The sequence below is a fragment of the Streptomyces sp. NBC_01476 genome, assembly GCF_036227265.1.
Lineage (GTDB): Bacteria > Actinomycetota > Actinomycetes > Streptomycetales > Streptomycetaceae > Actinacidiphila.
The window spans coordinates 2,533,145-2,648,487 of sequence record NZ_CP109446.1 but is presented as its reverse complement, the minus strand read 5'-3'; the positions used below and the strand labels follow the sequence as shown (position 1 = coordinate 2,648,487).

The window sequence follows — 115,343 nt, the reverse complement described above, 5'->3', positions numbered from 1 at the left end:
CGTCCTCGGCGGCGCCGCCCTCACCGGCCTCGCCGCCCAGCTCTCCGTCCCGGTCCCCGGCTCCCCGGTCCCGGTCACCGGCCAGACCTTCGCCGCCCTGCTGGCCGGCGCCGCGCTCGGCCCCCGCCGCGCCTTCGCCGCCCTCGGCCTCTACGCCGCGGCCGGCGCGGCGGGCCTGCCCTGGTTCGCCGGCGCCACCTCCGGCTTCACCATGCCCACCTTCGGCTACATCCTCGGCATGCTGCTGGCCGCCCCGGTCGTCGGCGCCCTCGCCCGCCGCGGCGCCGACCGCACCCCGGCGCGCACAGCCGCCGCCATGGTGCTCGGCTCGCTGCTCATCTACGCCCTCGGCGTCCCCTACCTCGCCGTCTCGGCCCACCTCCCGGCCGGCCAGGCCCTGGCCCTGGGCCTCAAGCCCTACCTCCTCGGCGACGCCCTCAAGGCCGCCCTGGCGATGACCGCCCTGCCGGCCACCTGGCGCCTGGTGAGCCGCGGCTGAGGTCCCCGGGGCCGCTGCCGCCGGTACGGCGGCGCCCGTGCCAAAATCGACCCATGCGCGTCTACCTCGGTTCCGACCACGCCGGCTTCGAAGTCAAGAACCACCTCGTGGAGTGGCTCACCGCCAACGGCCACACCCCCGTGGACTGCGGGCCGCACCTCTACGACGCGGGTGACGACTACCCGCCGTACTGCCTGCGCGCGGCGACCCGCACGGTCGAGGACCCCGGCAGCCTCGGCATCGTGATCGGCGGGTCCGGCAACGGCGAGCAGATCGCCGCCAACAAGGTCACCGGCGTCCGCGCCGCGCTCGCCTGGAGCGAGCAGACCGCCACCCTGGCCCGGGAGCACAACGACGCCAATGTGCTGAGCATCGGCGCCCGGATGCACTCGCAGGAGGACGTGGTGAAGTTCGTCGAGATCTTCGTCACCACCCCCTACTCGCACGAGGAGCGCCACCAGCGCCGTATCGACATGCTCGCCGCGTACGAGGCCACCGGCGAGCTGCCCCCGCTCCCGGCCGGCCGGCCGGCGCAGGACTGACGCCTGACATGCCCGAGGGCCACACGATCCACCGGCTCGCGCAGGACTGCCGGGAGCGGTTCGCCGGCTGGGACGTGCGGGTCAGCAGCCCGCAGGGCAAGTTCTCCGACAGCGCGGCGCTGCTGGACGGCGCCGTGCTGGACGCGGTGGACGCGCACGGCAAGCACCTCTTCCTCGGCTTCGGCGACCTTGGCTGGGTGCACATCCACCTCGGCCTGATCGGGAAGGTCGCCTTCGACGAGCGCGGGACGCCCGGCACGGTCCGGCTGCGGATCGCCGGCGGCAGCCGCGGCGAGCACATGCTCAATCTGCGCGGCCCGGCCGCCTGCGAACTCCTCACAGGACCGGAGAAACAGGCCATTCACGCCCGCCTGGGCCCCGACCCGCTGCGCCCGGACGACGACCCGGACCGGGTCTGGGCCCGGATCTCGCGCTCCCGGCTGCCGACCGCCGCCCTGCTGATGGACCAGAAGATCATCGCCGGGGTGGGCAACGTGTACCGCGCCGAGGTGCTCTTCCGGCAGGGCGTGGACCCGTACCTGCCCGGCCGCGACCTGCCCCGCCCGGTGTGGGACGCGATATGGGCCGACCTGGTGGCCTTGATGCGCGAGGGCGTGCGCACCAACCGGATCGACACCGTGCGGCCCGAGCACGAGCCCGAGGCGATGGGCCGGCCACCGCGCAGGGACGACCACGGCGGCGAGGTGTACGTCTACCGCCGGGCCGCCCTGCCGTGCCTGGTCTGCGGCACCGAGGTGCGCACCGAACCCCTCGCGGCGCGAAACCTCTTCTGGTGCCCCGCCTGCCAGCCCGCGCGCGGCTGACCCCACCGTCCGGCGCCGGTCAGAAGCCGTGCGGCAGCCACGGCTCGCTCCCGCCGCGGAAGGCCGCCGACGCCTCGGCGAGCGCGCCCGGCCGCAGCTCCCGCACCAGCCCCGCCCCGGCGAGCCCGGACAGCGTGAACCCGCCCAGATAAGCGGTGCCCAACTCGCGCACGTCCAGCGCGAGTTCGGCCGAGTCCCCGGTCCGCTCGCAGACCGCTCCCTTCGCGTCGCCGGTCAGCCGCCAATTCCCGCTGTTCCAGGGGCAGAAGGCGTCCTCGACCGCGAACACCACGTCGACCGGGGTGGTGTACGTACGCTGCGCCAGCGCCGCGCCGACATCCACCAGCCGCAGATGCAGACCGTCGCGGTAACCGAGGTTGCAGCGGCGGATGTCGGAGGCCAGGTGCTGCAGCGGATCGTCGCAGGGCCGGCTCAGGAAGCGGATCCGCGAGGTGAGGTCGATCGAGCCGAGGAAGCCCCACAACGCCGCGTAGGTCACCGGATCGAGTGCTTCCACATCCCGCAGCCTGACCGTCTCGTCCGCGCCGGACATGCCCCACTCGGCGGTCGTCGCATACCGCGTGTACCCCCGTACCTCACCGTCCACTTCGGCCAGCACGCACAGCAGCGGCCCCGCACCGTCCCGTTCGCCCGGCGGATCCAGCGTCGCGCGCCTCTCCCAGCCGGGCTGCCGGGCGAGCATCCCGGCCCGGCGCGGCACAAGCCGCGCGTACACCGCCTCACAGGCGTCAAGTCCCCCGGCGGGGGAGACGAACCGGAACCGTACGTTCTCCACTCCGGCGGGCCGGGCGAAGGTGGTGCGGGTGGTGTCGATGACCCCGTGCAGCTGCCTGGTCGCCATCCCGTAGCCGAAGCGGCCGTAGATCGCCGGCTCCGAGGCGGTCAGCGCGGCCAGCGCCTCTCCCCGCTCCCGGAAGTCGTCCAGCTGCCGGCGCATGAGCGAGGTGAGCACCCCGCGCCTGCGGTGGGTGGCCGCGACACTGACCATCGTCACCCCGGGCATCGGCAGCAGGGCACCGCCGGGCACCGTCATCCGGAACGAGAAGGCGCCCGCGGTGCCGATCATCTCCGCGCCGTCCCAGACGGCCAGCGTCCGGTCGTACTCGGTGACCTTGCGCCACTGCGCGCGGTTCTCCGGCGCGTCCGCCGGGCCGCCGAAGGCACGCTCCAGCCGGTCGTACAAGGTGTCCCACTGCTCCGGTGCCAGTACCCGCAGGTCGAAAGTCATCCCCTCTGCCTACCAGTCGCGCCCCCCGGCGGCGAACGTATTTCCGTACCCCTTTTCGCACTTCGCGGCTCATCTCACAGGTCACCCGCCCTGCACGGCGGGCCCGCCGGTCGGTAGGGTCGCCGCAACATGGCAAAGCGTTCGGCAAAGGAAGATCTGCGGTTCCGGTGGAGCAGAGGCCTGCACCGGGCCCGGCTCGCGGTGCGCAAGTCCGCGGTGGACTACTTCCGGGGCGACGCCTCGGACTGGGCGGGCCTGGCCGTGCTCGCGCTCGCCATCCCGCTGCTCGCGTACGCCACCGTCTGCACCCCGGTGTGGTGCCCGCCCAGCGCCCTGGTGCTGCCGATCCTCACCGGCGGCCTGCTGCTGCGCCCCTCCAGCCTGCTGCTGCTCTACGCCGCCTCCGCACTGGCCCTCGTCGTCGAGTCCGCGGTGCTCGGCCCGTACCGGGAAGGCCCGGCCCGGGTCACCCCGGGCACCGTGCTGGTGGTCACCGCGGTGGCGCTGGCCGGGCTGATCATCGCCCAGTTCAGAGCCCGCGTCGGGGTGCCCTGGCGGCGCGGCCACACCATGCTCTTCGACCTGCGCGAGCGCATCCGGGTGCAGAGCAGGCTCCCGCGGCTGCCCGGCGGCTGGCACGCCGAGATGGCGCTGCGGCCGGCCGGCGGCCAGTCCTTCTCCGGTGACTTCGTGGTGGCCACCCGCAGTTCGGGCGGCCGGATCCTGGAGGCGGTGCTCACCGACGTCTCCGGCAAGGGCATGGACGCCGCCTCCCGCTCCCTGCTGCTGTCCGGCGCGTTCGGCGGCCTGCTCGGCTCGCTGCCGCCGCACGCCTTCCTCACCGCCGCCAACGGCTACCTGCTGCGGCAGAACTGGGAGGAAGGATTCGCCACGTCGGTCCATCTGGTACTCGACCTGGAGAGCGGCGACTACGAACTGCTCTCCGCGGGACACCTGCCCGGGGTCCAGCTCCACGCGGGTACCGGCCGCTGGGAGGAGAAGGCCGCCGAGGGCCCGCTGCTCGGCGTCTACGCCGGCGCCGAATTCCACGGCGTGAAGGGGACGTTGCGGGCCGGCGATGTTCTTCTGCTGTTCACCGACGGCCTGGTGGAGGCCGCCGACCGGGACATCACCGAGGGCGTGGACCGGCTGATCGGCGAGGCCGACCGCTATGTGGCGACCGGATTCCGCGGCTCCGCCTGGCGGTTGATCGAAGCGGTCGCCAAAGACGTCAACGACGACAGGGCGTTGCTCGTGGTGTGCCGGGACTAGCCCCAGGGAATGGGACTATGAGCCAGACAGGTCTTGGATGTCGGTGGCTGATGGCACCATGGGAACGGGCGAGGCGGGGGGCAGCAGATGCGGCACGGTTCCCCGGACCGGCACGTCCGGCACGTCCGGCGAGGAATTACCGAAAGAGGAAGTGATCCGCTGTGGTTATCTCCCTGTCCGCGGTGCTGCTGCTGGCGATCGTGCTGGTTGTGATGATCCGGAGCAAGTCCATCAAGGTCGGACCGGCCATCGTGGCGGCCCTCTTCGGATTCTTCATCGCCTCCACCAACATGGCGCCGTCCGTCAACCGGTTCCTGACGTCACTTGCCGACACCATCAACCAGATAAAGCTCTGACGCGGGCAGCGCCTGGGAGTTCGTCTCCAGGATGCGGCGCAGTGTCTCTCTGGGCGTCCGTCCGGGCGTCCGTCCGGCCCCCGGGTGTCCGCCGGTGAGCAGGGCGGCCAGAACCGCGATCCGGGTCTGCCCGGCGCCCAGGGTGCCCGCCAGCAGTGCGCCGCCGGCCACCAGGTCCACCGCACCGCCGCCGGTGTAGAGCGGGGCGACCGCGCCCGCGGCCACCCGGGTGCTGACCGCGACCAGCACGCCGTCGGCGGTCGCCTTGGCGACCGCCTCGGCCACCTGCGGGTTGGCGTTGCCCGCGCCGGTGCCGACCACGACCAGCCCGCGGGCGCCCGCGTTCAGCGCGGCCTCCAGCAGGACGGCGTCACCGTCGCTGTGGTGCATCAGAATGTCCACCCGGGGAGCCGGCGTCCCGGGCGCGGGCAGCGGCAGCGCCTCGGCGCGCGGCCGGCGGCGCCCCCAGGTGACCCGCCCGAACTCGACCCGGCCCAGCGGGAGTCCGTCCGGGTCGCCGAAGGCGCGCGCGTCCACTGTGTGCTTCTTCACGGTGCCGCGGGCCGCGAAGACCTGGCCGGCGAAGACGATCACCGCGCCGATGTCCCGGCCGGTCGCCGCGGTCAGCAGCGCGTCGTAGAGATTCCCCGCCGCGTCGCCGTCCTCGGCGTCCAGCGGCTTCTGGGCGCCGGTGAAGACCACCGGGCGCCGGTCGCCGTGGAAGAGGTCGAGGAAGAACGCGGACTCCTCCAGGGTGTCGGTGCCGTGGGTGACCACCACACCGTCCACGGCGGGGTCGGCGAGCGCGTCGTGCACCGCGTGGAGCAGCCGCAGCTGGTGGTCGGTGGTGAGCCGGGAGCTGTTCACCGTGAAGAGGTCCACCACGGTGACGTCCACGCCCTCGGGCACCGCGCCGGCGGCGAGCACCTCCTGCCCCGCGGCCTCGGCCGCGTACCCGTCGCCCTGCCACCGGCTGGCAATGGTGCCTCCGGTGCTGATGACCACGACGTGTCGCACGATGCCTTCGCCTCCAAGGGTGATGGTGGGCAGTCCCCGCCGACACAATGATATGCGCGTAGACCTGCCATATGATTGCGAATATCCACCACCATCGCGCCATAGAGTGCTAGAAGATGCTGTCATGGACGCCATCGACAGAAGTATCTTGCGCGAACTCCAGGCAGACGGCCGGCTGAGCAACCAGGAGCTGGCCCAGCGCGTCGGTCTCACCCCGTCCCCGTGCCTGCGGCGGGTGCGCCAGCTGGAGGACGACGGGGTGATCCAGACCTACCGCGCGGTGGTCGATCCGGCCGCCGTCGCCCGCGGCTTCGAGGTCTTCGCCTCCGTCGAGGTCCGCCGGGACCGCTCCTCGGTCGCGGCCTTCGAGGAGCGCCTGCAGTCCATCCCCGACGTGGTCGAGGCCTACCGCCTCTACGGCGCCCCCGGCAGCCTGCTGCGCATCGCGGTGGCCGACTCCGACGCCTACGAGCGTTTCTGGACCGAGAAGCTCATCGCCCTCCCGGGCGTCACCGACGTCAACTCCCAGATGATCATGAAGCGCATCAAGTCCCCCCAGGGCATCCCCGTCGACTGACAACGTGCTCGGGCCCCCGCCGCCGGCCGCCCGGGCCCGGACGCAGCGACGGCCCGGGCCACGGAAGGTGATCCCGGGGCCTGGGCCGTGGAGGTCGTACGGATGTCCTACGGATGTCCTACGCATGCCGCACGGACACCGTGCGGAACTGGAGCGGGCGACGGGAATCGAACCCGCGTAGCTAGTTTGGAAGACTAGGGCTCTACCATTGAGCTACGCCCGCAGCGCCATGATTCTGGCACACCGCATAGTAGCCGGTCGAACCGGCGCGGCTGCGGGTGAATACCGGCTGCCCAGGGGTACGGAGGCATGTACTCTACGTGTCGCACCAGCGGGGTGTGGCGCAGCTTGGTAGCGCGTCCGCTTTGGGAGCGGAAGGCCGTCGGTTCGAATCCGGCCACCCCGACCAGTCAGTTCCGCGGCGGGCCCGGCGGCATGTCCGCCCGTACGGCCCGGCCCAGGGAGGCTGCGGTACGACCCCCTCCGGGAGGTTTGTGGTACCGGTAGGATGGGCCGCTGGCGACCGGACGCGCGCACTTCCCGCGCACAAGCGAATCGCCCCAACCAACGTAAAGCCCCCAAGGAGACCCAACCGTGAAGAGCGCCGTCGAGACTCTGAACCCGACCCGGGTTCGACTCACTGTCGAGGTGCCCTTCGAGGAGCTCAAGCCCAGCCTCGACGCGGCGTACAAGAAGATCAACGAACAGGTCACGGTGCCGGGCTTCCGCAAGGGCAAGATCCCTGCGCGCGTCATCGACCAGCGGTTCGGCCGTGGCGCGGTCCTCGAAGAGGCCATCAACGACGCGCTGCCCAAGTTCTACACGGATGCGGTCAACGAGGGTGAGCTGAACGTTCTCGGCCAGCCCGACGTCGACATCACCGAGTTCAACGACGGCGACGAGCTCAAGTTCACCGCCGAGGTCGACATCCGTCCCACCATCGAGATCCCGGACTTCTCCGGTATCGAGGTCGTCGTGGACGCGGTCGAGGTCTCGGACGAGGACGTCGAGAAGTCGCTGGAGCAGCTGCGTGACCGCTTCGCCTCGACCACCCCGGTCGAGCGCCCCGCCGCCGACGGCGACGTCGTGGTGGTCGACCTCGAAGCGAGCGTCGACGGCAAGGTGCTGGACGACGGTGTCGCCAGCGGCGTCAGCTACACCATCGGCTCCGGCCAGCTCCTCGACGGGATCGACGAAGCCGTGATCGGCCTGGAGAAGGGCGGCTCCGCCACCTTCACCTCCGAGCTGAAGGGCGGCACCGCCGAAGGCCAGCAGGCCACCGTCAAGGTCGACGTCACCGACGTCCAGGAGCGCGAACTGCCCGCCTTGGATGACGAGTTTGCCCAGCTGGCGTCGGAGTTCGACACGCTTGAGGAGCTCCGCGAGGACAGTCGCACCCGCCTGGAGCGGATGAAGTCCTACGACCAGGCCACGCAGGCCCAGGAGAAGGTGCTCGACGCGCTCATCGAGCTGATCGAGGTCCCGATCCCGGAGAAGCTGCTGCAGGACGAGATCGGCACCCGGGTGCACAACCTGGAGCACCACCAGTTCCCGCAGATGGGCCTCACCTGGGACTCCTACCTGGAGGCCGAGGGCAAGACCCGCGAGGAGTACGACGCGGACCTGGAGCAGCAGGCGGTCAAGGGCATCAAGACCCAGTTCATCCTTGACGAGCTCGTCAACAAGGAGAAGCTCTCGGTCAACCAGGAGGAGCTCACCGAGCACCTCATGCGGCGCGCCGCCACGTCGGGCATGACCCCGGACCAGTTCGCCCAGGCCGTGGTCGAGGGCGGCCAGGTGCCGATCCTGGTCGGCGAGGTCGCCCGCGGCAAGGCGCTGGCCGTGGTGGTCGAGGCGGCGAAGGTCACCGACACGAATGGCGAGGTCGTCGACCTCGCGGACGAGGACGAGGACGAGGACGCCTCGGGCGGCGAGACCGTGGAGCCTGCGGCGGCTGACGCGGTCGCTGACGGCGAGCCCGAGGCCACCGAGAAGGCCTGACCCCGGGCTCCCTGCCGCGTGGCCGCGGCTGCGCCACCTGTGCGGCTGCCGCCGCGCGGCATGGTTGCGTCCGACGGTGCCTTACAGGGGCGCTGGGGGTACCCCCGGACGAAGTCTGGGGGAGGAACTGCGCGACCAGCCGTCGACGGGCTGAACGTCGTCACCGGCCCGAAGGGGCAGTCGCTGTCGTGTCCGGGCCACCGGCCGGTGGTGGGTTGCTCGCGCCGTTCCCCGCGCCCCTTCGGGGCACGGTGTCCCCCGCCCCGCGGGGGAAGGTCACCGCCCGCTACGGGGCACACCGGCCCCCGCCCCGCGGGGGAAGGGCGGCGCCCGCTACGGGGTACGGCGTCCGCCCGGCCCATCCGGAAAGGCCGCGCAGCGACCTGCGCTCACAGCGAACAGTTCCGCGTAGGGGATTGCCGGGCCCCACCTGCGCGTTAGGGTCCGTTAGTAGGAGGGCAGGGGTGCAGCACCGGCAACGCCGGGACAGCGGCCCCCGGCCCTGACGAAGACCCTGTGGCGGCGCCCTCGCCGTCCGACAAACGAGCAGGTGGATACGTGACGACTCCGATGCCTTCCGCCGCCGGCGAGCCGACTTTCGGTGGCCTCGGCGACCAGGTCTACAACCGACTGCTCGGCGAGCGAATCATCTTCCTCGGCCAGGCGGTCGACGACGACATCGCCAACAAGATCACCGCGCAGCTGCTCCTCCTTGCCGCCGAGCCGGACAAGGACATCTACCTCTACATCAACAGCCCCGGCGGCTCCGTGACCGCCGGCATGGCCATCTACGACACGATGCAGTTCATCAAGAACGACGTCGTCACGATCGCCATGGGCATGGCCGCCTCGATGGGCCAGTTCCTGCTCACCGCGGGCACCCCCGGCAAGCGGTTCGCGCTGCCGAACACCCGCATCCTGATGCACCAGCCCTCCGCCGGCCTCGGCGGCTCGGCCACCGACATCAAGATCCAGGCCGAGCAGCTGCTGCACACCAAGCGCCGGATGGCCGAGCTGATCGCCCAGCACTCCGGCCAGACCTTCGAGCAGATCACCAAGGACTCCGACCGCGACCGCTGGTTCTCCGCCGAGGAGGCCCAGGAGTACGGCCTGCTGGACGGCGTGATGCTCTCCGCCGCACACGTGCCGGGCGGCGGCGGCACCGGCGCCGGCGGCCCGGCGGCCTGAGCCGCAACCCCCGGCCACCGGAAGCCACCGGCAAGCCCAGCGGCCCGCAGATCACTCGAAGACTTTCATCACCAGGACGGTGGACGTGAACCCCATGAACTTCCCCGGCAGCGGCCTGTACGAGCGCACCGAGGCCGAACGGCCCGGTGTGTTCGGCGCCGAGGCCCGCTACATCATCCCGCGCTTCGTCGAGCGCACCTCGCAGGGCGTACGCGAGTACGACCCGTACGCGAAGCTCTTCGAGGAGCGCGTGATCTTCCTCGGGGTGCAGATCGACGACACCTCCGCCAACGACATCATGGCCCAGCTGCTGTGCCTGGAGTCGATGGACCCCGACCGGGACATCTCGGTCTACATCAACAGCCCCGGCGGCTCCTTCACCGCGCTGACCGCCATCTACGACACCATGCAGTTCGTGAAGCCCGACATCCAGACGGTCTGCATGGGCCAGGCGGCGTCGGCGGCGGCGGTCCTGCTGGCGGCCGGCAGCCCCGGCAAGCGGATGGCGCTGCCCAATGCCCGGGTGCTCATCCACCAGCCGTACAGTGAGACCGGCCGCGGTCAGGTGTCCGACCTGGAGATCGCCGCGAACGAGATCATCCGGATGCGGCAGCAGCTGGAGGAGATGCTGGCCAAGCACTCCACCACGCCGATCGAGCAGATCCGCGACGACATCGAGCGGGACAAGATCCTCACCGCCGAGGAGTCGCTCGCGTACGGTCTGGTCGACCAGATCGTGTCCACCCGCAAGACCTCCGTGAACGTCTGACGGATCGGTGCGGGTCCGCCGCCCACCGGTGGACCCTCCTTGGGACTCGCAGACGAGTACGTCCAAGGGGGGCCCACACGGGGGCCGCGGCAAGGTACCGTCGATGAGAGAAGCACCAGGCTCCGTTGAAGGCCGGCGGATCCCAGGCGAAGGGGAAACACCTCGTGGCACGCATCGGTGACGGTGGAGACCTGCTGAAGTGCTCGTTCTGCGGAAAGAGCCAGAAGCAGGTGAAGAAGCTCATCGCAGGCCCGGGTGTGTACATCTGCGACGAGTGCATCGACCTCTGCAACGAGATCATCGAGGAGGAGCTCGCCGAGTCCTCCGAGGTGCGCTGGGAGGACCTGCCCAAGCCGCGGGAGATCTACGAGTTCCTGGAGAGCTACGTCGTCGGCCAGGAGCCGGCGAAGAAGGCCCTCTCGGTCGCGGTCTACAACCACTACAAGCGGGTCCAGGCGGGGGAGAGCGGGCGTCCCGGCCACGACGACGCCATCGAGCTGGCGAAGTCCAACATCCTGCTGCTCGGCCCCACCGGCTCCGGCAAGACCCTGCTGGCGCAGACGCTGGCCCGGATGCTGAACGTGCCGTTCGCCATCGCCGACGCCACCGCGCTGACCGAGGCGGGCTATGTCGGTGAGGACGTCGAGAACATCCTGCTGAAGCTGATCCAGGCGGCGGACTACGACGTCAAGAAGGCCGAGACCGGCATCATCTACATCGACGAGATCGACAAGGTCGCCCGCAAGAGCGAGAACCCGTCGATCACCCGCGATGTCTCCGGCGAGGGCGTCCAGCAGGCGCTGCTGAAGATCCTGGAGGGCACCACCGCGTCGGTGCCGCCGCAGGGCGGGCGGAAGCACCCGCACCAGGAGTTCATCCAGATCGACACCACCAACGTGCTCTTCATCGTGGGCGGCGCCTTCGCCGGCCTGGAGAAGATCATCGAGGCCCGGGCGGGCGCCAAGGGCATCGGCTTCGGCGCGACCATCCGCTCCAAGCGCGAGCTGAACATGGCGAACCAGTTCTCCGAGATCATGCCGGAGGACCTGGTGAAGTTCGGGATGATCCCGGAGTTCATCGGCCGCCTCCCGGTCATCACCAATGTGCACAACCTCGACCGCGAGGCACTGCTGCAGATCCTGGTCGAGCCGCGCAACGCGCTGGTGAAGCAGTATCAGAAGCTCTTCGAACTCGACGGCGTGGAGCTGGAGTTCGAGCGCGAGGCGCTGGAGGCCATCGCCGACCAGGCGATCTTGCGGCAGACCGGCGCCCGTGGCCTGCGCGCCATCATGGAAGAGGTACTGCAGTCGGTGATGTACGAGGTGCCGTCCCGCAAGGACGTGGCCCGTGTCGTCATCACCGCGGACGTGGTGCACTCCAACGTCAACCCGACGCTCGTACCGCGTGAGCCGCGGATCGTCGGCAAGGGCGAGCAGAAGAGCGCCTGACCCCAGGCCCGTCCGGCCCCGGGCCCACAGCCGGTGTACGGAGAAGGGGCGTCCGGTCCATCGCGGACCGGGCGCCCCTTCGCTGTGCCGTGCGGCGGTTACTTGATCTCCACCCGGGTGTCCTTGCGGACCTTCGCGAGCAGGTCCGCGGTGTCCTGGGCGGACAGGCCGGGGGTGCCGCCGATGGCGGCCGAGAGGTCGAGCGGCGTCACGGTGCCGACCGTGCTGTAGTCCGCCCACAGGCAGATGGTCACCTCGAACGCCTTCGGCGACTCGGAGTCGGTGACCTTCGCGGTCTGGCACTCCACCACCGCGTCGTCCGCCCCGGCCGGGTGCAACGTCTGGATGCCGCCGACCAGTTCGGTCTTGGAGCCGTCGCTGTCGTCCTTGGTGGCGCCGGCCCGGGCCTGCGCCATCATCCCGTCGGCGACCTTCTTCGGGTCCTTGATGGTGCCCCAGGCCCCGCTGAACGACAGCAGCTTTCCTGTCGTCTCCGACCCCTGCATGTAGCCGGCCTGCACCCGCTGCGGGTCGGACATGCCGAGCTTGGTGAGCAGCGCGACGTCATCGTCGTCGAAGCCGTCGTCGGACGCGTCCGCGTCACTGCTCTTCTTGTAGTCGGTCGCCACGGTCTCCGGCGTGGTCAGCTTGTACTTCTTGCCGTCGTTGGCGAGGCCGCCGCTGCCGCCGTCACCGCCGGTGGCGATCACCACGCCCACGACGACCGCGACCACCACGACGACGGCGCCCACGATGATCCCGATCCGCTTGCCCTTGCCGCCCTGCTGCTGCGGCGGCACCGGCGGCTGGCCGTAGCCGTAGCCGGGCTGCTGCCCGTACGCCGGCTGCTGCGGGGGTACCTGCCCGTACGGGCCCGGGGCCGGCGCCTGCGGTTGCGGGTAGCCGTAACCGGGCTGCGGCTGCGGCTGGCCCTGCGGCGGCTGCGGCTGACCGTAGCCGCCGGGCGCGCCGTAGCCGGGCTGCTGCGGCTGGCCGTAGCCGTCCCCCTGCGGCTGCTGCCCGTACGGGTTGGGCGGCGGCTGGTTGAAACTCATGGGTACGTCCCCTCCGTTAACGTGTGGGGACATCCTTGCCGATGACTTACCCCGTCTTTACGCCGGGGGAGCAACTGGTTCGTAACAGCCCGGTCCGCCCCCGTAGAATCGGTGTCGTGACCGACAACACTCAGCGCCCCGACCGCGGGCCGAACAGCACCCCCGACCTGCCGACGCAGTACGCACCGGCCGAGGTAGAGGGGCCGCTGTACGAGCGCTGGGTGGAGCGCGGGTACTTCGAGGCCGACGCCAAGAGCGAGAAGCCGCCGTACACCATCGTCATCCCGCCGCCGAACGTCACCGGCACGCTGCACCTCGGGCACGCCTTCCAGCACACGCTGATGGACGCGCTGACCCGCCGCAAGCGCATGCAGGGTTACGAGTCGCTCTGGCTGCCCGGCATGGACCACGCCGGCATCGCCACCCAGAACAAGGTCGAGCAGCAGCTCGGCGCCGAGGGCAAGTCCCGCCAGGACATCGGCCGGGAGGCGTTCGTCGAGCGGGTGTGGCAGTGGAAGGAAGAGTACGGCGGCCGGATCCTCGGCCAGATGCGCCGGCTCGGCGACGGCGTCGACTGGTCCAAGGAACGCTTCACGATGGACGAGGGCCTGTCCCGGGCCGTCATGACCATCTTCAAGAAGCTCTACGAGGACGGCCTGATCTACCGGGCCGAGCGGATCATCAACTGGTGTCCGCGCTGTCTGACCGCCATCTCCGACATCGAGGTGGAGTACCAGGACGACGACGGCGAACTGGTCTCGATCCGGTACGGCGACGGCGACGACTCGGTCGTCGTGGCGACCACCCGCGCCGAGACGATGCTCGGTGACACCGCGGTCGCCGTCCATCCGGACGACGAGCGCTACCGGCACCTGGTCGGCAGGCAGATCGCACTGCCGCTCACCGACCGCACCATCCCGGTGGTCGCGGACGCCCATGTGGACCCGGAGTTCGGCACCGGCGCGGTCAAGGTCACCCCGGCCCACGACCCCAACGACTTCGCGATCGGGCAGCGGCACGGCCTGGAGTCCATCACGGTGATGGACGAGCGCGCGGTCATCACCGTGCACGGGCCGTTCCAGGGCCTGGACCGCTTCGAGGCGCGCTCGGCGATTGTCGGGGCGCTGCGCGAAGAGGGCCGGATCGTCGCCGAGAAGCGCCCGTACGTCCACTCGGTCGGCCACTGCTCGCGCTGCCACACCACCGTCGAACCGCGGCTGTCGCTGCAGTGGTGGGTCAAGGTCGCGCCGCTGGCGAAGGCCGCGGGCGACGCGGTGCGCGACGGCCGGGTGACGATCCACCCGCCGGAGATGGCCAAGCGGTACTTCGACTGGGTCGACAACATGCACGACTGGACGATCTCGCGCCAGTTGTGGTGGGGCCACCGCATCCCGGTCTGGTACGGGCCGAACGGCGAGGAGCTCTGCCTCGGCCCGGACGACCCGGCTCCCACGGGCGAGGGCTGGACCCAGGAGTCCGACGTCCTGGACACCTGGTTCTCCTCGGCGCTGTGGCCCTTCTCCACCCTCGGCTGGCCGGACCGGACACCCGAACTGGAGAAGTTCTACCCGACCGATGTGCTGCTCACCGGCCACGACATCATCTTCTTCTGGGTCGCCCGGATGATGATGTTCGGCCTGTACGCGATGGACGACGTGCCGCCGTTCCACACCATCGCGCTCACCGGCCTGGTCCGGGACGAGCACGGCAAGAAGATGTCCAAGTCCAACCCCAACTCGGTCGACCCGCTGGACTGGATGGACGCCTACGGCTCCGACGCCGTCCGCTTCACCCTGGCCTCCGGCGCCAACCCGGGCGCGGACGTGCCGATCGGCGAGGACTGGGTCAAGGCGTCCCGCAACTTCGCCAACAAGATCTGGAACGCCACCCGGTTCGCGCTGATGAACGGTGCCAGCGTTCAAGGGCCGCTGCCGGCCGCGGCCGAACTCGCCCCGGCCGACCGGTGGATCCTGTCCCGGCTGAACACCGTGGTCGCCGAAGTCGACGCGTACTACGACGACTTCCAGTTCGCGAAGCTCAGCGACGCGCTCTACCACTTCGCGTGGGACGAGGTCTTCGACTGGTACGTCGAGCTCTCCAAGACCACCTTCATCAAGGGCGGACCGGCAGCGCGGGTCTCCGGCCGGGTGCTCGGCGAGGTGCTCGACGTGATGCTGCGGCTGCTGCACCCGGTGGTGCCCTTCGTCACCGAGACGCTGTGGACCACCCTCACCGGCGGGGAGACCCTGGTGCTCGCCGACTGGCCGAAGGACAGCGGCTTCCGTGATGCCGCGGCCGAGGCGGAGATCGCCGAGGTGCAGCGGGTGGTCACCGAGGTCCGCCGGTTCCGCTCCGACCAGGGCCTCCAGCCGGGCCAGCGGGTCCCGGCCCTGCTGACGCTGGACGGCAGCCTGCTGGCGCCGCACGAGGACGCCATCCGGCAGCTGCTGCGGCTCCAGCCGGCCGCCGAGGGTTTCCACGCCACCGCGACGCTGCCGGTGGCCGGGGTGACGGTGGCGCTCGACCTGTCCGGCACCATCGACGTGGCGGCCGAGCGCAAGCGGCTCAGCAAGGACCTCGGCCTGGCCGAGAAGGAGAAGGAGCAGGCGGAGCGGAAGCTCGGCAACGAAGGGTTCCTGGCCAAGGCGCCGGAGCCGGTCGTGGCGGGGATCCGCACCCGGCTGGCGGCGGCCGAGGCGGACATCGCCAGGATCGGCGCGCAGCTGGCGGCGCTGCCCGAGGCGTGAGCCGCTCCTGAGGGCCCCCTGGGCCCGGGCCCTGGGCCCGGGCCCGCATCCGTAGACTGGACGACGTGAGCAACCCCCCCAGCGACGATCGTTACGACGACGACTTCCCGGACGACACCTTCGGCGGCGATCCCGCCGACCGTGCCTCCGAGGAGATCGACTACGACGCCGCCCACCAGGCCGGTCACGACGACGGTACCGACGGGTACGACGGTGCCGACGACGACGGTGCCGACGGTACCGACGGGACGGTCCGCGAGGCGGACATGGCCGTCATCGAGGCCGGCAGCCGTACGCTGCGGGCCACCGTCGCCCCGCCGGCGCCCGAGGACGACGTGCCGGGCCGGCCCACCGACCCCGAGGTCGACCGGGAACTGCGGGCCGTCGAGGAGGAGCTCTTCGGCCGCTGGCCCGAGACGAAGATGGAGCCCTCACTCGTCCGGATCAGCGCGCTGATGGACCTGCTGGGCGACCCGCAGCGCGCGTACCCGGCGATCCACATCACCGGCACCAACGGCAAGACCAGCACCGCCCGGATGATCGAGCGGCTGCTGCTCGCCTTCGAACTGCGCACCGGCCGCTACACCAGCCCGCATGTCCAGTCGGTCACCGAGCGGATCAGCCTGGACGGCACCCCGATCAGCGCCGAGCGCTTCATCGAGACCTACCGCGACCTCCAGCCGTACATCGGTCTGGTGGACGACGGCCAACCGCACCGGCTCTCCTTCTTCGAGGTGATCACGGCGATGGCCTACGCGGCCTTCGCGGACGCCCCGGTGGACGTCGCCGTCGTCGAGGTCGGGCTCGGCGGCTCCTGGGACGCCACCAATGTGGTGGACGGCCAGGTCGCCGTGGTCACCCCGATCTCGCTCGACCACACCGACCGGCTCGGCGGCACCACCGCCGAGATCGCGGCCGAGAAGGCCGGCATCGTCAAGAAGGACGCCACCGCGGTCTTCGCCCAGCAGCCCGCCGACGCGGCGAAGGTCCTGCTGGAGCGGTCCGCCCAGGTGGGCGCCACGGTGGCCCGCGAGGGCATGGAGTTCGGCGTGGTGCGGCGCGAGGTCGCGGTCGGCGGCCAGATGCTGACCCTGCGCGGGCTCGGCGGCGTGTACGAGCAGGTGTTCCTGCCGCTGCACGGTGAGCACCAGGCGCACAACGCGGTCCTCGCGCTGGCCGCCGTCGAGGCGTTCTTCGGCATCGGCCGTGAGCACGAGCGCACCCTCGACGTGGACACCGTCCGCGCCGCCTTCGCCAGTGTCACCTCACCGGGCCGGCTCGAAGTGGTCCGCCGCAGCCCCACCGTGGTGCTGGACGCCGCCCACAACCCGGGCGGCGCGCAGGCCACCGCGGCCGCCATCGGCGAGGTCTTCGGCTTCACCCATCTGGTGGGCGTGGTCGGCCCCAGCGGTGACAAGGACGTACGCGGCCTGCTGGAGGCGTTCGAACCGGTCCTCGCCGAGGTCGTCGTCACCAGCAACTCCACCCCCCGTTCGATGGACGTGGACACGCTGGCCGCCCTGGCCGTCGAGGTCTTCGGCACCGACCGGGTGCAGGTCGAACCGCGGCTCGACGACGCGCTGGAGGCGGCCATCACGCTCGCCGAGGACGAGGGCGAGTACGCCGGGGCCGGGGTACTGGTCACCGGCTCCGTGGTCACCGTCGGAGAGGCCCGGCTGCTGCTGGGCCGGCGAAGGAGCGGCAAGTGAAGGAGGGCGGACCATGCGGACGCTGTGTTCGAGCACGCTGATCGGGGAGTTCTTCGTCATCGGGTTCGCCGGGCTGGTCGCGATGAAGCACCCCGACCTGTCCCAGGGCACGGTCTGGACGGTCTGCGGCATCGCGATGGCGCTGTGCGTCCTGCTGTGCGGGGCGGTCACCCGGCCGGGTGCGCTGGCCGTCGGCTGGGCGCTGCAGATCGGCCTGATCGCCAGCGGCTTCGTGGTCGGTACGATGTTCATCCTCGGTGTCATCTTCGCCGCGCTGTGGTGGGCGTCCATCCACTACGGCCGCAAGATCGACGAGATCAGGGCCCGCCATACGGCGACAGCGGCCTGACGGTTAGGCTCGCCCCACACCCGCATCCGCACTCGCACATCCGCACGTGTCTTACGCCATCAGGAGCCGTATCGTGTCCCAGCGCACCCTCGTCCTTCTCAAGCCGGACGCCGTTCGCCGCGGTCTGATCGGTGAACTGGTCAGCCGTATCGAGCGGAAGGCCGGCTGGACGATCAGCGCGCTGGAACTGCGGGTCCTGGACCGCCCGCTGCTGGAACAGCACTACGCCGAGCACGTGGGCCGCCCGTTCTACGAGCCGCTGGTGGAGTTCATGGCGTCAGGGCCGGCGGTGGCGCTGGTCGTCGAGGGCGAGCGGGTGGTCGAGGGGGTACGCGCGCTGGCCGGCCCGACCGATCCGATCGTCGCCGCGCCCGGCTCGATCCGGGGCGACTTCGGGACCATCGTGCGGGAGAATCTGGTGCACGCCTCCGACTCCGCGGAATCCGCGGAACGGGAGATCAAGCTGTTCTTCCCCGGTCTGGCGTAACGGAACCAAACACACCGACACAGCGTCACCCTTACTGAGGTCCGCTGTGTGTTCTGATGACAATGGCGTCGGAACCCCGACACCGCGCTGCGCACAGCGCGACTACGATGGAACCTCCGCCCCACGCTCGGGAAGGCCAGACGTATCCACATGGCGAACAACATGTCGTTCATCGGCCGTGATATGGCTGTCGACCTCGGGACCGCCAACACGCTGGTGTACGTCAGGGGCCGCGGGATCGTTCTGAACGAGCCGTCCGTCGTGGCGGTCAACACCAACACCGGCGGCATCCTGGCGGTCGGCTCCGAGGCCAAGAAGATGATCGGCCGCACCCCCGGCAACATCGTGGCGGTACGGCCCCTGAAGGACGGCGTGATCGCCGACTTCGAGATCACCGAGCGCATGCTGCGCTACTTCATCCTCAAGATCCACCGCCGCCGCTACATGGTCCGCCCGCGGGTCGTGGTCTGCGTGCCCTCGGGCATCACCGGTGTGGAGCGCCGTGCCGTCATCGAGGCCGCCACCCAGGCCGGCGCCCGTACCGTGCACATCATCGAGGAGCCGATGGCGGCCGCGATCGGCGCCGGGCTCCCGGTGCACGAGGCCACCGGCAACATGGTGGTCGACATCGGCGGCGGCACCACCGAGGTCGCGGTCATCAGCCTCGGCGGCATCGTCACCGCCCAGTCCATCCGGGTGGCCGGCGACGAGCTGGACAACGCGATCATCCAGCACATCAAGAAGGAGTACAGCCTGCTGCTCGGCGAACGTACCGCCGAACAGATCAAGCTGACCATCGGCTCCGCCTTCGACTCCAGGCCGGAGCAGGAGGAGCACACCGAGATCCGTGGCCGCGACCTGGTCAGCGGCCTGCCCAAGACCGTGGTCATCTCGGCGGGCGAGGTCCGCAAGGCCATCGAGGAACCCGTCAACGCGATCGTGGACGCGGTGAAGACCACCCTGGACAAGTGCCCGCCGGAGCTCTCCGGCGACATCATGGACCGCGGCATCGTGCTGGCCGGCGGCGGCGCGCTGCTGCGCGGCCTGGACGAGCGGCTGCGCCATGAGACGGGCATGCCGATCCACATCGCAGAATCACCGTTGGACTGCGTGGCGCTCGGCGCCGGCAAGTGCGTTGAAGAGTTCGAGGCGCTCCAGCAGGTCCTCGACGCCGCGCCCCGCAGATGAACCGGCCGGGCCGGCCGCCGCGCGCACCCCACCGCCACGCCCGCCGGCCGTACCCCGCACACTAGTTCCGACCGGCCGCGGCCCCCAGCGGCGGCGGGTCCGATGAGGAAGGCACGGACTGGCGCCCGTGAGGGACACAAAGGAGAGCCGGCTGCTGCTGGTACTGCTGGTGGTGGTGGCGTTCGCGCTGATCACCATGGACATCCGGGGCGGTGAGAACTCGCCCCTGGACCGGCCCCGGCAGGCGGCGCAGTCCGTCTTCGGGCCGGTGGAGAAGAGTGTGGCCGGCGCGGTGGACCCGGTGGGCAACGCCATAGACGCGGTACGCGACTCCGGCGACCGCAGTGGCACCATCAGCCGGCTGGAACGCGAGAACGAGACCCTCAAGCAGCAGCTCGGCAGCAAGGACATCACCCGGAACCGGGCCGCGGAACTCGACAAGATGCTCAAGACGGCCGGCGCGGGCCAGTACACCATCAAGGGCGCGCAGATCATCGCCATAGGGGCGGCCCAGGGCTTCTCCTGGACCGTCACCATCGACGCCGGCAGCAACGACGGCATCGCCCGCGACATGACCGTCATCAACGGCGACGGACTCGTCGGCCGGGTCACCACCGTGGGCCCGTCCACCGCCACCGTGCTGCTCGCCAACGACCCGGACTTCACCGTCGGCACCCGGCTGGAGAAGTCGATGGAGCTGGGCTTCGCCACCGGCCAGGGCAACCGGCCGATGCGGGTGCAACTGCTCAACGGCAAGGCCAATGTGCACGACGGCGACCGGCTGGTCACCTTCGGCTCGGAGGCCGGCAAGCCGTTCGTGGCGGGCGTACCGGTCGGCAGGATCATCAGCGTCGACCCGTCCGGCGGCAACCTCACCAAGACCGTGCAGGTCCAGCCGTTCGTCAGCTTCACCAAGCTGGACATCGTCGGCGTCGTGGTGGTGGGCCCGCGCACCGACCCGCGCGACAGCGTGCTGCCGCCGCGGCCGGCCACGTCGGCCAAGGCCAAACCCAAGCCCAGGACCACCCCCTCGGGCACCCCCTCCGGTGGCGCCACCCCGAGTGACACCCCGTCCGGCGGTGCCACCCCGGACGACAGCGTGCAGAACTACAACGTGACACTCGGCGACGAACCCACCCCGACCACCACCAGCGGGGGCTGACCCATGCGCCTCAAACGGATCGTGCTCTCCACCGTCCTGGTGGTCATCGCCATGGTCGCCCAGGTCAGCGTGCTGGCCCGGCTGCACCTGCCGGGCGCGGTGCCCGACCTGCTGCTGCTGACCGTGCTCGGCCTCGCCCTCGCCTACGGCCATGTGGGCGGCTGCCTGGTCGGGTTCTTCGCCGGCCTGCTCGCCGACATCGCACCCCCCGCGGACCACGCGGTCGGCCGCTACGCCCTGGTGCTGTGCGTGATCGGCTACCTGGCCGGCCTCGCCAAACCGGACCACGGCCAACTGCGCAGCGCCGCCGGGCCGATGATGGTGGTCATCTGCGCCGCCATCGGCACCACCCTGCTCTACGCCGGTGTCGGCGGCCTGGTCGGCGACCAGGCGGGCGCCCATGTCGGTCTGGTGAAGCTGGTCTTCACCGCCGCCCTGTACGACCTGCTGCTCGCCCCCTTCGTCGTCCCCCTGGTGCTGGCGCTGGCCCGCCGCTTCGACAACGACCCGCTCGCCGAGGACCCGGCCGGTTTCGGCGGCCTGGGCGGCGGCATGGGCGGCCTCGGCCGCGGCCGGAACCGTATGAAGACCGCCAAGAGCGGACTCGCCCCACAGCGCGGCCTGTTCGGACGCGCCGGGAAGATGGTCAAGTTCACCTCACCGGCCAGGGGAGCGCGGCGCTAGATGAGCAACATCCCGGACACCGGCAGGAACACCCGGGTCACCATCCGCCTGGTCATCCTGCAGATCCTCGCGGTCTCCCTGCTGCTGACCCTCGGCGGCCGGCTGTGGTACCTGCAGATCCGCAACGGCCAGGAGTACGACCAGAAGGCCGCGAGCAACCACATCCAGCAGGTCGTCACCCCCGCCGTCCGCGGCGCCATCCTCGACGACCGCGGTGTGCCGCTCGCCGACAACGAGACCCGCCTGGTGGTCTCGGCCAGCCGTACCGACCTGCTCAAGCAGGCCGACGACGGCAAGGCCGTCCTCACCCGGCTGGCCGGCGTGCTCGGCATGGACACCCAGGAAGTGCTCGACAAGGTACGGCTCTGCGACGCCCGCACACCGAAGCCGTGCTGGAACGGTTCGCCGTACCAGCCGATCCCGATCACCGACGATGCCACCACCCAGCAGGCGCTGCAGATCATGGAGCGGCGCGAGGACTTCCCCGGCATCACCGCGGAACCCACCGCCGTACGCCGCTACCCGGCACCGGACAAGGCCAACACCGCGCAGGTGCTCGGCTACCTCTCGCCGGTCACCGACGCCGAGCTGACCGCGTCGGAGAAGACCTCCACCCCGCTGCTGCGCTCCGACCAGATCGGCCGCTCCGGCCTGGAGAGCACCTACGACGCGCAGCTGCGCGGCAAGGCCGGCGTCACCAACTACGAGGTGGACAACCTCGGCCGGGTCATCGGCAAGGCGGGCGACACCCCGGCGACCCCCGGCGACACGCTGGTCACCAGCATCGACGCCAAGGTGCAGGCGGTCACCGAGAAGCAGCTCGACAACGCGATGAAGGAAGCCCGCAAGACCTTCGACACCATCACCGGCGAGAACTACAAGGCCGACTCGGGTGCGGCCGTGGTGATGGACAACCACACCGGTCAGGTCATCGCCATGGCGAGCGAGCCGACCTACGACCCCAACGCCTGGGTCGGCGGCATCTCCGCCAAGGACTACAAGCAGCTCACCGAGAAGTCCTCCAACTACCCGCTGCTCAACCGGGCGATCCAGGGCCAGTCCGCCCCCGGCTCCACCTTCAAGGTGGTCTCCACCTCGGCCGCGGTCAACGCCGGCTACCCGATGGACGGCGGCTACCCCTGCACCTCGTCGATGACCATCGGCTCGCAGCTCTTCAAGAACTTCGAGGGCGAGAGCTTCGGCGACATCTCGCTCGGCCGCGCCCTGGAGGTCTCCTGCGACACCGTCTTCTACGGCATCGCGTACAAGGAGTGGCTGAAGGACGGCGGCACCGACCCGAAGCACCCCAAGGACTTCTTCTACAAGACCGCCCACCAGTTCGGGCTCGGCGCCAAGACCGGCGTCGACCTGCCCGGCGAGGTCACCGGCCGGGTCCCGGACCGGGAGTGGAAGCAGCAGTACTACGACGCCAACAAGGACTACTGGTGCAAGGTCAAGAAGACCGCCAAGAAGTCCGACCAGTCGCTGGCCACCAACATCGCCCGGGAGAACTGCACCGACGGCTACGTGCTGCGCGCCGGTGACTCCGTCAACTACGCGATCGGCCAGGGCGACACGCTCGTCACCCCGATCCAGATGGCCCGGATCTACGCGGCGCTCGGCAACGGCGGCACGCTCTACCAGCCGACCATAGGGAAGGCCGTGGTGAGCCCCGACGGCAAGACGGTCACCCCGATCAAGCCGAAGGTCGTCGGCAAGCTGCCGGACAACGCGCAGACCATCAAGGACATCGACAAGGCCACCGCGGGCGTGGTCACCGACGGTACCGCCAACTGGAAGTTCCTCAACTGGCCGCAGGACAAGATCACCCTGCACGCCAAGACCGGTACCGCCGAGGTCTCCGGCAAGCAGACGACCTCCTGGCTGACCACGTACACCAAGGACTACACGATCGTGATGACGATCTCGCAGGCCGGTACGGGTTCCGGCGGCGCCGGTACCGCGGTCCGCCGGATCTACGAGGCCATGTACGGCATCCAGAAGGACGGCACCCAGATCGACCCGAAGAACGGCATCATGCCCAAGCCGGTCACCGCGCTGCCGAAGATCTCCGCGGACGGCGCGGTCGTCCAGGCCGCGTACACCGGCCCCGGCACGGTGCTGACCGCCGGTGACGGCCCGCAGCCCGCGGGGTACACCGGACCGGCGCTCGCCGCCCTCACCCCGACCAGCACCGAGCGGCTGCTCTACGGCAGGAAGTCCTGGACATGAGCGCCCCTACGTATGCCGTCCGGCGGTTCAGCCCGGAGAAGTCCACCCTCGGCAAGATCTTCGCCCGGGACTCGGTGTTCCGCCGGATGGACTGGGTGCTGCTCTTCGCCACGCTGCTGCTCTGCGCGATCGGCACCCTGCTGGTCTACTCGGCGACCCGTAACCGCACCAACCTCACCCACGGCGACCAGTACTACTTCCTGCTCCGCCATGTGATGAACGCCGGGATCGGCGCGGGCCTGGCGATCGGCGCGATGGCCATAGGGCACCACCGCATGCGGACCATCGTGCCGTTCTTCTACGCGCTGTCGATCCTCGGCATCCTCGCGGTGCTCAGCCCGCTCGGCTCCACCGTCAACGGCGCGCACTCCTGGATCGTGATCGGCGGCGGCTTCTCGCTCCAGCCGTCGGAGTTCGTCAAGGTCGCGATCATCATCGGCATGGCGATGGTGCTCTCCGCCCGGGTCGACGCCGGCGACAACCTCCACCCCGACCACCGCACGGTGCTCCAGTCGCTCGCGCTGGCCGCGCTGCCCGTGGTGATCATCATGATGATGCCGGACCTCGGCTCGGTGATGGTGCTCGCCGCGATCGTGCTCGGCGTGCTGCTCGCCTCCGGCGCGTCCGCCCGCTGGGTCTTCGGCCTGATCGTCACCGGGGTCGTCGGCGCGGTGCTGGTCTGGCAGCTCGGCATCCTGGACAAGTACCAGATCGACCGGTTCGCCGCGTTCGCCAACCCGGCGCTCGACCCGGCCGGTGTCGGCTACAACACCAGCCAGGCCCGGATCGCCATCGGCTCCGGCGGGCTCCTCGGCAAGGGGCTCTTCCACGGCAGCCAGACCACCGGGCAGTTCGTCCCCGAGCAGCAGACGGACTTCGTCTTCTCGGTGGCCGGCGAGGAACTCGGCTTCGTCGGCGCGGTCGTCATCGTCAGCCTCGTCGGCGTGATCCTCTGGCGCGCCTGCTCGATCGCCCGCAACGCGACGGACCTCTACGGCACGATCGTGGCGGCCGGCATCGTGGCGTGGTTCGCCTTCCAGTCCTTCGAGAACATCGGCATGACCCTGGGGATCATGCCGGTGGCGGGCATCCCCCTGCCCTTTGTCTCCTACGGCGGATCATCGATGTTCGCCAATTTCATCGCCATAGGGCTCCTGCAGTCGGTAAAGATGCAGCGGCCCATGTCAGCCTGACGCTGCGGAGTGGCTCCGCCCGGTGACCGGGTACGGCAGCGACTGCTCCTCTGGCCCGGTGGCGGGGTGCGGCGGGAGTTCCTCGCTCCCCTTCTGCGGAGTGGCTCCGCCCCGTCAGGGGCGCGGGGAACTGCGCGCTCAGCCGGCCACCGGCCGGTGGTTTGGGGGCGGCAGTGACTGCCCCTCTGGTCCGGTGGCGGGGTGCGGTGTCGTTGTGGCTGGTCGCGCAGTTCCTCGCGCCCCTTGGGGGGTTGGGGTTCTGCGGAGTGGCTCGCGGCCCCGTTGGGGGCGCGGGGAACTGCGCGACCAGCCGGCCACCGGCCGGTGGTTGGGGGACGGCGGCAATGGGGCCGTGCCGGTTGGAAGAGAACCGCGGCGACGCGGGGGACAAGGCATTGCCCGGAGCGGAATCGCGGCATACCGTCCGAGGATGGGCGAACGGCTGGCGGAGACCGAGCGGAAGTACGAGGCCGCAGCACCGGGGGCCCTCGTGGAGTTCGAAGGGCTCCCCGGAGTCGCCGAGGTGCGCCGCCCCGAAGCGGACCGGCTGGACGCGGTGTACTACGACACCGCGGACCTCGCCCTGGCCACCCACCGGGTGACGCTGCGCCGCCGCACCGGCGGACAGGACGAGGGCTGGCACCTCAAACTCCCCACCGCCCGCCCCGACACCCGCACCGAGGTGCACGCCCCGCTCGGCTCCTCCACCGCGAAGCCCCCCAAAGCCCTGCGCACCGAGGTCGCCGCCCTCGTCAGGGCCCGCCCGCTCGGCCCGGTCGTACGCTTGCGCACCGTACGCCGCCGCACCCTGCTGCTCGACGCCGCCGGCCTGACCCTCGCGGAGATCGCCTACGACGACGTCCACGCCGACCTCCGCTCCGGGACCGGCGCCACACCCCCGCAGCGCTGGGCCCCCGGCCCCGCCTGGGCCGAGACCGAGGTCGAACTCGGCCCGGCCGGCCGCGGCGAACTGCTCGACGCCGTCGAGGAACGCCTGCTCGCCGCCGGTCTGCACCGCTCCCGCTCCGCCTCCAAACTCGCCCACGCCCTCGGCGACCGCCTGGTCCAGCCGCCCGCGCCGCCCGCCGTACCGCAGACCGCAGGCCAGACCGCCACCGCGTACCTGCACGCCCAGCTCACCGCCCTGCTCTCGCTCGACCCCGCGGTGCGCCGCGCCGAGGAGGACGCCGTCCACCGCATGCGCGTCGCCACCCGCCGGGCCCGCAGCGCCCTGAAGAGCTTCGGCCGCGAACTCGACCGCCAGGCCACCGACCCGCTCGGCGCCGAGCTGAAGTGGCTGGCCGCCGCGCTCGGCCTGGAGCGCGACCGCGAAGTCCTCGCCGACCGCCTCGCCCAGCGCCTCGCCGAACTGCCCCCCGCCCTCGCGGCCGGCGCCCCGCGCCTGCGCGCCCCCGCCGGCACCACCCCCGGCGACGCCCACACCGCCCTGGTCCGTGAACTCGACGGCGCCCGCTACTTCGCCCTCCTCGACGCCTGGGAAGCCCTGCTCGCCGCGCCCCCCTACCTGCGCCCCGCCGCCGACGCCCCCGCCCCCGAAGCCGCCGCCGCGACCGTCCGCCGCGACCACGCCCGGCTGCGCGCCGCCGTCGAAAGCGCCCTCGCCCTCGACGCCGGCGAAGACCGCGACACCGCCCTGCACGAGGCCCGCAAGGACGCCAAACGCGCCCGCTACTCCAGCGAAGCCGCCGAACCCGTCCTCGGCGCCCGCGCCTCCGCCCACACCACCCGGATGAAGACCATCCAGCAACTCCTCGGCGAGCACCAGGACAGCTACCTGTGCCGTACCGCGCTGATCCCGCTGCGCGCCGAAGCCGTCGTGGCCGGTGAGGACCCCGCCCCGTACGACGCCATGATCCACCGCGAACGCGACCTCGCCACCGCCGTCGAAACCGAACTCCCCGCCGCCTGGCAGGCCGCCGACCAGCCGGTCTGAACCCCCGGCACCCCCCACCGGCACCCCTACCGGCCGCCCCTGTGGACGGCGCGGACGCCGAGCCGCGCCGCTCGGGTAGTCTTGAGGGTCATCCTCACCCGGGGCCCGCACGGGCCGGGCGGATGCTCCCCCGTCAGCTGATGAAAGTCGCCGAGATGCCTGTCGAGTCGGTCTTCCCGCGCCTGGAAGCGCTGCTCCCGCACGTACAGAAGCCGATCCAGTACGTCGGAGGTGAGCTGAACTCCACCGTCAAGGACTGGGACAGCGCGGACGTCCGCTGGGCGCTGATGTACCCGGACGCGTACGAGGTGGGCCTGCCCAACCAGGGCGTCATGATCCTCTACGAGGTGCTCAACGAGCAGCCGGGCGTCCTCGCCGAGCGCACGTACAGCGTCTGGCCCGACCTGGAGGCGCTGATGCGCGAGCACCGGGTCCCGCAGTTCACCGTCGACGCCCACCGCCCGGTCCGCGCCTTCGACGTCTTCGGGCTCAGCTTCTCCACCGAGCTCGGCTACACCAACATGCTCACCGCCCTCGACCTGGCCGGCATCCCGCTCACCGCCGCCGACCGCACCGTGGACGACCCGATCGTGCTGGCCGGCGGCCACGCCGCCTTCAACCCCGAGCCGATCGCCGACTTCATCGACGCGGCCGTGATCGGCGACGGCGAGCAGGCCGTCCTCACCATCACCGAAGTCGTCCGCGCCTGGAAGGCCGAGGGCCGCCCCGGCGGCCGTGACGAGGTGCTGCTGCGGCTCGCCAGGACCGGCGGCGTCTATGTGCCGCGCTTCTACGACGTCGAATACCTCGCCGACGGCCGCATCTCCCGCGTCGTGCCCAACCGCTCCGGCGTGCCGTGGCGCGTCTCCAAGCACACCGTGATGGACCTCGACGAGTGGCCGTACCCCAAGCAGCCGCTGGTCCCGCTCGCCGAGACCGTGCACGAACGCATGTCCGTGGAGATCTTCCGCGGCTGCACCCGCGGCTGCCGCTTCTGCCAGGCCGGCATGATCACCCGCCCGGTCCGGGAACGCTCCATCACCGGCATCGGCGAGATGGTCGAGGCGGGGCTGAAGGCCACCGGCTTCGAGGAGGTCGGTCTCCTCTCGCTCTCCTCCGCCGACCACAGCGAGATCGCCGACATCGCCAAGGGCCTCGCCGACCGGTACGAAGAGGACAAGATCGGGCTCTCGCTGCCCTCCACCCGGGTCGACGCCTTCAATATCGACCTCGCCAACGAACTGACCCGCAACGGCCGCCGCTCCGGCCTCACCTTCGCCCCCGAAGGCGGCTCCGAGCGCATCCGCAAGGTCATCAACAAGATGGTCTCCGAGGAGGACCTGATCCGTACCGTCGCCACCGCCTATGGCAACGGCTGGCGCCAGGTCAAGCTCTACTTCATGTGCGGGCTCCCCACCGAGACCGACGAGGACGTCCTGCAGATCGCCGAGATGGCCAAGCGGGTCATCGCCAAGGGCCGCGAGGTCACCGGGCAGAACGACATCCGCTGCACCGTCTCCATCGGCGGCTTCGTCCCCAAGCCGCACACGCCCTTCCAGTGGGCACCGCAGCTCGGCGTCGAGGAGACCGACGCGCGCCTCGAAAAGCTGCGGGACGCCATCCGCGGCGACCGCAAGTACGCCCGCAACATCGGCTTCCGCTACCACGACGGCAAGCCCGGCATCATCGAGGGCCTGCTCTCCCGCGGTGACCGCCGCGTCGGCGCGGTCATCCGGGCGGTCTACGAGTCCGGCGGCCGCTTCGACGGCTGGCGCGAGCACTTCTCCTACGGCCGCTGGCTCCAGGCCTGCGACGCCGCCCTCCCGCCGGCCGGCCTCGACCTCGCCTGGTACACCACCCGCGAGCGCACCGCCGAGGAAGTCCTCCCCTGGGACCACCTCGACTCCGGCCTCGACAAGGACTGGCTCTGGGAGGACTGGCAGGACGCCCTCGACGAAACCGAGGTGGACGACTGCCGCTGGACCCCCTGCTTCGACTGCGGCGTATGCCCTCAGATGGACACATCCATTCAGATCGGCCCCACGGGCCGGAAGCTGCTGCCGCTGTCCGTCGTCAAATAGGCGGAGCCGGGGCTCAGTTGTTGCCGGTGCCGGGGGAGGGGGGAAGGGAGGCGCTCGGGGGGGATGTGGGGGAGGGTGTGGGCTCGTCGGTGGTGCCGGGGTTGGGGGTTGTGGTCGGGGGCGGGGTCGACGGCTGGGTGGGTGTCGGGGTGGGGGTCGGGGTCGGCTGTTCGGTCCGGGACGGGTCGGTGGTGCCGGGGTTCGGGCGCTGGGTGGGCCGGGGGTCGCCGGTTCCGCCGGGGGTGCTGGTGGGCGGGGTGGTCGTGCTGCCGGTGGAGGGCTGGTGCTGCCGGTGGCCTGAGGAGTGGGAGCCCTTGAAGGCGTCGCCGATGGTCGTGCCCTTTCCGTTCCCGCTGATGTTCTCGCCGGCGACCGCCTCGTAGGCGGTGATCCCGCCCATCGTCAGGCCGAAGGCCACAAGGACCGCCACCAGCGGGCGCTTCCAGCCGCGGACGCGGGTCCGGGCGCGGTGCACGGTGGCCTCGCCGAACTCTTCCAGCGGCAGGGCCCCCGTGCCGGTGACGCCGAGCGACCGGGTCTCCCCGGGGTCGTCCACCTGGATCTTCGCCGGGTCGGCTGCCGGGAACAGGCGCGTGGGGTCCGCGTCGGCCGCGTGGGCGGCTTCGGCGGTACGGGTCCGGTCCTCTTCCGGGGTCCCGAGCGTCCGCGTCCCGTCGTGGCTGAGGGCTCCGAACAGGTCCTTCGGCGCGGTGCCCGCGGCCGTCGCCGGGCCGGCGCCGCGGGCGTGCGGGCGCACCAGGCGGGCCCTCGGCTTGGCCTGGGCGGCGACCTTGTGCACCTGGGTGCCGGTACGCCGGAAGAAGTGCTGGAAGATGGATCCGCCGCAGGTGCCGAGCGCGCTGACCACACCGGCGCCCAGGATGGTCCCGTAGACACCGAGGTTCGACGCGAGCTTGGCGGCGACGACCGCCGCGACGGCGCTGCCCGCCACTTGGGGCACGCTCAGGTCGAGCAGCCGTTCCTTCGGCTTCTCCTCCGGGGGCTGCGCACCGGCCGGCCTTTCGCCCATGTCAGATCGTGCCTGCCTTTCTCCCTGCCTTTCCGGCTCAGCCCAAAACAATACGTACGTGCGGAGCGATGGATTCCGTTTGCGGCACTTTCGTGAGAAATGCCACTGGTGCCGCCCCGGCCCGCCAGGCCCCCGCCGTGCGTTCGGACCGGCGGGCGTTCGGACCAGCGGGCGGCGGATGGCGGGCGGAGGGGATCAGTTCTCCGGGGCGCGGCGGCGGAGTTGGAGGGCGGCGCCGGCGAGGATGGTCAGCAGGCCCGCGGCTGCCACCGCCGAGTCGACGCCGGGGGACCAGCCGGCGATCCGGGGGACGCCGTCGAGGGCGAGGCCGGCGCCGAGGAGGATCTGGCCGAGGGGCGCCCGTGGGAACGCTCCCCGGGGCTCCCGGGCTGCTCGGAAGGACCGGGTGGCGAGGCCCACGATCGTGCAGCCGCTGATGAACATGACCCAGGCCCCCATCATGAGGTCAGGCTCCCCGGCCGGAGCCGGGAGGGCAAGGGGCTTCCCGCCGGGTGAGGGCCCTTGCCGGGGTGGTCGCGGCGCGGGCAGACTTGCCGGGCCCGGGGGATCACGGGCCAACCGGAGACCAGCCGCAGGGGGTCCACTTGAGCCGGCACACGCCTTTCACGTCCGCACTGCTCGCGCTGCTGCTCAGCGGCGGTGCGCTGGGCCTCGCCCTGGCGCCGGCGGCCCGGGCGGCGGCGCCGGCCGGGGTCCCCTCGGTGAGTTCTCCGGCCGACGGCAACGCCCCCACCGCCCCCACCGTCGCGACCCACGGCGACACCCCGCACGACCCGCTCCTGACCTGACGCGCCCGTGCCCGGGGCCGGTCGCCGGCGCCGGACCCGCCGCGGCGAGCCGCTGGGACCTGCTACGACCTGCTGCGACCCGCGGAGACCGTGGTGGCCCCGGCGCGTGCTTCCACGCCGGGGCCACGGGGGTGCGCTCGTGCGGTCAGGATCCGGTGATGGTGAAGCCGGAGCCGGGTTCGATCACGATGTTGCCGTCAGCCGAGTTGGTGATGGTCACGTTCGTCAGGGTGGCGCTGCCGCGGGCGCCGCCGTGGGCGCGGATGCCGGCGCCGTTGTTGGATTTGTCGATCGTGACGTTGGTGACCGCGACGCCCGGCATCGTGCCGCCGCCGGTCTTGAACTGGATGCCGTCGTAGGTGGAGTCGGAGATGTCGGTGTCCCGGATGGTGACGCCGGTGATGTCGCGGGTGGCCGCGAAGAGGGTGATGGCGCCGAACTCCTGCGCCTCGCCCCAGAAGACGCCGCCGCCGCGGTAGATGCCGTTGTTGGCGATCAGGGTCTGACCCGAGAACGGCAGCGGGTCGTGGTCGGTGGCGAGCATGATCGCGGGGTAGTTCATCGTGTCGTAGACCAGGTTGTTCTCGATGGTGTTGCCGTAACCGCCGTAGACCGCGAGACCGTTCGCCCGCCAGGGGAGCTGGATGGTGTTGTTGACGAAGTGGTTGTCGTGCGCGATGTCGACCGACGGGTCCTTGACGTAACGGTTGGCCCAGACCGCCAGCGAGTCGTCTCCCGTGGTGCGGAACGAGGAGTTGAAGACCTGCGAATTGCGGGTGCCGTTGGTGAAGTTGATGCCGTCGGCGTAGGTGTCGCGGATCCGCATGCCGTTGAACTGCAGGCCGTCCGCGGGGCCCCACAGATCGGGGATGTTGTCGTAGTCGCGGCCGACCCAGACGCCGACGTTGGCATGCTCGATCCAGACGTTGGTGATCTTGGTGTTCTGGCCGAAGCGGCCGTTGAGGCCCACGCCGCCCTCGGCGTTGCCGTCGCCGCCGCGGATCCGGCCGGAGCCGAAGATGGCGATGTCGGAGATCTGGGTGTTGTTGTCGATGTCGAAGCCGAAGTTGCCCTCGTGCGGGTGGTTGATGCTGCCCACCGCGTTCTGCGGCTCGGTGAGCGTGTACAGCTGGGAGTACCACATGCCCGCGCCGCGGATGCTGACGTTGCTGATGCCCACCTGGTTGTACTGGCCGCGGTTGAGCGGGTCGTCGGTGAGGATCTTCTTCTCCTGCCGCCACTGGCCCGGCGGGATCCATACGCAGCTGATGACGCCGTTCTGGTCGTCGGTCACGGCGCGCTGGATGGCGGCGGTGTCGTCGATGCCGTCGTCGGGCACCGCGCCGTACGCGGTGATCGAGGTGCACTCGGCGGGCTTGGCCGTCGGGGGCGCCACCTGTTCCAGGTCGATCAGGTCGATGACGTAGAACTGCGCGGTGTCACCGGAGTCGCGCTGCAGGCGGAACGTGGTGCCCGCGGGGTAGGTCGTGTTCAGCAGCGCGTGCGACTCGTCGAAGAGCCGGCGGGCGTCGGCCTGGGGCGTGTTGGTGAGTGCCTCGGGGCCGTCGGTGTCGCCGTAGAGCCAGCTGTGCTTCGAGGAGAGGGCCAGCTTCTGGACGAAGGTGTTGTTGATGTAGAGGCTGATGGTGGCGTCGATGCCGCCGCCGCCCGGGGCGTCGGGGATGGAGTTGCGCACCACGATCGAGTTGGAGGGGTTGGTGGAGGTGAACTCCACGTACTGGCCGGTGCTGTTGAGCCGTACCGACTTGCGGCCGGAGGACTCGGTGGCGAAGTTGGTGTGGCCGAAGGTGCGCAGCGGGTCGGTCTCCAGCAGGGTGCCCTGGTAACTGGCCGCTTCCGCCTCGTACTCCACGTACGGCAGTGCCGCGCCGCGGCCGACCACGATGGAGCGGGAGAAGGAGTTGTTGGTCTCGCTGGTCTCGGTGACGAGGCCGGTGGCGTCGGCGGTGGCGACCAGGGTGGCGCCGCCGCTGGTGGCGGTCCAGGTGCCGGTGACGTTGACGTTCACGGTTGAACCGGCCGCGACCGAGGGGGTGTTGGTGTTGAGCGTGGTGCTGCCCGCCACCAGCCGGGTGACGGTGGTGGCGCCGGACGCGGTGGTCCCGCGGTTGTGCACGGCGACGGTGAAGGAGACGGCGGCGCCGACGGCGGGGTTCGACGGGCTGGAGGTGATGCCGAGGACCTGCAGGTCGGGGCCGGGGGCCTGGGCGACGACCAGTTGGCCGGTGGGCGTGAAGCTGTTGTTGGCGTTGTCCTGCTCGATGACGGTGTCGGTCGGGTCCACCACGGCGGTCACGGGGTAGCTGCCCGTCGGCCGCTTTCCGAGGTCGGCGGAGACGGTGGCCGAGGCGCCGGCGGCGAGGGAGCCGACCGGGGCGCTGCCCGCGACCAGTCCGCCGACGCTGACGTTGACGGTGGTGGCCGGGGCGGTGGCGGTACCGATGTTCCGTACGGTGACGGCGGCCCGGACCGTGTCGGTCTCCACCGGCGCGGCGGGGGTCCAGGTCACGGCGGTGACGGTCAGGTCGGGGTTGGGGGCGGGGACACCGATGACCTGCACTTCGGCGACCTGGCCGCCGGGAGCGCCGGTGTTGGCGAAGAACGCCAGCTGGACGTCGGCGGCGCGGCCGGTGACCGGGACGGTCACGGTGTTCTGGTTGGCCGACGGGCTGAACGCGTGGTCGGCGCGGGCTTTGAGCGAGGTGAAGCCGGTGGCGCTCTGGCCGCGGCCGAGGATCTGGAAGTTCTGGGTCCGCGGTCCCCACACCGGATCGGGGTTGAGTTTGACCACGACCGCGGTGATGTCGGCGTCAGCGCCGAGCTTCACGGTCAGGGTCGAGGGGAATCCGCCGGACTCCCAATAGGTGCCGGTCTGGCCGTCGTTGGCGTTGGCCGCGACGAAGGACTGGGCCGTGGAGGACGCCTCGACGGCCTTGCCGCGGGCGAGGTCGGTGCCGTCGACCGGGCCGGGGTCGCCGGGGTCACCGGGGTCACCGGGATCTCCGGGATCGTCTGCCGGGGTGCCGTGGATCTCGAACTCGGATATCTGCGCGGCGGGCCAGCCGGTGTTGCCGGTGACGTTCAGCCGTACGTACCGGACGGTCGCGGCGGTGAAGTCCACGGTGACGGTGTTGGCGGTGGCCGGGTCGAAGGTGCGGCCGAGCGAGCCGGACAGGGTGCTGAAGCTGTTTCCGTCGGTGCTGCCCTGGACGCTGAGGGCCTCGGTGCGGGCACCCCAGGAGGCGGGCAGTTTGAGCACGACCTGGTCGACGGTGGCGTTGCCGCCGAGGTCGACCTGGAGCCACTGCGGGAACGCGTTGTTGGGGCTCTCCCAGTACGTCGCCTGGTTGCCGTCGGTGACCGCGCGGGCGGGGTACTCGCCGATCGAGCCGCTCGCCGAGGCGGTCTTTCCCAGGGACAGGTTGGGGCGGTCGGCCGCGGCGGCGGAGGCCGACAGCGGCAGGAGTCCGGCGACGGCCAGGCCGGCGGTGACCAGGCCGGCTATCAGCCGTCTGCTGAGCTGCTTCCGTTTCATGGGTCCTCTGTTCTGCCGGAACGGGGGAGTGGGGGGCGCGCTGAACGGGTCGGAGCTCTGCCGCGAAGTTGCAGGTGGATGCAAAGAATTGAGAGCTCATTGACTAAGTTTTTGCGATTGACATGTTGCAATCGTGTCACCGGCTTGTCAACGGTTTCCACACGGTGGCCGGTTTTCCGACAGCGGTCAGCGCGGGGGCAGTGCGCAGGCCGCGCTGCCCCCCGGCATCCGGTGCCGGTTCCGCGCGATCAGGCGGTAGCCGCCGTGTGCGATCCAGCGCAGCGGGGGGAGGGTGAGCAGCGCGCCCGGCACCGCCCACCCCCGGCCCCCGCTCATCAGCAGCCGGGCGAGGGCCTGGGCCCCGCCGTGCACCGCGCCGGCCGGTGTCACCCACAGGACTTCGTAGCCGGCCCGCTGCTCGGTGGTGCCGTACGCGGCCAGGTCCGCCGACTGCCACGGTGCGATGTCACAGCGCGGGCGCACGTGCCGCTCGGCGAACCGCACGGAGGCCGAGCAGAAGGCGCAGTCGCCGTCGTACACGAGCACCGGCCTGGCGCGTACGGCACTGGTCACCGCCGGCCGGCCAGTTCAGCGCCACCGGGCCGGGGCGGCACGACGGCCGACGGCGCCGAAGCGGCCCCCTTCGCGGGGCTGTCGGGCCGGCCGCGGAACGCCCGGCGGCAGTACTGTCCCACGGCCAGGTAGAAGCGGTCCGGCAGGAAGGCCGCATCGGCGATGAGCATGGCACCGGAGAACATCGGCAGGCCCATCAGGACCGCGATGCCCAGGTGCATGCCGAGCAGCATCACCAGGAGGACGTACTTGAGCCGGCTGAACAGGGCGAACGGGAACGCCACTTGGATCAGTACGGTCGCGTAACCGGCGACGGCGACGAAGAGCGGGTGGCTGTCGACCAGCGCGGAGAGCGCGGGCCACGGCCGGAAGAGGTCGAGGTTCATCACGTAGTGCAGTGCGGTGCCGTTCTGCCAGGAGACGCCCTGCACCTTGTACAGCCCCGCGGAGCCGTAGAGCAGGCAGACCTGGGCGGCGATGACGAGCATGGCGCAGTTGTGCAGCGCCGTGACCAGAGTGCCGCGGGCCGCGCCGAACTGGGACCACAGGTCACTCGACGCCTGCCACAGCGTCCAGTGGCTCGGCGGCCCGCCGCGCTCCCGGCGCGCGGTGCGGCGCGCGTCGAGCGACCAGCGGCGGCCGCACGCGGTGCAGGTGAGGTAGAGCGCCATCAGCAGGATCAGGTTGTCCCCGCCGTCGGTCATGAAGATGGCGCGCGCGTGGAAGGCCGCCACCACCATCGCGAACAGGACCGACGTCAGCCGGGTCCGCCAGCCGAGCAGGAACAGCGCGCAGACCACCAGGGCGAAGACGTAGCAGGCGTTGAAGTAGAGCATGCTGTCGGAGACCGTGAGGAAACTGAACCAGCCGGTCTGCTGGAACAACTCCTTGGCCAGCGCCGGGGTCCACGGCGAGTCCGGGCCCCAGATCTGGTCCCGGTGCGTGAACTCCCGCAGCAGGAAGGCGAGATAGCACAGCCCGTAGCCGATCCGCAGCACCGAGGCCGCGTAGAGGGAGACCGGCCGCGCGGTGAGGGCGGTGAACAGCCGCTCCAGCAGCGCGGGCAGGCCGCGTACGGGGCGGGCGGCCGTCCCGGGACGGCTCGTTGCGGGGGCGGCGGCTGCCGCCTGGTCGGTCGTCATGCGTTCTTCGCCTTCCACCAGGGCAGGAGCCGGGTCTGCACAGCCGAAGCGGGCGCCGGGTGCGAGTGCCCCGCCGCGTCGTAGCCGGGCACCGGAGTGGTACGCACCCGCAGTTGGATGCTCGTGATCGCCTCGTGCCGGACCGCGGTGACCCGGTCCACGGCGATGTTGCGCAGGTACTCCTGCAGCATCACCGCGCGTTCCGAGGTGGAGACGTCACTGCTCCCGTGGGAGTCGAGGTAGGTGCTCCACGCCCGGCGGAGCATGTTCTGCGAGGTGTGGCTGGGGAAGACGTCGTGCCGGACCCCGGCGTTGTCGATCGCGGTGAGGTCGAGCCAGCCGCTGATCCGCTCGGCGCCGTCGGGACCCGCGGTCGCCGTCCGCACCGAGATCTGCGGTTGCGCCGACTCGGGGTCGGGCGCGAACAGCCGCCAGTTCTGCTCGAAGAACGGGTAGACCCAGCTCTGGACCTGCTGTGCGTAGCGCTGCGAGATCTGGTTCGCCGGAGCGACATGCAGGAACAGGAAGACCAGGTGCACCAGGCAGACCGCGACGAGGGCCACCACGGCGGCTTTTGTCGCCGCGCGGAGCGGAAGCGGCAGCGCCGGCGGCCGGTCGGGTTCCCCGGACGGCCGGTCCCGTGGGTCCGGCTGATCCGTTGCCTGCCGGGGCAGTTCGTGACCCGTGGCATCCGGCTCACCGGATCGGGCACCGCCCGGTCTCCCCGGCTCACCGCCGCCTTGCAGCACCTTCGTCGGGCCAGTCGATGTCATCCCGGCCCCTCCTCTCGCGACTCTTCCGCTGAACTCTTGCGCGCCGGCCGGAAACCCTGCCGACGTGACGACCGGCGGCGTGCGGCGAACGCGTTTCGCGCCGCCGCACGCCGCCGGTCGTGTCCGCCGGTCTCAGTACTGCTGGACCGGCTTGTGGTCGTCCTGCTGGTGGCCCTTGTCCTGGCCGTAGGACTGCGGCTGGTCGCAGTCCTTCTTGTGCGGCTTCGCCGGCTTGTGCGGCGGCTGCGGCTTGTTGTGCTGCGGGGGCTTCCCGTGGTGCGGGGGCCGGCCGTGGTGCGGCGGCAGCCCGCCGCCACCGATGGTGCCCGCGGTGTTCCCGGCGGTGTTGCCCGCCGTGTTGCCCGCGGTGTTGCCGACGGTGGCGCCACCGACGGTGTTGCCCGCGATCGAACCGCCGCCGATCAGGCCGCCGGTGGTGATCCCGCCCAGCAGGCCGCCGGTGGTCAGACCGCCCGTGGTGGCACCGGTGGTGGTTCCGGTCGTGGTCCCGGTGGTGGTGCCCGTGGTGGTGCCGGTGGTCGTTCCGGTCGTGGTGCCGGTCGTCGTTCCGGTGGTGGTGCCGGTGGTCGTACCGGTGGTCGTTCCGGTCGTGGTGCCGGTCGTCGTTCCGGTGGTGGTGCCTGTGGTGGTGCCGGTCGTCGTGCCGGTGGTGGTGCCGGTCGTCGTCGTACCGCACGACGGACGGGTGATGGTGTTGGTGTCCAGCGTCACGGAGCCGTTGCGGGCCAGGGCGCGGCCGGTGACGGTGGCTCCGGTGTTCAGCCCGGTCGAGGTCAGCGACATGATCGTGCCCACGAAGGTGCTGGCCGTGCCCAGGGTGGTCGAACTGCCCACCTGCCAGAACACGTTGCACGGCGAGGCGCCGTTGACGAGCAGCACCTGGCTGGCCGACGCGGTGGTCAGCGTCGAGCCGATCTGGAAGACCCAGACCGCGTTCGGGTCACCGGCGGCGTCCAGGGTGAGCGTGCCGGTGAGGCCGATCGAGGAGGCCGCGTTGTAGACGCCCGGCGCCAGTGTCAGTCCACCGAGGTCGCCGGCGATGTTGGCGTCCGGCGCCTGGCCGGCCGCGTTGTTGTACGCGGTGGTGAGGTCGTTCTGCGCCTGCAGGGCCACCGCGTCGGCGGCGTGCGTGGCGCCGCTCACCAGACCGGGCGGGAAGCCGGTGATCGCCGTACCCGGGCTCACACCCAGATCGCCGGTGACCGTGGTGGGGCCCGTGTTCGTCACCGACTGACCGCCCAGCACCGCGAAGCTGTCAACAGTGCCCAGCGGAACGGCCGTCGCGATCGCGCTCGCGTCCGTCGGGGTGATCGCCACCACGGCGCCGGCGACCAGTGCGACCGACGCGAGCGAGGTGGAAAGGGCGCGCCAGCCTGGCACGCCAGGAATTCTCAATTTCATCGTCGGGCCTACTCCTGTTGGGGAAAGGGGAGTCCCACGGCGATCCCGGTGCACGTGCTGGATCGCCGATCAGCTCTTACCGTCGGGCCGGCATTCCTCAAGGAGTGACCCTCGACGGCCCCGGAAAGAGACAGAAACCAAAGTAGGTTCGCCGAAGCCGGTGATTATGAAGCATTCGGGTGAACCGTCCGGAATACCCCGGACGGCCCATTCCAGAAACGGCATATGCCCAGGTTGGGGGCGGGTAAGTGCCTCCCGGTGTGAATTTTCGCGGCGCGCCCGAATTCCCCGCCCTGGCCGTTCGGATCGACCAGGAGGCCCTATGCGGTGACGGCCGGCCTGACGGCCCGGATGATTGCCGAATGCAGACCGTCGGCAACCGGGTGGGTCGGAGTGATGCGGATGTCGGTGAAGCCGGCGGCGGCCAGACCGTGCCGGTATTCGGTGAAGGACAGCGCGCCGGCGATACAGCCGGCGTAGTCCCCGCGCTCGGCCCGCTGGGCCGGGGTGAGTTCGTCGTCGGCGATGACGTCGGAGACGCCGACGCGGCCGCCGGGGGCGAGGACCCGGAAGGTCTCGGCGAAGACGGCGGGCTTGTCGGTGGACAGGTTGATCACGCAGTTGGAGATGACGACGTCGATCGTCCCGGCCGGCAGCGGGATGGCCTCGATGGTGCCCTTGAGGAACCGCACGTTCGTCGCGCCCGCCGTCCGCTGGTTGGCGACGGCGAGGGCGAGCATCTCGTCGGTCATGTCCAGCCCGTACGCCATGCCGGTGGGGCCGACCCGGCGGGCGGAGAGCAGTACGTCGATGCCGCCGCCGGAGCCCAGGTCGAGGACGCGGTCGCCCTCTTGGAGGTCGGCGACCGCGGTGGGGTTGCCGCAGCCGAGGGAGGCGGCGACCGCCTCCGCGGGGAGGGCGTCCTGCTCCTCGGCGCCGTAGAGGGTGGATCCGAAGACCCGGTCGGGCTGTGCGAGCTGCGGGCCGCAGCATCCGCTGCCGCCGCCGGTGACCTCGATGGCGGCTGCCGCGTAGCGCCTGCGGACGGTCTCTCGCAGGTCGTCGGTCTGCTCGCTCATGATCGTTCCTCTCCAGGAGGGCCGTGAACGGCCTGTATTGACGTTTGTGGATTCAAGGTTGCTTCTTGTATCGAAGAACGTCAAGATAGAAGCATGTCGAAACAAGAACTGGTGGTGCTCGGCAGGCCCGACGGCTGCTGCGGCGGTCTGTCGTCCGCGCCGCTGGACGAGGAACAGGCCGCCGACCTCGCGCGGGTCTTCAAGGCGCTGGGCGATCCGGTACGGCTGCGACTGCTGTCGATGATCGCCTCACGGGAGGGCGGGGAGGTCTGTGTCTGCGAGCTGACGCCCGCCTTCGACCTCTCCCAGCCGACGATCTCGCACCACCTGAAGCTGCTGCGCCAGGCCGGTCTCGTCGACTGCGAGCGGCGCGGCACCTGGGTCTACTACTGGGCGCTGCCCGCGGCCCTGGAACGGCTCGCCGCGCTGCTGCGCGTCCCGCAGGCCGTGGCGCCGACGGCATGACCGCGCCCCTGGCCCGCCGGGTGGCGGCGGAAGCGGTGGGGACCGCGGGGCTGGTCACGGTGGTGGTCGGCTCCGGTATCCAGGCCGGCCGGCTCTCCGCGGACGCGGGCGTGCAACTGCTGGCCAACTCGCTGGCCACCGCCCTCGGCCTCGGCGTGCTGATCGCGCTGCTCGGCCCGGTCTCCGGCGCGCACTTCAACCCGGTGGTCTCCGCCGCGTCCTGGTTCACCGGCCGCCGGACCGGCGACGGCCTGACCGTAAGGGAACTGGCCGGGTACGTGCCCGCGCAGATCGCCGGCGCGGTCGGCGGAGCGGTGCTGGCCGACGCGATGTTCGCCGAGCCGCTGGTGGCGTGGTCCGGGCACGACCGGTCCGCGGGGCATCTGTGGCTCGCCGAGGCGGTGGCGACCGCGGGGCTGGTGCTGCTGGTCCTCGGCCTTGGCCGTACCGGCCGTGGTTCGATGGCGCCGGCCGCGGTGGGCTCGTTCATCGGCGCCGCGTACTGGTTCACCTCCTCCACCGCCTTCGCGAACCCCGCGGTCACCGTCGGCCGGGCGTTCACCGACACCTTCGCCGGAATCGCCCCCGCCTCGGTGGGGCCCTTCGTCGCCGCGCAACTCGGCGGCGCGGCGCTGGGCCTGGCGCTCACCGCGGCGCTCTTCGGCGGCCGGACCGCCCGCACCGCGCAGGCGCCCGCCGCGGCGCACGGCGACGTCGAACTCACCGCCGCCGCCGGGTGAATCCTGGGCGCCGCCCGCGAACTCCCCCCGCCGAACCCGCCATCAGAAAGAGATCCGCCGTGTCCGCTCCCTCCGTGCTCTTCGTCTGTGTCCACAACGCAGGCCGCTCCCAGATGGCCGCGGCCTTCCTCACCCACCTGGCCGGCGACGCGGTCGAGGTCCGCTCCGCCGGGTCCACGCCGGCCGGCGCCGTCAACCCGGCCGTCGTCGCCGCGATGGCCGAGGCCGGCATCGACATCTCCGCCGAGACCCCCAAGGTGCTCACCGTCGAGGCGGTCCGGGCGTCCGACGTCGTGATCACCATGGGCTGCGGCGACGCATGCCCGGTCTTCCCCGGAAAGCGTTACCTGGACTGGCAGTTGGCGGACCCGGCCGGGCAGGGCGTCGAAGCGGTGCGCCCGATCCGCGACGAGATCGAACGGCGGATCCGCGGCCTGCTCGCGGAGATCCTGGCCTGACGGGGCAACCGCCGGGAGTCTCTTCTACGTGGTGAACTTCCGGCTCGCGGTCTCTGGCACCGACTACCTCAACGCGGACAGCCCGCCCTCACCGTTCCAGCACTTCTGGTCGCTCGCGGTCGAGGAGCAGTTCTACCTGCTCTGGCCGCTGGTCCTGCTGCTCACCTGGAGGGCGGTCCGGCGGACCTGGCTGCGGGTCGTGCCCCTCGTCACGCTGTGCGCGGTCTCCTTCGCACTGAATGTGGCGGTGACCGAAACCTCCGCCTCCTGGGCGTACTTCGGCTCCCACACCCGCTTCTGGGAACTCGGTACCGGCGCCCTGCTTGCCGTCTTCGCGGGCCGGCTGCGGCAGCTGCCCGGGTGGCTCGCCGGGCCGATGACCTGGGCCGGTCTCGGCATGGCGGCCGGCGCGGCCCTGTGGTTCGACGACAGCACCCCGTTCCCCGGCTGGTACGCGCTCGTGCCGGTGCTCGGCGCCGCGCTGGTGCTGGCGGGCGGCGCTGTCCCCGCCAGGTACGGTGCCGGGCCGCTGCTGTCGCTGCGGCCGGTGACCTGGATCGGCGGCCTGTCGTACAGCTGGTACCTGTGGCACTGGCCGCTGCTGGTGATCGTGCCGATGGCGCTGAACCGGCCGCCGACCGTCTGGCTCGGCCTCGCGTGCTGCGCGGTCGCGCTCGGGCCGGCCTGGCTGACACTGCACCTGGTGGAGAACCCGGTGCGCTTCCACCCGGTGTTCCGCGGCCGGCCGGGGCGCGGCCTGAGGCTGGGGGCGGGACTGTCGGTGGGCGCCGCGCTGACGGCGCTGGTCGGGGCCGGTTTCCCGCCGCCGATCAGCTCGGGGAAGCCGGCGCCGCGGCTGGCGGACGCACTGGCCCGCGCCGCCGATCCGCAGGCCCGGCTGACCGAACTGCTGACCACGGCAGGCGACAGCCTGCCCGGCAATCTGGCACCGGCACTGACCGCGATCAAGGACCGGCAGTCCGCGGTCTACCGGGACGGCTGCCACCTCGGCTACGGGAGCACCGCCACCCCGCCCTGCGTCTACGGTGACCGGACCGCGGCCAGGACCGTCGTCCTCTTCGGCGACTCGCACGCCGCCCAGTGGTTCCCGGCGCTGGACCGGCTGGCGAAGGAGCATCACTGGAAACTGGTCTCGCTGACCAAGGCATCCTGCAAGGTCGCCGCCGTCACCATCGTCAACCAGCACCAGCCCTACGGCTCCTGCGACCGCTGGCGCGCCAACGCGCCGGCCAGGATCGCCCGGTTGCGCCCCGCGCTGGTGATCGCCGCCTCCTCGGACGCCGGCGACCCGTTCCGCCCGGCCAGGGATCCGCACCGCCAGTGGACCGACGGCTTCGGGCGGACGTACCGGTCGCTCAAGCGGAGCGGGGCCGAGGTGCTGGCCCTCATCGACACCCCCTGGCCGGAGCGCGACGCGGTCGACTGCGCCGCGTCCTATCCGCTGGCCCTGGCGAACTGCTCCTCCGACGTGACCAGGGCACGCCACGATCCCGCCAAGCCGGCCGAGATCAGGGACGCGGCGGCGCGCACCGGCGTCTCCGTGCTCGACCCGCTGCCCTGGCTCTGCGGCCCCGACGGGACCTGTCCCGTGGTGGTGGGGGACACCTTCGTCTACCGCGACGACAGCCACCTGGCCGAGTCCTACGCCGAGGCCCTGGCCCCGCTGCTCGGCCGGGAACTGCTCACCCGCTACGGCGCCGACCTCGGCGGCCACCCCATGTCCGGCTGATCCGGTCAGCGGTCCGGGTGCGCGGGGACCGCCTCGCCGTCGTGCCGCCCGGAAGCCTCGCCCGTCTCCGGTTCCGTTTCCGGTTCCTTCTCCGGTACCGCGGAGGGAGCAGCGGGCGCGGCGGCGCGGCGCTGGAGGACGGCGAACCAGACCAGCCCGGCCAACGCCACGGCGGTGGCGATGTACGAATTGAGCCGCAGTCCGAGGAAGTGCTGGGAGTAGTCGACCCGCAGCGACTCCTCAAAGATGCGGAAGGCGGAGTAGCCCGCCACGTACAGCGCGAAGAGGCCGCCGGGCCTGACCTTCCCGGTCCGGCCCAGCCAGATCAGGACGCCGGCCAGCAGCAGGTCCCAGACCAGCTCGTAGAGGAAGGTGGGGTGGAAGGTGGTGTCCTGCAGATAGCCGGGCGGGCGGAAGGCGGGGGAGATCCGCAGACCCCAGGGGAGGCTCGTCGGTCCGCCGAAGAGCTCCTGGTTGAAGTAGTTGCCGATCCGGCCGACCGCCTGCGCGATCAGCAGGCACGGGGCGAGGGCGTCCATCATCAGCGGCACCCGGGCGCCGACCGCGCGCAGCCGCCAGACGCAGACCACGGTGGCCAGCGCGACCCCGCCCCAGATGCCCAGCCCGCCGTCCCACACCGCCAGCGGACCCCACCAGTGCGGCGGGATGTCCTTCGGGGTGGTCAGGTCGAAGTAGAGCCGGCCGCCGAGGATGCCGAACGGCACCCCCCACAGCGCCATGTCGTCGACGAGGACCGGATCGCCGCCCACGGCCTTCCAGCGGCGCCGCCCGACGGCCACGGCGAGCACGATGCCGACGAGGTACGCGAGCGCGTAGAAGTGGACGAAGAGCGGTCCGATGTGGAAGCCGTTCGTCGACGGGGACGGGAGGGAGGCGAGCAGCACGCTGTCGACGATACGTCGGTGCCCGCGGAGGGGAAGGGGCCGGGATGATCGTCGTGCCGCGTCGTACCGTGTCGTGCCGCGTCGTCGAGTGGCCCCGCTGCCCCCAACTGCTGCCCCCCGCCGCCGAAGTGGCCCCGCCCGCGGGTGACCGCTGGGCGCGGCGGTCCGGCACTGTGACCGACGCCACTCCTGGCGGCACGCCGGGTGGCGCACCGGGCGCTGCACCGGGCGCACCGGGCGCCGCTCCTGGCGCCTCCCTGGACGCCCCCCTGGCGTCGCACGGGCCCGTCGCGCGCCGCGCCGTACGCTTCCCGGCGGTCCCGGCGGTCCCGGCGGTCCCGGCGGTCCCGGCGGTCCCGGCGGTCCCGGCCGTTCCGGGCCGTTCCGGACGACGCCGCCGAACCGCTGGCCCGCCCGGAAGCGCCCCGGCAGACTGGGACGATGCCGCAGCTCATCGCGCCCGACCCCCGCGTCCACCGCTCCTTCCTCGCCGCCATGGCGGAGTTCGCCGCCGAGCGGCGCGGCGAGGCGTCGGACAACTCGATGGTCGGCCGGGACCTGCGGATGTGGTCGCGGCGCTGGCAGGACCCGGCGGTCTTCGCCGAGTACGCCGCGGCACAGCGCGCCGAGGCCGATCCGGGCGGGGCGCGGCCGGCGGGCTTCGTGCCGTGCACCAACCTGTGGTGGGCCGAGGGCGACGAATTCCTCGGCCGGATCTCGGTACGCCACCGCCTCACCACGTTCCTGCGCGAGTACGGCGGCCACATCGGCTACGACATGCGGCCCTCGGCGCGGCGCCGCGGCCACGCGACCGCGATGCTGCGCGCGACCCTGCCGGTCGCCGCCGGGCTCGGCGTCGACCCGGCCCTGATCACCTGCGACACCACCAACACCGCCTCCCGCAAGGTGATCCAGGCGTGCGGCGGCGTCTTCGAGGACGAACGCGGCGGAAAACTGCGCTTCTGGGTGCCCACGGCGCTCCGCTAGATTCACCGGCCATGGCCCACGACAAGGCACCACAGGGGACGTCGCGCCGGCCTTCGGGGGGATTTCCGGGGGGATTTCCGGGGGAACAGCCACCGTACGACCGCCCGCCGTACGCCGGGTCGCCGTATGACAGGCCCCCGTACGACCGGCCCGACGGCTGCCTGGCGGCGGCGATCCGGATCCCGGTCCGCGTCGTCGCGCTGATCGTCGTCCTGCCGCTGCGCCTGCTGTGGGAGGGGCTCGCCGTCGCGCTGCGGGCCTTGGGCCGCTACGTCCTGGCGCCGCCACTGCGCGCGTTCGGCCGGTTGTGCGAGGCGCTGTGGAGGTATGTGGTCGTGCCCGTCTGCCGGGTGCTCCTCGTCGTCCCCGCGGCCTGGCTGTGGCGCTGGGTGCTGGTCCCCGTGCTGCGGGCGGCCGGCGTCGCGGTGGGCTTCCTGCTGGGGTATCTGCTGGTGCGGCCGCTCGTCGCGCTCTGGCAGTTCGTCCTCGCCCCCGTCGGCAGCGCGCTGCTGTGGCTGGCGCGGGTGCTCCTCGCAGTGCCGCTGGTGTGGCTCGGCCGGCACGTCCTGATCCCCGTGGGCCGCGAGATCGGATCGGCCGTCGCCGCCGCGTGGCGGGTGGCCGGATACGTCGCCCGGGCGGTCGGCCGCCGAATCGCGGTCGTCTTCCGGGTGCTGATCGCCGTCCCGGTGGCCTGGGCCTGGCGGTGGACCGGCGGCCCCTTCTTCCACGGCGTCGCGGTCTGCGGACGCTGGGTCCGGCGCGCCGTTCTCCACCCGGTGCGCCAGGCCGTCGCCGACGCCCGCCGCACCGTCCGGACCGCGCTCTTCGGCGCGCCCCGGCACCGGCCGCCGGCCGTTCCGCCGCAGGGCACCGGCCCCGAGCAGGAGCCCGCGGTCACCCCGGAGCCGTGAGACGCCCGGCCGCGGCCCGGCCCTGCGCTGTGGACAACCCGGCGCGGTGGGGCGGGCCCCGGGCCGGTTGTCCACAGGGCCGCGGGCGGGCGGCATGACTGTCGTGCGACGCGGCGTAACCTTGAGTGTGTACGGGACGCGCCGAGGGGCATGGACCGTACGACGGTCGGTCCGCCGCGGGGGACCGCGGGCGGAGCCGCTCCGCTTCCCGCGTCCGACCACGCAACGCCCGTACGCAGGCAACCGCCCGTACGAAGACAACGAGGGACTGAACGACACTGGGCAAGCGACAGCCCGAAGGCCCGCCGCCCGCACCGACGGTGCAGCGCATCCGCCTGCGCTACACCAAGCGCGGCCGCCTCCGGTTCACCAGCCACCGCGACTTCCAGCGCGCCTTTGAGCGGGCCCTGCGCCGCGCCGATGTGCCGATGGCGTACTCGGCGGGCTTCACCCCGCACCCGAAGGTGTCGTACGCGAACGCGGCGCCCACCGGCGTCGGCAGCGAGGCGGAGTATCTGGAGATCGGGCTCGCCCAGCCCCGCGATCCGGAGCAGCTGCGGCTGCTGCTCGACGCGTCACTGCCCACCGGGCTCGACATCGTCGACGCGGTCGAAGCACACACCTCGGGCCTGGTGGAGCGCCTGGAGGCATCCGTCTGGCAGCTGCGGCTCGACGGTGTGACACCGCAGGAAGCACGACGGGCGGTCGCGGCGTTCCTCGCCGCGGAGACCGTGGAAGTACAGCGCGGCACCAAGAACGGCATCCGCACCTTCGACTGCCGGGCCGCTGTCACGCGGTTCGACGTCGAGGACGAACGGGACGCCGGCGAAGTAGACGAAGTAGACGAAGTAAAGGACACAGAAGCCACCGAACAGGGTGCCGATAGGCCGCAGGACGGCGCCTGTGCGATACTGCGGCTGGTTGTGCGGCACCTGACACCTGCCGTACGGCCCGACGACGTACTGTCCGGCCTCCGAGCGACGGCCGACCTCGCGCCGCCGGTCCCCGCAGCGGTGACCAGGCTGGCGCAGGGGCCGCTCGACGGGGAATCCGGCACGGTCACCGACCCGCTCGCGCCTGATCGCGACGCTGTGGCGGTACCTGCCGGTTCGGCATAGATACGGCGTCACGCGTCGCCGACGCACCAGGGAGCCACCCGGGTCCGGCGTCGCAGACCACATGAGACTTTCGTCGGCCCCGCCGCAGGCGGGCCGATGAGCGACACAGCAGCTCCCGTGCGGCGACCGCGCCCCGGAGGCCGGGCCCGCGACCCAAGCGGCCACCGGTTCCGAACAGGACGCGGCGCCCGGGAGCACGACGGGAGCACTGCCCGAATGCCCGACCAGACCGACCCGACCAAGTCCCATCAGACCGATCAGTCCAATCAGACCGACCGGACCGATTCCGGCCAGGACGCCGCCGCACCGGACGACGCCGCGGCCCCGCGCCGCCGCCGTCGCGCCGCCTCCCGCCCCGCCGGGGCCCCGGAGGTCAGCACACCGGAGGACGGCGCCGCCGAGACCGAGGCGCCGGCGCCGCGCCGCCGCGCCACCCGCAAGACCGCGGCCTCCGCCGCCGAGGCCGACTCCGAAGGCGCCGGCACCGAAGAGGCGCCCGCCCCGGCCCGCGCCCGCCGGACCCGTAAGGCCACCGCTTCCGCCGCCGAGGCGGAAGGCGGCCCCACCGAAGAGACCGAGGCAGCGCCGGCCCGGCGCCGCGCCACCCGTAAGGCAACGGCTGCCGCCGAGCCCGCGGCGGCCGAGGACGCGGCACCCGAAGAGGCCGCCGCGCCCGCCCGTACCCGGCGGACCCGTAAGGCCACCGCACCTGCTGGGGCGCCCGCCGCCTCCGCGCCGGACGAGACCGCCGAGGCTCCCGCCGCCGAAGGCGAGACCGAGGCCGCACCGGCCCGCGCCCGCCGCCGGGCCACCCGGAAGTCGGCGGCGCCCGCCGAGACCACCAGCGAGACCGCCGCCGCCCCGAGCGCCCCGGCCGCCCCGGAAGCCGCCGATGAGCCGGCCGCCGAAACCGACGCCGCGCCGCCGCGTGCCCGCCGCCGTGCGACCCGGCAGAGCGCCGCGCCCGCGCCCGCCGCCGAGGCCGCCACCGTGGTCACCGAGCCCGCCGCTCCGGCCGCCGCCAGCGAGGACGTCACTCCCGCGGCTGAGGACGCGGCCCCGCCGCGCGCTCGCCGCCGCGCCACCCGGCAGGCCGCTGCTCCGGCGCCTGCCGGTGAAGCGGTGGTCGAGAGCGCTCCGGCCGCCGCCGCCAGCGAGGACGTCACTCCCGCGGCTGAGGACGCGGCGCCGCCGCGCGCTCGCCGCCGCGCCACCCGGCAGGCCGCTGCTCCGGCGCCTGCCGGTGAAGCGGTGGTCGAGAGCGCTCCGGCCGCCGCCGCCAGCGAGGACGTCACTCCCGCGGCTGAGGACGCGGCCCCGCCGCGCGCCCGCCGTCGCGCCACCCGGCAGAGCGCCGCGCCCGCGCCCGCCGCCGAGGCTGCCGAGGCCCCGGCCGCACCGAGCACCCCCGCTGCCGCCCCGGTCCAGAACGGGCGGACGTCCGGCGGACGCCCCGCCGAGGGCGAGGGCCGGTCCCGGCGCCGCGGACAGAAGGGGAACACCGTCGCGACCTTCTCCGCAGGTGAGGGATCGCGCCGGCTGCGCCCCGGTTCGCTGGCGCCGCAGGACGAGGCCGCCGCCGTCCTCCGTACCGAGGACGACGCCGAGCCGAGCACGTACATCGGCAAGCCGTTCCGGGACGGGGACGGCTGGGGCGTCGAGATCCAGGACGCCTACGAGATCCGCGGTTACGGCGAGACCGTCGAGGACGCGACCGCGGAGGCCGCCGCGGCCGTGGCGGAAGCGTTCGGCGTGCCCTTCGGGTCCGTGACGATCGAACTGCGCGGCGGCGAGGAGGAGCAGCCGCAGGGACGTGGCCGCCGGCGCGGCGGACGCCCCGCGGTGGCGGTCTTCCAGCCGCCGGTGTTCCAGGCACCCGCCGCGGTGGTCGCCGTACCCGTGCCCGAGGCCGACGCCGGTGAGGACGAGGCGGCCGACGACACGGGCGAGGACGAGGCCACCGACGAGCACGAGAGCCGGACCCCGCGCCGTCGCCGCCGTCGCCGTGGCGGTGGCGGCGCCCCCGAGCAGGTGGCCGAGGCCACCACCGTCGCCGACGAGCCCGAGGTGGAGGACGCCGAGGAGCCGGAGGAGGCCGACGACACGGGCGAGGGCGAGGACGAGCGTCCGTCGCGCCGCCGTCGCAGGGGCGGCCGTCGCCGCCGTCGCGGTGACTCCACCGAGCCCGAGCAGGAGCACGACGAGGAGAGCGCGTCCGAGGAGGACGAGCCGGAGCACGACGAGGAGCAGGACGAGGCCGCCGACGAGCAGGCCGACGACGACCACGGCGGCTCCAGCTCCAGCCGCCGCCGGCGCCGTCGCCGCCGCCGCGGTTCCGACGGCCCCGCCGACGACAGCGGTACCGCCGACGGCGACGACCCGGAGCGGACCGTCGTCAAGGTCCGCGAGCCGCGCCCGAGCCAGCGGTACGAAGGCGGCACCGGCGCCGACGAGGTGCAGTCCATCAAGGGCTCCACCCGCCTGGAGGCCAAGAAGCAGCGCCGCCGTGAAGGCCGCGAGCAGGGCCGCCGCCGGGTGCCGATCATCACCGAGGCCGAGTTCCTCGCCCGCCGTGAGGCGGTCGAGCGGGTCATGGTGGTCCGGCAGAACGGCGAGCGCACCCAGATCGGCGTGCTGGAGGACAACGTCCTCGTCGAGCACTACGTCAACAAGGAGCAGTCCACCAGCTACGTCGGCAACGTCTACCTGGGCAAGGTCCAGAACGTGCTGCCGTCGATGGAGGCCGCCTTCGTCGACATCGGCAAGGGCCGCAACGCGGTGCTCTACGCCGGTGAGGTCAACTTCGAGGCGCTCGGCCACTCCGGCGGCCCGCGCCGGATCGAAGCCGCGCTGAAGTCCGGCCAGTCGGTCCTGGTGCAGGTCACCAAGGACCCGATCGGCCACAAGGGCGCCCGCCTGACCAGCCAGGTCTCGCTGCCCGGCCGCTATCTGGTCTACGTGCCCGAGGGCTCGATGACCGGCATCAGCCGCAAGCTGCCCGACACCGAGCGGGCCCGGCTGAAGACCATCCTGAAGAAGATCGTCCCCGAGGACGCCGGCGTCATCGTGCGCACCGCGGCCGAGGGCGCCAGCGAGGACGAGCTGCGCCGCGACGTCGAACGGCTCCAGGGCCAGTGGTCGGACATCCAGAAGAAGGCGAAGGGCAGCGGCAGTTCGAACGCGCCGACGCTGCTCTACGGCGAGCCCGACATGACCGTGCGGGTGGTCCGCGACATCTTCAACGAGGACTTCACCAAGGTCATCGTCAGCGGCGACGAGGCGTGGTCGACGATCCACGAGTACGTCGCCAATGTCGCGCCCGACCTGGTGGACCGGCTGACGCGCTGGACGTCGGAGGTGGACGTCTTCGCGACGTACCGCATCGACGAGCAGCTGCTCAAGGCGCTGGACCGCAAGGTGTGGCTGCCGTCCGGCGGCTCGCTGGTGATCGACAAGACCGAGGCGATGGTCGTGGTCGACGTCAACACCGGCAAGTTCACCGGCCAGGGCGGCAACCTGGAGGAGACCGTCACCCGCAACAACCTGGAGGCGGCCGAGGAGATCGTCCGGCAGCTGCGGCTGCGGGACCTCGGCGGCATCGTGGTGATCGACTTCATCGACATGGTGCTGGAGTCCAACCGCGACCTGGTCATGCGGCGGCTGCTGGAGTGCCTGGGCCGGGACCGGACCAAGCACCAGGTGGCCGAGGTCACCTCGCTGGGCCTGGTGCAGATGACCCGCAAGCGGGTCGGCCAGGGACTGCTGGAGTCGTTCTCCGAGACGTGCGTGCACTGCAACGGCCGCGGCGTCATCGTCCACATGGACCAGGCGACGACCACCGGTGGCGGCGGCAAGCGCAAGCGGCGCGGCGGGCGCGGAACCGGCGCCGCCGCGGGCGAGCACGATCACGAGCACGTGCTGGACGCCGAGGACGTCGAGGTCATCGACACCGAGGAACTCGACGCGGACACCGAGGACGAGCTGCCCGAGCTGGAGCCGATCGAGGTCGGCGAGTCGGAGCTGGTGCCGTCGGCGGGCGACCCGGAGGAGGAGTGGTTCGGCAGCGCCGCCGAGGCGGAGGCCGCCGCGGGTCCGCGGGGCCGGAGCCGCCGGCGCGGCTCCCGCAAGGCCACCGCGCCCGCGGGCGCGCCGCCCGCCGCGGACCGCGAGCCGGAGCCTGCCGTGGTCGTGGTGCCGGTGAGCGAGCCGGTCGTCGACGTCGAGCCCGAGGTCTCCACCGAGCCGCCGGCCCGTACCCGGCGCCGTGCCACCCGCAAGGCCACTGCCCCGGCCGGTTCGCCGGCCGCGGCGGACGAGGCGGCCGTCGTGGTCGTCGCGGCCGACCCGGTGGTGGTCGTCACCCCCGAGCCGGAGTCCGTGCCCGAGGTCTCCACCGAGCCCCCGACCCGTACCCGGCGCCGTGCCACCCGCAAGGTGACCGCCCCGGCCGGTTCGCCGGCCGCGGCCGAGGACGCGGCGGTTGTCGTCGTCCCCAACGCGGCCCCGGCGCAGGACACTTCGGACGACGACGCGGAGCCCAAGAAGCGGGCCCCGCGCAAGGCGGCCGCCAAGAAGACCGCGAAGAAGGCGGCCACGAAGAAGGCAGCCGCCAAGAAGACCACGGCCAAGAAGGCGGCCACCAAGAAGGCCGCCACGTCCGCGGAGTAGCACCGCACCGGTGGGCGGTGAGGGACGCGCGTTCCTCACCCGCCCGCCGGAGCAGGGGCTGCGAAGTGTCCCCAGCGGGTGAATTTGACCCTGCCGGAGGCACTCCGTAGTCTTGACCTTCGGCGTTTCTGCGCCTTCTCCTGAGCACTTTCCTCCCGGGCATCCCGGGAGAGGCCCCCCAGCGCACCACCGGGACGGCTGGCATCAGGGGTTCCGACTGAGCGAGAGAGTGAGTTCCGCGTGTACGCGATCGTGCGTAGTGGTGGCCGCCAGCACAAGGTGGCCGTCGGCGACATCGTCGAGGTTGACAAGATTCCCACCGGCAAGGTCGGCGACGCGGTCGCGCTCTCGACACTGCTCGTCGTGGACGGCGAAGCCGTCACCAGCGACCCGTGGGTGCTCGCCGGGATCAAGGTCGAGGCCGAGATCGTGGACCACCACAAGGGCCAGAAGATCGACATCCTGCGCTACAAGAACAAGACCGGTTACCGCCGTCGCCAGGGTCACCGCCAGCAGTACACGGCGCTGAAGATCACCGGCATTCCCGCGGCTGCGAAGTAAGGGACTGAGGAGAGATGGCACACAAGAAGGGCGCATCGTCCACTCGGAACGGTCGCGACTCCAATGCTCAGCGGCTCGGCGTGAAGCGCTTCGGCGGTCAGGTCGTCAACGCCGGTGAGATCATCGTCCGCCAGCGCGGCACCCACTTCCACCCGGGCTCCGGCGTCGGCATCGGCAAGGACGACACGCTGTTCGCCCTGTCGGCCGGTGCGGTCGAGTTCGGCACGAAGCGCGGGCGTCGCGTCGTGAACATCGTTCCGGCCGCCTGATCCAGGCGCCGTAGAGCGACAGAGCACCACTTCCGAGGGCGGACCCCGCTTCCTGGCAACGGGAAGCGGGGCCGCCCTCGGCGTGTTACACCACGTGTGAACCCGCACGATTCCGTACGTATCTGGAGGAAGCACCCATGACCACCTTCGTGGACCGCGTCGAGCTGCATGTCGCCGCGGGTAACGGGGGCCACGGCTGCGCCTCCGTGCACCGGGAGAAGTTCAAGCCGCTCGGCGGCCCGGACGGCGGGAACGGCGGACGTGGCGGGGACGTGATCCTGGTGGTCGACCAGGACGTCACCACCCTGCTCGACTACCACCACAGCCCGCACCGCAAGGCCACCAACGGCAAGCCCGGCGAGGGCGGCAACCGCTCCGGCAAGGACGGTACGGACCTGGTGCTGCCGGTGCCCAACGGCACGGTGGTGCTGGACAAGCAGGGCAACGTCCTGGCGGACCTGGTCGGCCAGGGCACCACGTACATCGCCGGCCAGGGCGGACGCGGCGGCCTCGGCAACGCGGCGCTGGCCTCGGCCCGCCGCAAGGCCCCCGGCTTCGCGCTGCTGGGCGAGCCCGGCCAGGCGCAGGACGTGGTGCTGGAGCTGAAGACGGTCGCGGACGTGGCGCTCGTCGGTTACCCGAGCGCGGGCAAGTCCTCGCTGATCTCGGTGCTTTCGGCGGCCAAGCCGAAGATCGCGGACTATCCGTTCACCACGCTGGTGCCCAACCTCGGTGTGGTGAACGCGGGTTCGACGGTCTACACGATCGCGGACGTGCCCGGGCTGATCCCCGGGGCGAGCCAGGGGCGCGGGCTCGGGCTGGAGTTCCTGCGGCACGTGGAGCGCTGCTCGGTGCTGGTGCATGTGCTGGACACCGCGACGCTGGAGTCCGACCGGGACCCGCTGAGCGATCTCGACACCATCGAGGCGGAACTGCGCGCGTACGACGGGGGGCTGGAGGACCGGCCGCGGCTCATCGTGCTCAACAAGATCGACGTCACCGACGGCCGTGAGCTGGCCGAGATGATCAAGCCGGATCTGGAGGCCCGCGGGTATCAGGTCTTCGAGGTGTCCGCGGTCTCGCACGAAGGGCTCAAGGAGCTGTCGTTCGCGCTGGCGAAGATCGTCGCCGAGACGCGGGCGGCGCAGCCGGTGGAGGAGTCCACCCGGGTCGTCATCCGGCCGCAGGCGGTGGACGACGCGGGCTTCACGGTCACCCACGAGGGTGAGAATCTCTACCGGGTGCGTGGCGAGAAGCCCGAACGCTGGGTCCGCCAGACGGACTTCGCCAACGACGAGGCGGTCGGCTACCTCGCGGACCGTCTCAACCGGCTCGGCGTCGAGGACGAACTCGTCAAGGCCGGCGCCCGCGCCGGCGACGGCGTCGCCATCGGCCCCGACGACGACGCGGTCGTCTTCGACTGGGAGCCGTCCCTGGCAGCCGGCGCGGAAATGCTCGGCCGCCGCGGCGAGGATCACCGTTTCGACGCCCCGCGCGCCGCGGTCACCCGCCGCCGTGACAAGCAGGCGGAGCGCGACGAGGTGGACGCGGAGTTCAAGGAGTTCGACCCCTTCCAGCACTGACCGCGGGTGCAGGCGGGGCGTATTCGGGGCGGGGGTGCGGGAGCGCCGGCGAAGCGCCTTCGGGGTGGGGGTGCGGGGCGCCGTGCGGTGGAGGCGGGGGTTCCGGAAAACGCCGGATACGGGGCTCTTGAGTGTTCACCCCGGTGTGGGCAACCGAAAGCGGCAAATACTACTCTGGGGCCCCTGAAAGCCGGTCAGTGGCAGCCCGCAAGCAGCTCAGAAGCGAGGGTCCTTGATGACACGCGTCAGCGTCGTCGTGATCACCTACAACGACGCCGAACATGTCACCACCGCCGTGGAATCGGCTCTCGCCCAGGGCGACGCGATCGGTGAGGTCATCGTCGTCGACGACCGCTCGACCGACACCACCACCGACGTCCTCGCCCCGCTGCTGGCCGCCGATCCCCGCCTGCGACTGCTGCCCCGCACCACCAACAGCGGTGGCTGCGGCACTCCCCGCAACGACGGCATCGGCGCCGCCACCTGCCCGTATCTCCTCTTCCTCGACAGCGACGACGTCCTGCCCCCCGGCGCCGTCGACGCCCTGCTGGAGATCGCCGAGCGGCAGCGCGCGGACGTGACGGCCGGCCGGGCGATCCGCCGCGAACTGCCCGGCCGCCGGGACACCGTCTGGGCGCCCGACCTTTACGACACCGCGGCCGGCGCCACCCTCCCCGGCACCGTGCTGCAGGGCATCGCCGACCACCCCGAACTGCTCTGGGACACCCTGTCGGTCAACAAGCTCTACCGCACCGCCTTCCTCCGCGACCGCCGGATCACCTTCCCCGACGGCGCCTTCCACTACGAGGACTTCGTCTTCACCGCCCGCCTCTACGCCGCGGCCCCCCGGATCGCCTTCACCGACGCACCCGTCTACATCTGGCACGTCCGAAGGCAGGCGACCCGGCTGTCCATCTCGCTGCGCCGCGCCGACATCGCCAACTGGCGCCACCGCATCGCCGCCCACCGCGGCGTCGTGGACACCCTGCAGGACGCGGGCGCGTACGGCCTCGCCGAGGCCGCGCAGGCGAAGTTCCTCGACTACGACCTGCCGATGTACGTACGGGAGCTGCCGCAGCGCACCCCGGAGTACGTGCGGGAGTGGTGGCGGTCCACCCGCGACTACGTGGGCGGCTTCGACCGCGAGGGCATCGCCCTCGCCTCGGTCCCGGCCCGCTGGACCGTCCGCGCCCTCACCGCGCCCGGCGCCGACGAGCCGGAGCCGGGCGTGGCCGGGCTCGGCCGGCTGGTGGAGCTGGCCGCCCGCCCGCCTCGGCTGATCCCCCCGTACGGCACGCTGCCACCGCCCGAGCTGGCCGAGCTCGGCACGGCGGAGCTGCCGGTCACGGTGGACGCCCGGGTGCACACCGGCCCGCACACCCGCCTGGACCTGCGGGTGCACGAACTGTACGGACGGCTGGTCGCCCTGCACCCGGTCGCGGTCCGCGTGGAGCTGACCGAGCGCGGCAGCGCCAAGCCCGCGATCAGCCTGGAGGCCCCGCTGGTGGGGGAGGGCGACGGCTGGACCGCCGTGGTGCGGCTGAACACCGGTGACCTGGCCCGTGGCGGCCGGCTCGCGGTGTGGCACATCAGGGCGGAACTCAGATACGCCGGCACCGGTGAGCGCACCCCCGTCGAGGTACGGGCCGCCAACGGCCAGGAGGTGCGGCGCGGCGCGGTGGTCCGCCCGACCGGCCAGGTGCTGCTGGTGCAGACCCACATCACCGCGGGCCGGGCGCTGATCCTGCGGGTCGCCGACGGCGTGCAGGGCGCCCGCCGGGTGGCCGGCGGGCGGCTGCGCCGGATGCTGGGCCGCTGACATGACCGCTCCGGCCCACCCCCTGGCGACCCCGCACCCGAGGCCCCGCCCCGGCCCGGCCCATCTGCCGCCGTCCCACCTGTTGCCCGCCCGACGGCTCCTTCCGGCCGAACTGTCCGTTCCGCCGGATTTTCATCCTTTTCTGATCCGATCCACAGTCCGCGGACAGGGAATCGGCCCATTCTGGACAGCCGGGCGCCCGCTGGCCTAGCGTGCTCCGGGGGGGAAGATCACCGACCATCTGTCGACACACCCTGCGAAAAGGCTGACCGCGTAACCATGGCGATACGAGGCATACGGACAGAAGTGATCCCGCACTCCCTGCCCAAGCGCCTCGACTCCCTGACGAGTCTGCGCTTCTTCGCCGCCTTCGCGGTCTTCACCTTCCACTTCACCGGCAACGGCGGCGGCACCGGATTCGCGCGGGCGCCGGTCATCTTCCCGTACTCGATGATCGGCGGTCAGGGCGTCAGCTTCTTCTTCGTGCTCTCCGGCTTCCTGCTGATGTGGGTCTTCAAGCCGCACGAGAGCCCGGGGGTCTTCTACTGGCGCCGCGTCGGCCGCATCTGGCCGGCCCATCTGGTGGCCCTGCTGCTGGCGATCCAGGCGTACTACATCATGGCCGACCTCACGATCGACTGGCCGAGCCTGATCCAGTCGGTCTTCCTCGTCCAGACCTGGGCCCCGCACGTCACCCCGACCCTGCCGGGGAACGAGGTCACCTGGACGCTCAGCGTCGAACTGCTCTTCTACGCGCTCTTCCCGCTGCTGGGCCGGATCGCCGCGAAGTGCAGGACCCGCTGGCTCGTGACCGCCACCGCGCTCGGCCTGGTGGGCATGTGGCTGACCGACTGGATCTCCGTCAACACCGCGGCCCCGGCCACCGCCGCCTGGATCATGCGGCTGCCGGTGGTCTACCTGCCGGAGTTCCTGCTCGGTATGACGGTGGCGCTGGCCGTCAGGCGCGGCTGGCGGCTGCCGCTGCGGCCGATCGTTCCGGTGCTGCTGCTGGCGGCCTATGTGGGCCTGTACTACCAGGGCCGGGAGAACTTCACGGCGGGCGTGGCCGAGCAGCTGGACTACACCCTGCGGCCGGCCATCGCGATCCTGTCGGTGCTGATCATCCTGGCCTTCGTGCAGCGGGAGGTACGGGGGCTGCGCGGGGTGCTCAACACCCGTCCGCTGGTGCTGCTCGGCGCGTGGTCGTACTGCTTCTACCTGGTCCACCACTCGCTGAGCCGGATCGCCACCTACCTGTGGGGGCGGATGCCGGACAACAACTACGCGCTGCTGTATCTGCTGGCGGTGGGCGCGGTCGCCAACGCCCTGGCGTGGCTGCTCTACCAGTTCGTGGAGGAGCCGGCCGAGAAGTGGTGGCGCCGGCGGACCCCGAGGGGGTGGCTGGCGCCGAAGCAGGCGACCGGAGGACCGGTCCCCGCCGCCCGCACCGCACCGGAACCGGCCGGGCCCGTACCGGTGAAGGAACCGGTGAACGAGTCCCTGAATGAGCCGCTGAACGAACCGGCGACCGAGCCGGCACCCGCGAACAGCTAGTACGCGGGTGTCCGGCCCAGGTCACCCGGGTCAGCGTTCCAGGAAGGCGAAGAGGTCTTCCCAGCGCTGGGTGATGGACTCCGGGGTGTAGCGCTGCACGTTCCGCCGGGCGAGTTCGCCCATCCGGTCGCGCTCCTCCCCGTCGTTCATCAGCCGGACCAGCCGGCGGGCCAGCTCCGAGGTGTTGCCGGGGCGGGCCAGCAGCCCGTCCACGCCGTCGTCGATGATCTCGTGCACGCCGGGCGCGCAGTCGAAGGCCGCGCACGGCAGCCCGCAGGCCATCGCCTCCAGCAGCGCCAGCGGAAAGCCCTCACCGCGCGAGGACTGGACGAAGACCGAGGCGCTCCGCAGCGCCCCGGGGACGTCGCCGGTCTGCCCTGCCCACTCGACCGAGTCGTCCAGGCCCAGCGCGGTGCACTGCTCCTTCAGCGGCGCCTCCAGCTCACCGGCGCCGTAGATCTTCAGCCGCCAGCCGGGCGCCAGCGGGGCCGCCTCCGCCCAGGCGTCGAGCAGCATGTCGATGCCCTTCTGGTGGCTGAGCCGGCCGACGCTGGCCACCACCTTCTCGGTGCGCGGCGAGGGCACCTCGGGCATCATCGGCAGCGGGTTGGGCATGAAGCCGACGTTGTTCAGCCCGCGGCCCGCCCACAGATCGGCGTCCTCCTGGGTGAGCAGCACCAGCCGGTCCACGTCCTTGTAGAACTTCTCCACCCGCTGGAAGCGCGAGGACTGCCGCGAGTACTCGTACGACTCGTGGCTCATCCCGATCACCGGGTGCCCGGCGGTGTCGGCGAGCGCCACCCACTCCATCGCCCACACCTGGGTGACGATGATCACGGCGCCGGGTCCGGCCGCCCGGAAGAGCGCGGAGAGCTTCGCCGCGGTGCGCGCGACACCCTTCTCGCGGGCCGCCTCCCGGCGGCGCGCGGGAAGGTTGACCCGGTCCAGCGGGCCCCTGGGCCGCCACCGGCCCGGCGGCCTGACCTCGTACAGCGTCACGGTGTCGAACGGCGGGTGGTCGCCGAGGTCCATCGGCACCTCGGGCGGGGCGATGCCGATCACCGTCACCTTGTGGCCGCGGGCGGCGAACAGCCCCGCCATCTGGGCCTGCCAGCGGGCGACTCCGCCCAGCTCGTTGACCTCGTTGGCGACGAAGAAGATCTCCCGCGGGGCGGCAGCCTGCGGTGCGGGCTGTGTCAGCTGCGTCATCGGGTGGTCCCCCCTGCCGGACCGAAGAAGCGGTCCGCGATCCGGGCGGCGGCGTCGCCGCGGTCGTACTCCCCGTACCTGGCCACGAAGTCCTTCACCTGGTCGCCGTACTTGTCGCGTACGGCGTCCAGATCGGTGAGCGTGGCGAAGAGCTCCTGCTGGGTCCTCGCCACCGGGCCCGGTGCCTCTTCGAGCAGGTTGAAGTACGTGCCGCGGATGTCGTGCGCGTACTCCTCCCAGTCGTAGGCGTAGAAGATCAGCGGCCGCTCCAGCAGCGCGTAGTCGAACATCACCGAGCTGTAGTCGGTGATCAGCGCGTCGGAGAGCAGCAGCAGCGGGGTGATGTCCGGCACCGAGGTCACGTCGATCATCCGGCCGGCGACCGACGGCGGCAGCGTCACCTTGTTCAGGTAGTGCGAGCGCACCAGCAAGGTGAACGAGTCCCCGAACCGGTCGGCGAACTCCTCGACGTCGAAGGGCGCTTCGAACGCCTGCACCTTGCCGTCGGCGGCGGCCCGGAAGGTCGGCGCGTACAGCACCACCGGGAGATCCGGCCGCAGCTTCAACTCCTCGGCGAGCGCCGCCACTTCCGGCGACCGCTCGGCGGCGGTCCGCCCCTTCACCAGGGCGTCGTTGCGGGGGTAGCCGAAGCGCAGCAGCTTCTCGTCGGGGAGCCGGTAGGCACGCGCCAGGGTCCGTACGTCGTGCTCGGAGCGCACCAGGAAGTGGTCGAAGCGGTCCAGCGCCCGCTGGTAGTCCTGCTGGTCGCTCTCCGACATGATCCGGTAGTGCGGCTCGTCGAAGCCCATCCGCTTCAGCGCCGAGCCGTGCCAGGTCTGGATGTACGTGGTCTCCGGCCGCTTGCCGAACTTCAGCGGGTAACCCTGGTTGTCGATCCAGAACTCGGCCTGGGCCAGCGCCCGTACGTACCTCCACGACCAGCGCTGGACGAGCTCCGCCTCCTCGGGGAAGCCGGCCGGCGGGGTCTTGCCGTCGTAGGACCAGATGGCGTGGATGGGCGTGCCGCGGCGGCGCAGCTCCTCGTAGATCGCCCGCGGGCTGTCGCTGTACTGCTTGCCCAGGTGGCTCTCGAAGACGACGGTGCCCTTGCGGACCGGCAGCACCTTGACCATCTGGTGGTAGCCCTGGATCTTGCGCAGCCCCGAGTCCAGCCGCCGGCGGGCGCTGCGGGCCTTGCGCAGCGCCGACTTGGCGACGCCGGCCGGGCGGCCGCGCAGATTGCGGTCCACCAGGGCCCGGCCGGTCTTGGCGGTCCTGCCGTGCTGGGCCAGCACGAAGGCCAGATGGCCGCGCGAGGAGACCTCGGGCTTGAGCCGGTCGGCGGTGGCCCGGGTGAGCAGCGGGCGGACCTCGATGGCGCCGGCGTTCTCCAGGTCGGTGTTGCCCGCGGTGATCTTCCCCGCGGTGGTCCTGCCGTCCGCGGTCAGCCGCAGCCGGATGTCCCACACCTCGTCCAGGACGCCCAGCGGACGCAGCAGCTTGCGCAGCCCGACCTCGGCGTGCCAGCTGATGAACTCGCCGTCGTGGCTCAGCCGCTGCACCGGTACCCGGTAGGTGCGCAGGCTGCGGCGGCGGGCCTTGAACTCCAGCTCGGCCTTGATCTTCGCGGTGGCCGGCACGATACCCAGCGGATTGACCACCCGGCCGTCCAGCACCACGCCCGAGGCGTCCTCGTGGTAACCGGTCAACTCATCGCGCAGGGACAGGGAGTTCAGCTGCTGACCGTGGTAATTGCGGTCGGTGACATCCAGTATGGCCCGGGCCCGCGGGTCGTCCAGGTGATCGGCGCACCAGTAGACCCGGCCGTCCCGCTCGACCAGCGGCGACGACACCTTGCTGCGGTTGATCAGGGTGTCGATGGCGGGCATCAGATTCCGCCAGTCCTCCTGGAGCAGCAGGTAGGCGCAGATCGCGTGGATCGGGTCCAGTTCGTCGAATGCCCGCTGCGGGAAGTCCCGGGTGTAGCCGTTGGCCATCGCGGCGAAGCGGTGGCGGTACTCGTCGTCGAGGAACGGCAGGTCACGCAGGTAGAGCACCAGGTCGTGCTTGAGGAACTTGACGTCCTTGTGGAACCGCAGCGCGTCCAGGCCGCGCCGCTCCAGGATCGCGTCCACCCGGCGGTGGATCTCCAGCCGGTCCGCGAAGTTGTTGATCTCGTGGCGCCGGTTGCTGATCGACTTCACCGCGGTCTTCTCCACCACATTCCAGTGGTAGACCGTCTGCGGAATCAGGGTGATCCGCTCGGCGGCCAGATAGGCCTGCGCCGAGAAGAGCAGATCCTCGTAATGGATACCGCGCGGAAAGGTGAGGTCCTTTTCGATCAGGAATTCCCGGCGATAGCACTTGTTCGTGGAGAGGGTGTCGAAGACGAAGAGATCGGGGAGTTCGGCGATGCTTTCCATCGTCCGGGTGGTCCGGTAAAGCCACGGATACCATTCGGCGCGCTTGTTGTGGCGGCTGTCCACATGCACCCGTACGCATTTGCCGGAGACCAGGTCGGCGCTGGTGCGGTCGGCCGCCTCCAGCATGTTGCGGCAGGCGTGCGGGTCCAGGATGTCGTCACTGTCCAGGAACATCACATAGCGGCCGCGGGCCACCTTGATGCCCTGGTTGCGGGGTTCGCCGCAACCGCCGCTGTTCTCCGGCAGGCGGATCGCCCGCACCCGGCCGGGGTGGCGGGCCGCCAGCCGCTGGGCGACCTCGTAGGAGGCGTCGGTGGAGCAGTCGTCGGCGATGACGACCTCGACATTGCGCAGCGACTGTTCGAGAACGGAATCAACGGCTGTCGGTAGTCGCGCGGCGTCGTTGTACACAATGACGACAACGCTGATGTCCGGTGTCTTTCCGGTCATCTCCTGAGCCGCGATGGTCATTCTTGACACAGCCACCTCTGGTCGGAAATACGGTCTTCGCAGTTCCACAGCCTAACCCACCGGCGTCACCGGCTGTTCAGCGAGCGGTCACGGATCGTTCAAAGGTTCGGACCTGTGCGCGACGCCGGGAGATGCCGAAGGGGGCGTACGCGGCCTTCGGTACGATGGCGGCCATGACGTGGTTGATCACCGGCGGTGCGGGATACATCGGTTCTCATGTGGTGCGGGAACTGGTCGACGGCGGAGAGCGGATTGTCGTGCTCGACGACCTCTCCACCGGTGACCCCGGCCGGCTCCCCGCGGGCGTCCCGCTGGAGCGGGGGACGATCCTCGACCTGCCGTTCGTGACCGGGGTGCTCCGCCGGCACGAGGTCACCGGCGTACTGCACATCGCCGCGAAGAAGCAGGTCGGCGAGTCGGTGGAGCGGCCGCTGCACTACTACCGGGAGAACGTCGAGGGCCTGCGCACCGTCCTGGAGGCCGCGGCCGCCACCGGCGTCGAACGCTTCCTGTTCTCCTCGTCCGCCTCGGTCTACGGGATGCCGGACGTCGACCTGGTCACCGAGCAGACCCCGTGCCTGCCGATGAGCCCCTACGGCGAGACCAAACTGGCCGGCGAGTGGCTGGTGGCGGCGGCCGGCCGGGCGCACGGCATGGCGACAGCGGCGCTGCGCTACTTCAACGTGGCCGGTGCGGCGGTGCCGGAACTCGGCGACCCCGGGGTCTTCAACCTGATCCCGATGGTCTTCGAGCGCGTCGAGTCCGGGCGGGCCCCGCTGATCTTCGGTGACGACTACCCGACGCCGGACGGCACCTGCGTCCGTGACTACATCCACATCGCGGACGTGGCCTCGGCCCATCTGGCCGCCGCCCGCCGCCTGGTGGCCGACCCGGACGCCCGGCTGACGCTGAACATCGGCCGGGGCGAGGGGGTTTCGGTGGCCGAGGTGATCGAGACGATCCGGAAGGTCACCGGCCGCACCGACATCGTGCCCGAGGTCGTCGCCCGCCGCCCCGGCGACCCGGCCCGGGTGGTCGCCTCCGCCCGCCTGATCGGAGAGGAACTGGGCTGGAGCGCGCGGTACGACCTGGAGGAGATGGTGGCGTCCGCCTGGGCCGGGTGGCGGCACCGCCACTGAGCGGTGCCACTCAGTCCTGCATCTCTTCGGTGACGTAGGTGTGGAGCCAGGTGCGGAAGTCGGGGCCGAGGTCTTCGCGTTCGCATGCGAGGCGGACGATGGCGCGCAGGTAGTCGCCGCGGTCGCCGGTGTCGTAGCGGCGGCCGGTGAAGACGACGCCGTGGACGGGGCCGCCGGTGTCGTCGCGTTCGGCGAGTTCGCGCAGGGCGTCGGTGAGCTGGATTTCGTCGCCGCGGCCGGGCTGGGTTTTGCGCAGGACGTCGAAGACGGCGGGGTCCAGGACGTAGCGGCCGATGACGGCGTAGTGGGAGGGGGCCTGGGCGGGTTCGGGTTTTTCGACGAGTCCGGTGACGCGGACGACGTCGGGGTCGGGGGTGGGGAGTATCGCGGCGGAGCCGTAGAGGTGGATTTGTTCGGGGTCGACTTCCATCAGGGCGATGACGCTGCCGCCGTGCTGTTGCTGGATGGTGATCATGCGGGCGAGGAGGGGGTCGCGGGGGTCGATGAGGTCGTCGCCGAGGAGGACGGCGAAGGGCTGGTCGCCGACGTGGGGTTCGGCGCACAGGACGGCGTGGCCGAGGCCTTGGGGGGCGCCCTGGCGGACGTAGTGCATGGTGGCGAGGTCGGAGGATTCGCGGACGCGGGCCAGGCGGGAGGCGTCGCCTTTGCGGGTGAGGGCTTCTTCGAGTTCGTAGTTGCGGTCGAAGTGGTCTTCCAGGGGGCGTTTGTTGCGGCCGGTGATCATCAGGACGTCGGACAGGCCCGCGGCGACGGCTTCCTCGACGACGTACTGGATCGCGGGTTTGTCCACGACCGGCAGCATCTCCTTCGGCGTCGCCTTCGTCGCCGGCAGGAACCGGGTCCCCAGACCCGCCGCCGGAATGACAGCCTTCGTTACGGGGTGGGGATGTGGTGACATGGGAATCCTCGCGGGGCGGAAGAAGCGGGCCTGGTGACGGTCGCCTGGACGCTATCGTGCCCCCTCAGCGCTGGCGAATCCCCCTCCAGGGCCGCGCCGGGCCGGTCCCGCGCGCGCCGGCCGGTCGCGCCGGGGCGGCGGACCGTGGGGGCCGTGGGGAACGGGCCCGCGCGTGCGGGCCGGTGCCGCGCGCGGGCCGGTCGCGCCGGGCCGCCGGGCCTGGCTCCGCAGGAGACGACGGCCTCCGGTGGGGCGGCGAACCGAGCGAACCGTGGGGAACGGGCCCGCGCGTGCGGGCCGGTGCCGCGCGCGGGGCGGCCGGGCCTGGCTCCGCGGGAGACGACGGCCTCCGGTGGGGCGGCGAACCGAGCGAACCGTGGGGAACGGGCCCGCGCGTGCGGGCCGGTGCCGCGTGCGAGCCGGTCGCGCCGGGCCGCCGGGCCTGGCTCCGCAGGAGACGGAGGAGACGACGGGCTCCGGCGGGGCGGCGGACGGTGGGGGCCGGGCCTGCGCGTGCGGGCCGGCGCCGGGGCGGCCGGGCCCGGCTTCGCAGGAGACGACGGCCTCCGGCGGGGCGGCGAACCGAGCGAACCGTGGGGAACGGGCCCACGCGTGCGAGCCGGTCGCGCCGGGCCGCCGGGCCTGGCTCCGCAGGAGACGGACGAGACGACGGCCTCCGGCGGGACGGTGGACCGTGGGGACCGGAGTATGGACTGGTGAACGCCCCCCGCAGGGGTTCGCGTAGATTGCGCGGTGGCGGGGTGGACCGACGGCTTTGAGGAACGGGCAGTGGCAGCGGCGGCGCGGCAGGACGTGGTGGAGGCCCGCAGGGTCGTGGTCAAGGTGGGGTCCTCCTCCCTGACCACCGCCGCCGGCGGACTGGACGCGGACCGGGTCGACGCCCTGGTGGACGTGCTGGCCAAGGCCCGCGAGCAGCGCGAGATCGTGCTGGTCTCCTCGGGCGCCATCGCGGCCGGCCTCGCCCCGCTCGGTCTGGCCAGGCGCCCCCGCGACCTGGCCCGGCAGCAGGCCGCCGCCAGTGTCGGCCAGGGCCTGCTGGTCGCCCGTTACACCGCCTCCTTCGCCCGCTACGGCATCCGTGTCGGCCAGGTGCTGCTCACCTCCGACGACGTGGCCCGCCGCACCCACTACCGCAACGCCTACCGCACCCTCGACCAGCTGCTGTCGATGGGCGCGCTGCCGGTCGTCAACGAGAACGACACCGTCGCCACCGACGAGATCCGGTTCGGCGACAACGACCGTCTCGCCGCCCTGGTCGCCCACCTCGTCCACGCCGACCTGCTGGTGCTGCTCTCCGACGTGGACGGCCTCTACGACGGCGACCCCCGTACCCCCGGCACCCGGCTGATCACCGAGGTCAGCGGCCCCGCCGACCTCGAAGGGATCTCCATCGGCAGCGCCGGCCGGGCCGGGGTCGGCACTGGCGGCATGGTCACCAAGGTCGAGGCGGCCGGTATCGCGACCGGCGCCGGCGTACCGGTGGTGCTCACCTCCGCGGTGCACGCCGCCGACGCGCTGGCCGGCCGCCCCACCGGCACGCACTTCCACCGCACCGGCAAGCGCTCCGCCGACCGGCTGCTCTGGCTCGCGCACGCCTCCACCCCGCGCGGCTCGCTGCGGCTGGACCCCGGCGCGGTGCGGGCCGTCACCGAACGGGGCAGCTCCCTGCTGCCGGCCGGACTGACCGCGGTCGACGGCGACTTCGTCGCGGGCGACCCGGTCGACCTGCTCGACGAGGCCGGCCGTGCGGTCGCCCGGGGCCTGGTCAACTTCGACGCCCGGGAACTGCCCCGGCTGCTCGGCCGCTCCACCCGGGATCTCGCCAAGGAGCTCGGCCCGGCCTACGAGCGCGAGGTCGTGCACCGCGACGACCTGGTGCTGCTGCGGCCGTGAGTCAACCGGTGACCGGACCGACGCCGTTGACCTGCCTCTTGTGCGAAACGGCCGCGCCGCCTGGCGTAGCCTGCTCAACTTGATGAAGACCTGATGCCCAGGGTCTGTCCGCACCGGCACCCGCGGACGGCACCCGGGAACGTCACCCACAGGGAGGCCGCCGGTGAAACGAGGGCGCCCAGGGCCGTTGCCCAGGGGCGGGGCGGAGCGCGCTCTGGTCAGTGTCGACCGCGCCGCCGATGACAGCGATGTCAGCCGGATCGGCGACATCGGAGAAGAGGGATCGGCTTCCCGGCCGGAGGAGCCGCAGGCGTACCGGCTGTGGCACATCACCCTCAACGTCTCGGGGCCGGGCACCCCGCTCGCCGAGGTCAGACGCGGCCTGGAACAGCTCGCGCACGACCATCCCTTCCTGCTGACCAGCCGCTACGCGGTCGATCACGCGGAGATCCGCTACTGGGAGGAGGCCCGCGACCTGCACGACGCCGCGGCCATCGCGCTGCGGCTGTGGGGCGAGCACCGCGCCACCGCCGGGCTGCCGCCCTGGGAGACGGTCGGCCTCGCGGTCATCGACCGGGCCACCTACCACCAGCGGCTCGCCGAGGGTTACGGTCCGCCGCCCGCCGTCCCGGTGGGTGTCCACCCGTTCTGATCCGCGCCCCCCTGGCACCGGACGAGCACCCCTCCCCACCGCTGATTCACTCGGTAGGCTGCACCCATGACGCTGCCTTCGCCGCTGCCCAAGTCGCCCGTGCTGCTCGCGGCCTACCGGGCCCGCGCCGCCGCCGCCGACCTCGGGCCGCTGCCCCGGGCGGCGAAGGACGACGCGCTGCTGGCCATCGCCGACGCGCTGGTCGTACGGACCCAGGAGATCGTCGCGGCCAACGCCGAGGACGTCGCCAAGGCCCGCGCGGCCGGCACCAGCGAGTCGGTCATCGACCGCCTCACCCTCACCCGGGAGCGGGTCGCCGCCATCGCCGCCGACGTACGGCATGTGGCGTCGCTGCCCGACCCGGTCGGCGAGGTGCTCCGCGGCTCGACCCTGCCGAACGGTCTCGACCTGCGGCAGGTCCGGGTGCCGCTCGGGGTGGTCGGCATCATCTACGAGGCCCGCCCCAACGTCACCGTGGACGCCGCCGCGCTCTGCCTGAAGTCGGGGAACGCGGTGCTGCTGCGCGGCTCCTCCTCCGCCTACGCCTCGAACACCGCGCTGATCACCGTGCTGCGCGACGCCGTCGGAGGCGCCGGGCTGCCCGCGGACGCGGTCCAGCTGGTCCCCGGCGAGAGCCGCGAGTCGGTCACCGAGCTGATGCGGGCCCGCGGCATGGTCGACGTCCTGATCCCGCGCGGCGGCGCCGCGCTGATCCGTACCGTCGTGGAGGGCTCCACCGTGCCGGTGATCGAGACCGGCACCGGGAACTGCCACGTCTACGTGGACGCCGACGCCGACCTCGACATGGCCGTGGAGATCCTGGTCAACTCCAAGGCCCAGCGGCCCAGCGTCTGCAACTCCGCCGAGACCCTGCTGGTCCACCGGGACATCGCCGACCGCTTCCTGCCCCGGGCGCTGAACGCGCTCGCCGAGGCCGGGGTCACCGTGCACGGCGACCCCCGGGTGCTGGCCGTCGCCGAGTCCTCGGGCAGCAAGGCCACCGTGGTCCCGGCCACCGCCGAGGACTGGGAGACCGAGTACCTCTCCTACGACATCGCGGCCGGCGTGGTGGAGTCCCTGGAGTCGGCGGTCGAGCACATCCGGCTCTGGTCCTCCGGTCACACCGAGGCGATCGTGACCACCTCGCAGCCCGCCGCCCGCCGGTTCACCCAGTTGGTCGATGCCGCGGCCGTGATGGTCAACGCCTCCACCCGCTTCACCGACGGCGGCCAGTTCGGCTTCGGCGCCGAGATCGGCATCTCCACCCAGAAACTGCACGCCCGCGGGCCCATGGGACTGCCGGAGCTGACCTCCACCAAGTACATCGTCACCGGCGACGGTCACATCCGCTGACCGGCGCCCCACCAGTACCCGGACGGCCCACAGGCCCCTGCCGGCCCTCCACAGATGGGCCGGAATCCCCTGCCCAAACGGCCAACTTCCGCATTACCCTGAACAGATGCCGGACGATGACGAGTTCGCCTCCGTAGTCCTCGACGAAGATTTCGTACGTTCCGCGCTGTTCCATGAGCCCACGGCCAGGGAACGGATGCTTGCCGTCGCAGACGGTCCCGGGCTGCCCCCCAGCACGCCGGGCCGGCACAGAAGGCGGCCCCCCGCCGTTCCGGAACTGGACGACGACGCTGCCGCGGACTCCGACGAGCTCTACGCGGCCGGGCATCCGTACCGCGGCAGCAACACCCGCTGGCACCGTCCGGTCGCCTGGGCGCTCGCCGTCGTGATGGGCATCGGCGTGGTCGCGCTGACCTTCGCCGCGGTCTACCGCGGCGCGAACGGCAGTGGCCGGCAGCCCACCGCACCGCCGCCCTCCAGCGGCCCGGCCGCCCCCCAGCAGCTCCAGCCGGTCGTCACCACCCCACGGCCCTGAGCCGGTGTCAAGTTGAGCATCACCGGAATGTTTATTCACCTTCTCGCGGACTTAACCTTGTGATATGAGCGGGTCTGCAGACCCTCCCGAGGGCACGCCCGAGGGCGCCCCGGGAGGCGGCGACGACGAATACCGGTCCGTCGTCTTCGACGAATCGTTCGTGCGGGCTGCCCGCATCCAGGAGTTCTCCGCCCAGGAACGGCTGGACGGGACCACCCGGGCAGTCCGGATCCGCCATGTGCTGCCCCAGGGCTTGGCCCGGCAGGCCCTCGCCCTGATGCTGCTGATCGCACTCGCCTTCGGCTTCGCCATCTACATGGGCGTACGCCATCCGTACCGGGCGGCGGCGCCCGGCGCCGGCGAGCAGCTGCGGGTGACGCTGATCCCGCTGGTCCCGGCCGGAGAGGTGGCGGCGGTGCCGGCGAGCGCGCCCTTCGCCGGCGGGAAGGCGGCCGGCTACGCGGTGGGCGCCGACGGCCTGAAGCTGCCCGAGGAGCAGGTGCACCGGGTCGGCGGCTACGCCGAGAGTGAGGTCCGCAAGGCGTACGACACCGCGCAGGAGTATCTGATCGACTCCGGGCTCGACCAGCAGACGGTGACCGGCGGCGACGTCGCCAAGGTCCGCGACCTGCTCGACCCCCGGCAGCTTGACCAGTTCGACGCCAGCCTCACCAGCCCGGCCGACGACGGCCGCCACGAGGCCACCGGCTGGCTGGTCCGCTTCGACCCGGCCGCCCATGTGAGCCTGGCCGGCGCGACCCGGGTGGACGGTTCTCTCGACGCCACCGAGACCAGCAACAACCTGCTGGAGGTCACCGCCGACCACATCTTCGTCTACGCGCTGCGGGGCCCGGACTCGGCGGCGGGCACCGCCTCGCTCTTCACCGTCCGGCGCCAGCTGCGCTTCCACTTCGACCACCAGGACCTGCGCGACCACCACATCGAGCTGGTCGAGGCCAGGGTGGCCGCGGGACCGCTGCCGTGCACCACCCCGGTGCAGGGCTTCCGGCCGATACTGGCCGGCCACACCGCACCGGGCCCGGTGCAGCCGGTCGACCCCTACGACCAGAAGCGGCCGGTGGGCGCGCGGTGCGCGCCGCTCGGCTCCCCGGCCTCCGGCCCCCTCGCGGTCAGCCCTCCGGCGCCGGCTCAGGACCGTCCGACGAGCCTGACGCCGACCCGGCCCCGGTGAACCGGCCGCGCAGCTTCCCGCCGAGGTCCCCCGCGCCGCTGGAGATGTCCCTTATCAGGCCCATCAACGGGTCCTTGCTCTGCTTCACCGTGTCGCTGTAGTGCTGCGCCGACTCCTTGAAGGCGTCGCTGACCGAGGTGTCCTTGTCCTCGGTACGGCGCGGGTAGTGGCCGTCCATCAGCCGCTGGTAGTCCCGCGAGCCGGCCCACTTGCGCAGCTCGGCGGCGCGGACGGTGGTGAAGGGGTGGCTGCGCGGCAGCACGTTCATGATCTTCAGTACCGAGTCCCGCAGATCGCCGGAGGCCTCGTACTCGTCGGCCTGCTTGAGGAACGCGTCGACGTTCATCTCGTGCAGGTGGTTGCCGCCGGCCAGCTTCATCAGGCCGCGCATCGAGGCCCGGACGTCCTGGCCGACCAGCAGCCCGGCGCGGTCCGCGGACAGCTCCGACTTGCGGAACCACTCGCGCAGTGCGGTCACCAGCGCCAGGATCGCCAGATTGCCCAGCGGGATCCACGCCACCCGCAGGGCCAGCGTGGTCAGGAAGAGCAGGATGGTGCGGTACACCGAGTGGCCGGAGAGGGCGTGGCCCACCTCATGGCCCACCACGGCCCGCATCTCCTCCTCGTCCAGCAGCTCCACCAGACCGGTGGTGAGCACGATGATCGGCTCGTCCATGCCGATGCACATCGCGTTGGGCAGCGGGTTCTGGCTGACGTACATCAGCGGGACCTTCTCCAGGTCCAGGATGTAACAGGCGTCCCGCAGCATGGCGTTGAGATGCGCGAACTGCTCGTCACTGACCCGGACCGAGTCCGACAGGAAGAGCAGCCGCAGGCTCCGCTCGGGCAGCAGCCCGCTCAGCGCCTTGAAGACGGTGTCGAATCCGGTCAGCTTGCGGAGTGCGACCAGCGCGGACCGGTCGGTGGGGTGTTCGTAGGCCCTCGACGAGATGTCGGGGAAACGGCGGCGGGTGCGTCCTGGCAGCTTCTCGGTGCTGACCCGCTCGTCCTGTGGTGCGTCCTTCGACGCGTGGCTCGGCTCGTCCTGCGGTTCGTTCGGTCCGTTCGGTCCCTGCGATGCGGACATACTGGCCCAACCCCCTGCTAGCCAACCGGTTCATAGTGCTGGACGCGCGGAGCCTGCGCGAAGTTCCCCCGCGCCCGCCCGTACGATGTCCGCAGAGTCTTCCCGCTCGTGCCCGACTACGCAAAGGGTCCCGCTGATCATGTCGCCCGTCGCAGCTTCCACCCTGACCGGTCTCGCCGATCTCGCCGAGTCCGGTGGCGGTCACCACCAGAGCCTGAGCCCCTACCTGACCGGCTTCGGCGCGCTCGGCGGCCTGCTGCTCCTGCTGTGGCTCGTCACCCGCTTCAACCGGGACTAACATGTCCGCCGGAAAGCAGCGCATCGGTGTGATGGGCGGTACCTTCGACCCCATCCACCACGGGCACCTGGTGGCCGCGAGCGAGGTTGCCAGCCTCTTCCACCTCGACGAGGTGGTGTTCGTACCCACCGGGCAGCCCTGGCAGAAGGAAGACCGCGTGGTCTCCGCTGCCGAGGACCGCTATCTGATGACGGTGATCGCCACCGCCTCCAATCCGCAGTTCTCGGTCAGCCGCAGCGACATCGACCGCGCGGGCCGTACGTACACCATCGACACCCTGCGGGACCTGCGGGCGGAGCACCCGGCGGCGGACCTCTTCTTCATCACCGGCGCCGACGCCCTCTCGCAGATCTTCTCCTGGCGCGACGCCGAAGAGCTGTTCTCCCTGGCGCATTTCATCGGCGTGACACGTCCGGGGCATACGCTGTCGGACCCGGGCTTCCCCGAGGGCGGGGTTTCGCTGGTGGAGGTCCCGGCGCTGGCCATCTCCTCCACGGACTGCCGCCAGCGGGTGGCCAAGGGAGATCCTGTCTGGTACTTGGTTCCGGACGGTGTGGTGCGCTACATCGACAAACGCGCGCTGTACCGGGACGCGGCCGGGTAAATCGCGTAACGAACCACTGAAGGGGTTCCTCGTGAACGACGCAAACCCCCGTTGGCAGTATGCCGAGGGCGGTCCCGACAACGAGAGCGACCCTTACGCGCAGGATCCTTACTACCAGCAGCAGCAGTACGGTTACGACGCGTACGGCAGGCCCCTTCAGCAACAGGCGCCTCCGGTGCCGCAGCAGCAGACCTACACCGACCCGTCCCAGACGTACGGCGGCCAGCAGCAGGGCGGCCACCAGCAGGGTCAGCAGCAGGGCGGCCAGCAGAGCGGCCAGCAGCAGGCATGGATCCCGCAGCAGCCGCAGGGCCCGTACTACCAGCAGCCCCAGCAGCAGGTACCGCAGCAGGCGCCGCAGGGATACACCGGGTACCAGACCGGGCAGCAGCCCGTTTACGACACCGGGCAGCAGCCCCTTTACGACACCGGACAGCAGCCCCTTTACGACACGGGGCAGCAGCCCTTCTACGACACCGGGCAGCACGCGGTCTACCAGACCGGTCAGCAGGCCCCCGTCCATGACACCGGACAGCAGCCGATATATGACACGGGGCAGCACCCCGTCCACGAGACCGGCCGGCAGCAAGCCGTACCCGGCGCCGCCGGGCCGGGGCGCCAGAGCGGCCCCGACGCCGACGGGAATTACCACACCGAGCAGTTCGCCTTCCTCGACGAGGACTCCGAGGAGTCCGAAGAGGTCATCGACTGGCTGAAGTTCTCCGAGTCGCGCACCGAGCGGCGCGAGGAGGCCAAGCGCAAGAGCCACAACCGCAAGCGCGGTCTGATCGTGCTGGTGGTGCTGGCGCTCCTCGGCGCCGGCGGGTATCTGTACCAGGCCGGCCGGATCCCCGGGCTGAGCAAGGACAAGAAGACCACCGCGGCCGGCGCCGGCGGCGCCCAGAAGCGCGATGTGATCGTCGTCCACATGCTGCCGGTGAACGGCGGCCCCAGCTCCACCGCGCTGCTCGTCGACAACGGCACCAAGGGGCGCGGGACCACCGTGCTGATCCCCAACTCCCTCCAGGTCACCGGCGACGACGGCACCTCGACCACCCTGGACAAGTCGGTCGCCGACGGTGTCGGCCCGACCCGGGACGCGCTCAACACCCTGCTCGGCACCGACATCAAGGGCAGCTGGCGGCTCGACTCGCCCTATCTGGAGCTGCTGGTCGACTCCCTCGGTGATGTCTTCGTGGACACCGACACCGCGGTCAAGGGCACCGGCAAGGACAGCGGCAGGACCGTGGTGCCCAAGGGCGAGGACCAGGAGCTGACCGGACAGGCGGCGGTCGCGTACGCCACCTACAAGGGGCCGGGCGAGGCGCAGACCGACCAGCTGGCCAGGTTCGGGCAGGTGATGCAGGCGGTACTGAAGAAGATGCCGTCCGACGCCTCCGACGCCACCAAGACCATCCAGGGGCTCAGCCAGATCCTCGACCCGTCGCTCACCGACAAGCAGCTCGGCGCCTCGCTGGCCCAGCTGGCGGAGCTGGCCAAGACCGGCGCCTACGACACCGCGATGATGGCGGTGCAGAAGGACGGCACGCTCAGCCCCCAGGCGACCGACAGCGTGGTCAAGGACGTGCTCGGCGGCAACGTCAAGCAGGCATCCGGTGCCTCGGCCCAGCCGCGGGTCCTGGTCAAGGACGCCACCGGCAACGACAAGGCTGCCGCCAACGCCCAGGCCGCGATCGTCAACGGCGGCACGGACGTCTACGTCCCCGGCGGGAAGGCGGCCACCACGCAGGCCACCTCGCAGGTGCTCTACGGCGACCCGGCCAGGCTCGAAGCCGCGAAGGACGTGGCCGCCACGCTGGGGCTGCCGGCCGGCTCGGTGAAGCAGGGCACGGTGCCGTCGAACGCGGACATCACGGTGGTGCTCGGCAAGGACTACAAGCTGCCCGCGGACAGCTGATCCGGGTCCGCCTCGCCGGGTGAACCGGTCGGGGGCTGTCGGAGGGTCGTGAGACCCTTGAGGGACAAGCCCCCGACCGGAAAGCCGCTTCTGTGACCGCCACTGACCGCTCCATCGAGCTGACCCGCGCCGCCGCACAGGCGGCGGCCGACAAGCTCGCGCACGACATCATCGCCTACGACGTCAGCGACGTGCTCTCCATCACCGACGCCTTCCTGGTGGCCTCCGCGCCGAACGACCGGCAGGTCAAGGCCATCGTGGACGGCATCGAGGAGACCTTGCTCAAGGAGCTGGACGCCAAGCCGGTGCGGCGCGAGGGCGAGCGGGACGGCCGCTGGGTGCTGCTCGACTACATCGACATCGTCGTCCACGTCCAGCACTCCGAGGAGCGGGTCTTCTACGCGCTGGAGCGGCTGTGGAAGGACTGCCCGGAGATCGACCTGCCCGAGGACGCGGTGGCGACCCGCGGCAAGGGCGTCGCCCACGCACAGGCCACCGCGGCGGCCGAGGACGAAGGAGCCTGAGCTGAACGGCAGCAAGGGCGGTCGGGGCCGCCGGATCGTGCTCTGGCGGCACGGCCAGACCGCCTGGAACCTGGAATCGCGCTTCCAGGGCACCACCGACATCGAGCTGACGGAGACCGGTGTGGCCCAGGCCCGCCGGGCCGCCCGGCTGCTGGCCGCGCTCGCCCCGGACGCGATCATCTCCTCCGATCTCAAGCGGGCCGCGGCCACCGCCGCCGAGCTGTCCGCGGTCAGCGGTCTGCCGGTCGCCCACTACGAGGCGCTGCGGGAGACCTACGCGGGCGTCTGGCAGGGCCTGACGCACACCGAGATCGTCGGGCGGTACGGCGAGGAGTACGCCGCGTGGAAGCGCGGTGAGCCGGTGCGGCGCGGCGGCGGTGAGCTGGAGACCGAGGTCGCCGACCGGGCCGCCCCGGTGGTGCTGGCCGCGGCCGACAAGCTCCCCGCGGACGGCGTCCTGGTCGTGGTCAGCCACGGCGGCACCATCCGTACCACCATCGGGCGCCTGCTCGATCTGGACCCGGTCAGCTGGGAGTCCCTCGGCGGCCTGTCCAACTGCTGCTGGTCGGTCCTCGGCGAGGGGGTGCGCGGCTGGCGGCTCAACGAGCACAACGCCGGCACCCTGCCGGAACCCGTCATCGGCGACGACACATAGCCCCTGGCCGGGGGCCTGTGCCCCCGGTCGCAGCCGATTTCGTTTCCGGTGCGCTCACCGGCTATGCTTCTTCTCGTCGCCGCGACAACCGGGCGACCGCGGGGCTGTAGCTCAGTTGGTAGAGCGCTTGCATGGCATGCAAGAGGTCCGGGGTTCAATTCCCCGTAGCTCCACCGCCGAGAGGGCGGGACCTGTCCGCAAAAAACGCGGACCGGGTCCCGCTCTTTTCTTGTGCCTTGGCGTCGCCTCGCGCAGGCGGTGCGAGCGTCGGGCGGGCGGGCGGGCGGGGTCGGGGGCGGGGGCGTTATTTGTGCTGGTCGCGGTAGGTTTCCAGCAGGCGGAGCCAGACTTCGCTGATGGTGGGGAACGCCGGGACCGCGTGCCAGAGGCGGGTCAGGGGGGTCTCACCGGTGATGACGGTGGTCGCCGAGTAGAGGAGTTCGCCGACGCCGGGGCCGGCGAAGGTCGCGCCGACCACGGTGCCGCGGTCCGGGTCGATCAGGACGCGGGCCCTGCCCCGGTAGCCGGCCGCGTACTGGATGGCGCCCGCGACCTGCCCGATGTCGTAGTCGACCACATCGACGCGGCGGCCGGTGCGCTCCGCCTGCTGGGTCGTCAGACCGACGGAGGCGACCTCGGGGTCGGTGAAGACCACCTGCGGGACGGCCACATGGTCCGCGGTCGCGGCATGGGTGCCCCACGGCTCTTCGTCGAGCGGCTCGCCCTTGGCGCGGGCACCGATCACGGCGCCGGCGATACGGGCCTGGTACTTGCCCTGATGGGTCATCAGCGCGCGGTGGTTGACGTCACCGGCCGCGTAGAGCCAGTCGCCTTCGAGGTCCCGCACCCGGAAGGTGTCGTCCACGGTCAGCCAGTCGCCCGGGGTGAGGCCGACCGTCTCCAGGCCGATGTCCCCGGTGCGCGGGGTGCGCCCGGTGGCGAAGAGGATCTCGTCCGCGGCCAGTTCACCGCCGTCCGCCAGCACGATCCGCACCTCGCCGCCCGCATCCCGGGTCACGGACGTGACAGCAGCCCCGAAGCGGATGTCCGCGCCGGCCTCCCGCAGCGATTCCGCGACGAGTTCACCGGCGAAGGGCTCCATCCGTGGCAGCAGCCCGCCGTCGCCGCGGACCAGTACGGTCACCTGCGAACCGAGGGCCTGCCACGCCGTGGCCATCTCGACGGCCACCACCCCGCCGCCGACCACCGCGAGCCGCCGGGGCACCTGGTGGGCGCTGGTCGCGTCGCGGCTGACCCAGGGGATGACGGCGTCGAGTCCGGGCAGGTCGGGCAGCGCCGGGTCGGTGCCGGTGCAGACGGCGACCGTGTGGCGGGCGGTCAGCCGGACCGTCCCGCCGTCCGGGGTCCGTACCGCCACCTGCCGGGGCCCGTCGAGCCGGCCGTGGCCGCGTACCACGTCGACCGAGACCGATGTCAGCCAGTCCACCTGGTCGTCGTCCTGCCAGTGCCGGACGATGTCGTCGCGGTGGGCGAGGACGGCGGGCACGTCCAGCGGGCCGCCGACCGCCTTGCTCAGGCCCGGCACCCGGCGGGCGTCGGCGCGCGCCAGCACCGGCCGCAGCAGGGCCTTGCTCGGCTCGCAGGCCCAGAACGAGCATTCACCGCCGAGGAGTTCGCTCTCCACCACCACCGTGCTCAGTCCGGCGGCACTGGTCCGGTCGGCCACGTTCTCACCGACGGGTCCTGCGCCCAGGACCACCACGTCATAGGTGCGGGGAGTCTCGCTCATGGCAGTGCTCATGGCAGCGCTCCTGTCGCTCCGCGTCCCGTGCCCGGCGGGAGGCTCACCTGCCGGGCAGGCGCTCGGTGATCTCCTGGAGGATCCAGCCGTTGCCGTCCGGGTCGCTGAACTCGGCGAACGAGCCGTAGCTGGCCCGGTCGGGGGCGGGGCCCGGCACCTGTCCCTTCCCGCCGGCGTGGTGGAACACCCCGCCCGCGTCGTGGAACACCTCGCCCACCTCCACACCGCGGCCGACGAGTTCGGACCGGGCGGCCTCGATGTCGGTGACCACCAGGTGGAGTCCCTGGGCGGAGCCGGGAGCCGCGGAGGTGATGCCCTTGCCGAGGGTGACGGAACAGCCCGAGCCGGGCGGGGTGAACTGCACCACCCGGAACGCGTCGCCGGCGACATAGTCGATGTCGAGCCGGAATCCCGCCTGCTCGTAGAAGAGCTTGGCGGCGTCGACGTCGGAGACGGGCAGTACGACTACTTCCAGTTTCATGTCCATGGTCGTTCCGATCTCGGAAGACGCGAGGCCATCTCTCTCAACGTAACACCGCGGTGGTTGCCGTGCGTGCGGGGAAAGGCGCGCCGGAGCCGGCCCGCCCCGGCGCCGTGGCGCCCCGGTTCCGGGCGGGGCGGCGGACCTCAGTCGCGGGCCGCCGCGGTGCGGTCGGCCGTCCCGTGCTTCGCGGCCGCCTCCCGCTCGGCGAGCACCGAGGAGAGCGGCCGGCCGTGGACCGGGCAGCCGATCAGCGGGTCGACGATGGCGCGCAGGCGTTCGATCCGCGCCGCGTCCGCCTCGGCGACCGGGGTGTAGATCACCACGCGGTGGTCGGCCATGCCGTCGATGCTCAGCGAGCTGGAGGTGAGGTTGATGGTGCCCACGGAGTGGTGCCGGAAGACCTTGACGCGCTTGCCGGGGGCCGCCACGTCGCCGCTCGCCCACAGCTGGGCGAAGGCCGGGCTCTCCTCGATCAGGCGGGCGACGAAGGACTCCCAGGCGGGCTCACCCACGTGATTGCCGTAGGAGTGGCGCAGCCGGGCCACCATCCAGGGCAGCTCCTCCGCGCTGTTGACGAAGGTCGAGCAGCAGCCGGGGACGGTGAAGAGCTTGTAGAGCACATTGCGGTCGTGCCGGTCCACCACCGAGGTCATCGGCCACAGCACCCGGTAGGTCTCGTTCGACGCCTGGACGTCGTAACGGGCGTTGTGGACCGCGGCGGGCAGCGGGTTGAGGGCTTCGAGGATGCCCAGCACCTCCTCGCCGACCACCTCAAGGTCCGAGACCGGCTCGCGGACGAAGGGGATGCCGGCCAGCCGGTAGAGGTGCTCGCGCTCCGTGACGTCCAGCTGCAGCACCCGGGCCACCGCGTCGAGCACCTGGACGCTGGCGTTGATCGGACGGCCCTGCTCCAGCCACGTGTACCAGGTCACCCCGACCCCGGCGAGCTGCGCGACCTCCTCGCGGCGCAGCCCGGGCGTGCGGCGGCGGAAGCCCGGCGGCATGCCGACGTCCTGCGGGGCGATCCGGGCCCGGCGGCTGCGCAGGAAACCGGCGAGTTCGGTACGGCGCTGCGCCTGCTGGGTCTGTGCCATGCTGCCATCCTCACCGCAGTCGGCCGGCGGAGCCAGGTGCTGTCAGTACCAGGACCACTGGGCACTCGTTACCGGTACTGAGACTCCCGCAGGCTCTCCTCATGGACAAGAACGTTTCGAGCGGCGGGCCGTCCGCCGCACCCATCGCCACAGCCGACGTACCCACCGCCACAGCCGCCGCACCCATACCCGCTGCCGCTGCCGCGCGTCCGCACGGCGCCGGTCCGGGCGCGGGCGGGGCCGGCCGGGCCGGGCCGCGCGCCGGACTGCTGCTCGCCACCATCCTGGTGGGCCAGTTCATGGCCCTGCTCGACGTCTTCATCGTCAACGTCGGCGCCCCCACCATCCGGGCCGACCTGCACACCTCGGGCGCCGGTCTGCAACTGGTGATCGCCGGCTACACCATCTCCTACGCGGTGCTGCTGATCACCGGCGCCCGGCTCGGCGACCTGCTGGGGCACCGCCGGCTCTTTCTGGCCGGGCTCGCGCTCTTCACCCTCTCCTCGCTGGCCTGCGGGCTCGCCCAGAACACCGGGGAGCTGATCGGCTTCCGCTTCGCGCAGGGCGCCGGCTCGGCGCTGATGGTCCCGCAGGTGCTGAGCCTGCTGCAGCTGAACTTCACCGGTGAGGCCCGCACCCGCGCGATGGGCGTCTACTCCGCGGTGGTGGCCTCCGGTGCCGCGCTCGGCCAGGTGGTCGGCGGGGTGCTGGTCAGCGCGGACCTGTTCGGCAGCGGCTGGCGGCCGGTGTTCCTGGTCAACGTGCCGATCGGGGTGGCGCTGCTGGTGGTCGCACCGCGGGTGCTGCCGGCCGATGCCCGTACCGCCCCCGAGCGGCGGCGCGGCCTTGACCTGCCGGGGCTGGTCGCCCTGGCCGCCGCGGTGACGTTCTTCACCGTGCCGCTGGTCCTCGGGCAGGAGGAGGGCTGGCCGCTGTGGGGCTGGATCTGCCTCGCCCTGAGCGTGGTGTTCTTCGGGCTCTTCATGGCCATCGAGGCGCGGATCGCCCGGCGTGGTGGGGCCCCGCTGGTCTCCGGCCGGGTGCTGAGGGCACCGGGCATGGGCCGGTCGGTCGCGGTGATCATGCTCACCATGGCGATCAACGCCGGTTTCCTCTTCGCGGTCGCCCTGCACCTCCAGTCCGGGCTCGGCTTCAGCGCGCTGCGGACCGGACTGACCTTCGCGGCCTGCGCCGTCACCTTCGGCGGGATCGGCCTGACCTGGCGGCGGCTGCCGGCGGGCTGGCGGCCCTGGCTGGCCACCACCGGCCTGCTGATCTCCGCGGTCTCGCTCGGCGGCCTCGGGCTGGCGCTGCGCGGCGGCGGGACCGGCGGCGGATGGCTGTACGTGACGCTGCTCGGCCTCGGGCTCGGCCTGGGGACGGCCTTCAGCCCGACCTTCACGCTGGCGCTGGCGAAGGTGGCGCCGCAGGACGCGGCGGACGCCAGCGGGCTGCTGGCGACCGTGACCCAGCTGGGCCAGCTGATCGGAGTGGCGACCATCGGCACGCTCTTCCTCAACCGGCTGGCGCTGCCCGGCGCACACCCCTCGGTGCACGCTTTCGCCGTGACCTCGGTCGCGCTGGTCGCGGTGTCGGCGGCCGGTGCGGTGATCGCGGCGCTGCACGGCGGACGGCGCGCGTCCGCCACCGGGGGCGGCACCAAGATCGCGTCCAGCGAGCAGGACGCTGCCCGGCGGCAGGCCGGCGCGCAGGACGACGCGGTGGCGCGTGACAACGCGGTGGCGCGTTACGACACGTCGTCGTCCAGCGCCGGGTAGTCGGTGTAGCCGCGCTCGTCGCCGCCGTAATACGTGGCCCGGTCCGGGGAGTTGAACGGGCCGCCCGAGCGGAGCCGGCGCGGGAGGTCGGGGTTGGCGAGGAAGAGCGCGCCGTAGGAGAGCATGTCGGCGGTGCCGTCCTCGATAAGCGCCAGCTCCTCCGGGCCCGAAGGGCGGCCCACCGTACGGGCGTTGAGGATCACCGTGCCGGCGAACCGCTTGCGCAGCTCCAGGGTCAGCGCCCGTTCGCCGGTCTCGGCGATGTGCAGATAGGCCGGCCCGATCGGCTCCAGCGCCCGCAGCAGCGCGACATAGGCGGGCTCGGGGTCGGGCTCGTCGATGTCGCCGAGAGGGTTCCCGGGGGAGATCCGCAGACCTGTGCGGTGGGCGCCGACCGCGTCCGCCACCGCCCGTACCAGCTCCACCGCGAGCCGGGCACGGCCCTCGTGGTCGCCGCCCCACCGGTCGGTGCGGACATTGGAGTTGGGGGCGAGGAACTGTTGGACCAGATAGCCGTTGGCGCCGTGCACCTCGACCCCGTCGAAGCCTGCCTCGATCGCGTTGCGGGCGGCCGAGACATGGTCGGCGATGGTCTGCCGGATGCCCTCCTCGTCCAGTTCGCGCGGGACGACGTAGTCCTTGGGTCCGTCGGCGGTGTAGATCCGCCCCTTGGCGGCGACCGGTGAAGGGCCCACCGGGTGCAGACCGTCCGGCGACACCGAGGGGTGCCCGATCCGGCCGGTGTGCATCAGCTGGGCGAAGATCCGGCCGCCCTCGGCGTGCACGGCGTCGGTCACCTTGCGCCAGGCGGCGATCTGCTGGTCGCTGTGCAGGCCGGGGGTGTCCGGGTAGCCCTGGCCGGCGGCGGACGGCTGGGTGCCCTCGGTGATGATCAGCCCGGCGGAGGCGCGCTGCGCGTAATAGGAGACGGCGGCCTCGGTGGGGCTCAGTCCAGGCCCGTACGCGCGGCTGCGGGTCATCGGCGCCATGGCGATCCGGTTGGCGAGCCGCAGCCCGGCCAGGTCGATGGGGTCGAACGCGGTGGTCACGGCGGCCTCCAGGCGCGGCGGTCGGTCGGCCGGCGCGCGGCGGTCGGCCCGGCTCACCGTAACCCGGCAAGGGCGGCCCGATTGTTGAGAGTTCATGAACTCCGCGGTGGCCGGGAAACCTCGTCGTCACCTCGGTGGGACCGGCGCCGTGACGGCGGCAAACGATTTGCCGAACCACCCGAGAGGCCGTGTAAAGTACCCCAAGTCGCCGGGTACGTGAGCCGGTGGCCGCGGGGCTGTAGCTCAGTTGGTAGAGCGCTTGCATGGCATGCAAGAGGTCCGGGGTTCAATTCCCCGTAGCTCCACAGATGACAGGGCGGGACCTGTCCGCGACAGCGCGGACGGTTCCCGCCCTTTCCTTGTGCCCTCTTCTGTGCCCTTTTCTGTGCCCGGGCGGGCTCAGCAGATGTTCTCCGTGCAGACCGGGTCACCCTCCGTGCACGCGGTGACGTCGTTCACCACCTGGTGCAGCAGTCCGTAGAGCGTCTCGCGCTGCTCCGCGTCGAGCATCCCCAGCACCTCGTTCTCGGCGGCGGCGAGTGCGAACTCGGCCTTCGCCAGCCGCTCGACGCCCGCGCCGGTCAGGTCCACGATGTGCCGCCTGCGGTCCTCGGGCGAGCGCCTGCGCTCCACCAGGCCGTCGGCCTCCAGGTCGTTCAGCAGGCCGACGACGTTCGTCCCGTCCATCTCCAGAGTCCTGGCCAGCTCCTGCTGGCCGCTGCCGCCGCGCTCGCGCAGCACCGTCATGGCCAGGAGGTGCCGAGGCCGCAGCCCCAGCGGGGCCAGCACGGACTCCGAGCGCAGCCGGATCCGGCGCGCCACGTAGTCCAGCAGCGCGCCCGAGCGGTGTACCGGCTGGTTGAGGACAGGGATGGGGTCCATGGCAGAAGTCTACCCACGCCGGTCCATTCGTAGATGTGCTACAAATGGTTTGTGCTCCACTAACTAATAGCGAAGGACAAACGACATGCCTCACCTTCTGCACATCGACTCGAGCATCAGGGGCGACCAGTCCGTCAGCCGGCGGCTCACCGCCCGGGCCGCGGACGTCTGGCGCGCCGCCCACCCCGACGGCACGGTCACCTACCGTGACCTGGGGAAGAACCCCGTGCCGCACCTGACCGAGGCCAGCGGCCTGGCCCGGATGATTCCGGCGGACCAGCACACGCCGGAGCAGGCCGCGTCGTGGGCTCTGACCGAGGAGCTGATCGGGGAGGTCCGCGAGGCCGACGTCATCCTTCTCGGGGTGCCCCTCTACAACTACGGACCGCCCAGCAGCATCAAGGCGTGGATCGACCACCTGATCGCGCCGGGCCTGTCCTTCAACCCGGAGACCCAGGCCGGGCTCCTCGGCGGCCGTGACCTGGTCGTCCTGGCCAGCCGCGGCGGCGGCTACGGCGCCGGGACCCCGCGCGAGGGCTGGGACCACGCGGAGCCGTGGCTGCCGCACGGCCTCGACCTCACGGGCCTGCAGCCGCGCTTCATCACCGCCGAGCTGACCCTCGCCAAGGACACCCCGGCCATGGCCGGCCTCATCCCGCTGGCCAACCAGAGCCTCGCCGAGGCGGAGCGCGCCATCGACACCCTCTGGCTGCCGGTCGACTCCGCGGTCTGAGTCAGGGAGGTACCGAAGCGGTCTGCGGCATCCGCCGCAGGCCGCTTCCGCGCTTCCCGGTCCCCGGGGTGAGCTGCCCGAACTCCCGGGCCGGCGGCCCCGGATGGGCTCGGTGTGCCGTCAGAGGACCGAGTCATGCGATGTGCGTATCGCGTACGGCGTTGTATACGCGCCCTGTTGGGGTGCCGGGCGGCGCTGCTAGCGTCGGTCGCTGGTGGCTGGAAACGGAGGGTCGGGGTCTGCAACCGGCAATTCGGACAAGGCGTTTGAAGGTGCGAGGAGGTCAAAGCGGCATGCCCGCAGAGGGGTTGGACTCGACCATTCCTTGACCTGCTCTTGGGGAAAACGTATCCCTGGCATGAACTGATCAGCGAAAGAGTATCGCTCTGCGGTACCAGCCGTACGCATAGCGGCAATCGCGGCACCACCGCATCATGCTGCAACTCGCTTCGCATGGGGGTTTCATGAGATTTGAGCGTAAGAGAACCCGCGCCGGACTGGTGGCAGCCGCGGCGCTGCCCCTGGTCGCCGGCGCCCTCGTCCTCGGTGCGCAGTCCGCATCGGCCGATCAGCCGTCCGGGCGCCAGCTCTTGACCGGGACCAAGCCCCTGTGGACGACGGACAAGGCGGACAAGGGATCCACGGCGGACACCAGCAAGGTGAACCTGCGGGTCTACCTCGCCGGCAAGGACGCCAAGGGACTGGCCTCGTACGCGCGGGCGGTCTCGGACCCGAGTTCTGCCTTCTACGGCAAGTATCTGACGGCTGCTCAGACGCAGGCCCGCTACGGCGCCACCGCGTCGCAGGTGTCCGAAGTCACCAACTGGCTGAAGTCCTCGGGCCTGAAGGTGACCGGCACCAACAAGCACTACCTCACCGTCAGCGGTGATGTGTCGGCCGCCGAGAAGGCGTTCGGCACGCAGCTGCACAACTACAGCAAGAGCGGCCACACTTACCACGCCCCCACCGGCACGGCCTCCGCGCCCGCCTCACTGCAGGGCGCCGTACTCACGGTCACCGGACTCGACAACTCCCCGAAGATGTCGTCGCACGACGACACGCTGCCGGCGCCGGAGCCGGCGTTCGTCAACTCGGGGCCGTTCTCCACCTATTACGGTTCGAACACCAACAAGAAGCTTCCCTCGGCGTACGGCAGCAAGGCCCCGTACACGATCAAGGGTTACGCCGGCGACCAGCTGCGTGCCGCCTACGGCGCGGGCAAGTACACCGGCAAGGGCGTCACGGTGGCGATCACCGACGCGTACGCCTCGCCGAACATCGCCAGTGACAGCGCCAAGCTGGCCAAGGACACCGGCGGCCAGAAGTACAAGAAGGGCCAGCTCACCCAGGTGGTGCCCGCGCCCGACGCCTACACCGACGTCGACGCCTGCGGCGGCGCCGGCTGGTACGGCGAGGAGTCGCTCGACGTCGAGTCCGTGCACGCGGTCGCGCCGGACGCCAACATCGTCTACGTCGGTGCCAAGTCCTGCTTCGACGACGACCTGCTCGACTCGCTGAGCACCGTCGTGGACGGCCGGCTGGCCACCATCGTCACCAACTCGTGGGGTGACCTGGAAGCCAACCAGACGCCGGACCTGGCCGCCGCGTACGACTCGGTCTTCCAGCAGGGCGCGGTCGAGGGCATCGGTTTCTACTTCTCCTCGGGTGACGACGGCGACGACGTCATCGACGAGGGCGTGACCGACGTCAACACCCCGGCCAACTCCGACTGGGTCACCTCCGTCGGCGGCACCTCGCTCGCCGTCGGCAAGAACGACAAGTACCTGTGGGAGACCGGCTGGGGCACCGAGCGCGCCCCGCTGTCGGCCGACGGCAAGAGCTGGGACGGCTTCCCCGGCCCCTTCACCTCGGGCGCGGGCGGCGGCACCAGCAAGACCTACACCCAGCCCTTCTACCAGAAGGGTGTCGTCCCCGACTCCCTGGCGCTGGCCAACGGCGGCACCACCAAGATGCGGGTCGAGCCCGACATCGCGGCGGTCGCCGACCCGAACACCGGCTTCCTGGTCGGTGAGACGATGACCTTCCCGAACGGCAAGGCCAAGTACAACGAGTACCGCCTCGGCGGCACCTCGCTGGCCTCCCCGGTCATCGCCGGCGTCCAGGCGCTCGCCGAGCAGGCCCGCGGCGGCGTGCCGATCGGCTTCGCCAACCCGGCCATCTACGACAAGTACGGCACGTCGGCCTACCACGACGTGACCGACCACCCGCTGGGCCGTGGCCAGGGCATCGCCAACGTCCGGGTCGACTTCGCCAACAGCGTCGACGCCTCCGACGGCCTGATCACCTCGCTGCGGACCTTCGGTGTGGACAGCAGCCTGTCCGCGGTCCCCGGCTACGACAACGTGACCGGTGTCGGTACGCCCGGCAAGGACTACGTCTCGTCGTACAAGCCCGCCAAGCCGGGCAAGGGGGGCAAGGGCAAGAAGCACTGACGCCCCTGCTCACCGCCCGTCGGGCCCGCACCGGATCCTCGGTGCGGGCCCGACGGCCGCTACGGTAAACTGGGCGTATGCGAGCCGTGAGCCTCCTGCTTAGCGAGCCGCGCTGACCACGAACCACGTCAGTGCGGCACCCCTCCTGCGCGAGGGGCTTTTTTGTTTCCGCCGTCAGGTCCGCGGCCCCCGCCGTGCCCTGCTCGCCGGACGTCTCCGCAGTGGGTCCACCGGCGGCGCTGCCGTCACGACATCGATGGAGTACCGAGGACGATGAGCGACACCACCCCGGCCGCCGAGACGGCTGCGCCGCACCGCTACACGGCCGAGCTGGCCGCGGAGATCGAGCGCCGCTGGCAGGACCACTGGGACGAGCACGAGACCTTCGCCGCCGCCAACCCCAGCGGTGAGCTGGACCAGCGGCCCGACCTGGTCGCCCGGCCCAAGAAGTTCATCATGGACATGTTCCCGTACCCCTCGGGCGCGGGCCTGCACGTCGGCCACCCGCTGGGCTACATCGCCACCGACGTCTTCGCCCGCCACCAGCGGATGACCGGCCACAACGTCCTGCACACCCTGGGCTTCGACGCCTTCGGCCTGCCCGCCGAGCAGTACGCCGTACAGACCGGTACCCACCCGCGGGTCTCCACCGAGGCGAACATCGTCACCATGAAGGCGCAGCTGCGCCGGCTGGGCCTGGGCCACGACCGCCGCCGTTCCTTCGCCACCATCGACCCGGAGTACTACCGCTGGACCCAGTGGATCTTCCTGCAGATCTTCAACTCCTGGTACGACCCCGACGCCGGCCGGGCCCGCCCGATCGAGGAGCTGGTCCGCCAGTTCGAGGACGGCGTGCGTCCCACCCCCGGAGACCGGCCCTGGTCCGCGCTGACCGGCCCCGAGCGGGCCGACATCCTGAGCGAGTACCGGCTGGCGTACGCCGCCCAGTCGCCGGTCAACTGGTGTCCCGGCCTGGGCACCGTGCTGGCCAACGAGGAGGTCACCGCCGAGGGCCGCTCCGAGCGCGGCAACTTCCCGGTCTTCAAGGCGAACCTGCGCCAGTGGAAGATGCGGATCACCGCCTACGCCGACCGGCTGCTGGCCGACCTGGACGCCCTGGACTGGCCCGAGGCGATCAAGCTGCAGCAGCGGAACTGGATCGGCCGCAGCGAAGGCGCTCGGGTGGACTTCCCGGTGCCCGGCGCCGACCGCCCGGTCACCGTCTTCACCACCCGCCCGGACACCCTGTTCGGCGCCACCTACATGGTGCTGGCGCCCGAGCACGACCTGGTGGACGCCATCGTGCCGGACGCGTGGCCGGAGGACGCCCACCCGGTGTGGACCGGCGGCCACGCCACACCCGCCGAGGCGGTCGCCGCCTACCGCAAGCAGGCCGCGTCGAAGTCCGACGTCGAGCGGCAGGCCGAGGCCAAGGTGAAGACCGGCGTCTTCACCGGCGCCTACGCCGTCAACCCGGTCACCGACAAGCCCGTCCCGGTCTTCATCGCCGACTACGTGCTGATGGGCTACGGCACCGGCGCGATCATGGCGGTGCCCGCGCACGACTCCCGCGACTTCGCCTTCGCCCGCGCCTTCGAACTGCCGATGCGCTGCGTGGTGGAGCCCACCGACGGCCGCGGCACCGACCCGGAGACCTGGGACGACGCCTTCGCGTCCTATGACGCCAGGATCATCGGTTCGGCCCGCGCCGACATCTCGCTGGACGGCCTGGGCGTGGTCGAGGCCAAGGCCGCCATCACCGCCTGGCTGGAAGAGCGCGGTCTGGGCGAGGGCACCGTCAACTACCGCCTGCGCGACTGGCTGTTCAGCCGCCAGCGGTACTGGGGCGAGCCCTTCCCGATCGTCTACGACGAGGAGGGCACGGCGCACGCCGTCCCCGACGAGCAGCTGCCCGTCGAACTGCCCGAGGTCGACGACTACAGCCCCCGCACCTTCGACCCGGACGACGCCGACACCTCCCCGGAGACCCCGCTGTCCCGCAACGCGGACTGGGTCACCGTCGAGCTGGACCTGGGCGACGGCAACGGCGTACGCACATACCGCCGCGAGACCAACACCATGCCCAACTGGGCCGGCTCCTGCTGGTACGAGCTGCGCTACCTGGACCCGCACAACAGCGAGCAGCTGGTCGCCCCGGACGCCGAGGCGTACTGGATGGGCCCGCGCGAGGGACAGCCGGCCGGCGGTGTCGACCTGTACGTCGGCGGCGCCGAGCACGCCGTACTGCACCTGCTGTACTCCCGCTTCTGGCACAAGGTGCTGTACGACCTGGGGCACGTCTCGTCGTACGAACCGTTCCACAAGCTGTACAACCAGGGCATGATCCAGGCGTTCGTCTACCGTGACGCGCGCGGCATCGCGGTCCCGGCGGCCGAGGTCGAGGAGCGCGACGGCGCGTACTTCTACCAGGACCAGCGGGTCACCCGGGTGCTGGGCAAGATGGGCAAGTCGCTGAAGAACGCGGTCACCCCGGACGAGATCTGCGCCGAGTACGGCGCGGACACCCTGCGCCTGTACGAGATGGCGATGGGCCCGCTGGACGTCTCCCGCCCCTGGGACACCCGCGCGGTCGTCGGCCAGTACCGGCTGCTGCAGCGGCTGTGGCGCAATGTCGTCGACGAGGCGACCGGCGAGGTCACCGTGGTGGACACCGAGCCCGACGAGGCGACCCTGCGCGCCCTGCACAAGGCGATCGACGGGGTCACCGCCGACATGGCGGGCCTGCGCTTCAACACCGCCATCGCCAAGATCACCGAGCTGAACAACCACCTGACCCGCACCTCGCCTGGCGCGGTGCCGCGCTCCGTCGCCGAACCGCTGGTGCTGCTGATCGCCCCGCTGGCCCCGCACATCGCCGAGGAGCTGTGGTCCCGGCTGGGGCACACCGGCTCGCTGGCCCACGAGGACTTCCCGGTCGCCGACCCGGCCCTGGTCCAGGACGAGACGGTCACCTGCGTCGTCCAGATCAAGGGCAAGGTCAAGGCCCGCCTGGAGGTCTCGCCGACGGTCTCGGACGCCGACCTGGAGGCGGCCGCGCTGGCCGATCCCGCGGTGGTCGCGGCGCTGGGCGGCGCCGCGGTGCGCAAGGTGATCGTGCGGGCGCCGAAGCTGGTCAACATCGTGGTGTGAGGGGGGCGGCGCTTTTTGGTGCGGCGCTGGTGAGGGTGCGGGCCGGTTTCGGGCGGCGGGCTTGCCTTTGCGGGGCGGGCCGGTTCGGGCGGCAGGCTTGCTTGAGCGGCGGGCTCGCTTGAGCGGCGGGCTCGCTTATGCGGGGCAGGCTTGGGCGGGTCCCTGGGAAGCCGCGTGGGGCTGGCTCGGCGGGCCCCTGGGGAGCCGCATGGGCCAGGTTCGGGGTCCGTACGGATCCGCGGGCCTGCCCCGTGCGGTTACGGTGGGAGGAGGCTGCGTGCCGTGCCCGCCGTATGCCCGCCGTATGCAGAGGGGTTGCCCGTGGAGACCGCCGGCGTCATCGTGCTCGTGCTCTTCCTCGTGTTCCTGACCCTCGCGGTGGTCGCGACCGTGCGGACGGTACGGGCGGTCAAGCACGGAGTCCGCCGCAGTGGCGCCCAGGCCCGCCGCGTGATGGAGGACGGCAGGCTGCGCGCCCGCCGCTACACCGTCCCCGGCCCGGCCCGGGACGTCGTCCGGCTCCGCCTCGAACTGCGTACCTCCATCGACTCCACCTACCGGGCCCTCGAAGCCTCCCGTGGCGACGACCCCTCCCTCACCGAGGCCGCGGCCCTCCTCGACCGCCTCAGCGAGCACGCGGGCGCCCTCGACGCCGAGCTCAAACTCCTCGAACTGGAGCCGGACCGCGGTCGCCTCGCCACCCGCCTCCCCTCCCTCACCGACCGCGCCCACCGCATCACCCACTCCGCCGACGCCCTCCGCTGGGCGGCCCAGGACCGCGCCCACCGCTTCGCCGACGACGACCTCGCGGCCCTCACCCGCGACATCGACCTCGAAGCGGGCGCCCTCCGCCACTGGGCCCCCGTCGACCCCCCGGCGGACCCTCCAACCCCCCACAAACTGGGCCCCGCGGGCCTCTGACGCCGGTGCCTGTCCCACCGGCACCGCCTGGCCGACGTCCGGCACCCATCAGCCCGCCCGGCGTTTGAGGGCAGCGGAGCCGCGAAGGTCCGGCATTGTCACTCTGGCCAACGTCCGGCACTCATCAGCCCGCCCGGCGTTTGAGGGCAGAGGGGGCCGCGAGGGTCCGGCATCGGTCAGTCTGGCCAACGTCCGGCACCCATCAGCCCGCCCGGCGTTTGAGGGCAGAGAAGCCGCCCAGGGCACGTGCCCTTTGAGCCTGTCCGGCGATTGAGGACAGCCACGGCGAACCCGCACCCGTACCGAGCCCGCCCGGCGATTGAGGGCAGCATGACGCGAGCCCGAACTGTCACCTTCCCCCCGCACCCAGGTAACCTCCCGCTCATGTCCCCGCACGTCGCCATCGTCACGGATTCCACGGCCTACCTGGCACCGGAGCCGCTGACCCGGCACGGCATCTCGGTCGTACCCCTCACCGTCGTCATCGGCGACGAAGCCTTCGAAGAGGGCACCGAAATCTCCGCCCCGGCCGTCGCACACGCCCTGCAGCGGCGCCACCCGGTCACCACCTCACGCCCCAGCCCCGCCGAGTTCTCCGCCGTCTACGAGGCCGTCGCCGCGTCCGGCGCGGACGCGATCGTCTCGCTCCACCTCTCCGCCGACATGTCCGGTACGTACGACGCGGCGCTGATCGCCGCGAAGGAGTCACCCGTCCCGGTCCGGGTCGTGGACACCGGCGTCGTCGCGATGGCCCTCGGCTTCACCGTGCTGGCCGCCGCGCTCGCCGCGGAGAGCGGCGCCGACCCGGACGAGGTCGTCGCGGCGGCCGAGAAGCGGGCCGCGGACACCTCCGCGTACTTCTACGTCGACACCCTCGACTATCTGCGCCGCGGCGGCCGCATCGGCGCGGCCCAGGCACTCTTCGGCTCCGCGCTCGCGGTGAAGCCGCTGCTCCGCCTCGCGGACGGGCGGATCGAGCTGCTGGAGAAGGTCCGCACCGCGTCCAAGGCGATCACGCGGCTTGAGGAGATCGTGGTGAGCCAGGCGGGGACGCGGCGGGTCGCCCTGGCCGTCCACCACCTCGCCGCGGCGGACCGGGCGGCGCTGCTGGCGGAGCGGCTGCGGGAGCGGGTGCCGGGCCTGGAGGATCTGGTGGTGAGCGAGGTCGGCGCGGTCATCGGGGCACACGCGGGCCCGGGCCTGCTCGGCGTGGTCATCTCGCCGTACTGATCGCCGTACTGGTCCGTACCGACCGACCAGCCGTACCGACCGGCCGTGCCGCCCCCCACCGCCACCGCTCACCGTTCCGCTCGGCGCGGCGGGTCACCCACACGGTTGACCGAGTTATCCACAGGCGAGCTGTTTTCCACAGATTTCCACCGTGATCGTTCGCGGCCCTCGCCGGGGTCCAGCATCGAATGCATGAACACATCGACGAGGCTGGACACGGTACGGGCGCCGCGCAAGGCGGAGGCGGCGGCACGGCTGCGGGAGCGGGCCGGCGCGCTCTTCGGCGGGCCCCCGGAAGAGCCCGCGGCCACCGACGGACCCGCCACCGAGACGCCTGCTGCCACCGAATCCCCTACCGCTGCCCGCACCCTTCCCACCCCCGACGCGCTGATCACCCCCGACGCGCCCGCGGGCCCGCCCCTCCCCGGCGGGCGGCTAGGACAGCTCCGGCAGTGGCTCTTCGTCCGCTGCGGGCTCGAATTCCGGACCGTGCTCGCGCTGACGGTGGTGCTCGCGGTGGCCGGCGGGCTCGCTTTTCACCATTACTGGACCGGCCGCCCCCGCACCGTCCAAGTCCCCGTCGCCGCGCGTCTCCCCACCCCCGCCGCCAGGCCCGCCCCCTTCCCGTCCCCTTCTGCCTCGCCCTCCCGGGTGACCGTCGACATCGCCGGAAAGGTGGCACGACCCGGCTTACGCCAACTCCCCAAGGGCGCCCGCGTCGCCGACGCCCTCACCGCTGCCGGCGGCCCGCTCCCCGGCACCGACACCACCTCCCTCAACCTCGCCCGCCAGGTCACCGACGGCGAACAGATCCTCGTCGGCGTCACTCCGCCCCCGGCCGCCACCTCGGCGGACTCCGCCGCGGCCCCGGGCGGCCCGGGCAACCCGGGCACCCCGGTGAGCCTCAACTCCGCCACCGCCGCCCAACTCGACGCGCTCCCCGGCGTCGGCCCCGTACTGGCTCAGCACATCCTCGACTACCGCACCCAGCACGGCGGCTTCACCGACCCGCAGCAGCTCCGCCAGATCCCCGGCATCGGCCCCCGCAAGTACGCCACCCTCCAACCACTGGTCCACCCATGAAGACCGCGCCCCCGGTCACCGGCCCCGATCGCCGAGCGCGGCGGCCGGATCCTCCGCCGGAGGAGGTCCGGTCCTCGGCCGACGGCAGCCCTGAGCAGGCGACACCCGGCCCCGTGGTTCCCGAGCGGGCCGCCGTGCACGCCGCCGCGGCCTCACCGCTGGGCGCCTCGAATCCGCGGCAGGAGGGGCCGCCCGACCTGCGGCTGCTGGCGCCCGCGCTGGCAGCCTGGGGCGCGGCGGCGGTGGGGCCGGCTCCGGGCACGGTGGGGATGGTCGCCGCCGGTGGTGCGGTCGCCGGTCTTGTGGCCCGGCGGAAACCGGGGCTGTGGCCCGCCGTGGTGGCCGCGGTCCTGTGCGCACTGGTGGCGGCCTGGGTCGCCGCGCTGGGTCGCTCCGACCTGACCCGGGGACCCGTACCGGCCCTGGCCCGCGAGGGGTCGACCGCGGAGGTGACCCTGCGGGTGGACGGCGACCCGTTCGAGACGGGGGAGGGGCCGGGTGCGGGCGCCTTTCCCGGCCGGACGCGGTCCGTCGTGGTGCGGGGGACGGTCGAGCGGGTCGGGGCGCACCGGGTACGTACGCCCGTGGTCGTGCTGACCGCCGGGAGCAGCGCCCGGAAGTGGCTGGCCCTGGTGCCGTCCAGCACGGTGACCGCCACCGCCCGGTTCGCGCCCCCCGGCAGGAAGGACGACGACGTGGCGGCGGTCCTGCACCCCACGGGTCCACCGGCCGTCACCGCCGGCCCCAGCGGCGCCCAGCGCGTGGCCGTCCGCCTCCGCGCCGGTCTGCGGGAGGCCGCCGCACCCCTCCCGAAGGACGCCCGCGGGCTCCTCCCGGGGCTGGTGATCGGCGACACCTCCGCCCTCGACCCGGCTCTGACCGCCGCCTTCCGCACCACCGATCTCTCCCATCTGACGGCCGTCTCCGGTGCCAACCTCACGATTCTGCTGATCCTGCTGATCGGTCCACCGGGCCGGGCGATCAGGGCCGAACGCCGGGGTCTTGCCGCCTCGTTGGGCCTGCCGCTGCGGTGGACCGCCTGCGCGGGAGTGGCCGTCACCCTCGGCTTCACCCTGCTCTGCCGCCCTTCGCCGAGTGTGCTGCGGGCCGCCGTCTGCGGCCTGATCACCCTGCTGGCCATCGGCACCGGCCGCCGCCGATCCCTGCTGCCCGCACTGGCCGCGGCCGTCCTCGTACTGGTGCTGTACCAGCCGGGGCTGGCGAAGTCCTACGGCTTCGTCCTCTCCGTCCTGGCCACCGGGTCCCTCCTGACACTGGCCCCGCGGTGGAGCGCGGCGCTGCGAGCCCGCGGGGTGCCCGCGAGACTGGCGGAGGGGCTGGCGGCAGCGGCTGCCGCTCAGGCTGTCTGCGGGCCGGTGATCGTGCTGCTGACCGCGCGGCTCAGCCTGGTCGGGGTGCCCTGCAATTTGCTGGCCGAGCCCGCGGTGGGTGCCGCGACGGTGCTCGGGTTCGCCGCCCTGCTGGCCACTCCGGTGGCGCCGCCGGCCGCGCACGCCCTGGCCTGGCTGGCCGGCTGGCCCGCGCAGTGGATCGCGGCGGTCGCCCGGCACGGCGCCGCTCTGCCTGGCGCGGATATCGCCTGGCCCGGTGGCCGGTGGGGAGCCGCGCTGCTGGCTTTGGTGACGGTCGCCGCCGTGGTGAGCGGAAAGCGGCTGTTCCACCGGCCGTGGACGGCGGTGGCCTGCGCGCTTCTGCTGCTCCTCGCCCTGCTCCGTCCGGTCCCGATGCCCCGTCTGGTGGCGCGCTGGCCGCCGGGCGACTGGCGGTTCGCGATGTGCGACGTCGGCCAGGGCGACGCGCTGGCGCTCGCCGCGGGCCCGGGGGAGGCCGTGGTGGTGGACGCAGGACCCGATCCGGCGAAGGCCGACCGCTGCCTGCGCGACCTGCGGGTCCGCCGGATCCCGCTGCTGATCCTGACCCACTTCCACGCCGACCACGTGGACGGCCTCCCCGGCGTACTGCACGGCCGCAGCGTCGGCGCGATCGAGACAACGGTGCTCGACGAGCCCGCCGGGCAGTACGCGCAGGTGCGGCGGGAGGCAGCGGCCGCCGGGATCCCGGTGGTGGTGGCAGCGACGGGGGAGGAGCGGAGCATCGGCCCCCTGGCGTGGCGGGTGCTGTGGCCACCGCCGGCGGCGGACGCGTTGCCTGACGACAACCCCAACGACGCGAGCGTCGCCCTGCTGGTGCACAGCGCGGGGCTGACGCTGCTGCTGATGGGGGACCTGGAGCCGGACACCCAGCAGGAGGTGCTGACGGAGGAGCCCGCCCTGCCCCGGGTGGACGTCCTCAAGGTCGCCCACCACGGCTCCGCCTACCAGGACCCCGCCCTCCTCGCCCGGGCCCACCCCCGCCTCGCCCTCATCAGCGTCGGCACCGACAACCCCTACGGCCACCCCGCCGCCCGCACCATCACCACCCTCCGCGCCCTGGGCGCACTCGTTCTGCGCACCGACCGCGACGGCCCGATCGCCGTCAGCGGCACCACCCCCTCAACCCTCCGCACCACCCTCACCGGCCAGAAAAACTGACTGCTTCACCCCGCCGCGGCCCGTCCGGGACAGGGCTGTTGGGGTGGTCAGGGGTGGGTGGTTTCGGTGGTGATCCAGGAGAGGTAGGCGGCGCTGCCGTGGGTGATCGGGGTGGCGATGATTTCGGGGGTGGTGTAGTCGTGGTGGGCCTTGAGGTGGGCCTCCAGGTCGGGGTAGCGCTCGGCGGTTGTTTTGAAGAGGATGCGCCACTCCTGGTCCTTCTGGAGCGCGCCCTGCCAGCGGTAGACGCTGGTGATCGGGCCTTCGATCTGGGCGCAGGCGGCCAGTTTCGCTTCGACGGCGCCGGTTGCCAGGGTGTCCGCCTTCGCGGGGTCGTCGGTGGTGGTGAGGACGGTTACGTAGTCGGCCATGGAGTCTCCTTCGGCATGGGGTGCTCGGACCGTACAACCCGCGCATACGCCCGGCCGGTTGGAGTCGGTGCGGGGACGGCCGCCCTGGCAGGACCTTCGCCCCGGGCTGGTCCCGGTCGTTACGCCGTGACCGTGAACAGCCCTGACGCGGCGGCGAGTTTCTTCAGGGAGGTCGCGCCCGGGATGCCGTCGGCGTCCTTGCCGGAGTAGCCGAGGTTCCGCTGGTAGGCGGCGTACGCGGCCACCGTGGTGGTGCCGTAGGCGCCGTCCGTGGCGTAGGCGGCGCCGAGGTAGCCGAGCTTGCGCAGGGCGGCCTCCACCGGCTTCACATCGGCCGGGTGCGAGGTCTTGCCCTGCCGGACCGGCGGGTCGGCCTTGGCCGCCGCGACGACGTTCTTCAGCGAGACCTTCGGCTTGACCGCGCCCGCGGAGCCCGCCGGGACGGCGACCGCGTTGGCCCCCGCCTTCGCCAGGATCGCGGCCATCGGGAAAGCCCCGGGGTCGCCGTGGAGGTTCTCCGGGACGTGCTGGTGGCCGCAGTGGCCGCGGAAGGACTCCCAGTGCGAGGAGGACATCCGGACGCCGTTGTCCGCCCCGTACGAGGCGCTGTACGCCTTCCAGGACACGCCGGAGGTGAGGGGCACGCCGTGGTTGTCGTGGGCCCACCGGGCGAAGTCCGCGAGGTCCCGGATCACCCAGGCGGGCAGGTCCGCCATGTACAGGTGCGCGGTGCTGCCCCACTTCTTGTGGATGCCCGGGTCGCAGGTGCCGACGATCTCGACCTGGACGACGTTGAGGGTGTTGGTCTCCACGCCGCCGGTCAGGTTGACCAGCGCGCGGGAGGACCGGTCGATGTCGAAGTGCTGGTACCAGACGAGCTTCTGGGCCTTGAAGTCCGGAACAGCCGTCAGGTTCGGGGCGGTTGAGCCGCCGTCGTAGTCCGGGAGCGTGGTGCCCTCGGTGGAGTGCCAGACCACGACGTTGGTCTCCATGGCGTCGCTGGAGAACGTGTTCTGGTACCAGTGCGCGGTGTCGGCGCCGGGGTATTTCTGCGGACCGGTGGACATGTCGACCTCCAACAGTGCGGTAGCGGGGAGGGGCGTCCATAGCGCGGTGGTTGAGCCGCACCCTGCCAACGAGCCGGGGGACAAGAAGGACATCGGCGAAGAACCCGGCGCAGAGGGAGAACGGAGGCATCCGGTGTGCGCGGGGCGTGCGCCGGGAACGGCGTTTCCGCGTCGCGGGACCGCTCGCACGCCGGATTTCCGCCCGCCCGGCGCGGCTTCCGCTTCCCCCGGTTCCGCACACCCGGTCGGGCTCGCCGGGTGGACCGGCGTCCACGCTGGACCGGGCCTCGCCCTGCCCCCGACGCCGGACCTCCCGGCGGCCACCGCCCCGCAGACCGAACCGGCTTAGCGCGGCGGCCAGAACCGGCCGGGCACCCCGTGGCCGCTCACCGCTCCAGCCAGCCCTCGTGCTCCGCGGCCAGCGCGTCCAGCTCGGTCGGCCGCAGCGCGGCGCCCGGGTCCTCCACGACCACCAGCCACTGCGCGTCCTCGGCGTCGTCCTCCCCGGCCAGCGCGTCCCGGACCAGCCGGGGCTCCTCCGGCAGCCGGAAACGGGCGGCCAGCTCCCCGGCGACCTCCTCCGCGGCATCACGGTCGGGCAGCACCAGCACATGTCGTACGTCGCTCACCACGGCATTGTCCCCGATGCCGATCCCCGCCCGCTGCCCCCGCCGGCCGCCCCGTACCCGCGCTGTCGGACCCCCGTGGGATGCTGGACCGCAAATGGCCAGGAAGACCGCTTCAGACGATCCGCTCGCACCGCTCACCCTTGCCGTGGGTCAGGAAGACCTGCTGCTGGACCGCGCGGTGCGCGAGGTGGTGACCGCCGCGCGTGCCGTGGACGCCGATACCGACGTACGGGATCTGGCGCCCGAGGCGGTGCAGCCGGGGACGCTCGCCGAGCTGACCAGCCCCTCGCTCTTCGCCGAGCGGAAGGTCATCGTGGTGCGCAACGCCCAGGACCTCTCGGCGGACACCGTCAAGGACGTCAAGGCGTATCTGGCCGCGCCCGCCGAGGAGATCACCCTGGTGCTGCTGCACGCCGGGGGAGCCAAGGGCAAGGCGCTGCTGGAGGCGGCCCGCAAGGCGGGCGCCCGGGAAGTGGCCTGCCCGAAGATGACCAAGCCGGCCGACCGGCTGGCGTTCGTACGCGGTGAGTTCCGTACCCTCGGCCGGTCCGCGACCCCCGAGGCCACCCAGGCGCTGGTCGACGCGATCGGCAGCGACCTGCGGGAACTCGCCAGCGCCTGCGCCCAGTTGACCGCCGACGTGGACGGCACCATCGATGTCGCGGTGGTCGCCCGTTACTACACCGGCCGCGCCGAGGCCACCGGCTTCGAGGTCGCCGACCTCGCGGTCACCGGACGGACCGCCGAGGCCCTGGAGCGGCTGCGCTGGGCGCTGTCGGTGGGCCAGCCGCTGCCCGGCATCACCTTCGCGCTCGCCTCCGGGGTACGGGCCATCGGCAAGCTCGCCTCCGCCCCGCGCGGCGCCAACCCCGGCCAGCTCGCCCGCGACCTCGGGATGCCGCCGTGGAAGATCGACCGGGTGCGCCAGCAGATCCGCGGCTGGACCGCGGACGGCGTCTCGGTGGCGCTGCGCGCGGTCGCCGACGCCGACGCGGCGGTCAAGGGCGGCAGCGCCGATCCCGCCTACGCCCTGGAGAAGGCGGTCGTCACCATCGCCCGGGCGTCGCGCGCCCGCTCCTGACCCCGGGGAGACCCCGCATCCCGCATCCCGCATCCCGTTTCCCCGGGGAGCCCCCCCGGGAGTTCCCCGGAAGTCCCCGGGAGCGGGCACCTACTTCTTCAGCCCCGCCAGCGTCGCGGTCGTCGCCGTCTTCACCCACCGCGTCGCGTCGTCCAGCGACGGGATCGTCTTGCCGGAGTCCGCGTCGAGCGAGGACGCGAACTGGCTCCAGTTCATCGAGAAGGTCATCCAGCCCTCCCGCACCGCGAGCGTCACATAGCGGTCGCCGCCGCTGTCCGAGCCACTGGAGCCGCCGGAGCCGCTGTCCGCCACGGTGTCCTCGGTGACCAGATACGCCTCGTCGCCGAAGCCGCTGACCGGCTTGACCACGTACTTCGAGTCGCGCTGCTGGGTGTAGCCGAGCCAGGTGTCGGTGAACTCCGGACCCGGATCGGTCTTCTTGTGCAGCGCGTAGCTGACGTACAGATACGCGTCCGCGTAGCTGGAGCCCGGTATCTCCAGGCCCTGGCTGCACGACATGTCGTCGACCGCCTTGCCGGTGATCGTGTAGTCGCTGGGGCTGTCGTCCTCCTGCGGATAGGTGCCCTTGAAGGACGACAGGTCGGTGCTGGTGCAGAGGTTCTGGGTGATCGCGTAGCCGTGCAGCGGGCCGGGCGAACTCCCGGAGTCCTTGCCGAGGAGCAGCACCCCGCCGCCCCACAGCGCCGAGGCCACCACCGCGCCGACCACCGCCCACAGCACCGCCTTCCCGGCCCCGCCCCGGCCGCCGGCCTGCCCTGGCGCTCCCGGCAGCGCGGCCCCCGGTAGCGCGCCTCCCGGCAACACGGCTCCCGGCAGCGCGCCTCCCGCCGGTGTCGCGCCGTAGTACGGCGGGGCCGGCTGCGGAGCGTAGGGGCTCGGCTGGGCGTACGGGTTGTGCTGCGGCGGCACGGGCGCCCCGTAGCCGCCGGCACCCGGCGCCGGGCCGGGGCTCTGAGGCGGCAGAGGGGCCGGGGGAGCCTGAGGTGGCTGGGGGGCCTGAGGTGTCCGAGGGGTCGCGGGCGGGGAGTACGGCGAGCGGTCCGGCTGCTCCGGCGTCGACATGAGCCGAGAACAGGGGGTAAAACGCAGCGCCCGCCCGGGAGTTACCGGGCGGGCGCTGGATGGTTCAGTGCCTCTGGTCGCGTCGCAGCCACGTGGCGAACGTCCGCGTGCGGCGCGGTCGGTCCGGGCGGTGCCGGTCCGGGCGGTAGAGGGGCCGCTGTGTCCGGTTTCCGGCGGTGCCGCGGAGCGTACCGAGGCGGAGGGTGATCAGCCCTGGAGCGCGGTGACCGAGTGGGCCAGCGCCGACTTCTTGTTGGCGGCCTGGTTCTTGTGGATGACGCCCTTGCTGACGGCCTTGTCGAGCTTCTGCGCGGCGACCCGGGCAGCCGCGGTGGCCTTCTCGGCGTCACCGGCGGCCACGGCCTCGCGGGTGCGGCGGATGGCGGTCTTCAGCTCCGACTTGACGGCCTTGTTGCGCAGGCGCGCCTTCTCGTTGGTCTTGTTGCGCTTGATCTGGGACTTGATGTTCGCCACGAAAGAGCCTTCTCAGGTTCGTATCAATAAGGAGTCCCGCGGGGGTTCCGCGGGGTGCGGCCTCGGGTAGAGGGCACGAGGCACAGCGCCCCAGGCTACCAGCAGGCCGCCCGCGCTCCCAAACCGTGGCCGGGCCCCGGTCATGGGACTATGGGAGGCGACCCGTAACCGTCTGAAGTCCTCAAGAGTCTCAAGAAACTGGACCCTGCGTGCCCGCGACCCCTTCCCATGTGCCGGAGCCGAGCCGTACCGACCCGGCGCTGATCCGTAACTTCTGCATCATCGCCCACATCGACCACGGGAAATCCACCCTGGCCGACCGGATGCTGCAGCTCACCGGCGTTGTCGACAGCCGGCAGATGCGCGCCCAGTACCTCGACCGGATGGACATCGAGCGCGAGCGGGGCATCACGATCAAGTCGCAGGCGGTGCGGCTGCCCTGGGCGCCGCTGACCGGCGAGGACGCGGGCCGCACCCATGTCCTGAACATGATCGACACCCCGGGCCACGTGGACTTCACCTATGAGGTGTCCCGGTCGCTGGCCGCCTGCGAGGGCACGATCCTGCTGGTGGACGCGGCCCAGGGGATCGAGGCGCAGACGCTGGCCAACCTCTACCTGGCGATGGAGAACGACCTCACCATCGTCCCGGTGCTCAACAAGATCGACCTGCCGGCCGCCCAGCCGGAGAAGTTCGCCGACGAGCTGGCCAACCTGATCGGCTGCGACCCCTCCGACGTGCTCCGGGTCTCCGCCAAGACCGGCGTCGGCGTGGACGCGCTGCTCGACCGGGTGGTACGGGACGTCCCGCACCCGGTCGGCGTCAAGGACGCGCCCGCCCGCGCGATGATCTTCGACTCGGTCTACGACTCCTACCGGGGCGTGGTCACCTATGTCCGCGTGATCGACGGGCAGCTCACCAAGCGCGAGCGGATCCGGATGATGTCCACCGGCGCCACCCACGAACTGCTGGAGATCGGCGTCTCGTCCCCGGAGATGAAGCCGCACGACGGCCTGGGCGTCGGCGAGGTCGGCTATCTGATCACCGGGGTGAAGGACGTCCGGCAGTCCAAGGTCGGCGACACCATCACCACCTTGCACCACGGCGCCACCGAGGCGCTCGGCGGGTACAAGGACCCCAAGCCGATGGTCTTCTCCGGCCTGTATCCGCTGGACGGCTCGGACTACCCGGAACTGCGCGAGGCGCTGGAGAAGCTCCAGCTCAACGACGCCGCCCTGGTCTACGAGCCGGAGACCTCCGCGGCCCTCGGCTTCGGCTTCCGGGTCGGCTTCCTCGGCCTGCTCCACCTGGACGTGGTCCGCGAGCGGCTGGAGCGCGAGTTCGGCCTGGACCTGATCGCCACCGCGCCCAACGTGGTCTACCGGGTGGTGATGGAGGACGGCAAGGAGCACACCGTCACCAATCCGAGCGAATTCCCCGAGGGCAAGCTCGCCGAGGTCTACGAGCCGGTGGTACGGGCGACGGTGCTGGCCCCCACCGAGTTCATCGGCGCGATCATGGAGCTCTGCCAGAACCGGCGCGGCTCGCTGCTCGGCATGGACTACCTCTCCGAGGACCGGGTGGAGATCCGCTACACCCTGCCGCTCGCCGAGATCGTCTTCGACTTCTTCGACAACCTCAAGTCCAAGACCCGCGGCTACGCCTCGCTGGACTACGAGCCCACCGGGGAGCAGAGCGCCGACCTGGTCAAGGTCGACATCCTGCTGCACGGCGACAAGGTGGACGCCTTCTCCGCGATCACCCACAAGGACAAGGCGTACGCGTACGGCGTCCGGCTGGTCGCCAAGCTGCGCGAGCTGATCCCGCGGCAGAACTTCGAGGTGCCCATCCAGGCGGCCATCGGCGCCCGGGTGATCGCCCGCGAGACGGTCCGGGCGATCCGCAAGGACGTCCTCGCCAAGTGCTACGGCGGTGACATCTCCCGGAAGCGGAAGCTGCTGGAGAAGCAGAAGGAGGGCAAGAAGCGGATGAAGATGGTCGGCAGTGTGGAAGTGCCGCAGGAAGCCTTCATCGCGGTGCTCTCCAGCGACTCCGACGGCGAGTCCAAGGCGAAGAAGTAGCCCTTCCGGGTTGGCGTCGCGCAGAAAATCCCCCGCTCAGCAGGTGTTGCGGGCCGCGCCCCTTACGTCCGGGGCGTCGGCCCTCTACTCTGATCCGACGGATAGTTACTGGTGAGTTAAGAAGAACGCCGCGCGTGCCCCGGAGGTTGTGGTGACCGACACACAGACGTTGCTCGAGAATCGGCCGCCCTCCGTGGCCACGCTCTTCCTGGAGCGGGTCGCGGCGACACCCGATGCCGAGGCGTACCGCTACCCGGTGCCGGCCGAGTCCGGCCCCGACGGCTGGGAGACGCTCACCTGGGCGCAGGCCGCCGACCGGGTGCACGCCATCGCGGCGGGCCTGATGGAGCTGGGCGTACGGCCCGAGGAGCGGGTGGCGCTCGCCGCCAACACCAGCGTCGACTGGATCCTCGCCGACCTCGGCGTGCTCTGCGCCGGCGCCGCCACCACCACGGTCTACCCGAGCACCAACGCCGAGGAGACCGCGTTCATCCTGGCCGACTCCGGCAGCCGGGTGCTCTTCGCCGAGGACGCCAGGCAGCTCGCCAAGGCCCGCGAGCGGCGCGCCGAGCTGCCCGAGCTCCAGCACGTGGTGGTCTTCGACCCGGCCGGGGCGGCCGACGCCGACGGCGACGGGTGGGTGCTGTCACTGGCCGACCTGGAGAAGCGCGGCGCGGCGTATCTGGAGCAGCACCCCGGCGCGGTGACCGACGCGGTCGCCGCGCTCACCAGGGACCAGCTCGCCACCTTGATCTACACCTCCGGCACCACCGGCCGCCCCAAGGGCGTACGGCTGCCGCACGACGCGTGGTCGTACATGGCCCGCGCCATCCAGGGGGTGGGGCTGCTCGACGAGAACGACGTGCAGTACCTGTGGCTGCCGCTCGCGCATGTCTTCGGCAAGGTGCTCACCGCAGGACACATCACGGTCGGGCACGTCACGGCGGTGGACGGCCGGGTCGACAAGATCATCGAGAATCTGCCGGTGGTCCGGCCCACGTACATGGCCGCGGTGCCGCGCATCTTCGAGAAGGTCTACAACGGAGTCGCCGCGAAGGCCCGGGAGGGCGGCGCGGCCAAGTACAAGATCTTCCTGTGGGCGGCCGGGGTGGCCCGCGAGTACGCCAAGGCCGCGCAGAACAGCATGCGGCTGACCGGGGTCCCCACGGTGCCGCTGGGGCTGCGCACGAAGCACGCGGTCGCCGACAAGCTGGTCTACGCCAAGCTCCGTGCGGCGTTCGGCGGGCGGCTGCGGGCCTGCGTCTCCGGGTCCGCCGCGCTCTCGCCGGAGATCGGGTTCTTCTTCGCCGGCGCCGGCATCCACATCCTGGAGGGCTACGGGCTCACCGAGTCCAGCGCGGCGAGCTTCGTCAACCCCGGGGAGGCGTACCGCACCGGCACGGTCGGCAAGGCGCTGCCCGGCCTTGAGGTGCGCATCGCCGAGGACGGCGAGGTCATGCTCCGCGGCCCCGGCATCATGCAGGGCTACCACGGGCTGCCGGAGAAGACCGCGGAGGTGCTGGAGCCCGACGGGTGGTTCCACACCGGGGACATCGGTGAGCTGTCGCCGGACGGCTTCCTCAAGATCACCGACCGCAAGAAGGATCTGATCAAGACGTCGGGCGGCAAGTACATCTCGCCGGCCGAGGTGGAGGGGCAGTTCAAGGCGGTGTGCCCCTTCGTCAGCGCGGTGCTGGTCATCGGCGGGGGGCGCAACTTCTGTACGGCGCTGCTCGCGCTCGACGAGCCGACGCTGCTGAAGTGGGCGGAGGAGCACGAACTCGGCGGCCGGCCGTACGCGGAGGTCGTCGTCTCGCCCGAGGTGCGCACCCTGATGGAGGGGTACGTCGCCCGCGTCAACGACGGCCTGCAGCGGTGGCAGCAGATCCGCCAGTTCCGGGTCCTCCCGCGTGACCTCGACGTCGAACACGGTGACCTCACACCGTCCCTCAAGCTCAAGCGGCCGGTCGTGGAGCGGGAGTTCGCCCCCCTGATCGAGGAGATGTACGCCGGCGCCCGCGAGGCGTGAGTTCCCCTCCGGGGAAGAGGCCCCTGCCGGTGCCGGGCCCGGCACCGGCAGGGGCCTCGGCGTTTGGTGCCGGGGGGGCCGGTCCCGGCCGTCGCCGGTGGCGGAAAGAGCGCTGACCTGCGGCGATGCTGCGAGTGATGCTGGGGCGGTCCGGGGGATGGGGTGGACTGTAGTGGATTGGCGGAAAGCGCGGGGGAAATTGGCGAAAAGAGACCCTTAGGGACGAACATTCGTGACTGTGCGCGCAGGGTAGGGGGCGGGGTGTCACTCTGGCGGTGTGGCGACGGTCGAGGTCTTGCAAGGTGGTGTGCGGCGGGGCCGCGTGCCCGCCGACGAGTTGGCCGCAGGGGCCGCGCGGCGGTTCCTGCAGGCCGCACTCGCGGAGTGGTCCAGCCAGGGCCTGCCCTCGTCCGACGGCTTCGAGGACCGGCTCGTCTATGACGCGACCCTGCTGATCAGCGAACTGGTCACCAATGCCGTCGTGCACGCCGGCACCACCGTGGAGATCGTCTGCCGGCTGGACGCCGACTCCCTGGTGATCGAGGTGGCCGACCGCCACCCCGGCCGCGTGCTGCGCGGCAGCACCGAGCAGCCCGACGACCACCGCGAAGGCGGCCGCGGCCTGTACCTGGTCGCCGCGCTCTCCGACGTCTGGGGCGTCACGTACCACCGGGACCACAAGACGGTCTGGTGCAGCTTCGAAGCGGCCGGCGAGCGGGTCCCCTGCCCCCGCACCGACCCGGACCAGCCGCTGCTGGCCCCCACCCCGCCCCCCGATCTGCCGCGCCGCGCCGACATCGACTGGGTCGGCCGCGGCAGCCTCACCTTCCTCGCCGAAGCCTCCGACCTGCTGGCCGGTCAGCTCGACGAGGACAACGTGGCCTCGCTGGCCACCCAGTTACTCGTGCCGCGGCTCGCCGACTGGTGCGCGGTCTGGCTCTACCCGGCCGGGGCCGCCCCCCGGCTCTCCCGGGTCTGGCACAGCGCCGAGCAGCTGCTCGACCCGCTGCGGACCGTACTGGAGCGCTTCCCGCCCGCGCCCTCCACCCGGCCCGGGGTGCAGCCGCTGGCCTGGCCGGCCGTCCCCGCGGTCCCCGGCGACCTCGGCAGCGCCCTGGCCGTACCGCTGATCGCGGCCGGCCACTGCTACGGCACCCTGCTGCTGGGCCGCACCGGCCCGCCCGGGCTGCCCGCCGAGGCCATCAGCCTGATCGAGGACTTCTCGCGCCGGGTGGCGCTGGCGATGGGCACCGCCCGGCAGTACGCCCGCCAGGCCCGTATCAGCACCGTGCTGCAGCGCGGCCTGCTGCCGCCCGCCACCGCCCGTATCCCCGGCGTCGAGCACGCGGTGGTCTACGAACCGATGGCCGGCGACTGGGTCGGCGGCGACTTCTACGACCTCTTCCCGGCCGGCGACGGCCGCTGGTGCTTCGCGCTCGGCGACGTCTGCGGCAGCGGCCCGGAGGCCGCCGCCCTGACCGGCATCGCCCGCCCGGTGCTGCGGCTGCTGGCCCGCGAGGGCTACGGCGTCTGCGACGTGCTGGACCGCCTCAACAAGGCGCTCGCCGACGAGGCGGCCACCGCCCTGGTCGGCGAGACCGCGGCCTGGGAGGGCGGCCAGCCCCGCTTCCTGTCCCTGCTCTACGGCGAGGTGCTGCCGTACGGACCGGGCCGCGGGGCCCGCTGCACCCTCGCCTCGGCCGGCCACCCGCTGCCGCTGGTCCTCACCCCCGGCGGACTGGTGCGCCCCGCGGCCACCCCGCAGATCCTGCTCGGCATCTCCGACGACGCCCACTACCGCAGCGAGTCCTTCGACCTCGCTCCCGGCGACACCCTGCTCTGTGTGACCGACGGCGTCACCGAGCGGCGCCGCGGCCCGCTGATGTTCGACGACGACGACGGCCTGGCGCAGGCACTGCGCGGCTGTACGGGCCTGGGCGCGGCCGGCGTCGCGGAGCACATCCGGCAGGCGGTGCACGACTACGACACGGCGCCCCCGTCCGACGACCTGGCCCTGCTGGTGCTCCAGGCCCAGTAGCCACAAGCAGCCGGCAGCGGGTGCCCCCGGGCGCACCGTCCGGCGATCGCGGCCGGTGCCGGATACTGGGGAGATGCCTTCCGTACTCCCCGACGGCGAACCCGTCCCCGCCGACGGCGCGCTGCCGCCGCACGCGCTGGACGGAGCCGCCGGCCGGCCGCTCGGCTTCTATCTGCACGTTCCCTACTGCGCGACCCGCTGCGGCTACTGCGACTTCAACACCTACACGGCGAGCGAGCTGCGCGGCTCCGGCGGGGCGCTGGCCTCCCGGGACAACTACGCGGACGTCCTGATCGAGGAGGTCCGGCTGGCCCGCAAGGTGCTGGGCGACGACCCGCGGCCGGTCGACACCGTCTTCGTCGGCGGCGGCACCCCCACCCTGCTGCCCGCCGCGGACCTCGTGCGGATGCTCGGCGCGATCAGCGAGGAGTTCGGTCTGGCGCCCGGCGCCGAGGTCACCACGGAGGCGAACCCCGAGTCGGTGGACCCGGCCTATCTCGCCGCCCTGCGCGACGGCGGCTTCAACCGGATGTCCTTCGGCATGCAGAGCGCCCGGCAGCACGTGCTGCGCGTCCTGGACCGCAACCACACCCCGGGCCGCCCGCAGGCCTGTGTCGCGGAGGCACACGCGGCCGGCTTCGAGCACGTCAACCTCGACCTCATCTACGGCACCCCGGGCGAGTCCGACGACGACTGGCGGGCCTCCCTGGACGCGGCGATCGGCGCCGGGCCCGACCACGTCTCGGCGTACGCGCTCATCGTCGAGGAGGGTACGGGGCTGGCCCGGCGGATCCGCCGGGGCGAGGTGCCGATGACCGACGACGACGTGCACGCCGACCGGTATCTCATCGCCGACGAACGCCTCGCCGAGGCCGGTTTCTCCTGGTACGAGGTCTCCAACTGGGCCACGACCGAGGCCGCCCGCTGCACCCACAACGAGCTCTACTGGACCGGCGCCGACTGGTGGGGCGCCGGCCCCGGCGCGCACAGCCACGTCGGCGGTGTCCGCTGGTGGAACGTCAAGCACCCCGGCGCCTACGCGCAGGCGTTCGCCGAGGCCCGCACCCCGGGTGCCGGGCGGGAGATCCTCACCGCCGAGGACTGCCGGGTGGAGCGCATCCTGCTGGAGCTGCGTCTGTCGGCCGGCTGCCCGCTGGACCTCCTCGCCCCGGACGGCGCCCGGGCCGCCGAGCGCGCGGTAAGGGACGGTCTCCTTGAACCCGCCCCTTACCAGCAGGGCCGCGCCGTCCTTACACTGCGGGGCCGCCTGCTGGCCGACGCGGTCGTGCGCGACCTGGTCGACTGACCACCGCCGGCCGGCGCCGGCCCCGTCCGGGCCGCCCCTGGACCTCGTTCCGCGGCGGCGCGAGCTCTCCCCGGGCTCCTCAGGGCGCGGTCACGAAGTCGATCAGTTCCTCGACGCGGCCCAGCAGTTCCGGCTGGAGGTCGCGGTAGGAGCCGACGGACGCCAGGATGCGCTGCCACGCCTCGCCGGTGGTGAGGCCGGTCCAGCCCAGGGCGCGGCAGACGCCGGTCTTCCAGTCCTCGCCGCGCGGGACGCGGGGCCACTCCCGGATGCCGACGGAGGCGGGCTTCACCGCCTCCCAGATGTCGATGTACGGGTGGCCGACGACCAGGACGTCAGGACCTGCCGCGGAGGCCGCGATCCGGGACTCCTTGGAGCCGGGCACCAGGTGGTCGACCAGGACGCCGAGACGCGCGCCGGGGGCGGGGGAGAAGGCCGCCACGATCGCGGGCAGGTCGTCCACCCCCTCCAGGTACTCCACCACGACCCCCTCGACCCGCAGGTCGTGGCCCCAGACCCGCTCCACGAGTTCGGCGTCGTGCCGGCCCTCGACGTAGATCCGCCCGGCCCTGGCCACCCGGGCCTTGGCGCCGGTGACCGCGATGGAGCCGGAAGCGGACAGCAGCGGGCCGCGCGGGGCGGGTGCGGCGGGCGGCCGGACGAGGGTGACCGGCCGGCCCTCCAGGAGGAAGGCGGCCGGCGTCATCGGGAAGACCCGGTGCTTGCCGAAGCGGTCCTCCAGGGTGACGGTGAAGCCCTCCGCGGTCCGCTCGACCCGGACCACGGCCCCGCAGAAACCGGTGCCGGCGTCCTCGACCACCAGATCCGCCTCGGCCGCCACCTCGGGCACGGGCGCGGACTTCTTCCACGGAGGCGTCAGGTCGCCGTCGTAACTCCTGCTGCGCATGGGGGAGATCGTAGGACGCTAACCGCCCGCGCCGAAGCGTTCGGCGAGCGCGTCCCGCTGCGTACGCAGGAATCGCGCGTCCACCACCGCCCCGTGCCCCGGCACGTACCGCGCGGTCTCGCCGCCGAGCGCCAGCACCGCGTCCACCGTGGCCGGCCAGGCGCCCGGCACCGCGTCCTCGTCGGCCTGCGGCTGCCCCGACTCCTCCACCAGGTCGCCGCAGAAGACCACCGTCGGGTCGCTGGCGCTCGCACCGGGTACGACCACCACCAGGTCGTGCCCGGTGTGCCCGGCGCCGGGGTGCACCAGCCGCACCGGCCGCTCCCCGAGGTCCAGCGCCAGCTCGCCGTCGACCGGCCGGTCCACCGGCACCAGCGCCCTGACCGCCTCCGCGGCCTCCGCCGGATCCGTGCCGTGCCGTACCGCCGTCTCCCGGAGCGCGTCGCGCTCATGGCGCAGCCGGCCGTCCAGCGACACCTGCGCGTACACCTCGGCGCCGGCCTGGGTGAACGCCGCCGCGCCGAGGACATGGTCGAAGTGCCCGTGGGTGAGGACGACATGCGTCACCTCGCGCCCGGTCAGCGCCACCACCTGCTGCCGCAGCTCGGCGCCCTCGCGCAGCGTGGACCCGGTGTCGATCAGCAGCACACCGTCGGCGCCGACCACCAGGCCGACCGTCACATCGAGATGGGGCAGTCGCCGGCGCGCTACTCCGGGGGCCAGGTGCTCCCACACCGAACCCCCGGCGCCCGGCGCCTGCGCGCTCTCCACAGAATCCACGAGGGCGACGCTATCGCCGTGCGCCCGGCGGCGCGCGCCGTGGTGACAGCGTTGCCCCGCCATTCACCACCCGATCGCGTCGCGTACGCCCCCATCGCAACCGGCGCCCCCGTATTCCTGAGCCGCCCCGCCGCGGCATCCGCCCGGAGTTGTCCGAGTACGTGCGACAGGTTCGGCGGTCGGTCTTGCCGAGGCCTTGCCCGCTCGCCGTACACTTGCTGCGGGAAAGCTGGCACTCGAATCGGACGAGTGCCAGGCCAGGCGGCTCAGGGCCCACGGCAGGGAGGTGCGCGATGCTGAGCGAACGCAGACTCGAAGTGCTGCGTGCCATCGTGCAGGACTATGTCGGCACCGAGGAGCCGGTCGGCTCCAAGGCGCTGACCGAGCGCCACCAGCTCGGGGTGTCGCCCGCCACCGTGCGGAACGACATGGCCGTACTGGAGGACGAGGGCTACATCGCCCAGCCGCACACCAGCGCCGGCCGCATCCCCACCGACAAGGGCTACCGGCTCTTCGTCGACAAGCTCGCCGGTGTCAAACCGCTCTCCGGCGCCGAGCGGCGCGCGATCCAGAACTTCCTGGGCGGCGCCGTCGACCTCGACGACGTGGTGGCGAGGACGGTACGGCTGCTGGCGCAGCTGACCCGGCAGGTCGCGGTCGTGCAGTACCCGTCGCTGGTCCGCTCCTCGGTCCGGCACGTGGAGCTGCTCTCCCTGGCGCCCGCTCGCCTGATGCTGGTGCTGATCACCGACACCGGCCGAGTCGAGCAGCGGCTGATCGACTGCGCCGCCCCGGTGGGCGAGACGGTGCTGGCGGATCTGCGGGCCCGGCTCAACAGCCGGGTGGTCGGCCGGCGGTTCGCCGATGTGCCGCCGCTGGTGCAGGATCTGCCGGAGAGTTTCGAACCGGACGACCGCCCCGCGGTGTCCGGCGTGCTCGCCACCCTCCTCGAAACGCTCGTCGAGGAGAAGGAGGAGCGCATCATGCTGGGCGGCGCGGCGAACCTCACCCGGTTCAACCATGACTTCCCGCTGACGATCCGCCCGGTCCTCGAAGCGCTGGAGGAGCAGATGGTGCTCCTGAAACTGCTCGGCGAGACCGCGGACGCGACCATGACGGTCCGGATCGGGCATGAGAATTTTCACGAGGGCCTCAATTCCACCTCCGTGGTGGCGGTCGGCTACGGTTCGGGCGACGAGGCAGTCGCCAAACTCGGCGTGGTCGGACCGACCCGCATGGACTACCCCGGAACGATGGGAGCGGTACGCGCAGTGGCACGTTACGTCGGACAGATCCTGGCGGAGTCGTAAGTGGCCACGGACTACTACGCCGTCCTCGGCGTGCGCCGCGACGCCGGACCGGACGAGATCAAGAAGGCATTCCGCAGGCTCGCCCGCGAACTGCACCCGGACGTCAATCCGGACCCCAAGACGCAGGAGCGGTTCAAGGAGATCAACGCCGCCTACGAGGTGCTCTCCGACCCGCAGAAGAAGCAGGTCTACGACCTCGGCGGTGATCCGCTCTCCGCTGCGGGCGGAGGCGGCGGCGGGGCGGGGGGCTTCGGGGCCGGCTTCGGCAACTTCAGCGACATCATGGACGCGTTCTTCGGGCAGTCGCAGCAGCGCGGGCCGCGCTCACGCACCCGCCGCGGCCAGGACGCGATGATCCGGCTGGAGATCGAGCTGGACGAGGCGGCCTTCGGCACGACCAAGGACATCCAGGTCGACACCGCGGTCACCTGCGGCACCTGCAACGGCGAGGGCGCCGCGCCCGGCACCACCGCGCAGACCTGCGACATGTGCCGCGGCCGCGGTGAGGTCTCCCAGGTCACCCGGTCGTTCCTCGGCCAGGTGATGACCTCGCGGCCGTGCCCCCAGTGCCAGGGCTTCGGCACCGTGGTGCCCAACCCGTGCCCGGAGTGCGCAGGTGACGGCCGTGTCCGCTCCCGCCGTACGCTCACGGTCAAGATCCCGGCGGGCGTCGACAACGGCACCCGGATCCAGCTGGCCGGCGAGGGCGAGGTCGGCCCCGGCGGCGGCCCCGCGGGCGACCTCTACGTCGAGATCCGCGAGGTCCCGCACCCGGTCTTCCAGCGCCGCGGCGACGACCTGCACGTCACGGTCACCCTCCCGATGACCGCGGCCGCGCTCGGCACCAAATGCCCGCTGGAGACGCTCGACGGCCTGGAGGAGATCGACATCCGCCCCGGCACCCAGTCCGGGCAGTCCATCCCGCTCCACCAGCGCGGCATCACCCACCTGCGCGGCGGCGGCCGCGGCGACCTCGTCGTCCACGTCGAGGTGGTCACCCCGCACAAGCTCGACGCCGACCAGGAGGATCTGCTGCGCCGGCTGGCCAAGCTCCGCGGCGAGGAGCGCCCCACCGGCCAGTTCGCCCCGGGCCAGCAGGGACTCTTCTCCCGGCTCAAGGACGCCTTCAACGGCCGCTAGGACGCCCGCCCGGCGCAGTCGGCAGCCCCTCTGCCCCTCCCGGGGCGGGGGCTGCCGGACACTCACGGACCGGCCGGGAGCGGCGGGGGCACCCGCTGGCCGGTGGGGGCGGTCTCAGGCGCCCGTGGCACGATGAGGCCATGTCCGCGCTCACCGATCTCTCCGCCTTCTCGGCCTATCCCATCGTGCAGGCCCCGATGGCCGGTGGCGCCTCCAACCCGCAGCTCGCGGCGGCCGTGGGCGCGGCCGGCGGCCTCGGCTTCCTCGCCGCCGGGTACAAGACCTCGGAGGCGATGTACCAGGAGATCCGCCAGTTGCGCGACCTCAGCTCGCAGCCCTTCGGGGTGAACGTCTTCATGCCGCAGCCCGGCACCGTCGACCCCTCCGCGGTCGCCGTCTACGCCGAGCAGCTGGCCGGCGAGGCCGCCTGGTACGCCACCGCCCTCGGCGACCCGGACATCGGCGGCGACGACGCCTATGACGCCAAGGTGGCCGTCCTCCTGGAGGACCCCGTCCCGATGGTCAGCTTCACCTTCGGCTGCCCGGAGCGCTCGGTCCTCGAAGCCTTCGCCAAGGCCGGTACGTACACCGTCGTCACCGTCACCTCCGCCGCAGAGGCCCTCGCCGCCCAGCGGGCCGGCGCCGACGCACTCTGCGTCCAGGGCGTGGAGGCCGGCGGCCACCAGGGCACCCACCGCGACGACCCGCAGCTCGACCGGGCGGGCGTCGGCCTGCTCACCCTCGTCCCGCAGGTCCGCGAGACCGTCCAGCTGCCGATCATCGCGGCTGGCGGCCTGATGCGCGGCAGCCAGATCGCCGCCGTGCTGACCGCGGGCGCCGACGCGGCGGCGTTCGGCACCGCCTTCCTGATCTGCCCGGAGTCCGGCGCCAACGTGCTGCACAAGCGGGCCATCACCGACCCGGTCTTCTCCCGCACCGAACTGACCCGCGCCTTCTCCGGCCGCCCCGCCCGCGGCCTCCTCAACCGCTTCATGTGCGAGCACGGCCCGTACGCCCCGCCCGGCTACCCGCAGGTCCACCACCTCACCTCGCCGCTGCGGAAGGCGGCGGCCGCGGCCGCCGACCCGCAGGGCATGGCGCTGTGGGCCGGGCAGGGCCACCGGCTGGCCCGTGAGCTGTCGGCCGGCGCGCTGGTGGAGACCCTGGCCGCGGAACTCCACGCCGCCCTGGGGGCCCGCGCATGACCGCCCCGGTGTTCCTCGTCGAGCCGGAGTTCCTGGACGGCTCGCCCACCCGCCTGACCCTGGACGGCCCGGAGGGGCGGCACGCGGTCTCCGTACGCCGGCTGCAGCCCGGCGAGGAGATCGTGCTCACCGACGGGTCCGGCCGCGGCGCCTACGGCACGGTCTCCGGCACCGTCGGCAAGGACGTCCTCAACGTCGACGTCACCGCACTGCGCGAGGTTCCCGCCCCCTCGCCCCGGATCACCGTCGTCCAGGCGCTCCCCAAGGGCGACCGCGGCGAACTCGCCGTCGAGACCATGACCGAGGCCGGCGTCGATGTCATCGTCCCCTGGGCCGCGGCCCGCTGCGTCACCCAGTGGCGCGGGGACCGGGGCGCGAAGTCCCTTGCCAAATGGCGCTCAACGGCCCGCGAGGCGGCCAAGCAGTCCCGCCGCCTGCGCTTCCCCGAGGTCACCGACCTCATGACGACCCGTCAGCTCACCGCGCTGCTCACGGCCTCGGACTTCGCCGGCGTCCTCCATGAGGAGGGCGCCACCGCGCTCGCCACCGCCCCGCTCCCCACGGCCGGCTCCCTGGTCCTGGTGGTCGGCCCCGAAGGAGGGGTCGCCCCCGAAGAGCTGACCGCCTTCGCCGGGGCCGGCGCCCCGCCGTACCGCCTGGGCCCCACCGTGCTGCGCACCTCCACGGCGGGCGTCGCCGCCACCGCCCTGCTGCTGACCCGCTCCGGCCGCTGGAGCTGACCGGACACGGGTCGCGGCAGGCCGGGCCGGGGAGCGTCAGACCGGCACGGTGACGTACGTCTTCCCCTTGTCGTTCTGCACCAGCACCGAGGCCACCTGGTCCGGGGCGACCGCCGCGGAGCCGTCCAGGTCGGCGCCCTTGCCGGCGCCCTTGCCGTCGTCGGCGACCACCCAACCGCCCGCCGTCTCCCGGTCGCCGTCCCGCGAGAGCACCACAAGGTGGCACCGTTCGCCCGCGGGAATGCCGGTCACGGCCGTGTTGAGGCGGACCCAGCCGGCCGCCGGGGTGAGCCGCACGGTCATCCGCGCCCCGGTGTCCGGATCGGTGGCCGAGGCCACTTTGACCCCCGGCACGGCGCTGCCGGGCGGGGCGGTCACGGTGGCGGTGGGGATCACCGGCCCGGCCTCAGGGTCGGACGGGTCGCCGGCCGCCAGATAGCCGCCGAGGAAGACCAGCGCCGCCGAGGCCGCGACGGCCGCGCCCACCGCCGCTGACCACCTGCGCCGTACCGTCGCCCGCTCCTCGCGGGCCCGCCGCAGGGTGCGCTGCAGCAGCAGGTCCCCGCCCTCCGGCGGGCCGTCCACGAACGCCTCCGGCGGCACCGCGTCGAGCAGCGCCTCCGCCTCGCGCAGTTCGGTCACCTCCGCGCGGCACGCCTCGCACGCCGCCGTGTGCTCGTCGAACTCCCGTGTCTCCTGGGCGTCGAGCACCCCCAGGACGTAGGCCCCGAGCAGATCCCCATGGCGATGCGACTCACTCACGCGGCCACCTCCTGAAGGCTGACGTTACTGCCGGGCTTGTGCGCGTACAGCTGCCGCAGCGACTTGAGCGCGTAGTGGGCCCTGGACTTGACGGTGCCCTCGGCGATGCCCAGCCGCCGGGCCGCCTCGGCGGCGGTACGGCCGTTGTAGTAGATCTCCACCAGCACGTCACGGTGCTCGGGGGAGAGCCGGTCGAGGGCCTCCATGAGCACCATCGAGTCCACCACCGCGTCGGCGTGGTCCCGGTGGACGGAACCGGCCGCCGCCGCTGCCGTCTCCGACTCCGCGACCTCGGTGGGGCGGGCCGCCCTGGCCCGGTGGCGGTCGGTGACGATGTTGCGGGTCACGGTCAGCAGCCAGCCGCGGACCGAGCCCTCGCCGTTCACCATCACCTCCGGATGGCGCCAGGCCCGGATCAGCGTCTCCTGGACCACGTCCTCGGCGGCCTGGCGGTCCCCGGTGAGCCGGGTCGCGTAGGCCAGCAGCGCCTTGCCGTGTTCCTCGTAGAGCGAGCGGATCAGCAGCTCGTCACCCGTGCTCTGCCGGGTGCGAGATCCGCGAGACCGCAGTATCGCCATCCATTTACTCCATCCTGATGCGACCGCGTCGCTCTCAACACGGAAGCGGCGGAGCTTTGGTTCAAACGAATTCGGGGGGTGTTCCCGCCGGGCTCAGCGCCCGCAGGTGCGGCCGGTGTTGAGGCAGCGCACCACTGCGGCCATCTGCTGGTCGGAATCCGGCGCACCCCCACTGCGCGTGCGCCTGGGCGAGCCCCACGGTCGCGGCCACCGGGTCGCCGGTGATCATCCGCAGGAACCTCGGCATCGCCACGACGTCCCCGGCCGGACTGCCGTGGTACTCCACCGTCACGGCGGCCGGCGGCAGGATCCGCCCGAGGTTCCCGTCGTGGCCGCCGCCGACCGCGTGCGGGTCGGTGCCCGGCCGGTCCTGGCGGCGCAGCACGGGCCAGAAGTACGTGGACCGGTCGCCGTCGGTGCAGGTGGTCGCCGCGGCGGCGAGGCTCGCGTCGGTGGAGAAGGCGGTGGTGGACAGGTTGCCGACGTAGTCGTGGGTGTGGTGGGCACCGCCCGCCAGACCGGGGGAGACCACGAGGTTGTCGGCGTTGCGGTGGTTGTCCGTGTCCCGCCCGCACTGCTCGCTGAAGGTCCCGGTGGACGCGTCGGGTCCGGGTACGGGCGCGGGGGTACGCGGAACCTGCCGGATGTGGGTGAAGTCCGCGGGGAAGGGCCCGGTACGGGGGGCCGCGGCCGCTGCGTGCCGGGTGCTCGTACCGGTGATCAGCAGGACAGCGACGCTGAGGGCCGCGACGGCGAATGCGGTGAGGGACCAGGTGGCCGTCCCGGCGCCGAATCGTCTTTTCACGGAGTCGAGCGTTCCACATGCCGCCGGCCCACCGGGAATCCGGTGGGCCTGCGGGCCGGGCGGGGGGCTCGGGGGTGCCCGGCGGGGGAGGGGCGGGGCGGGGCCGTGCCGGAGGGCTCGGCGGTGACCGGTGGCCGGTGGCCGGTGCCTGGTGGCCGGGTGCCCGGTGCCCGGTGGCGGGTGCCTGGTGCTCAGCCGCCGAAGCGGACCGAGGCGATGGGCTGGCTGAAGCCGATCGCGGTCAGGTCGTTGACCGAGTCGGTGATCAGCGCGGAGTCGCCGGTGCAGTCAGGGCCGGTCCAGATCTTGACCGGGCCGCCGGAGAGCTGGAGCGACAGCGCGGTGAAGGGACGGCCCAGGTTCTGGCAGCCGGGGCCGGAAGCGCCCACCGAACCGTTGGGCTCGGTGAGGTTCTTGCCGCTGTCCAGGATGACGCTGCCGTTGCCGAGGGTGTCGGTACCGGTGGTGGCCGAGGGGGTCGCCGACGGGGCGGCGCCGCCGTCGTCGGTCACCGCGGGCAGCACCTTCTGGCCCTCGGGGGAGACCGCGAACCAGGTGCCGCCGACGCCCTCACCGCTGGTCTGGCCGGGCACGGTGTCTTTGCTGAAGCGGTAGACCGGCCAGCCGCCGAGGGTCACCTGCAGGTTGCCGTCGTCGCGGCGCACCACGCCGACCTTCGACTTGGGCACGCCGTTGAGGAAGATCTTCGATCCCGGGTGGACCAGCACCGGGGGCCAGGTCTTGGCGCAGTCGCCGTTGCAGGTGGACTTCGACGGGTTGGCGGAGTCCTTGTCCCAGCGGTAGAGGGTGAAGCCGGCCGCGTCCCGCACGATCGGGTTCAGCCCGCCGGACGCGCCGGCCGTGAGCTGCACCCACTGCATGGCCGCCTTGTCGGACCGGGAACCCTTGTAGAGGTCACCGGTGTTCGGCGGCGCGTTGTGCTGCGCGGCCGTGCCGTTGGTGTAGTCGACCCCGGTCGTGCCGTCCTGCCCCTGCTGGGACGGGCCGGCCTTCCCGCCGTCCGGCGTCACGCCGAACCATGTCCCGCCCACGCCCTGCCCGTTGGTCTGCCCCGGCGCGGTGTCCTTGCTGAACTTGTAGACCGGCCAGCCGCCGAGGGTCACCTGGAGCTTGCCGTCGTCGCGGCGCACCACGCCGACCTTGGACTTCGGCACGCCGTTGATGAAGATCTTCGACCCGGGCTGGACGAGGACCGGCGGCCAGGTCGTGGCGCAGTCGCCGTTGCAGGTGGACTTCGAGGGGCTGGCGGTGTCCTTGTCGAACCGGTAGAGGGTGAAGCCGGCGCCGTTGACCACCACCGGGTTGAGGTTCCCCGCCGAACTCGCCTTGAGCTCCACCCACTTCATCGCGGCGGCGCTGTCGCTCGCCCCGTGGAAGAAGTCCCCGGTGTTCGCAGGGGCGTTGTTGTCCTTCGCCGACCCGCTCTTGAAGGCGAGCGAACCGAGCAGCTTCGCGAAGGAGTTCGCCTTCCCGGTGGCAGCCGCGGGCGCGGAGGACGCCGGGGCTCCGCTGTCCGTGTCGGGCCCACAGGCGGTCAGGACGATCGACCCCGCGGCGATGAGGGCGGCAAGTCCGGCCAGGCGAGTGCGGTTCATGGGTTCTTCCTCCGATGTACCCGGTGCGGTGACCCTTCGTGGTCAGCCGCTCGGACAGGTACACGGCCGCCCCCGGGAACTCGTTCAACCAATCCGCCCCCCGCACGCGCCCGTTGCCCACCCGCAAGCCCACCGTGACATCGTCACGACCACGTCACCGCCGTACCCTCCCGAAGGGGGACAGAACGGAGGAGCGGGGATGAGGGCGGGGACAGGGATGGGGACAGCGGCGGGGCCGGGCGGGAATCTGGCCGCTGTGCTCGAAGCGCTGGCGCGGTGCGTGGGGACGGACCCGGTGGACGCCGCGGACGAGCACGAGCGCTGGGGGCTGTATGCGCGGGCGGCCGGGGCGGACCGCTGCTCCGGGCAGCTGTTCGAGGCGGTCGGGCTGGAGCCCGATCCGAACGTCGCACTGGGGATCGTCCTGCGGGTGATGGGCGAACTCACCCCGGCGGCCAGGACCGAGTGGGTCGCACAGCTCTCGTCGGAGCGCGACCGTGCCTACGCGGCCCGGCGGGC

At 72.0% G+C, this 115,343-nt stretch carries 96 protein-coding genes and 4 tRNA genes (2 of these 100 running past the window's edge); 67 read left to right on the top strand and 33 right to left on the bottom strand.

Translation table 11 applies throughout. The annotated features are described in order from the left end of the window. The 3 genes in view from OG552_RS11915 to OG552_RS11905 are tightly spaced (at most 53 nt apart) and all read left to right on the top strand, a layout consistent with a single transcriptional unit that may run on beyond the window. Positions 1 to 499 carry the 3' portion of a biotin transporter BioY gene (locus OG552_RS11915; RefSeq protein WP_329132048.1) on the top strand. The gene continues 80 nt to the left of window position 1, outside the view, so 499 of the gene's 579 nt are visible here — the last part of the coding sequence; its start codon lies off the left edge, out of view; the stop codon is at positions 497 to 499. A gap of 53 nt (positions 500 to 552) precedes the next feature. After that, on the top strand, positions 553 to 1,041 hold the full coding sequence (locus OG552_RS11910; RefSeq protein ID WP_329132046.1) for a ribose-5-phosphate isomerase: 489 nt from the start codon (positions 553 to 555) through the stop codon (positions 1,039 to 1,041). Between the two features lie 8 nt (positions 1,042 to 1,049). After that, a complete protein-coding gene (locus OG552_RS11905) occupies positions 1,050 to 1,865 on the top strand; it encodes an Fpg/Nei family DNA glycosylase (protein WP_329132044.1) in 816 nt (271 codons plus the stop codon). A gap of 19 nt (positions 1,866 to 1,884) precedes the next feature. Here the strand turns inward: OG552_RS11905 and OG552_RS11900 are convergent, their stop codons facing one another. Further along, positions 1,885 to 3,114 carry a GNAT family N-acetyltransferase gene (locus OG552_RS11900; protein WP_329132042.1) on the bottom strand — a complete coding sequence of 410 codons (1,230 nt, stop codon included), beginning with the start codon at positions 3,112 to 3,114 and terminating at the stop codon, positions 1,885 to 1,887. 129 nt (positions 3,115 to 3,243) lie between these two features. Between OG552_RS11900 and OG552_RS11895 the strand changes: the two genes are divergently transcribed. Both OG552_RS11895 and OG552_RS11890 read left to right on the top strand, forming a co-directional pair. Then, entirely contained in the window at positions 3,244 to 4,386 is a 1,143-nt protein-coding gene (locus tag OG552_RS11895) for a PP2C family protein-serine/threonine phosphatase (protein ID WP_329132040.1), read from the top strand. Positions 4,387 to 4,547: 161 nt separating this feature from the next. Then, positions 4,548 to 4,742, top strand: a complete 195-nt coding sequence (locus tag OG552_RS11890) for a hypothetical protein (protein ID WP_329132038.1) — start codon at positions 4,548 to 4,550, stop codon at positions 4,740 to 4,742. Here the strand turns inward: OG552_RS11890 and OG552_RS11885 are convergent. After that, a complete protein-coding gene (locus tag OG552_RS11885) occupies positions 4,707 to 5,759 on the bottom strand; it encodes an asparaginase (protein ID WP_329132036.1) in 1,053 nt (350 codons plus the stop codon). The two genes, OG552_RS11890 and OG552_RS11885, sit on opposite strands and share 36 nt — an antisense overlap. A gap of 124 nt (positions 5,760 to 5,883) precedes the next feature. Here OG552_RS11885 and OG552_RS11880 point away from each other — a divergent pair, with 124 nt between their 5' ends. Beyond that, positions 5,884 to 6,336 (top strand): Lrp/AsnC family transcriptional regulator, encoded by a 453-nt coding sequence (locus OG552_RS11880; protein WP_329132034.1) that lies wholly within the window; start codon positions 5,884 to 5,886, stop codon positions 6,334 to 6,336. 149 nt (positions 6,337 to 6,485) lie between these two features. On the opposite strand, the gene OG552_RS11875 is transcribed toward OG552_RS11880, so the two are convergent. Continuing rightward, positions 6,486 to 6,559: transfer RNA gene (locus tag OG552_RS11875), tRNA-Gly, on the bottom strand. Between the two features lie 109 nt (positions 6,560 to 6,668). On the opposite strand from OG552_RS11875, the gene OG552_RS11870 reads away from it, so the two are divergent. The 5 genes from OG552_RS11870 to clpX all read left to right on the top strand — a co-directional run bounded on the left by OG552_RS11870 (position 6,669) and on the right by clpX (position 11,742). After that, positions 6,669 to 6,745: transfer RNA gene (locus OG552_RS11870), tRNA-Pro, on the top strand. A gap of 185 nt (positions 6,746 to 6,930) precedes the next feature. Continuing rightward, positions 6,931 to 8,337: a trigger factor gene (gene tig, locus OG552_RS11865; RefSeq protein ID WP_329132032.1), complete on the top strand. Its 1,407-nt coding sequence runs from the start codon at positions 6,931 to 6,933 to the stop codon at positions 8,335 to 8,337. Positions 8,338 to 8,907: 570 nt separating this feature from the next. Beyond that, entirely contained in the window at positions 8,908 to 9,525 is a 618-nt protein-coding gene (locus OG552_RS11860; protein ID WP_329140746.1) for an ATP-dependent Clp protease proteolytic subunit, read from the top strand. Between the two features lie 94 nt (positions 9,526 to 9,619). Continuing rightward, positions 9,620 to 10,294 carry an ATP-dependent Clp protease proteolytic subunit gene (locus OG552_RS11855; protein ID WP_329140744.1) on the top strand — a complete coding sequence of 225 codons (675 nt, stop codon included), beginning with the start codon at positions 9,620 to 9,622 and terminating at the stop codon, positions 10,292 to 10,294. A 164-nt stretch (positions 10,295 to 10,458) separates the two neighbouring features. Continuing rightward, positions 10,459 to 11,742, top strand: coding sequence for an ATP-dependent Clp protease ATP-binding subunit ClpX (gene clpX / locus OG552_RS11850; RefSeq protein WP_329132030.1), 1,284 nt, complete (start codon positions 10,459 to 10,461; stop codon positions 11,740 to 11,742). A 98-nt stretch (positions 11,743 to 11,840) separates the two neighbouring features. Here clpX and OG552_RS11845 read toward each other — a convergent pair whose 3' ends face one another. After that, positions 11,841 to 12,797 carry a hypothetical protein gene (locus OG552_RS11845; protein WP_329132028.1) on the bottom strand — a complete coding sequence of 319 codons (957 nt, stop codon included), beginning with the start codon at positions 12,795 to 12,797 and terminating at the stop codon, positions 11,841 to 11,843. Between the two features lie 116 nt (positions 12,798 to 12,913). Here OG552_RS11845 and OG552_RS11840 point away from each other — a divergent pair, with 116 nt between their 5' ends. The 11 genes from OG552_RS11840 (at position 12,914) to OG552_RS11790 (ending at position 28,583) form a co-directional block, all read left to right on the top strand. Further along, a complete protein-coding gene (locus tag OG552_RS11840) occupies positions 12,914 to 15,544 on the top strand; it encodes a valine--tRNA ligase (RefSeq protein WP_329132026.1) in 2,631 nt (876 codons plus the stop codon). A 65-nt stretch (positions 15,545 to 15,609) separates the two neighbouring features. Continuing rightward, positions 15,610 to 17,253: a bifunctional tetrahydrofolate synthase/dihydrofolate synthase gene (folC, locus tag OG552_RS11835; protein WP_329132023.1), complete on the top strand. Its 1,644-nt coding sequence runs from the start codon at positions 15,610 to 15,612 to the stop codon at positions 17,251 to 17,253. A gap of 13 nt (positions 17,254 to 17,266) precedes the next feature. Beyond that, positions 17,267 to 17,602, top strand: a complete 336-nt coding sequence (locus tag OG552_RS11830) for a DUF4233 domain-containing protein (RefSeq protein WP_329132020.1) — start codon at positions 17,267 to 17,269, stop codon at positions 17,600 to 17,602. A 73-nt stretch (positions 17,603 to 17,675) separates the two neighbouring features. After that, positions 17,676 to 18,089, top strand: coding sequence for a nucleoside-diphosphate kinase (ndk, locus tag OG552_RS11825; protein ID WP_329132018.1), 414 nt, complete (start codon positions 17,676 to 17,678; stop codon positions 18,087 to 18,089). A 162-nt stretch (positions 18,090 to 18,251) separates the two neighbouring features. Further along, on the top strand, positions 18,252 to 19,277 hold the full coding sequence (locus tag OG552_RS11820; protein ID WP_329140742.1) for a rod shape-determining protein: 1,026 nt from the start codon (positions 18,252 to 18,254) through the stop codon (positions 19,275 to 19,277). Between the two features lie 127 nt (positions 19,278 to 19,404). After that, positions 19,405 to 20,439: a rod shape-determining protein MreC gene (mreC, locus tag OG552_RS11815; protein WP_329132016.1), complete on the top strand. Its 1,035-nt coding sequence runs from the start codon at positions 19,405 to 19,407 to the stop codon at positions 20,437 to 20,439. A gap of 3 nt (positions 20,440 to 20,442) precedes the next feature. Next, complete coding sequence (gene mreD, locus OG552_RS11810; RefSeq protein WP_329132014.1) at positions 20,443 to 21,123, top strand: rod shape-determining protein MreD; 681 nt, start codon at positions 20,443 to 20,445, stop codon at positions 21,121 to 21,123. Continuing rightward, complete coding sequence (gene mrdA / locus OG552_RS11805) at positions 21,124 to 23,355, top strand: penicillin-binding protein 2 (RefSeq protein ID WP_329132012.1); 2,232 nt, start codon at positions 21,124 to 21,126, stop codon at positions 23,353 to 23,355. Next, complete coding sequence (gene rodA / locus OG552_RS11800) at positions 23,352 to 24,548, top strand: rod shape-determining protein RodA (protein WP_329132009.1); 1,197 nt, start codon at positions 23,352 to 23,354, stop codon at positions 24,546 to 24,548. The genes mrdA and rodA overlap by 4 nt, the downstream gene beginning before the upstream one ends. 430 nt (positions 24,549 to 24,978) lie before the next feature. Further along, positions 24,979 to 26,502, top strand: coding sequence for a CYTH and CHAD domain-containing protein (locus tag OG552_RS11795; RefSeq protein WP_329132007.1), 1,524 nt, complete (start codon positions 24,979 to 24,981; stop codon positions 26,500 to 26,502). A gap of 155 nt (positions 26,503 to 26,657) precedes the next feature. Then, the gene (locus OG552_RS11790) at positions 26,658 to 28,583 is read left to right on the top strand and encodes a TIGR03960 family B12-binding radical SAM protein (protein ID WP_329132005.1); all 1,926 of its coding nucleotides are present in this window, start codon (positions 26,658 to 26,660) and stop codon (positions 28,581 to 28,583) included. A 13-nt stretch (positions 28,584 to 28,596) separates the two neighbouring features. Here the strand turns inward: OG552_RS11790 and OG552_RS11785 are convergent, their stop codons facing one another. Together OG552_RS11785 and OG552_RS11780 are read right to left on the bottom strand one after the other, a co-directional pair. Continuing rightward, on the bottom strand, positions 28,597 to 29,613 hold the full coding sequence (locus tag OG552_RS11785; RefSeq protein ID WP_329132003.1) for a hypothetical protein: 1,017 nt from the start codon (positions 29,611 to 29,613) through the stop codon (positions 28,597 to 28,599). Between the two features lie 195 nt (positions 29,614 to 29,808). Next, positions 29,809 to 30,075, bottom strand: a complete 267-nt coding sequence (locus tag OG552_RS11780) for a hypothetical protein (RefSeq protein ID WP_329132001.1) — start codon at positions 30,073 to 30,075, stop codon at positions 29,809 to 29,811. 143 nt (positions 30,076 to 30,218) lie between these two features. On the opposite strand from OG552_RS11780, the gene OG552_RS11775 reads away from it, so the two are divergent. Then, on the top strand, positions 30,219 to 30,422 hold the full coding sequence (locus tag OG552_RS11775; protein WP_329131999.1) for a hypothetical protein: 204 nt from the start codon (positions 30,219 to 30,221) through the stop codon (positions 30,420 to 30,422). 145 nt (positions 30,423 to 30,567) lie between these two features. Here OG552_RS11775 and OG552_RS11770 read toward each other — a convergent pair whose 3' ends face one another. The 6 genes from OG552_RS11770 to arsM all read right to left on the bottom strand — a co-directional run bounded on the left by OG552_RS11770 (position 30,568) and on the right by arsM (position 38,967). Further along, positions 30,568 to 33,978: a CARDB domain-containing protein gene (locus OG552_RS11770; RefSeq protein WP_329131997.1), complete on the bottom strand. Its 3,411-nt coding sequence runs from the start codon at positions 33,976 to 33,978 to the stop codon at positions 30,568 to 30,570. 186 nt (positions 33,979 to 34,164) lie between these two features. Further along, the gene (locus OG552_RS11765) at positions 34,165 to 34,551 is read right to left on the bottom strand and encodes a thiol-disulfide oxidoreductase DCC family protein (protein ID WP_329131995.1); all 387 of its coding nucleotides are present in this window, start codon (positions 34,549 to 34,551) and stop codon (positions 34,165 to 34,167) included. Beyond that, positions 34,548 to 35,693, bottom strand: coding sequence for an HTTM domain-containing protein (locus tag OG552_RS11760; protein ID WP_329131993.1), 1,146 nt, complete (start codon positions 35,691 to 35,693; stop codon positions 34,548 to 34,550). The genes OG552_RS11765 and OG552_RS11760 overlap by 4 nt, the downstream gene beginning before the upstream one ends. Continuing rightward, complete coding sequence (locus OG552_RS11755) at positions 35,690 to 36,259, bottom strand: DUF5819 family protein (protein WP_329131991.1); 570 nt, start codon at positions 36,257 to 36,259, stop codon at positions 35,690 to 35,692. The genes OG552_RS11760 and OG552_RS11755 overlap by 4 nt, the downstream gene beginning before the upstream one ends. Before the next feature lie 339 nt (positions 36,260 to 36,598). Further along, entirely contained in the window at positions 36,599 to 37,867 is a 1,269-nt protein-coding gene (locus tag OG552_RS11750; RefSeq protein ID WP_329131989.1) for an ice-binding family protein, read from the bottom strand. Between the two features lie 341 nt (positions 37,868 to 38,208). Next, complete coding sequence (arsM, locus tag OG552_RS11745) at positions 38,209 to 38,967, bottom strand: arsenite methyltransferase (RefSeq protein WP_329131987.1); 759 nt, start codon at positions 38,965 to 38,967, stop codon at positions 38,209 to 38,211. A 93-nt stretch (positions 38,968 to 39,060) separates the two neighbouring features. Here arsM and OG552_RS11740 point away from each other — a divergent pair, with 93 nt between their 5' ends. From OG552_RS11740 to OG552_RS11725, 4 genes are read left to right on the top strand one after another with little or no spacing between them, the layout of a single operon-like run. Then, positions 39,061 to 39,432: an ArsR/SmtB family transcription factor gene (locus OG552_RS11740; protein ID WP_329131985.1), complete on the top strand. Its 372-nt coding sequence runs from the start codon at positions 39,061 to 39,063 to the stop codon at positions 39,430 to 39,432. Next, positions 39,429 to 40,172, top strand: coding sequence for an aquaporin (locus OG552_RS11735; protein WP_329131983.1), 744 nt, complete (start codon positions 39,429 to 39,431; stop codon positions 40,170 to 40,172). The genes OG552_RS11740 and OG552_RS11735 overlap by 4 nt, the downstream gene beginning before the upstream one ends. A 59-nt stretch (positions 40,173 to 40,231) precedes the next feature. Next, the gene (locus OG552_RS11730; protein WP_329131981.1) at positions 40,232 to 40,630 is read left to right on the top strand and encodes an arsenate reductase ArsC; all 399 of its coding nucleotides are present in this window, start codon (positions 40,232 to 40,234) and stop codon (positions 40,628 to 40,630) included. Between the two features lie 28 nt (positions 40,631 to 40,658). Continuing rightward, the gene (locus OG552_RS11725; protein ID WP_329131979.1) at positions 40,659 to 42,380 is read left to right on the top strand and encodes an acyltransferase family protein; all 1,722 of its coding nucleotides are present in this window, start codon (positions 40,659 to 40,661) and stop codon (positions 42,378 to 42,380) included. A gap of 5 nt (positions 42,381 to 42,385) precedes the next feature. Here OG552_RS11725 and lgt read toward each other — a convergent pair whose 3' ends face one another. Beyond that, the gene (gene lgt, locus OG552_RS11720) at positions 42,386 to 43,285 is read right to left on the bottom strand and encodes a prolipoprotein diacylglyceryl transferase (protein ID WP_329131976.1); all 900 of its coding nucleotides are present in this window, start codon (positions 43,283 to 43,285) and stop codon (positions 42,386 to 42,388) included. Positions 43,286 to 43,726: 441 nt separating this feature from the next. Between lgt and OG552_RS11715 the strand changes: the two genes are divergently transcribed. The 9 genes from OG552_RS11715 (at position 43,727) to OG552_RS11675 (ending at position 56,758) form a co-directional block, all read left to right on the top strand. Then, positions 43,727 to 44,272, top strand: a complete 546-nt coding sequence (locus OG552_RS11715; RefSeq protein WP_329131974.1) for a GNAT family N-acetyltransferase — start codon at positions 43,727 to 43,729, stop codon at positions 44,270 to 44,272. A gap of 11 nt (positions 44,273 to 44,283) precedes the next feature. After that, on the top strand, positions 44,284 to 45,186 hold the full coding sequence (locus OG552_RS11710; RefSeq protein ID WP_329131972.1) for a hypothetical protein: 903 nt from the start codon (positions 44,284 to 44,286) through the stop codon (positions 45,184 to 45,186). 320 nt (positions 45,187 to 45,506) lie between these two features. Next, positions 45,507 to 46,304, top strand: a complete 798-nt coding sequence (locus OG552_RS11705) for a TIGR03936 family radical SAM-associated protein (RefSeq protein WP_329131970.1) — start codon at positions 45,507 to 45,509, stop codon at positions 46,302 to 46,304. A gap of 216 nt (positions 46,305 to 46,520) precedes the next feature. After that, positions 46,521 to 50,972, top strand: coding sequence for an Rne/Rng family ribonuclease (locus OG552_RS11700; protein ID WP_329131968.1), 4,452 nt, complete (start codon positions 46,521 to 46,523; stop codon positions 50,970 to 50,972). A 240-nt stretch (positions 50,973 to 51,212) separates the two neighbouring features. Then, positions 51,213 to 51,533, top strand: coding sequence for a 50S ribosomal protein L21 (gene rplU, locus OG552_RS11695; protein ID WP_329131966.1), 321 nt, complete (start codon positions 51,213 to 51,215; stop codon positions 51,531 to 51,533). A 14-nt stretch (positions 51,534 to 51,547) separates the two neighbouring features. Beyond that, positions 51,548 to 51,802: a 50S ribosomal protein L27 gene (rpmA, locus tag OG552_RS11690; protein WP_031514533.1), complete on the top strand. Its 255-nt coding sequence runs from the start codon at positions 51,548 to 51,550 to the stop codon at positions 51,800 to 51,802. Positions 51,803 to 51,939: 137 nt separating this feature from the next. Next, a complete protein-coding gene (gene obgE / locus OG552_RS11685) occupies positions 51,940 to 53,385 on the top strand; it encodes a GTPase ObgE (RefSeq protein ID WP_329131964.1) in 1,446 nt (481 codons plus the stop codon). 235 nt (positions 53,386 to 53,620) lie between these two features. Next, on the top strand, positions 53,621 to 55,204 hold the full coding sequence (locus OG552_RS11680; protein ID WP_329131962.1) for a glycosyltransferase family 2 protein: 1,584 nt from the start codon (positions 53,621 to 53,623) through the stop codon (positions 55,202 to 55,204). Between the two features lie 306 nt (positions 55,205 to 55,510). Further along, entirely contained in the window at positions 55,511 to 56,758 is a 1,248-nt protein-coding gene (locus OG552_RS11675; RefSeq protein WP_329131960.1) for an acyltransferase family protein, read from the top strand. A gap of 30 nt (positions 56,759 to 56,788) precedes the next feature. On the opposite strand, the gene OG552_RS11670 is transcribed toward OG552_RS11675, so the two are convergent. Together OG552_RS11670 and OG552_RS11665 are read right to left on the bottom strand one after the other, a co-directional pair. Next, a complete protein-coding gene (locus OG552_RS11670) occupies positions 56,789 to 57,967 on the bottom strand; it encodes a glycosyltransferase family 4 protein (RefSeq protein WP_329131956.1) in 1,179 nt (392 codons plus the stop codon). Beyond that, positions 57,964 to 60,861 (bottom strand): bifunctional glycosyltransferase/CDP-glycerol:glycerophosphate glycerophosphotransferase, encoded by a 2,898-nt coding sequence (locus tag OG552_RS11665; RefSeq protein WP_329131954.1) that lies wholly within the window; start codon positions 60,859 to 60,861, stop codon positions 57,964 to 57,966. Before OG552_RS11665 ends, OG552_RS11670 begins: the two co-directional genes overlap by 4 nt. 173 nt (positions 60,862 to 61,034) lie before the next feature. Here OG552_RS11665 and galE point away from each other — a divergent pair, with 173 nt between their 5' ends. Continuing rightward, positions 61,035 to 62,000, top strand: a complete 966-nt coding sequence (gene galE, locus OG552_RS11660; RefSeq protein ID WP_329131952.1) for a UDP-glucose 4-epimerase GalE — start codon at positions 61,035 to 61,037, stop codon at positions 61,998 to 62,000. 10 nt (positions 62,001 to 62,010) lie between these two features. On the opposite strand, the gene galU is transcribed toward galE, so the two are convergent. Beyond that, entirely contained in the window at positions 62,011 to 62,919 is a 909-nt protein-coding gene (gene galU, locus OG552_RS11655) for a UTP--glucose-1-phosphate uridylyltransferase GalU (protein ID WP_329131950.1), read from the bottom strand. Between the two features lie 813 nt (positions 62,920 to 63,732). Here galU and proB point away from each other — a divergent pair. From proB to OG552_RS11630, 5 genes are all read left to right on the top strand, one after another. Next, entirely contained in the window at positions 63,733 to 64,833 is a 1,101-nt protein-coding gene (proB, locus tag OG552_RS11650; protein ID WP_329140740.1) for a glutamate 5-kinase, read from the top strand. A 163-nt stretch (positions 64,834 to 64,996) separates the two neighbouring features. Then, entirely contained in the window at positions 64,997 to 65,485 is a 489-nt protein-coding gene (locus OG552_RS11645; protein ID WP_329131948.1) for a hypothetical protein, read from the top strand. A gap of 66 nt (positions 65,486 to 65,551) precedes the next feature. Continuing rightward, positions 65,552 to 66,838 carry a glutamate-5-semialdehyde dehydrogenase gene (locus tag OG552_RS11640; protein ID WP_329131946.1) on the top strand — a complete coding sequence of 429 codons (1,287 nt, stop codon included), beginning with the start codon at positions 65,552 to 65,554 and terminating at the stop codon, positions 66,836 to 66,838. 106 nt (positions 66,839 to 66,944) lie between these two features. Continuing rightward, positions 66,945 to 67,373, top strand: a complete 429-nt coding sequence (locus OG552_RS11635) for an SCO2583/SCO2584 N-terminal domain-containing protein (RefSeq protein ID WP_329131944.1) — start codon at positions 66,945 to 66,947, stop codon at positions 67,371 to 67,373. A gap of 64 nt (positions 67,374 to 67,437) precedes the next feature. After that, positions 67,438 to 68,565, top strand: coding sequence for an SCO2583 family membrane protein (locus OG552_RS11630; protein WP_329131942.1), 1,128 nt, complete (start codon positions 67,438 to 67,440; stop codon positions 68,563 to 68,565). Here OG552_RS11630 and OG552_RS11625 read toward each other — a convergent pair. Continuing rightward, complete coding sequence (locus OG552_RS11625) at positions 68,504 to 69,652, bottom strand: M48 family metallopeptidase (RefSeq protein ID WP_329131940.1); 1,149 nt, start codon at positions 69,650 to 69,652, stop codon at positions 68,504 to 68,506. The genes OG552_RS11630 and OG552_RS11625 overlap by 62 nt on opposite strands. A gap of 139 nt (positions 69,653 to 69,791) precedes the next feature. Between OG552_RS11625 and OG552_RS11620 the strand changes: the two genes are divergently transcribed. The 6 genes from OG552_RS11620 (at position 69,792) to OG552_RS11595 (ending at position 73,824) form a co-directional block, all read left to right on the top strand. Next, positions 69,792 to 69,950 (top strand): hypothetical protein, encoded by a 159-nt coding sequence (locus OG552_RS11620; RefSeq protein WP_329131938.1) that lies wholly within the window; start codon positions 69,792 to 69,794, stop codon positions 69,948 to 69,950. A gap of 1 nt (position 69,951) precedes the next feature. Beyond that, entirely contained in the window at positions 69,952 to 70,554 is a 603-nt protein-coding gene (nadD, locus tag OG552_RS11615; RefSeq protein ID WP_329131936.1) for a nicotinate-nucleotide adenylyltransferase, read from the top strand. A gap of 31 nt (positions 70,555 to 70,585) precedes the next feature. After that, positions 70,586 to 72,472, top strand: a complete 1,887-nt coding sequence (locus tag OG552_RS11610) for an LCP family protein (protein WP_329131934.1) — start codon at positions 70,586 to 70,588, stop codon at positions 72,470 to 72,472. 92 nt (positions 72,473 to 72,564) lie between these two features. Further along, positions 72,565 to 72,996 (top strand): ribosome silencing factor, encoded by a 432-nt coding sequence (gene rsfS / locus OG552_RS11605; RefSeq protein ID WP_329131932.1) that lies wholly within the window; start codon positions 72,565 to 72,567, stop codon positions 72,994 to 72,996. A 1-nt stretch (position 72,997) separates the two neighbouring features. Beyond that, complete coding sequence (locus OG552_RS11600) at positions 72,998 to 73,651, top strand: histidine phosphatase family protein (RefSeq protein ID WP_329140738.1); 654 nt, start codon at positions 72,998 to 73,000, stop codon at positions 73,649 to 73,651. 100 nt (positions 73,652 to 73,751) lie between these two features. After that, positions 73,752 to 73,824 (top strand) — tRNA-Ala (locus OG552_RS11595). A gap of 131 nt (positions 73,825 to 73,955) precedes the next feature. Here the strand turns inward: OG552_RS11595 and OG552_RS11590 are convergent. From OG552_RS11590 to OG552_RS11580, 3 genes are all read right to left on the bottom strand, one after another. After that, entirely contained in the window at positions 73,956 to 75,401 is a 1,446-nt protein-coding gene (locus OG552_RS11590; RefSeq protein WP_329140736.1) for a dihydrolipoyl dehydrogenase family protein, read from the bottom strand. Positions 75,402 to 75,456: 55 nt separating this feature from the next. Then, on the bottom strand, positions 75,457 to 75,900 hold the full coding sequence (locus OG552_RS11585; protein WP_329131929.1) for a VOC family protein: 444 nt from the start codon (positions 75,898 to 75,900) through the stop codon (positions 75,457 to 75,459). Between the two features lie 140 nt (positions 75,901 to 76,040). Further along, positions 76,041 to 76,991 carry a helix-turn-helix transcriptional regulator gene (locus OG552_RS11580; protein ID WP_329131927.1) on the bottom strand — a complete coding sequence of 317 codons (951 nt, stop codon included), beginning with the start codon at positions 76,989 to 76,991 and terminating at the stop codon, positions 76,041 to 76,043. Between the two features lie 101 nt (positions 76,992 to 77,092). On the opposite strand from OG552_RS11580, the gene OG552_RS11575 reads away from it, so the two are divergent. Beyond that, complete coding sequence (locus OG552_RS11575) at positions 77,093 to 78,769, top strand: MFS transporter (protein WP_329131925.1); 1,677 nt, start codon at positions 77,093 to 77,095, stop codon at positions 78,767 to 78,769. On the opposite strand, the gene OG552_RS11570 is transcribed toward OG552_RS11575, so the two are convergent. Beyond that, positions 78,739 to 79,818, bottom strand: a complete 1,080-nt coding sequence (locus OG552_RS11570) for an alkene reductase (RefSeq protein WP_329131923.1) — start codon at positions 79,816 to 79,818, stop codon at positions 78,739 to 78,741. The two genes, OG552_RS11575 and OG552_RS11570, sit on opposite strands and share 31 nt — an antisense overlap. Positions 79,819 to 80,050: 232 nt before the next feature. Between OG552_RS11570 and OG552_RS11565 the strand changes: the two genes are divergently transcribed. After that, positions 80,051 to 80,123, top strand: a tRNA-Ala gene (locus OG552_RS11565). 94 nt (positions 80,124 to 80,217) lie between these two features. Here the strand turns inward: OG552_RS11565 and OG552_RS11560 are convergent. Next, positions 80,218 to 80,700, bottom strand: coding sequence for a MarR family winged helix-turn-helix transcriptional regulator (locus tag OG552_RS11560; RefSeq protein ID WP_329131921.1), 483 nt, complete (start codon positions 80,698 to 80,700; stop codon positions 80,218 to 80,220). An 85-nt stretch (positions 80,701 to 80,785) separates the two neighbouring features. On the opposite strand from OG552_RS11560, the gene OG552_RS11555 reads away from it, so the two are divergent. The 7 genes from OG552_RS11555 (at position 80,786) to OG552_RS11525 (ending at position 92,822) form a co-directional block, all read left to right on the top strand. Continuing rightward, complete coding sequence (locus OG552_RS11555; RefSeq protein WP_329131920.1) at positions 80,786 to 81,433, top strand: FMN-dependent NADH-azoreductase; 648 nt, start codon at positions 80,786 to 80,788, stop codon at positions 81,431 to 81,433. Between the two features lie 464 nt (positions 81,434 to 81,897). Further along, positions 81,898 to 83,886, top strand: a complete 1,989-nt coding sequence (locus tag OG552_RS11550; RefSeq protein WP_329131918.1) for a S53 family peptidase — start codon at positions 81,898 to 81,900, stop codon at positions 83,884 to 83,886. Between the two features lie 273 nt (positions 83,887 to 84,159). Next, a complete protein-coding gene (leuS, locus tag OG552_RS11545) occupies positions 84,160 to 87,036 on the top strand; it encodes a leucine--tRNA ligase (protein ID WP_329131916.1) in 2,877 nt (958 codons plus the stop codon). 321 nt (positions 87,037 to 87,357) lie between these two features. Then, a complete protein-coding gene (locus OG552_RS11540) occupies positions 87,358 to 87,957 on the top strand; it encodes a hypothetical protein (protein ID WP_329131914.1) in 600 nt (199 codons plus the stop codon). A gap of 384 nt (positions 87,958 to 88,341) precedes the next feature. Beyond that, a complete protein-coding gene (locus tag OG552_RS11535; protein ID WP_329131912.1) occupies positions 88,342 to 89,187 on the top strand; it encodes a DegV family protein in 846 nt (281 codons plus the stop codon). 192 nt (positions 89,188 to 89,379) lie between these two features. Further along, positions 89,380 to 90,270 carry a ComEA family DNA-binding protein gene (locus OG552_RS11530; protein WP_329131910.1) on the top strand — a complete coding sequence of 297 codons (891 nt, stop codon included), beginning with the start codon at positions 89,380 to 89,382 and terminating at the stop codon, positions 90,268 to 90,270. Then, positions 90,267 to 92,822, top strand: a complete 2,556-nt coding sequence (locus tag OG552_RS11525) for a ComEC/Rec2 family competence protein (RefSeq protein WP_443070915.1) — start codon at positions 90,267 to 90,269, stop codon at positions 92,820 to 92,822. The genes OG552_RS11530 and OG552_RS11525 overlap by 4 nt, the downstream gene beginning before the upstream one ends. Positions 92,823 to 92,869: 47 nt before the next feature. On the opposite strand, the gene cutA is transcribed toward OG552_RS11525, so the two are convergent. The 3 genes from cutA to OG552_RS11510 all read right to left on the bottom strand — a co-directional run bounded on the left by cutA (position 92,870) and on the right by OG552_RS11510 (position 94,889). Next, positions 92,870 to 93,193, bottom strand: coding sequence for a divalent-cation tolerance protein CutA (cutA, locus tag OG552_RS11520; protein ID WP_329131906.1), 324 nt, complete (start codon positions 93,191 to 93,193; stop codon positions 92,870 to 92,872). A 119-nt stretch (positions 93,194 to 93,312) separates the two neighbouring features. Then, positions 93,313 to 94,260, bottom strand: coding sequence for a peptidoglycan-binding protein (locus OG552_RS11515; RefSeq protein ID WP_329131904.1), 948 nt, complete (start codon positions 94,258 to 94,260; stop codon positions 93,313 to 93,315). A gap of 386 nt (positions 94,261 to 94,646) precedes the next feature. Continuing rightward, on the bottom strand, positions 94,647 to 94,889 hold the full coding sequence (locus OG552_RS11510; RefSeq protein ID WP_329131902.1) for a hypothetical protein: 243 nt from the start codon (positions 94,887 to 94,889) through the stop codon (positions 94,647 to 94,649). 94 nt (positions 94,890 to 94,983) lie between these two features. Here OG552_RS11510 and holA point away from each other — a divergent pair, with 94 nt between their 5' ends. Further along, entirely contained in the window at positions 94,984 to 95,970 is a 987-nt protein-coding gene (holA, locus tag OG552_RS11505; RefSeq protein WP_329131900.1) for a DNA polymerase III subunit delta, read from the top strand. 90 nt (positions 95,971 to 96,060) lie between these two features. On the opposite strand, the gene OG552_RS11500 is transcribed toward holA, so the two are convergent. Further along, complete coding sequence (locus tag OG552_RS11500) at positions 96,061 to 96,900, bottom strand: hypothetical protein (protein WP_329131898.1); 840 nt, start codon at positions 96,898 to 96,900, stop codon at positions 96,061 to 96,063. A 360-nt stretch (positions 96,901 to 97,260) separates the two neighbouring features. After that, entirely contained in the window at positions 97,261 to 97,527 is a 267-nt protein-coding gene (gene rpsT, locus OG552_RS11495; RefSeq protein WP_329131896.1) for a 30S ribosomal protein S20, read from the bottom strand. A 209-nt stretch (positions 97,528 to 97,736) separates the two neighbouring features. Here rpsT and lepA point away from each other — a divergent pair, with 209 nt between their 5' ends. The 4 genes from lepA to hemW all read left to right on the top strand — a co-directional run bounded on the left by lepA (position 97,737) and on the right by hemW (position 104,981). Then, on the top strand, positions 97,737 to 99,608 hold the full coding sequence (gene lepA / locus OG552_RS11490) for a translation elongation factor 4 (RefSeq protein WP_329131893.1): 1,872 nt from the start codon (positions 97,737 to 97,739) through the stop codon (positions 99,606 to 99,608). Between the two features lie 151 nt (positions 99,609 to 99,759). Then, positions 99,760 to 101,637, top strand: a complete 1,878-nt coding sequence (locus tag OG552_RS11485; RefSeq protein WP_329131891.1) for an AMP-dependent synthetase/ligase — start codon at positions 99,760 to 99,762, stop codon at positions 101,635 to 101,637. Positions 101,638 to 101,914: 277 nt separating this feature from the next. Then, positions 101,915 to 103,675, top strand: coding sequence for a SpoIIE family protein phosphatase (locus OG552_RS11480; RefSeq protein WP_329131889.1), 1,761 nt, complete (start codon positions 101,915 to 101,917; stop codon positions 103,673 to 103,675). Between the two features lie 73 nt (positions 103,676 to 103,748). Further along, positions 103,749 to 104,981 (top strand): radical SAM family heme chaperone HemW, encoded by a 1,233-nt coding sequence (hemW, locus tag OG552_RS11475; RefSeq protein WP_329131887.1) that lies wholly within the window; start codon positions 103,749 to 103,751, stop codon positions 104,979 to 104,981. Positions 104,982 to 105,060: 79 nt separating this feature from the next. Here hemW and OG552_RS11470 read toward each other — a convergent pair whose 3' ends face one another. Together OG552_RS11470 and OG552_RS11465 are read right to left on the bottom strand one after the other, a co-directional pair. Next, the gene (locus tag OG552_RS11470; RefSeq protein WP_329131885.1) at positions 105,061 to 105,888 is read right to left on the bottom strand and encodes a DUF3097 domain-containing protein; all 828 of its coding nucleotides are present in this window, start codon (positions 105,886 to 105,888) and stop codon (positions 105,061 to 105,063) included. An 18-nt stretch (positions 105,889 to 105,906) separates the two neighbouring features. Continuing rightward, positions 105,907 to 106,668, bottom strand: a complete 762-nt coding sequence (locus OG552_RS11465) for an MBL fold metallo-hydrolase (protein WP_329131883.1) — start codon at positions 106,666 to 106,668, stop codon at positions 105,907 to 105,909. Positions 106,669 to 106,961: 293 nt separating this feature from the next. Here OG552_RS11465 and hrcA point away from each other — a divergent pair, with 293 nt between their 5' ends. The 4 genes from hrcA (at position 106,962) to OG552_RS11445 (ending at position 111,063) form a co-directional block, all read left to right on the top strand. Then, the gene (gene hrcA / locus OG552_RS11460; protein ID WP_329131881.1) at positions 106,962 to 107,978 is read left to right on the top strand and encodes a heat-inducible transcriptional repressor HrcA; all 1,017 of its coding nucleotides are present in this window, start codon (positions 106,962 to 106,964) and stop codon (positions 107,976 to 107,978) included. Beyond that, on the top strand, positions 107,979 to 109,118 hold the full coding sequence (gene dnaJ, locus OG552_RS11455; protein WP_329131880.1) for a molecular chaperone DnaJ: 1,140 nt from the start codon (positions 107,979 to 107,981) through the stop codon (positions 109,116 to 109,118). A 140-nt stretch (positions 109,119 to 109,258) separates the two neighbouring features. After that, a complete protein-coding gene (locus OG552_RS11450; protein ID WP_329131878.1) occupies positions 109,259 to 110,323 on the top strand; it encodes a nitronate monooxygenase in 1,065 nt (354 codons plus the stop codon). Further along, entirely contained in the window at positions 110,320 to 111,063 is a 744-nt protein-coding gene (locus OG552_RS11445; protein ID WP_329131876.1) for a 16S rRNA (uracil(1498)-N(3))-methyltransferase, read from the top strand. The genes OG552_RS11450 and OG552_RS11445 overlap by 4 nt, the downstream gene beginning before the upstream one ends. 36 nt (positions 111,064 to 111,099) lie before the next feature. On the opposite strand, the gene OG552_RS11440 is transcribed toward OG552_RS11445, so the two are convergent. The 4 genes from OG552_RS11440 to OG552_RS11425 form a co-directional block, all read right to left on the bottom strand. Beyond that, positions 111,100 to 111,825 (bottom strand): zf-HC2 domain-containing protein, encoded by a 726-nt coding sequence (locus OG552_RS11440; protein WP_329131874.1) that lies wholly within the window; start codon positions 111,823 to 111,825, stop codon positions 111,100 to 111,102. Next, on the bottom strand, positions 111,822 to 112,403 hold the full coding sequence (locus OG552_RS11435) for a sigma-70 family RNA polymerase sigma factor (RefSeq protein ID WP_329131872.1): 582 nt from the start codon (positions 112,401 to 112,403) through the stop codon (positions 111,822 to 111,824). Before OG552_RS11435 ends, OG552_RS11440 begins: the two co-directional genes overlap by 4 nt. Before the next feature lie 61 nt (positions 112,404 to 112,464). Then, on the bottom strand, positions 112,465 to 113,208 hold the full coding sequence (locus tag OG552_RS11430; protein ID WP_329131871.1) for a DUF1996 domain-containing protein: 744 nt from the start codon (positions 113,206 to 113,208) through the stop codon (positions 112,465 to 112,467). Between the two features lie 191 nt (positions 113,209 to 113,399). Beyond that, positions 113,400 to 114,824 carry a hypothetical protein gene (locus OG552_RS11425; protein WP_329131869.1) on the bottom strand — a complete coding sequence of 475 codons (1,425 nt, stop codon included), beginning with the start codon at positions 114,822 to 114,824 and terminating at the stop codon, positions 113,400 to 113,402. 199 nt (positions 114,825 to 115,023) lie between these two features. On the opposite strand from OG552_RS11425, the gene OG552_RS11420 reads away from it, so the two are divergent. After that, a protein-coding gene (locus tag OG552_RS11420; protein WP_329131867.1) for a hypothetical protein crosses the window boundary here: on the top strand, positions 115,024 to 115,343 show its 5' portion. It continues 235 nt past the right edge of the window; 320 of the gene's 555 nt are visible here — the first part of the coding sequence; its start codon is at positions 115,024 to 115,026; its stop codon lies beyond the right edge, outside the window.

Bases quoted from the DNA above. Each gene is read 5' to 3' on its own strand.
- OG552_RS11910 (WP_329132046.1), top strand. From the start codon at position 553: ATGCGCGTCTACCTCGGTTCCGACCACGCCGGCTTCGAAGTCAAGAAC.
- OG552_RS11905 (WP_329132044.1), top strand. From the start codon at position 1,050: ATGCCCGAGGGCCACACGATCCACCGGCTCGCGCAGGACTGCCGGGAG.
- OG552_RS11900 (WP_329132042.1), bottom strand. From the start codon at position 3,114: ATGACTTTCGACCTGCGGGTACTGGCACCGGAGCAGTGGGACACCTTG.
- OG552_RS11895 (WP_329132040.1), top strand. From the start codon at position 3,244: ATGGCAAAGCGTTCGGCAAAGGAAGATCTGCGGTTCCGGTGGAGCAGA.
- OG552_RS11880 (WP_329132034.1), top strand. From the start codon at position 5,884: ATGGACGCCATCGACAGAAGTATCTTGCGCGAACTCCAGGCAGACGGC.
- OG552_RS11860 (WP_329140746.1), top strand. From the start codon at position 8,908: ATGCCTTCCGCCGCCGGCGAGCCGACTTTCGGTGGCCTCGGCGACCAG.
- OG552_RS11855 (WP_329140744.1), top strand. From the start codon at position 9,620: ATGAACTTCCCCGGCAGCGGCCTGTACGAGCGCACCGAGGCCGAACGG.
- OG552_RS11845 (WP_329132028.1), bottom strand. From the start codon at position 12,797: ATGAGTTTCAACCAGCCGCCGCCCAACCCGTACGGGCAGCAGCCGCAG.
- OG552_RS11830 (WP_329132020.1), top strand. From the start codon at position 17,267: ATGCGGACGCTGTGTTCGAGCACGCTGATCGGGGAGTTCTTCGTCATC.
- OG552_RS11820 (WP_329140742.1), top strand. From the start codon at position 18,252: ATGTCGTTCATCGGCCGTGATATGGCTGTCGACCTCGGGACCGCCAAC.
- mreD (WP_329132014.1), top strand. From the start codon at position 20,443: ATGCGCCTCAAACGGATCGTGCTCTCCACCGTCCTGGTGGTCATCGCC.
- mrdA (WP_329132012.1), top strand. From the start codon at position 21,124: ATGAGCAACATCCCGGACACCGGCAGGAACACCCGGGTCACCATCCGC.
- rodA (WP_329132009.1), top strand. From the start codon at position 23,352: ATGAGCGCCCCTACGTATGCCGTCCGGCGGTTCAGCCCGGAGAAGTCC.
- OG552_RS11795 (WP_329132007.1), top strand. From the start codon at position 24,979: ATGGGCGAACGGCTGGCGGAGACCGAGCGGAAGTACGAGGCCGCAGCA.
- OG552_RS11790 (WP_329132005.1), top strand. From the start codon at position 26,658: ATGCCTGTCGAGTCGGTCTTCCCGCGCCTGGAAGCGCTGCTCCCGCAC.
- OG552_RS11785 (WP_329132003.1), bottom strand. From the start codon at position 29,613: ATGGGCGAAAGGCCGGCCGGTGCGCAGCCCCCGGAGGAGAAGCCGAAG.
- OG552_RS11780 (WP_329132001.1), bottom strand. From the start codon at position 30,075: ATGATGGGGGCCTGGGTCATGTTCATCAGCGGCTGCACGATCGTGGGC.
- OG552_RS11770 (WP_329131997.1), bottom strand. From the start codon at position 33,978: ATGAAACGGAAGCAGCTCAGCAGACGGCTGATAGCCGGCCTGGTCACC.
- OG552_RS11760 (WP_329131993.1), bottom strand. From the start codon at position 35,693: ATGACGACCGACCAGGCGGCAGCCGCCGCCCCCGCAACGAGCCGTCCC.
- arsM (WP_329131987.1), bottom strand. From the start codon at position 38,967: ATGAGCGAGCAGACCGACGACCTGCGAGAGACCGTCCGCAGGCGCTAC.
- OG552_RS11740 (WP_329131985.1), top strand. From the start codon at position 39,061: ATGTCGAAACAAGAACTGGTGGTGCTCGGCAGGCCCGACGGCTGCTGC.
- OG552_RS11735 (WP_329131983.1), top strand. From the start codon at position 39,429: ATGACCGCGCCCCTGGCCCGCCGGGTGGCGGCGGAAGCGGTGGGGACC.
- OG552_RS11715 (WP_329131974.1), top strand. From the start codon at position 43,727: ATGCCGCAGCTCATCGCGCCCGACCCCCGCGTCCACCGCTCCTTCCTC.
- OG552_RS11710 (WP_329131972.1), top strand. From the start codon at position 44,284: ATGGCCCACGACAAGGCACCACAGGGGACGTCGCGCCGGCCTTCGGGG.
- OG552_RS11700 (WP_329131968.1), top strand. From the start codon at position 46,521: ATGCCCGACCAGACCGACCCGACCAAGTCCCATCAGACCGATCAGTCC.
- rpmA (WP_031514533.1), top strand. From the start codon at position 51,548: ATGGCACACAAGAAGGGCGCATCGTCCACTCGGAACGGTCGCGACTCC.
- obgE (WP_329131964.1), top strand. From the start codon at position 51,940: ATGACCACCTTCGTGGACCGCGTCGAGCTGCATGTCGCCGCGGGTAAC.
- OG552_RS11680 (WP_329131962.1), top strand. From the start codon at position 53,621: ATGACACGCGTCAGCGTCGTCGTGATCACCTACAACGACGCCGAACAT.
- OG552_RS11670 (WP_329131956.1), bottom strand. From the start codon at position 57,967: ATGACGCAGCTGACACAGCCCGCACCGCAGGCTGCCGCCCCGCGGGAG.
- OG552_RS11665 (WP_329131954.1), bottom strand. From the start codon at position 60,861: ATGACCATCGCGGCTCAGGAGATGACCGGAAAGACACCGGACATCAGC.
- galE (WP_329131952.1), top strand. From the start codon at position 61,035: ATGACGTGGTTGATCACCGGCGGTGCGGGATACATCGGTTCTCATGTG.
- galU (WP_329131950.1), bottom strand. From the start codon at position 62,919: ATGTCACCACATCCCCACCCCGTAACGAAGGCTGTCATTCCGGCGGCG.
- OG552_RS11640 (WP_329131946.1), top strand. From the start codon at position 65,552: ATGACGCTGCCTTCGCCGCTGCCCAAGTCGCCCGTGCTGCTCGCGGCC.
- OG552_RS11635 (WP_329131944.1), top strand. From the start codon at position 66,945: ATGCCGGACGATGACGAGTTCGCCTCCGTAGTCCTCGACGAAGATTTC.
- OG552_RS11630 (WP_329131942.1), top strand. From the start codon at position 67,438: ATGAGCGGGTCTGCAGACCCTCCCGAGGGCACGCCCGAGGGCGCCCCG.
- OG552_RS11625 (WP_329131940.1), bottom strand. From the start codon at position 69,652: ATGTCCGCATCGCAGGGACCGAACGGACCGAACGAACCGCAGGACGAG.
- OG552_RS11620 (WP_329131938.1), top strand. From the start codon at position 69,792: ATGTCGCCCGTCGCAGCTTCCACCCTGACCGGTCTCGCCGATCTCGCC.
- nadD (WP_329131936.1), top strand. From the start codon at position 69,952: ATGTCCGCCGGAAAGCAGCGCATCGGTGTGATGGGCGGTACCTTCGAC.
- OG552_RS11590 (WP_329140736.1), bottom strand. From the start codon at position 75,401: ATGAGCGAGACTCCCCGCACCTATGACGTGGTGGTCCTGGGCGCAGGA.
- OG552_RS11585 (WP_329131929.1), bottom strand. From the start codon at position 75,900: ATGGACATGAAACTGGAAGTAGTCGTACTGCCCGTCTCCGACGTCGAC.
- OG552_RS11580 (WP_329131927.1), bottom strand. From the start codon at position 76,991: ATGGCACAGACCCAGCAGGCGCAGCGCCGTACCGAACTCGCCGGTTTC.
- OG552_RS11575 (WP_329131925.1), top strand. From the start codon at position 77,093: ATGGACAAGAACGTTTCGAGCGGCGGGCCGTCCGCCGCACCCATCGCC.
- OG552_RS11560 (WP_329131921.1), bottom strand. From the start codon at position 80,700: ATGGACCCCATCCCTGTCCTCAACCAGCCGGTACACCGCTCGGGCGCG.
- OG552_RS11555 (WP_329131920.1), top strand. From the start codon at position 80,786: ATGCCTCACCTTCTGCACATCGACTCGAGCATCAGGGGCGACCAGTCC.
- OG552_RS11550 (WP_329131918.1), top strand. From the start codon at position 81,898: ATGAGATTTGAGCGTAAGAGAACCCGCGCCGGACTGGTGGCAGCCGCG.
- leuS (WP_329131916.1), top strand. From the start codon at position 84,160: ATGAGCGACACCACCCCGGCCGCCGAGACGGCTGCGCCGCACCGCTAC.
- OG552_RS11535 (WP_329131912.1), top strand. From the start codon at position 88,342: ATGTCCCCGCACGTCGCCATCGTCACGGATTCCACGGCCTACCTGGCA.
- OG552_RS11530 (WP_329131910.1), top strand. From the start codon at position 89,380: ATGAACACATCGACGAGGCTGGACACGGTACGGGCGCCGCGCAAGGCG.
- OG552_RS11525 (WP_443070915.1), top strand. From the start codon at position 90,267: ATGAAGACCGCGCCCCCGGTCACCGGCCCCGATCGCCGAGCGCGGCGG.
- cutA (WP_329131906.1), bottom strand. From the start codon at position 93,193: ATGGCCGACTACGTAACCGTCCTCACCACCACCGACGACCCCGCGAAG.
- OG552_RS11515 (WP_329131904.1), bottom strand. From the start codon at position 94,260: ATGTCCACCGGTCCGCAGAAATACCCCGGCGCCGACACCGCGCACTGG.
- holA (WP_329131900.1), top strand. From the start codon at position 94,984: ATGGCCAGGAAGACCGCTTCAGACGATCCGCTCGCACCGCTCACCCTT.
- hemW (WP_329131887.1), top strand. From the start codon at position 103,749: ATGCCTTCCGTACTCCCCGACGGCGAACCCGTCCCCGCCGACGGCGCG.
- OG552_RS11470 (WP_329131885.1), bottom strand. From the start codon at position 105,888: ATGCGCAGCAGGAGTTACGACGGCGACCTGACGCCTCCGTGGAAGAAG.
- hrcA (WP_329131881.1), top strand. From the start codon at position 106,962: ATGCTGAGCGAACGCAGACTCGAAGTGCTGCGTGCCATCGTGCAGGAC.
- OG552_RS11450 (WP_329131878.1), top strand. From the start codon at position 109,259: ATGTCCGCGCTCACCGATCTCTCCGCCTTCTCGGCCTATCCCATCGTG.
- OG552_RS11445 (WP_329131876.1), top strand. From the start codon at position 110,320: ATGACCGCCCCGGTGTTCCTCGTCGAGCCGGAGTTCCTGGACGGCTCG.
- OG552_RS11435 (WP_329131872.1), bottom strand. From the start codon at position 112,403: ATGGCGATACTGCGGTCTCGCGGATCTCGCACCCGGCAGAGCACGGGT.
- OG552_RS11425 (WP_329131869.1), bottom strand. From the start codon at position 114,824: ATGAACCGCACTCGCCTGGCCGGACTTGCCGCCCTCATCGCCGCGGGG.